Here is a 114,295-nt window from a genome sequence, read left to right on the forward strand (position 1 = left end):
CTTGGAAAGCCCGGGGGCAACCCCGGGCTCTTTTTTTGGACAGTTGCCCTGAGTTTCTGTTTTTGCCTAAAAAAAATGCGAATGATTACAAAATAATCGATCTACATGTTCCCTTTGGTGGGGCCTCCAAAGGTTTCGATTAAAAAATCGGCTGATTCCCGGGTCTTTTTTGAGCTTTTGCCCGTTTGGCATGCAGTTTGAATGCTGTGCGCTCCGAAACGCAAAAACAAACGGCAAATTGCCTATCTGGGGGTCAAAATGAATGAAACCGGGGTCGGGGCGGACGTCTTTTTCGTCCTTGTGGGAGCTATTCTCGTTTTCGCCATGCACGGCGGCTTTGCTTTTCTGGAAGTCGGCACCGTCCGGCAAAAGAACCAGGTCAACGCGCTGGTAAAAATCCTTGTCGACTTTGCCCTGTCGACAGTGGCGTATTTCTTTGTCGGATATGCGGTTGCCTACGGCACCACGTTCCTGGTGAACGCGGCGACCTTGTCAGGTGGTGGTGAAGGCTTCGAACTTCAGGGTCTGAGCCTGGTGAAGTTCTTCTTCCTCACAACATTTGCCGCCGCAATTCCGGCGATCATCTCCGGTGGCATCGCGGAACGCATGAAGTTCTGGCCGCAATGCCTGGCCACAGTTGCCCTGGTCGGTATCGTCTATCCGTTGTTCGAGGGGCTGGTCTGGAACGGCAATTTCGGATTCCAGGGCTGGTTGGAAGCGACCTTCGGCGCGCCGTTCCATGACTTTGCGGGTTCCGTGGTGGTGCATGCGGTCGGCGGCTGGATCGCGCTCGGCGCCGTTCTGCTGCTGGGTGCTCGCATGGGCCGTTACGACCGCAACGGCCGTCCCATCGGTATTCCGCCCTCATCGCTGCCCTGGCTCGCCATGGGATCCTGGATGCTTTGTGTCGGCTGGTTCGGTTTCAACGTGATGACGGCTGCCTCACTTGAGAGCATTTCCGGTCTTGTGGCGATCAACTCGTTGATGGCAATGGTTGGCGGCATTCTTGTGGCGCTGGTCGTCGGCCGGAATGATCCGGGCTTCGTGCACAACGGTGCGCTGGCCGGTCTCGTTGCCGTCTGCGCCGGTTCGGACGTCATGCACCCGATCGGCAGCCTGGTTGTTGGAGGCGTCGCCGGCGGCGTCTTTGTTATCGGTTTCGAGATCTGCCAGAACAAGTTGAAAATCGACGACGTTCTGGGTGTCTGGCCGCTGCATGGCATCTGCGGAGCGTGGGGTGGTATCGCCGCTGGCTTCTTCGGGCTCGAGGCCCTGGGCGGCCTTGGCGGTGTATCTCCCGTTTCGCAGGTTATCGGTACGGTCCTGGGGGCGGTCTACGCCCTTGGGGCGGGTCTTGCCGTCTATGGTATCCTGAAAGCGACGATGGGTCTGAGGCTGTCTCAGGAAGACGAGCACCGCGGGGCGGATCTTTCGATCCACAAGATCAGCGCAAATCCGGAACACGATCTCGGGCGCTAGAATGGCCTGCCGCGCGCCGGCTAACGGCGCGCGGATCTCTCAGGAGCATTCGGGTTCTGTCAGATTTTTAGATCGACCCAAAACAGCCTCAGGCTGCTGTGCTTTCACTGATCAGCAGAGCGGCCAGGTTGTCATGGCTGTCGACGACCCGATGTGCACCGGCGCCAAGCAGCTGTTCCGCGTGGCCATCGTGACAATGACCGCCGCCGACAAAACCCCAAACCGTCATGCCGGCGGCAAGGCCCGCCTTCACGCCGTTGACACTGTCTTCCACGACAAGCGCGGCTTTCGGGTCTACACCCAGCTTATCCGCCGCGAACAAAAACAGATCGGGCGCGGGTTTGCCGTTGGTTACCTGCTCGCCTGAATAGATATGCGGCTCGAAGTAAGGGAAGAGCCCTGTGTGTTGAAGCTTGTGGGTCAGCCGGTGCAGGCGGGAGGAGGAGGCGACGGCACGTGGGCCGTCATGGGCTGCCAGCAGCTGTTTGATGCCTTTGATTTCCGCCAGTTCGCGGTCGATCCGCGCCTGGGTGGCAGCGTCCAGATCCGGTCCGAATGTTTCAGGCAGCGGTCCCTTGCCAAGGGTCTGGTAATCCGCGTCGAGCGCCGCCCAGAAATCCGTGCTGCCCAGGCCCTGGAACCGGTCCATATACTCATGAAGCTCGTACTTCAGGCCGATCCGGGCCAGATGTTCGCGTTCGACATCGACATAGATGATTTCCGAATCCACCAGAACGCCGTCACAGTCGAACAGGATCGCTTCAAATGCCATGGATGAGGTGCCTTTCGGGTCGTTCTGGAAAAATTGGGGCAGGGACCGCCGGTTTCAATGCCGGATGTCGTCAGTGTGAGCCGTCGAACAGGCCTTTAACGACTTGTCGTTGAAACAATATGACAAGCAGGGCCGGAGGCACGAACGCGAGTACCGCCAGCATCAGTCCGCGCAGGCTGGAATTGCCGAAAAACTGCATGCCGCGCACCAAGGTGTAGGTGCTTTCCTCCGAGGTGACCATTACCGGCCACAGATACTGGTTCCAGCCGTTGACAAACATGACCAGGAACAGCGCGGCCGCTGTCGGCGCCGACAGGGGAACCAGAATGTCCTTGAAGAACTTCAGCGGACCAGCGCCGTCGATCCTGGCCGATTCCAGCAGCGCATCCGGAACCGTCATGAGGAACTGGCGGAAGAACAGCGTCCCAAGGCCGGAGGCGACCAGCGGCAGGATGAGGCCCGCACGCGTGTTGACGAGGCCAAGTTCGACGGTCACGGCATAGGTCGGCAGGAACCGGGATTCCAGAGGCAGCAACAGGGTCAGCAGAAGCACGGCGAAGATGGCGCTGGCAAAGCGAACCCGAAAATAGATCAGTGCATAGGCTGTCATGAGGGACAGAACGACCTTCAGGGTCGCAAATCCAGCGCCCAGCAGGAAGGAATTCCACATCATCGACAATGCTGTGACGTCACCGGAAAAGCCCGCGCCGGTCTGCAGAAAGTGTCCGTAGTTTTCCAGCGTGCCACTGCCCAGATCGAGCCTTGGCCGGACCCTTCCGCCCTCATGGGTGGTTGCGGCGAAGATCGAATAGACAGGCAGCGTCATCACAAGCGCGCCGCCGATCAGGATCAGATGATCAAGAAGCTGGGCCTGCCAGCGCCGCCAGTTGGGCATATGAGACTGGTTCCTCAAATCGTTCCGAAGTAACCGGGGCGTGCTGCGGGGACGGAGCGGGGAAATCTCGACGTTGCCGGGGCAGGCGCCAAGACAGTTCCGCAGTGAGCAAATGCCCGGTTCAGACCCGTCGGTGAGACGGCGGCGAGGATCGCCGGGTGCAGAGTATTATGGATTGTGACGGGCGAGGGCAAGACGCAATTCGGTCTGCCTGCAGGTGCCCTGGCGGGAGACAGGCTGGTTGGCCGGGCCGGAAAAGACCTCGTCCGATGACGTAGCGTTCCGAAAGTGCTGCTATTTTAGGAGGGGGGCGTTCTGGAAGTTGTTTTTACCCCGATCCTGTCCCTTGAGTGACAGGGAGCAGTTCTTCAGGCAATATTTCGCGGTATTACGAGACTTTCTTCATCCTGAAAGCCATGTTGCACATTTGGTGCCGGGGGGCGCGATATGACACGGATACTTCTTTATAATGGTGAGCTTGATTTTTTGACGCGGGGCTATATGGCCGCGCATTCCGGTTACAGCTATTCCTCGACCGATGAAATTCTGGGTCATCTGGTTCAAAACGCGCCATCGGGTGGCTTCGGCGTGGTCGAGTTGGTCTTTCACAGCGGCGTTCCCGGTCAGGTGACCCTTCTGGATGCAGACTGCGTAGGCGGATTCACGGCGGCCAGTCCGGTCGGGATGGTGTCGCATAGTTCCGGGATGGAGAACTTCTGGAGAACGCTGGGCCAGTATATCCGCCCTGGCGGCGTTCTTTCCCTCAATGCCTGTTCGATCGCGGAGGGGCGCGCCGGCGGGCACCTGCTTCGGCATCTCTGTCGCGCCATCGGTGGTGGCAAGCGGGTTTGCGGTGGGCTGGGCGACCAGACCTCCGGTGTCTTCGAGTATAACAACGCCTCGCTCATGCGCGGTTATCCCTACTATTTTTAAGACCAGAGGGTTCGGGCCACCGCCTAGAGCACCACAATGCCGGAATGCTTGGCCTTGTGTTCCGGTTCGACGTGAATGGTGATCCGGGCTCCGGGGACATCTTCGACAATGGCAATCTCGATCCGGTCGCAGATCTCATGTGCCTTGTCGACGGACATTTCGCCCGGCACCACCAGGTGAAAATCGATGAAGGTGGATTTGCCGGCAATGCGAGTGCGCAGGTCGTGTGCCTCCAGGGCGCCTTCGCCATGTTCGGAAATCAGAACACGGATCTTGTCCAATGTGTCGTGCGAGGCGGCTTCGTCCATCAGTCCGCCGACGGATTCCTTGACGAGGCCCCAGCCGGACCAGAGAACGGTGAGGCCGACAAGAACCGCAAGCGCGGGATCCATGACTTTCCAGCCGGTGAGCATCACCAGCACAACACCGCCCAGAACCCCGACGGAGCTGACCACATCGGTCATCAGATGCTTGCCGTCCGCAACAAGGGCAGGTGATCTTGCGTGTTTGCCATATCTCATCAGGTACCGCGCCCAGGCGCCGTTGATGACGGCGGCAAGCAGGTTCATGCCGATACCGGCTGGCGAATATTCCGGACTGTCGCCACTGATGAAGCCGAGCCAAGCCGCGCGGAAAATCGACAGGGCGGCAAGCACGATCATCACACCGACGAGAACCGCCGCGAAATACTCAACCTTGTCGTGGCCGTAGGGGTGGTTGCTGTCGGCGGGTTTGGCGGCGAACCAGACGGCTGCAAGCGTAGCGATAGCGGACGCGATATTGACCGTCGTTTCCAACGCGTCTGAATAAAGCGCTATGGAGCCGGTCAACAGGTAGGCGCCGATCTTGAGACCGAGAACGACCACGCCGAAAACGATGCTCAAAAAGGCTATCTGAAGCCTGCGCTTCAACTTCATGCGTTCCCCCAGGACCGATTTGCTTCACCAGACGCCGGCAAAGCAGAGAACCTGACCGGCCACTGCGTTTCGCAAATTGCCCGTGCTTTGGGCGTTTACGATCCCGAGGCGGGTCGAACGGGGCAAGGGGTAGCAGTTTTCTCGGGGGTTACAACCCGGCTTTGAGGCCGATGGGCTCGTTTTTCAGAGGGAATTGATATTTGGCCACACCACAGCGGCGGTTCACAGACCGCCGCTCTTGTTCATGGTTGCCGCGCCGATGATCCGGCCGGGGCCGTCGGGATTTTCAAGCTGCACGACAACTGCGCAGCGGGCGTCGCCTTTCAGCATCAGTTTGGACTTCGGCATGCGGAATGTCTCCTGGCCGCCGGACCACATCCCCATCGGCTGCAGATTGCGCACCACGTTGACGTAACGCACCTTGCGGCCCGCGTTTTCGCCACGGCCGATATCAACGAGGGCTTCATCCTGCATGCGCAGGAAATAGACGGTCGCCATGTTGAAGCCCTTGGGCAGGGAGCCTTTCACCGTTGCCTGGACGACCATGTCGGTAATCTTCAGGTCGATTGTCGCGGTAAAGGGGTCGGTACGTGCCAGCGCGGCCCTTACATCGCCTTCGCGGCTGCCGACGACGTGTTCCTCGCCGTTGATCACCATTTGCGGGGTGTAGACCGACCGGTCGCCGCGCCGCGCGGCATAGGCCCGCTGACGCTGCGAGTTGACGGGACTTGCCAGCGTGTCCTTCCAGCCGAGATAATCCCAGTAGTCGACGGGCATCACCATGGTCAGGACGTTGTTATCTTCCTGCACCAGCTTTTCCGCCAGCCGATCGGCCGGCGGGCACGAGGAGCAGCCCTGGCTGGTAAACAGTTCGATGACTTTTTCGGGTTGCGCCTGCGCGCCGTTGATTGGCGCAGCCAGGGCAACTATTCCGCCGGTTACAATAAGCGCGGTGCGGAGGGCCTTGCCGGCCTTCCGGGAAAACGATCCCACCATTTGGCTCAATTCCTTGTTCGATTGCCCCTAAAATATGCAATGGAGCACTCAACCGAAAGTCACGAGCGGGTGACTTTCGTCTTAGACGGCCTCATTCGCGCGTTTGTGACAAGGCCTCACCATTTGGCGTGCCAGGCGTCTTGTGGAAAATACAGGTCGAAACGGGCGTTAGCGTTCTGGCCTGTCTGGCTTTCGTGACCTGCGATGGTGGATTGTCTCGGGCGGAGAATCATGTGTTCTGGTGTCTCACGCCAGCCTGCCGCCTCCTTCGCTTCAAGCGCTGGCCGATCGTTGCCCGTGGTTCTGGCTGTTGAAACTGGAGACAAGTGCCCCTGTCTGGCGAACGTACCAAAGGTCAAGAGATCCATGACTTTGCGGTTCTGACGAGTGCCGCCCTGCCGTGGATGACCGGACCGTCCTTCATCTCACTGTGGCACGCCTGCGGGTTGGCAACGCTTGGCTATCGGGTTGTCTATGTTCTTCCCTGGCTGGATGAGGTTTCACAGCAACGGCTGTGGGGCGAGACCCGTTTCGTCGATTTTGACGAGCAGGTCGACTGGCTCCGGACGGAACTTGAAGCCTTCGGACCCTACAAATTTCCGGAATGCCGGCCTTATCGGGCAAGGTTTGTGGCAGGCATGGGGTCGATCGTGCCGATGGAAGACGTCTACCGCGCCGCGCCGCCGGCCCGGTGCCTGATCGCGAGCGAGCCGGAGCATCTGTGCTGGTATCCGGTAACGACCGGGCGCAGGGGCATCCGGGCGGACAAGACGATCGGCCTCAGCATGACGGATTATGAAACCTACATCCGCATGTCCGGGCTGCCGTTTCCAAACAGCCTCGCCCGGCTGGTATCTTATCTGCACGGCCGCGCCCTGCGGCTGCGCATCGATCTGCCCCTCAGCCTGTCGCCCGCCCTCACCCTGCCGGGCATCACGATGCCTGTGGAACGGGTGACCGGTGTCATGCCCGGTTACGCGCAGGTGCCTCTCGTTACGCAGGAAACCGAAGGGATCTATTTTCTCGGAGCTTTCCTCTGGGAAAAAGGCCTGGACGACCTTGCCCGCATCGCTGCCCGTGCCAAAAGGCCCATCGATGTCATTGGCGGGGGGCGCGATGAAGCAGAGTTTCGCGCCTTCGCACGAGAGGAAGGCGCTGAATTACGGTTCTTCGGACCGAATCGGCGGTTCTGGTCCGATATCGGACGATACCGGGTCATGGTGAACCCTTCGCGCAGCGAAATCCTGTGCACGGCAACCGCCGATGCGCTGGTTGCCGGCCGACATGTCATCCTGCCGGACTGTCCGGGCAACCTTCCCTACAAGGCCTATCCCAACGCCCATTTCTACACCGAACTGGAAGGGGCTCTCGAGGCGCTGGAGTATGCGTTGACGATTGTGCCGGAGCCTCCCATTGCCGCGCGCGAAGACTTCGACTGGATGAGCGCATGCCGCCGGCTGGTCCATCTTGCCGGGCTGGAAAGCGAAGATTGATCTTCCAGGCTCGTGTTATCGCCGGGACATCGGGACGCACAGGCGTATCGGCTGCTCGCAAACCGAGATCTGCGCAGGGGTATGCGCGACGATATCGCCGTCGGCCTGTATCGGGTCGCCCAGGGGACCCAGGATTTCGACTGTTCTGGCCGGCTGTTGGGCAACGAGACCATGCCGCAGGAGCAGGCCTGCCGGTATCAGCAGAAAGCGTCCGAAGACAGACAGAGCGCTGCCTGGAGGAAATATCGTTGCGCAAAAAGACGGGTTGGCGAGGTCGCAATTCGGTGCGAGGACAAATGTCCCGCCATACCGTTTGCCACGGCTGACGATCAGCGTCGCTGCCTTTTCGGGCTCACCGTCCAGTTGGACGTCCACCGGCGGGCAGGACCATCGCCGCAGTGTCCGGAAAACTTCGATCAGATAGGCGGCCTTGCCGAAGCGGGTCTTGGTGGCACGGCTGAGATCCGAAACCACCTGCGCGTCCAGCCCGATGCCGGCCATCATCATGAAGCGGTGCCCGTTGACCTGGCCTGGCCGGATCTTAAGGATGCGCGCTTCCATAAGGCAGTTCGCAATCCGGCGTGGATCCGTGCCGATGCCGAGCTCATGCGCCAGCACATTCGCCGTGCCGAGCGGTATGAGCCCCAGGGGCGGCGTCTGCGGGCCGGCTCCCTGGATTGCATCGTTGATCGTGCCATCGCCGCCGGCGATTGCCAGGATATCGGCGTCATCTGATGTCGTTTCCCGAACGAAACCGGCGGCATCGCCCGCCTTGGTCGTGATCAGGATTTCGCATGTGTGACCGCCTGCCTCAAGCAGCGCCAATACCGCCTTGAAACGCGTCTCGCGCTTGTGACCTGTGCGGGGATTGTAGACGACCCTGATCTTCAGGCTGTGCTCTTGAGGGCGGCTGCTGCCCGTCGCGGGGCCCTGGTCGTCCTCAGGCATCGCTCAGGCTCTGGACACGTGCCGGGCGTGCGGCAATTCACCGGCCGGCTGCAAGGAGCCTGCTGCCGGAACACGGGAAGCGGCGATGCGGTCCATGATCTCAAGAATGTCGGCGGGCGATGTGTTGGCGGCAAAAGGTTGCCGCGCCTGGCCGCTCTCGATGGCGCACATGGCCGCCTTGAAACTCTCGCTGAAATCGGAGGACGTCGAAAAGGCCAGTCCGGCTCCCGTCTTCGTCACGTAACGCAGGACCGCAGCTTCCTGCGGCAGCGCCAGGCTCTTGTCGAGCAGCATGGATACGCCAAGTGCCATGGCTTCGCTGGTGCTGCCCGGACCCGGCTTGCCGATGAAGAGATCGCTGGCGGAAAGATACTGGGCGACCCTGTCGGTAAACCCGAGAACCTGGACCGGAAACGGCAGGTCCATGGCGCGCAGCTGATCGGCAAGCGCTTCGTTCCGGCCGCAAAGAAACACCACCTGGGCGTTATGCGGAATGTCGCGCATCGCGGTTGCCAGTTCGATCATGCGCATGCTGCCCTGGGCACCATAGAGCACGGTCACGACAGGTCTGGAAGGATCGAGATTCAGCGCTTCCCGGCTGGAGCGTTGGGTGGGGTCGGTGAATTCCGGCCGTATCAGCAAGCCGCCCATCGCATGGATCTTGCCGGCAAGCTTCGGAAGCTTTTCGGCATTTCGCAGGGCGTCCTGCGTGCCGCAAATTGCGTGGTAGTCGGCCCGATTGGGAAACCAGACACCCTTCGCCAGTTCCGCCCAGTCCGTGATCATGACGGCGCCTTCCGGCAGCGGGCCTTCCGTTATGCCAGCGCGGTAGCGTTTCAGCGCCTCCAGCATCACCCGGTTGCCGAGCGGCATGACCGACAGCACGATGTCCGGGCGAATGTCCTCGAAATGCCGGGAAAGAATACTGATGGCCGGCGGTTCGCAGAAGACGTAGTTCAAGCGCAAGGCCGCATAAAACAGCCAGCAGGTGAGGCCGGTACGTCCCTGACGTAAGATGACCTCGTTGTAGATATTCTCCCCTGTGCGTGATCCGAAGCGGCTGAAGAGGTCGAGATGCGGGATCAGCGAGGTATAGGGATTTATCAGGCTGACCCGGTATCTGCCGGACCCTTCGAGGCATGCTTTCAGGGCGAAGGCGCTGGCCCTGTGGCCACCGCCTGCGTCCGTATAGATCACTGCCACATGGACGGGTTCCGTCATGCACCACCTTCTGAAGATGTACCGGCCGGGGAAGTGCCGGACTTCGGCAGGACCAGATGCTCCCGGGTCATCGGGACATCGTTTTTCAGGCCCCTGGTCATCAGCAGATGGTACAGCCGGTTGTCGCCCCAGCTGAAGGAGGAACTTGCGACTTCCAGATACAGCCGGAAGCTTCTGACGAAGGTGTCGTCATACATTTCGCGGATACGGTCGATATTGGCGTCGAAATTGGCGAGCCAGTATTTGACCGTCGGCGGATAGTGCAGCCGGATGTTCTCAAGGTCGATCATGTAGAGATCATTGTTGCCGGCAGCCTCGACCATGGTCGTCAGCGGCGATGCCTGAGTTCCCGGGAAGATGTATTTGTCGATCCAGGGGTCGATCGGCCGGGGGATTTCGTTGCCGATCGTGTGGACGAAGGCAAGGCCCTGTGGCTTGAGAATGTGTGCGATCCGTTCGAAGACCGGTGCGATCTGGGCATTGCCCATGTGTTCGACCATGCCGATCGAGGCAACCTTGTCGTAAAGGCCGTCCGCTTCGCGAGCGTCCTGCAGGCGGATCTCGATCTTGTCGGAGAGGCCGCGCTCGGCGATCTTCTGAATTGCATAGTCGCGCTGTTCTGCCGAAATGGTGAAGCCTACGCCCGTGATGCCGTAGTTTTCGGCGGCATACATCAGGAAGCCGCCCCAGCCGCAACCGAGATCGGCAACATGTTCGCCCGGCTTCAGGCACAGCTTGCGGCATACCAGTTCCAGCTTGTTGTTCTGTGCTTCATCCAGCGTGTTGTCGGGTGAGGTGAAATAGGCACAGGTGTAGATCATGCCCTTTCCGAGCAGGATCTCGTAAAAATCGTTGCCGATGTCGTAGCTGAAGGAAATGTTCTCGCGCGAGCGGGCAATGGTGTTGCGTGCGCGCAGGAAATGAAAGGCCAGTTTGATCCGCAGCATCAACGACATGGGCCGTTCCGCGAAATCGATGGCAAAGCCCAGGTAGAAGAGCTTCTTGATGTCGCCTTCCACCTCGATGTCGCCCAGCATGTAGCTCTCGCCAAAGCCCATGAAGGCATCCGAAAGCACCCTGGAGAGAGCCCGCTCGTTCTTGAAATGCAGAATGAACTCTGGCTCGGTCCCGATGGAGAAGCCGGTTCCGTCCCAGTAGCGGACTTCGAACTGCGCATCGGGAGAGGCCGCAGACATGGCTTCTGCGAGCTGGCGGATAACGTCTTTCATTGGCGGGCTTTCTAAATCAATGAAGAGAATTTGCAGGACGGCGTTTGGGTCCGCTGATCGCGGTCCAAAGCGAAATGATGCTGTCCCGGTACTCGGGAATGGTGCGCTTCAGCTCCTCGTGGAGCGCGGGCAGATTGTGATAGGGCACCCCGGGATACATGTGATGCGCCGTATGAAAGCGGAAGCCGACCGGCTGCACGATCAGGGCCAGCGGAGACTCGATCGTGAAGCTGTCGATCATCTGGTCTTCCCGTCCGGAGGTTTCGGCCAGGCGTTCCAGTTCATGTTCCAGCGGAATACGCGCGGTCAAAAGCGCCCAGCCCAGAACCAGGACGGCATAATAGAAAGGCAGCGCCGCGGGGAAGAAGATGATTGTCGCAATGAAGAGCGCGAGCGTAACCCGGGCGTGCCGGGTCACTTCGGCCTGCTGTTCCGGTGTCAGGGCGGAGCTGAGCGAAAAGCCGAGCTTCTCCGTCGCCCAGCGATCGAGCGCAGCTTCGACCCGGAACGCACCGAGCGCGGCGGTCACCGTCATCAGAAGGTTGGTAAAGGGCACCACAAAGGGGATCACGAGCAGAACCATCGCCATGGCAAACGCATTGCCGCGCACGAGCGGGTATTGCGGATCCTCGGGCGTTCCGAAAATGCCGAGCCGATGATGGGCCAGATGCGGCAGTTGAAACCGCAGCGGCGGAACCATCACGATGAGCGCCACGGTCCAGGTGTAGAGCGCCCGGAAACCGCGCAGCTTGTCGTCCTTGATGTGAACGATTTCGTGGCAGAAAAGTCCTGCGCGGTGCAGGCCGAATGTCGCGAGCAGCCAGGGCAGGATAACCATCGGCCAGGAGGCGTTCAGACCCCACGCAAACCCAACGACAAAAAGCGCCAGATAAAAGCAGAAATCGCGATAGTAGATGGCTGGTCGCGGTATGAAATAGTCACGGGCAATCATGTCGTTCCAACCTGCAGCGATAGGGTCGAGCAAGCAGCACTAGCTTAGGCTTGCGTCTCAGATCAAGCCTGTATTGAAGGCGGCGACACCCATCATGTAGTGAATCAGGATCACACCGGCGATGTTCTGATGCCTGATGTAGATCCAGCCGAAGATAAATCCGGTGCCGATTGTCATCAGCACGGCCGGAATGCCGAAATGGAGATGGAACATTCCGAACAGCACCGAGGCGAGAAGGACCGATCGCCATTTGCCCTGATCTCCCAGGAAACGCTGGAAGGAAGACTGCAGAAAGCCCCTGGCGATGATTTCCTGCAGAGCGCTGTGAAGAAAGTAGCTCAGCGTGCCCAGCAGGTTGAAGGGCAGTGGTTTGCCGGGCAGCGCGTCGAAATATTTGAGCACTGCCGCCAGTCCCCAGGCAAAGATGCAGAGCCCGACCGAAATGATCGCGCCCTCGATCAGGGATTTCTTCAGGCCGACGGTTGTCAGCCCGAGCGCCGAAATCGAGATGCCCATGTGCCGGATGACAAAGAGGCTTGGCACCATCAGGATGGCGAGATACTGCCAGGCGAAGACTTCGGTGTAGACGTCCACGTTGACGATCGTCCGCGCCAGCACGTTGTTTACCAGCGTGCCGATGGACATCATGATCAGCGAATAGACGAAAAACTTGCCGAACTGCTGCTGTTCGTTCCGGAGGTCCAGTTCACGCTGCAGGGCCGCGACATGCTCCTGCGTGGAGGCGCGCATGCGCCGTGTCACGAAGGACGCCAGTGCCCCCTTGAATTCTGCAAGTCTGGCTTCGCCATCGGCCAGTTCGAGGATCCGTTCCGGCTCGATTTCAAGCACGGCACCGGCTGTTTCGGCACGCACGGTTGCCGAGCGTGGTTCACCGTCGAGAAGCGCCATTTCGCCGAAAGGTTGCCCCGGCCCAATTTCCGCAACACGGTGGTCCGAGGCCGTGCCGTCGCCCTTGCGGTAAATGCCGAAGGTGCCTTCGAGAACGATGTAGAGCCCGTCGCTTGTCTCGCCCTCGACGATGACGTCCTGATGCGCTGGGACCGGCACCCTGCGCGAGGCCGCCCGCACCGCATCGGCGACCCGCTCCGGCATGAACTCCGTCATCCGATGAAAGATCGTTTCAAGATCTTCCGTTTCCTGGACCTTTTCTTCAACGGGGATGGAAGCCGTGCGCATGGGGTTACCCTACCTCGCGGTCCTGAACCAGCGGCCGCCGAAATACAGAAGCACGACGATCGGCATCAGCAGGACGTGATAGCTTCCATAGAGGCCAAGACCCCAGAACCCCGGGCTCTGCATCGGGATCATCGCTGATACACCCAGCGTGAGAAGAATGCCGGCGATCATCGGCAGCGTTCCCTTGTTCTGGCGGAACCGAACAACGCTCAGCACCAGCAGGAATATCAGGCCGACGGAATAATAGAGGATCACGGACAGAAAATCGTCGGAAGTCAGGATCATGAAGACCGGCCAGAGTGCACCCAGGACGCCGGCAGCCACAAATCCCTGGCGCAGCGGTGAGGACAGGTACTGAAAGCTGGCCGCGACAATCATGCTGAGACTGCCCAGAACGATGACGATGCGCGTTGCGATCACAAGAGGACGGTGCGCTTCGTGACCGATTGTTTCGAAGAACCCGTGGTCAATGGCACCCAGCATCGAGGCAAGCCCGATCAATGCAAGTGTCAGGCTCCAGATCCAGGCAGGTGAGAAGGTCTGAATGCCCGGACGCAGGCTCAGGCCGGCGAGAAAAAACAGCTCGCAGGCAAGGATCACATCAGTCAGGGCTGAAAGGACGAGTTCGGAAAGCAACAAGAATACTCATGGTTGGCGCCAATCTGACCGGTGGCGGCTGGCGGTGTCCGGCCTGAAATTGGCCGGTTCGCCGCAATAATCCGCCGTCAGCATTGAGATTATGTTAAGCGGCTCGCCGCAGCGAGACGCGGAATTCGACGCGTCAGGATGTTGCCTCGTTCGGTGTTTGTGCGGACCGCTTTCCCTTGACCCATGATTTCAGCGCCCGCTCCGCCGGCATCTCATAAATGCGGTAGAGGAAGATCGAAAACGCTGCCGTGATGCACAGCGATACCGGAAAGAAAACGATATCCGCCGGGATGGACGGCCTCAGGAAGATGTTCATCAGGTGAAGCGACGGCTGGTGCACAAGATAGAAGGCGAAAGAGGCATTGCCGAGAAGCACAAGCGGGCGGGTTGCAAACACCCGTGTGAGTGCGGCGCCTTCCGTCAGATGTGCATAGAAGAACAGTGTGATGACCGGCAGGTAGAACAGGGAATAGCGGAAGGGATCCGGGACATCCGGTGCCAGCCACATCGCCAGGAACAGAAGAAGATAGCTGAGTGGCTGCACTGCGCCGGGCAGCCGGACGCCGCGACGCCAGACCTCATGCAGAACCATGCCGACCAGAAACTCCAGAATGCGGAAGCCGGGAAAGACATAGAACAGCCAATGCGAGAACGGGTATTTGCCGAAGAAGATCACATCGCCCAGGAATACCTGAACCAGCAGGGCGGAAACGAACACCACCACACCGAGCCCCAGGGTCACCGCCACTAGCTTTCGCGGTGAAAACGCGACCAGGCCGAAGAAGCACACATAGAAGAACATTTCATCCGACAGCGACCAGGACAGTGCGTTGAGAGAGAAATAGATCGAGGAAACCGGAATCCAGCTCTGCAGGTAGGTCAGGTTCAGAACCGTCTTGATGACGCTGAATTCTTCCGAGTAGATCGCCTCGACCTGCATGATCGAGAAATAGAGAAACGGCAGTCCGGTGAGGAAATGCAGCGGTGTCAGACGGGCAATGCGCAGCAGGAAGTAGTCGCGAAAGGACATCGTGCCGGCAAGGATTCTCGTCTTGTAGGACTGTGTCAGCACGAAGCCGGACAGGATGAAGAAGAAAGAGACGCCGACATAGCCCTGTTCGGCGATCGTCTTGACGAAGTCGCAGCTGGTATCCCAGCGGAAATGAACGCCAAACACCAGCAAAGCTGCGAAGAAGCGCAGTCCGGTCAGTTGTTCCAGTCGAACCTTTGCCGCGCTGTCGGTCACGTTCATGCGCAAATCATCCCCTCAATTAACCCAGGGACACTAATGACCGCAGGCTTCCGGGAAATCTATGCCAGCGTCGATTTTATTATGGGTAAATGAACTGATGCGGCGGGTCCGATTCAGTCAGTCGCCGATTTTCTGCAGGTTCCAGCGCGAACGGCACATCAAGGTTCGCTGTGCTGCTTCACCCATTCCCACGTTTCTCCGATGCCGCGCCGCAGGGGAACGGCAGGTTGCCAGTCGAACGTCGCCTGTGCCCTGGCAATATCCAGCACCACCCGTGGCACATCGAAGTTGCGGCCCGGCTTGTAGACCGGCTCCAGGGTGCGCCCTGTGGTCTGGCCGATGATGTCGACGATCTGCGAGATGGACGTGCCTTCGCCACTTCCGGCGTTGAAGCTGCCGGACGCGCCGGAGGTCAGGGCGCGATGGCACAGGTCGGCAATGTCTTCGACGTGAACGAAGTCGCGCACGACGCTGCCGTCCCCCCAGATTTCGATGGGGGCGTCCTCCGCCACCTTGCGCAGATAGGTTCCGATCACGCCCAGAAGGCCGACCTGCGCCTGGCGCGGTCCATAGATGTTCGCCGGTCGCAGGGCGACGAACTCGAGCCCGTGGAGCTGTTGTTCCATGCGCAGGTACTGTTCGATCGCCAGCTTGACGATGCCGTAGGATGAGATCGGGTTCAGCGGATGATCTTCCGGCACCGGATCCTTTGTCGGGATGCCATAGACTGTGCCACCGGAGGAAAAGAAGACGAGTTTCCTCGTTCCGCTTGCCCGCATGGCTTCCAGAAGGCGAACCGTGGGAACGAGGTTGCCGGAGATGTCGGCGGCCGGATCGAGGTTCGAGGTCGAGGGAACGGTCGTGCTGGCCAGATGCGCCACCGCATCCACACCGGACAGGGTGTCGGCGAGCCGGTGATGATCGGACAGGCTGTGGAAGACGTAGTCGACACCGGGAAGCGGCGGCCGGTAAAGTTCCGGCCGGGTGTCCATGACCCGTACCGACAGGCCTTGCTGAAGGCATTTGTCCACGACATGAGACCCGATGAACCCGCAGCCACCGATCACAAGTACTTTCAAGACGGGCCTCTCCGGAATCGGCTGAAAAAGATGATCCGGACTTTAGAACGGCCCCGTGGCGATTTGTAAATGGGGCTTGGCCGGTTCGCCGTTGTCACTGCAAACAATCAGCGGGGACAATGGCCTGCGCAGGTGACAGGCAGGCACCACAAGGTTGGCAAGATCAGGATTTGTTGCCGTCCATGATCTTCTGCAGCTCCGGCAGGAAGACGTCGTAATAGCTTTCGGGGCTCAGCGGACCGATGAACTTGTACCGGATCGTGCCCTCCCCATCGACGACGAAGGTTTCCGGCACGCCGTAGACACCCCATTCGATCGCGGTGCGACCACCGGTATCTGCGCCGACGCGCTGATACGGATTGCCGAGGCTACCCAGGAAACGGCGGGCGTTTTCCGGCTTGTCCTTGTAGTTGATACCGAGAAGCTGGATGCCCTCGACCTTTGCCAGCTCTTCCAGAAGCGGGTGCTCCTGGCGGCAGGGCACGCACCAGGATGCAAACACATTGACGACGGAAACCTTGCCGATGAGATCCTGACGGGAAAACCCGGCAACGGCGGTGTCACCATCGGTGAGGCCTTCAACCGGCGGCAGGTCGAATTCCGGCGCCGGCTTGTTGATCAGCGCAGAGGGAATTTTCTGCGGATCGCCGCCGAGGGTCAGCTGAAACAGGAACAGGGCGGCGAGCGCTGCGAACACTACCAAGGGCAGCAGCACCAGAACCGGGAAACCGCGTTTGGCAGTCTGCTGCCCGTGTCGGCCGGCACCGGTATCGTGGGACGTCATGAGCTTGCTTTTCCTTCACCGGCCGGCCGGGCGCGGGAAATGCCCCGGGCTGCCAGGTCCTTGAGGGCTTTTTCCTGTTGGGCCTTGTCGATGCGCACCCAGGCGATCAGTCCGATGACCGTGAAGAGGCAAAGGCCGTAGGACGCCCAGATGAAGCCAGCGTGTGGGCCTAGATCCATGAGAATTACTCCGCAGGCTGAGCCGTGGCTGCCGCTGTGCCCGGCTGGGCAGCGCTTGCTGCGCGCAGGCGCAGGGCACGCACGCGGCGGCGCAGGATCTCGTTACGCATTGCCATCAGATGCAACACGAAGAACAGCAGCGTAAAGGCGATCGCCATGACCAGCAGCGGCCAGAGAATGTCCGGATGAATGGTCGGGCCGTCCATGCGCATGACGCTTGCCGGCTGGTGAAGCGTATTCCACCAGTCGACCGAAAACTTGATGATCGGCAGGTTCAGCGCGCCGACAAGCGTCAGCACGGCTGCCGCCTTGCCGGCCTTGATAGGATCTTCCATCGTGCGCCACAGCGTCATCAGGCCGAGATACATGATCAGGAGGACCAGGACCGACGTCAGTCGCGCGTCCCAGACCCAATACGTGCCCCACATGGGCTTGCCCCAGAGCGATCCGGTCACGAGTGCCATGAAGGTGAAGGCCGCGCCGATGGGGGCCGCGCTCTTGGCGGAAACATCCGCCAGCGGGTGTTTCCACACAAGGGTGCCAAGTGAGGACAGCGCCATCACGGAATAGCACATCATGCTGAGCCAGGCGGCCGGCACGTGGATATACATGATCCGCACGGTGTCGCCCTGCTGATAGTCTTCAGGCGCAACGAAGAAGCTCATGTAGAGCCCGGCGGCGAACGCAATGACGCACAAGCCGATAAGCCAGGGCAGAACCACCTGGACCAGCCTCAAAAATCGCGTCGGATTTGCATAATCCCAAATTGCCATGGAACCGTTCTAATCTAGAGCGTTGTCCGCTTCAATGGACGAGTATGCCGCAGGGTGCATTGCGCGGTGTCAAATTGCCGTCAATCTCCTGCAAACCGGAGCGCCGCGGCAGCGGCGAGCGGGCCGATCACCGCCGCAATCAGCGACAGCGAACACAGGATCAGGAACGGCGTCAGAAACGGCACAGGATCATGAATAGCGGCATCCGCGGCACTGACGCCGAAAATCAGCACGGGAATGGCCAGCGGTATCACCAGCACTGCCAGCAGAAGACCGCCTCGGCGCAACGAGACGGTGAGGGCCGCGCCGATGGCGCCGATCAGCGTCAGGGCCGGTGTGCCGACCAGCAGCGTGAGCGTGACGGCTCCCGTGGCGACGGGGTCGAGATTGAGAAAGATGCCGAGCAGAGGTGCGGCGATCACCAGCGGCAGGCCCGTTGCGACCCAATGGGCCAGGCACTTGATCAGCACAAGCAGTTCCAGCGACCGTCCGGCCATCAGCATCAGGTCAAGTGTTCCGTCCTCCCGATCAGCCTGAAACAGCCTGTCCAGTCCGAGGAGCGTCGCCAGCAGCGCACCGATCCACAAGATGGCAGGACCGATGCGGGAAAGCAGGTTCAGATCCGGACCGACGCCGAAGGGAATGACGGTGACAACGGCCAGGAAGAACAGCACACCGACAAGCGCGCTGCCGCCGACGCGCACAGACAGCCGAAGATCCCGCCGAAACAGCACAACAGCCCAGGAACTCATGCGGGCAGATCCTCCTCGTGCAGCGAAACGGGATCAGCGGTGCGCAGATGCAGGATCTTGGTTCTGGCAAGGGCCAGATCGGTGTGGGTAGCGGTTATGATCATGCCGCCGGCGGTCAGATGTCCGTTCATCAGGTCCAGAAGCTGGCCTTCCGATGCCTTGTCCAGCGCCGACGTCGGCTCATCCATCAGCCAGATCGGCCGGGGCGTGACCAGAAGCCGGGCAAGGGCCAGGCGTCTCGTCTGTCCGGCGGAGAGAAATCCTGCCGGCAGGTCTGTCGTGTGGCCTATGCCGAGGAGATCAAGCGCGGCCTCGGGAGACATTGCCGTTGCGCCAAAGACAGATGCTGAAACCGGTGAGGTGAAGCCTTGCCAGAACGTCAGGTTTTCCAGCACCGAAAGCGCTGCCTTGACCGCGTTCTGATGGCCGAAATAATGGGCGTGTTCAGCCGGCGACCGGTCGGGTTCTCCCTGTTCCAGCCAAAGCGTGCCGCCAGCCAGCGCGACAAGACCTGCCAGCGTCCGCAGCAGCGACGACTTGCCGATGCCGTTCGCGCCCGTCACGACCAGTGCCGTGCCGGAGGGAAGATCAAAGGACAGGTCCTGAAACACCCGGCGTCCGCCGCGATCGATGGTCAGGTTTTCGGCAATCAGTCTCAGGGGAATGCTCCGGCGGCAGGTTGGGTTGAACCTTGTTAGTTGGCCGCACTGTTATGATGCAAGGAAAATTCCCCGCCTTGTCTTTGCTCAAAGACAAAACACCCGGGGCTTGCCCCGGGTGCTCTGGTGTCCGGACCCGCTTGCCGGACAATTTCAAAAAGCAGCGCGGTTTGCCCGCGTTGCTGGGCGATCAGTCGAAGACAGATGCGATCTGGTCGACGCTGACGCCTTCCTTGATTTCACGCAGGCGCGCATAAATCAGTGCGACAAGGATACTCAGGAAACCTGCGCCGACTGTGGAAATGGCAGCGAACAGGATGATGCCGATGACCATGCCGATGCTGCCGGCCGAGGCCACGAGGCCGACGACGAACAGAGCGACGATGTTGATGATGGTCGCACAGATGATGGCCAGTACCAGCGCACCCAGGATCGGCCAGCGGTATTCCTTGGTGAGATACTTGCTGCGGCCAAGACCACCGAAGCCGGCGCGTTCGATCACCACGGCCGGTGCCATGACGGCGAATACCGCATAGACCCAAAGGCCCGGAACGACCAGCAGGACCAGGCCGATACCAACCAGGATCGAAACGACGATCGAGAGGATCGCCAGCGGCACGACAGCGCTCAGGGCCGGACCGAAGTAACGGCCAAGCTGTACCGGGCGCGACAGCTTCGCGTCATAGGCAAGCTGCACCAGAAGTGCGGTGGTGATGGAATAGACCACCATGCTGACGAGGATCGACAGCACGTTGGCAACAGCGCTGCCGGGGCCGGTGAACTCCTGCGGCTGGATGCCGAGTGCGGCGCCGAAGCCGACCAGCAGGCCGGAAATCAGGAAGCCGATCAGGTTCGGCACGAAGCCGACGATGACGACCTGAATGAAATGCTTGAGGAGGATCGAGAAGCTCTCGCCGATGATGGAGCCAACGCCAAGGGAGGCCGTTGGCTGGCTTAGGGTCGTGTCGGTCATTCAATTGCTCCGTAAAACTTCCAATAGTTTTTTCAAAAGTGGTTATCTAATTCCAGCCCACATGCCAACGAACGCTGCCCGCCAAACGGGAGGAGCGACGATCATCCGCCTGAAGCCGTGGACTGTCCGAAAACCGGTAGATCCCGATCGCATGAGCATCTTGCCCGCCCTCTGCTGAAGACAGTTACTCTTGCGATTTTTCACCATAAATCCTTCTGCAGCAGGTCACAAGCGGGGCCTTGCGCGGAAGTTCAACCCTCCTGACACTCAGTCGAAGACATCGGCGACCTGGTCAACGCTGATACCTTCCTTGATTTCGCGCAGTCGCGCGTAGACCAACGTGGCAAGGATTGCCAACGGTCCGCTTGCCAGCGCGTTGGTTGCGGCAAAGACGGGCAGGGCCCAGACGTAACTTCCCTCACGGGCGAGAAGCTCCACTGGAAAGGCGCCGGCAATCGTGACGGCCAGCGAGCAAAGCCAGACCGGCAGCAGTGCGCCGGCAATCTGCCAACGATAGGTTTTCGTCAGCGCCCAGCTGCGGCTCATGCCGCTGAAGCCAACCCGTTCAATGACGACAGCGGGGGCCAAAACCGAGAAGACCGAACATCCCCACAGGGCGACAAAAGGAAGAACCGCAAGCGCCGTGATGGAAATCAGGGTCGTATTCACGAAGATCGCAATGAAGACCAGCGGCAGCGCAATGCACACGAAGATGACGACCAACAGCCCGTTTTGCAGGCAGATCGGTGCGCTGGCCTTGAGGGCCGGCAGCAAATAGCGGGCAATCGAGACCGGGCGGTTCAACCGGGCGTCATAGGTCAGCTGGGCGAGAAAGGCCGCAGTTACGGCAAAAACGATCACATCGACAAAGGCCGTCGCAAGGTCGACGAGGCCGGCCAGGTCGCTGGTGTCGTCCGTTTCCAGATTGAGCGCGGCATCGACTCCGACAAGCGATCCAGCCAGCAGAGCGCCCAGGAGGCTGACTACAAAACCGATCGCAAGGACCGGCACAAGATTCCGGATCGTGATGGAAAAACTGGTTCCTATCAGCGCGCCGATCCCAAGTGACTGCCGGACATGGCGCCCCTGCGACCCCTCGGACTGGCCAACCCGATCAAGGAAATAGGCTCTGAGGCTATGATTGTCCTGTTTCTGCAATCTGGCTGATCCACTTGATGATTGGAGCCGGAGAGGGCGAAAGGTCTATTTTTCCTCGCCGGATTGGGCGTAGTGCTTGTTTTCCCGCTTGTCGCCGAACAGCTGGCGTTGCTCGAGATGTTCCCGCTGGGCGTTGTAGAACGCCTGCAGGAACGGCAAACGATCCACCGGAGGAACCGGAGCGGCATAGCCGATCTTCTTGCGGATCTTTTCCACGATGGCTTCCAGGGTGGCGTTCCGCTGGTGGGCAGCTTCGGCTCCGGACGGTGTATTCTGGCCACGCAGCAGCGTTTCCAGTGTCTGCAGTTCGAAGGCGCCGTAGTGGTCGAGCTGATGGGACAGGAAGACGAATTTCTTGCGTGCTGTCCCGGTCGCGACCGTCTCGCTGGCCAGATCCTTCAAAAGCACCGGCACCGGCAGGTGGATGACATGGGTGCCTGCCATCATGTCGCCAAGCCGGCGCCGGTAGCGGTTGAACAGGGGGATCATCAGCGACATGGCAACCCAGGCAAAAGCGGCGAGCGAGGCAAGCGGCGTTGCCGAATCCAGCGTCAGCAGAAGCGTCCCGGGCAGGAAGATCTCCGCCTCCTTCATCAGGTTGCGCAGGACAAGCGCGTGAGCGGTCAGTGGTCCGCCGTCATGGGAAACCACCTTGATCTTCATCAGCCGTTTGCCGAGGGTCTGGCCGTTCCAGGCCAGTTCGGCCAGCACATAGTAGGGAACCCGGATCAGGAAGAACAGCAGGGCGGCGATGGCCATCAGTGTCTGCGGTGTCGTAAGGTTGATCAGAGCGAGCAGGATCACCAGGCAGGTCGCGGCAATCGCGGTCAGGATGATATCGATGAGCTGGGCAGAAAAGCGCACCCCAACACCCGCGATGGGCAGCGTCAGTGCAACGCCCTCCGGCGGCACAAGCGTTGACGCTGGTGGCCGGTCGGTCTTGGTTCGTTTCCAGAAACGCATTCTCATCGCCGGCTCCGGCCTCCCAACAGGAACCAGGACAGCCAGAGCGCACCGATCCCCCAGCCGATGATCAGCCGTGCGTCAAGGCTTTGCACCAGTTGCCGGCCGAAGCCTTCCAGAAGTGCGGCCGCCACCAGCATGATGGCTGCGACAATCGCCAGTTTCACGGCATCGCGACCGGCTTCGCGCAAGGCAACGCTGCGCGATCTGTCACCTGGAAAAAGCACCGCGGCCCCCAGTTGCAACCCGCCGCCGCAGGCAATGCAGATGGCCGAGATTTCGGTGACGCCATGGATCGACAGCCAGCCGACGAGATCGAGACCCAGACCCCGGTCGACGTGAAGGGCGAGGAAGGCACCGAGCGACAGGCCGTTATAGAATGTCAGCAAGACGGCAGGGGCGCAGGCAAAGACACCAAGACCGAAAACGAAGATCGCGATGCGGGTGTTGTGGGAAAACAGATAGGTCGCGAAGGCACCGAGCCCGCTTGCCTGGTCGGTGCCGTAGATGACCGAGCGCAGGGATTCCGTGGTCGCGTCCGGCCCACGGTTGCCGGCAAGTTCGGCCGGCATCATCACGTAGAACCAGTCGTTGTTCTCGAAATAGAGCAGATAACCCGTGAGGGCACCGAGCGCCATGCACAGGAACCCGATCAGAATGTAGAACCAGGACCGGCGCATCGCCCGAGGCGCGCCTTCCCTCAGGAAGTGCTCCAGCAGGCCTCCAAGCCGTTCCTGCGGGGCGTAGACGCACAGATATGCACGGGCCGTGAGCGCTTCCAGATAGCCGAGCAGGGCCTTGTCGAGCGAGATTTCGCGGGCAATCGCGAGCGAGGTCGTCGCCTGCCGGTAGAGAGAGGCAAGGTCGCGGGTCTCTGCAAATTCCATATGCTGAAGGCCCTGGCCTTCGGCCTTGCGAACCAGCGTTTCCAGCCTCTGCCAGTCGGCTTCCCGCTCCTTTCGGAACCGGGCGGAGCGCATCAGATCCTGTGTGTCCATCAGATCAGCTCCCGGGCCTTGATTTCAAGATAGGCGGAAATCAGCCGCGCGGTCACGGCATTCGGTTTGGCGTCGACGATGGTAACGCCCATTCGGGACAGTTTTTCGAACACCAGGCGGCGTTCATTGAGTGCCTGGTTGGCGGCGACAAGCGTGGCCGCGCCATCGAGATCTCCCGGCGCTGTTTCCACCAGCTTCTCAAGGTCGGGATCGCGGATCGCGACGAAAATCAGCAGGTGCCGCTTGGCCAGGATGCCGATGTTCTCCACCAGCAATTCGGCCGATGTGGTGTCGACGAAATCAGTGAAGATGATCAGCAGGCTGCGTTTGGGCGTCCGGGCGTTCAATTCGGTGAGCGCGAGGGTGTGGTTGGTTTCGCGGCTGACATAGGAAAGCTCCGCCGTCCAGCTGCGCAGCCGTGCAAACGCCGTTCTGCCCGGAGCGGGTGCGGAGAAGGTGCGCGGTTTGACGTCGTAGGAATAATAACCGACCAGATCGCCGCCAATGGCAGCCGCCCAGGCGGTCGCCAACGCTGCGGTTACGGCGTGGTCGATCTTCGGCAGGCCGCCGATCTCCTCGCGCATCAGATAGCCGTTGTCGAGTGCGACAATGACATGGTGATTGCGCTCGGCGCGCAATTCCTTGGCGACCAGAGATCGCCGTCGGGCCGACCGCTTCCAGTCGATCGTCTTGATGTCCATGCCCTGGACGAAATCCCGCAGTTGCTGGAATTCCGATCCTTCACCGACAGCGCGGTTTTCCTTCACGCCGTAAAGCGTCGAAAGAACGGTGGTGGTGATCTGCCCGGACTGGACCATGCGGATGTTCGGGACCACGCGGATTTCTGCGCCGACGGCCAGTTTCGGCACGAACTCCAGCAGTTTGAGGCGCGAGTGCCAGGATAGCCAGAGATGGTCCACGCGCCAGACGCCGCGCCGGATCGCCCGGCAGGCAACCTCCGCCCGCGAGCTGCCGTCCGCTGCCGGGGCAAACGCGAACTCCGCGTCACCGCCGAGGCCTTCCGGCCAGTCCAGTTTCGCTCGCAGGGCCAAGGGCGCCCGGGCAAGTTCCAGTTGAAGCTTTGCCGTCTCGCCGACAAATACCTCCGCCGGAGCCTCGAACGTCAGGTTCTGCGGTCGCCGGAGTGACATGGCCATGTCGATGACGACCAGAAGCACGAGCACGATCCAGGGAACCGCGCCGATTTCACGCGCAGCGCCCCCGGTGACAACCGTGATCACCGAGATGGCCAGAGCCAATGCGCTAAAGGCGAGCAGTCGTTTGGATGGCCGGATCAGCGGGGAGCCTCGATCTGGTTGAGGATGTTTTCCAGGACCTGCGCCGGGCTGCGGCCTTCGATTTCCGCCGCCGGGCCGAGAACGATCCTGTGGCGGAGGGCCGGCACGAAGAGGCGTTTGACGTCGTCGGGAATGGCGTAATCGCGTCCGTTGAGCGCCGCCGTTGCCCGTGCCGCACTTGCCAGCGCGTCGGCCGCGCGGGTCGAGGCACCGAAGGCGATTTCGGAACTTTGGCGGGTCGCGCGGATCAGGCGCAGGATATAGGCAAGGATGTCATCCTTCAGGATGATGCTGTCGACCAGCGCCCTTGTTTCCTCAAGGGTGGTGGAATCGAGCACCTTGGACAGCGTGGCGGTTTCCATGCCGGCTTCCAGCGGCTTGTCCGCGTGCTGGCGCAGGATCGCCATCTCGATGTCTTCGGGCGGGAAGTCGATCACCAGCTTGAACAGGAACCGGTCGAGCTGGGCTTCCGGCAGGGGATAGGTGCCCTGCTGCTCGATGGGGTTCTGCGTTGCCACGACAATGAATTCCCGTCCGAGGGAATGATCCGTGCCGTCGATGCTGACCATGCGTTCGCTCATGGCCTGCAGCAGGGCGGCCTGGGTCTTGGGCGGGGCGCGGTTGATTTCGTCGGCCAGCAGCACCTGCGAGAACACGGGGCCCTTGGTCAGCACGAAGGCGTTGGTGCGGAAATCGAAGATCGAGGTGCCGAGCACGTCGCCAGGCATCAGGTCCGGCGTGAACTGGATACGGCCGAAATCGAGTGCCAGAGCCGCCGAGAAACTGCGGGCAAGCAGCGTCTTGGCGGTGCCGGGAGGGCCTTCCAGCAGCACGTGGCCGCGGGCAAACAAGGCGATCAGCAACAGGTCGATGATGTCGTCCTGACCGAGTACGGTCCGGCCGATCTCCGTCCGCAAGGCATCGGTCCGTTCGCGCAGCGCTTCAAGCGTCATGGGTTATTTGCTCCAATACCTGTTCCAATTGGTCGATTTGCTGGATGGCTTCCGTGGCTGGAAGCCGGGCAGGCAGTTTTCGTATGTCGGCCAGGATCGCGCGCAGGCGCGGTGCAAGGGCCGGATGCCGGCGTTCGGTGTAGGTCAGGAAGGCGTCTTCCCCGGCATAGTGGCGGGCATGGGCCGGACCGAACAGGGCAGAGGCCGTCGCCGAAATACGGGCGGTGGCATATTCGCGAATGAGAGCGCCATCCTGCCCGGAAAGCCGCATCAGCCTTGCGCGCGCCTGGACCGCCAGATCCTTGCCGGCGCCAGGTCCTGCCTCTTCGTCGCGGATGGGGCCGTAGCGGATGAAGCTGCGCCAGAGCGCCAGCCCCAGCAACAGTGCTGTGCCGAGCCACAGGGTGAGGAAGGGCGGTCCGAAGAAACGGAGCAGATCTTCCCAGGTGCGCTCGCGCTTGGGTTCGCTCACAGGATCGCGCAGCCAAGAAGAGCGGCTGTAGTCGATGACGATATTCCGGGTGCCGGCCTTTTCGGTCAGAACATCAAGGGCAATGCCGGCATTGTCGCCCAATCGCAGGCCATGGTTGTTGATCAGGTCCGGATCGGACAGCACCAAAATGCGCTCCTGTTCGCCGTCACCGGCATCGGCGAGCGGGCAATCGGCCAGCAGCATTGCGCCGGTGTCACCGACGATCGGGCGGCAGGCCTCGTTGGCAAAGGTCTGGGCGGCGTAGATCTCCGCCCGCAAGGGCTCGCCTTGCTGTGACTGGTACCGCAAGTCGGAGAAGGGCCGACTTGCGGCGGCAATTTTCGTGCCGCTGGTGCCGGTCACCTTGTTGACGATTGTCTGCAGCCGGTCCGTTTCAACCTTTAGGAAAGGGTGGGCAAGGCCGGTCAGGCGCATGCCGCTGCGCCATTTCGGCAGCACAAGCAGGGTTGGAACACGCTCGGCCTTTTCCAGGACGACGGCGGTCGCCAGATCGTATTCGTCCTGCTGCAGCAGCAGTTCTTCCTTGGTGCGCGGGCTGCTGCGTTCGCTGTCCGGCAGCGTATCGTAAAGCGGTACCACCAGCAGGCCGACCGCTGTCTGGTCCATCAGCCAGCCGCCGGCAAAATTCTGCGCACTGGCCCCATTTGTCGCCAGCCAGACCTGCAGTCCGTCCAGCCCGGCGGGCGAGCGGCGCAAGACCTGCTGGCGCTGGGACAGGATGTACCAACCGGCAATCAGAACCGCGACGCAGATCAGTGCGATGACGGCGGTTTCCAGGCTCGGGCCCTTCGGCCGCGTGTTTGCAGCGCTCTCGCTCATGCCGCCTCCGGGCCCAGCAGGTAGCGGCAGTTCGCAACGTGGTCGTTGAACTCGTCTTCGCTGACGTTTCTGCCGCCGAATTGCACTCGTTCGGCCATGGTCACGAGCTTGCGCAGCAGTTCCCTCGCCTGGCTTTCGGGCAACTGGCGCAAGGCGTCGCGTGCCGTCCAGCTGCGCTGCATCAGGATGCCGTTGGCTGCAATGGCGGTGGCCAGCACCTTTTGCGTCAGCAGCACAAGGGCTCTCTGCCGATCTTCCATGCGCAGGATCTCGTCAAGCGGGGCGAGTTTTTCCGCCCAGACCGGGGCCTGTCCGCGGATGCGGGGGCGGGTGCTGTCGGGGTTGCCGGCCTCCCGGCCTAGCGACACCGTGAACCGTCCACCGAAGCGCAGGAAGAAATAGGCAACGGCAACAAGGATGCCGCCTACGATCAGGCCCGGAATCCAGCGGTTGTCGATGGTCGGGTCTGCCTGATCCGCCGCAGGTTTCGGCGGTTCCTGGGTGGTGTCCAGTTTGGGTGGCGGTGCGGAGGGGTCGAAATAGGCCACGTCCGTATCGATCCCGCGCAGACGGATTGCACGCAGGTACTCCGTGCCCGAGTCGCCGATTTCAAGCGGTTCCTGAACGGCTTCTTGTGCATATGAGGGGAGCAAAGTCCCTGAAAGGATCAATAAAAAACAGACGATCAAAAATCGGCGCATGACGGGTTTATTAGCGGCTCGGTCTGAGCTTCGCAACCGACAGCTGCTGCTACGGTTCCGTTAGGATCTCGCTCCCCGTTTTTACCCAGGGCATTCACTGCCCGATCCGCTCCAGATGTTCGCCGAAATAGAGCATGTTCCCGTCCGGGTCCCTTGCGCCGAATTCGCGCATGTCCCAGGGCCGGTCGGTGATCGCCTCGGCGATATCGGCGCCCGCTTCTGTCACCGAGGTGTAATAGCCGTCGATCCCGGCCACGAAGCAGTAGGCCGTCGCCGGATGCCGTCCGGCCCCGGCCGACAGATGCAATTCGACATGGTCCCGGCACAAAATGGCATAGCGGACGGGCTCGGCCTCCGTATCCGCCCATTCGAACCGGCTCTCGAACAGGAGCCTGTTCCGGTAATAGGCGACTGCCGCCTTCAGGTCGGAAACCGGAAAAACCGGAGCGATATGGGAGAGATGCGGTGGTTTGGTATCTGGCATGAGGAAACCTCCGGAACTGCCTGAGGTTGAGCCTGACGGACTTTTCCACCAGTGGCAAATAACAAAAGCGCCCTGCAGCGCAGCTGCATGGCCCGATCCGGAATCCAGTGAATCAGCGTGAGCGAAAGCGAGCGCAAACTCAAACAAGCATCCGACACTTAAAAAAGACGCGCCTGCAGCGCGAAGCATGCGCTGGGTTCCGGATCAGCGCGCAACTTCGCTGCACTTGTCCGGAATGACCCACCGGGGTTGGTTATCCAAAAAAAACGGGCCCCTAAGGGCCCGCTTCGATCTCACCTGACTTGAAAAGCCAGCCCTCAGCTCGTCACGAGGTTCCTGAGCACATAGTGCAGAATGCCGCCGGCCTTGATGTATTCCAGTTCGTCCAGCGTATCGACACGGCACAGGCATTCGATGGTCTTGGTGGTGCCGTCCTCATAGGTGACTTCGACGTCCATCATCTGGCGTGGCTGGATGTCGGCGATGCCCTTGATGGTCACGCGTTCCTTGCCGGTGATGTTGTGCGACTGCCAGCTTTCGCCTTCCTTGAAGGTGAGCGGGATGACGCCCATGCCGACCAGGTTGGAGCGGTGGATACGCTCGAAGGACTGGGCGATGACCGCACGCACGCCAAGGAGGTTGGTGCCCTTCGCGGCCCAGTCACGGGACGAGCCCGTGCCGTATTCCTTGCCGGCGAAGATGACCAGCGGAACACCTGCTTCCTTGTATTCCATGCAGGCGTCGTAGATCCATTCCTTCTTGCCGTCCTTCATGGTGACGCCGCCTTCGACACCCGGAACCATCTGGTTCTTGATGCGGATGTTGGCGAAGGTGCCGCGCATCATGACTTCATGGTTGCCGCGGCGCGAGCCGTAGGAGTTGAAGTCCTTCTGGGCGACCTGATGCTCGGACAGGTATTTGCCTGCCGGGCTGTCCAGCTTGATCGAGCCGGCCGGTGAAATGTGGTCGGTGGTGATCGAATCCAGGAACAGGCCCATGACCGCCGCATTCTCGATGTCCTGAAGCGGCTTCGGCTCCATGGTCATGCCTTCGAAGTAGGGCGGGTTCTGGACGTAGGTCGAGGACACCGGCCAGGAGTAGGTCAGGCCGCCTTCCACCTTGATGCCCTGCCAGTGCTCGTCGCCCTTGAAGACGTCGGAATAGCGGGTGCGGAACATCTCCTCGTTGATCGAGGCGCGGATGAGGTCGGTGATCTCTTCCGTGGTTGGCCAGATGTCCTTCAGGTAGACCGGGTTGCCGTCCTGATCCTCGCCGAGGGGATCCTCGGTGATGTTGATGTTCAGGTTGCCTGCAAGGGCATAGGCGACCACCAACGGCGGTGAGGCCAGGTAGTTGGCGCGCACGTCCGGATTGACGCGACCTTCGAAGTTGCGGTTGCCGGACAGCACCGAGCAGGCAATCAGGTCGTTGTCGTTGACCGCCTTGGAGATCGCCGGGTCCAGCGGACCGGAGTTGCCGATACAGGTGGTGCAGCCGTAGCCGGCCAGCGTGAAGCCGAGCGCGTCGAGGTCGTCCTGAACGCCGGCCTTTTCGAGGTAGTCGGTCACCACCTGGGATCCGGGCGCCAGGGAGGTTTTCACCCATGGTTTCACCTTCAGGCCCTTCTTCAGCGCGTTGCGGGCCACGAGGCCGGCGCCGATCAGAACGGACGGGTTGGAGGTGTTGGTGCAGGACGTGATAGCGGCGATCACAACGTCGCCGTTGCCGATGTCGTAGTCCTTGCCTTCAACGGCAACGCGCTTGGACAGCTCGCCCGCCTTCTTGAACTCGTCCGTCATGGTCTTGGCGAAACCGGCTGCAGCATCGGCAAGATTGATACGGTCCTGCGGGCGCTTCGGTCCGGAAATCGACGGAACGACGGTGGAAATGTCGAGTTCCAGCGTGTCGGTGAAAACCGGCTCCTCGCCGCCGGAGCGGTACATGCCCTGCGCCTTGGAGTACTCGGCAACCAGGGCGACGCGGTCCTTGTCGCGGCCGGTGGCTTCCAGGTACTTCAGGGTTTCCTTGTCGACCGGGAAGAAGCCGCAGGTCGCGCCGTATTCCGGCGCCATGTTGGCGATGGTGGCCGCATCTTCCAGCGACAGGTTGTCGAGGCCGGGGCCATAGAATTCGACGAATTTGCCGACGACACCCTTCTGGCGCAGCATTTCCACGACGCGCAGCACGAGGTCGGTCGCGGTGATGCCTTCATTCAGCTTGCCGGTCAGCTTGAAGCCGACGACTTCCGGGATCAGCATGGAGATCGGCTGGCCGAGCATGGCGGCTTCCGCCTCGATGCCGCCGACGCCCCAGCCCAGAACTGCCAGGCCGTTGACCATGGTGGTGTGGCTGTCGGTGCCGACCAGCGTGTCGGGATAGGCGACGGTTTCACCGTCCTCGTCCCTGGTCCAGACAGTCTGGGCCAGATACTCCAGGTTCACCTGGTGGCAGATGCCGGTTCCCGGGGGGACGGCACGGAAATTGTTGAAGGCGGACTGGCCCCAGCGCAGGAACTCGTAGCGCTCGCGGTTGCGCTCGTATTCCAGTTCGACGTTCTGCCTGAAGGCGTCCTTGGTGCCGAAATAGTCGATCATCACCGAGTGGTCGATGACAAGGTCGACCGGAACCAGCGGGTTGACCTTTTCCGGGTCGCCGCCGAGCTTCACGGCAGCATCGCGCATGGCAGCAAGGTCGACCACGGCCGGAACACCGGTGAAGTCCTGCATCAGCACGCGGGCCGGGCGATAGGAGATCTCGTGATCGGACTTGCGGGTCTTCAGCCATTCGGCGCAGGCAAGGATATCTGCCTTGGTCACCGTGCGGCCGTCTTCGAAGCGCAGCAGGTTCTCAAGCACCACCTTCAGCGAGAACGGCAGCCTTGAAACACCTTCGAGGCCGTTCTTCTCCGCTTCGGGAATGGAAAAATAGGTGTAGGTCTTGCCGCCGGCGGTCAGTGTTTTCTTACACTTGAAGCTGTCGAGGGACTGGGTCACGACGTGCGATCTCCTTTATTGTCCAAAAGGCCCGGGCCGCGTGTGCGCCGGTGCCTGGCATACTCTCTCAAGGCTCCGGAAACGGAGCTGCAGCGCTCTGTCATCCGGCATCCTTCCGCGCGGATACGATGAGAGCCTCTCCCTCAGTCGCCGCCGCAAATTGATGCGCCGCACCTATAGCAATCTTTGGCTACGACCACCAGACACGACGCCGTCGCCGTTGTCGAGACTTCGGTTGAAGTTTCAGCCTCTTGAAACGGCATCGTCCGGAAATCGAAGCCAGAAAACACCTTCGGAAATTCGAAAATGCGATCTTGGGTGCATGCAGATGCGCCAACCGGTATATAGACATCATTTATTGGATGGGAAGATATTGCATACCATTGTATACTGAATTAAAACGCCGCTCAGCTAGCCTGTCCCGGCCCGCCAGACCTCACGGCGATCCGGAAGCCAGGCTTCAAACAACACCAGGACGCCGGGATCATCATGAGCTTGTATGAAGACTACCTGAAAGAGATCGAAACGCGCAAAGGCCAGGGTCTGCATCCCAAGCCCATCGAAGACGCCGCTCTCGTTGAAGAGATCGTTGCGCAGATCAAGGATACCGGTAACCAGCACCGGCAAGAGTCGCTCAAGTTCTTCATCTACAACACGCTACCGGGCACCACGAGCGCTGCCGGTGCGAAGGCGAAGTTCCTGAAGGAAATCATCCTCGGCACGTCTGTTGTTGATGAGATCACCCCGGCGTTTGCCTTCGAACTCCTGTCCCACATGAAGGGTGGCCCTTCCGTCGAGGTTCTGCTGGACCTGGCTCTTGGCGACGATGCCCAGATCGCCAGGGATGCTGCTGAAGTCCTGAAGACGCAGGTTTTCCTCTACGACGCCGATACGGACCGGCTGAAGGCCGCCCATGAGGCCGGCAACGAAATCGCCAAGGACGTTCTGGAAAGCTACGCTCAGGCCGAGTTCTTCACCAAGCTTCCGGACATCGACGAGGAAATAAAGGTCGTCACCTATGTCGCCGCCGAAGGTGACATTTCCACCGACCTTTTGTCCCCCGGCAACCAGGCGCATTCGCGTTCCGACCGCGAGCTGCACGGCAAGTGCATGATCTCCGAAGCGGCCCAGAAGGAAATCGAGGCGCTCAAGCTGCAGCATCCGGGCAAGCGCGTCATGCTGATTGCCGAAAAGGGCACCATGGGTGTGGGGTCGTCCCGCATGTCCGGCGTCAACAACGTCGCCCTGTGGACCGGCAAGCAGGCAAGCCCCTATGTTCCGTTCGTGAATATTGCCCCGGTCGTTGCCGGCACCAACGGCATTTCACCGATCTTCCTGACCACCGTCGGCGTGACCGGCGGCATCGGCATTGACCTGAAGAACTGGGTCAAGAAGCTGGACGAAAACGGCAAGCCGATCCTGAACAATGACGACAGCCCGGTTCTGGAACAGAAATATTCCGTCGAGACCGGTACGGTGCTGACCATCAACACCAAGACCAAGAAGCTCTACAACGATGCCGGTGACGAAGAACTGGCCGATGTCGCTTCCGCGCTGACCCCGCAGAAGGTCGAGTTCATGAAGGCCGGTGGTTCCTACGCCATCGTCTTCGGCAAGAAGCTGCAGAGCTTTGCCGCGGAAACCCTCGGCATCGAGATGCCGCCGGTGTTCGCACCCAACAAGGAAGTGTCGCACGAAGGCCAGGGCCTGACGGCGGTCGAGAAGATCTTCAACCGGAACGCTGTCGGCGTTGCGGAAGGCAAGGTGCTGCATGCCGGTTCCGACGTTCGTGTGAAGGTCAACATCGTCGGCTCGCAGGACACGACCGGCCTGATGACTTCCCAGGAACTGGAAGCCATGGCGGCAACGGTGATCGCACCGACCGTCGACGGTGCCTACCAGTCCGGCTGTCACACGGCTTCGGTCTGGGATCTGAAGGCACAGGCCAACATTCCGAAGCTTATGAGCTTCATGAACAAGTTCGGCCTCATCACCGCACGCGATCCCAAGGACGTCTATCACCCGCTGACGGACGTGATCCACAAGGTGCTGAACGACATTACCGTCGACGACTGGGCAATCATCATCGGCGGCGACAGCCACACCCGCATGTCCAAGGGCGTTGCCTTCGGTGCGGATTCGGGCACGGTTGCGCTGGCGCTGGCCACGGGCGAAGCAACTATGCCGATCCCGGAATCGGTGAAAGTGACCTTCAAGGGCACCATGAAGGATCACATGGACTTCCGTGACGTCGTTCATGCCACCCAGGCACAGATGCTGAAGCAGTTCGGCGACAACGTCTTCCAGGGCCGCATCATCGAAGTGCACATCGGTACGCTGCTCGCCGACCAGGCGTTCACCTTCACCGACTGGACCGCGGAAATGAAGGCCAAGGCCTCCATCTGCATCTCCAACGACGACACCCTGATCGAATCCCTGGAAATCGCCAAGAGCCGTATCCAGATCATGATCGACAAGGGCATGGACAACGCCAACAAGGTTCTGCAGGGCCTGATCGACAAGGCAGACAAGCGCATTGCCGAAATCCGCTCCGGCAAGAAGCCGGCCCTGACGCCGGACGACAGCGCGAAGTATTTCGCGGAAGTCGTGGTGGATCTGGACCTGATCGACGAGCCGATGATCGCCGACCCGGACGTGAACAACGAGGATGTCTCCAAGCGTTACACCCACGACACGATCCGCCCGGTTTCCTATTACCGCGGCGAAAAGAAGGTCGATCTGGGTTTCGTCGGTTCGTGCATGGTGCACAAGGGCGACATGAAGATCGTCGCCCAGATGCTCAAGAACCTCGAAAAGACCAACGAGAAAGTCGAGTTCAAGGCACCGCTCGTGGTGGCTGCGCCGACCTACAACATCATCGACGAGCTGAAGGAAGAAGGCGACTGGAGCATTCTGCAGAAATACTCCGGTTTCGAATTCGACGATAACTCGCCGAAGAACACCGCCCGCACCGAATACGAGAACATTCTCTACCTTGAGCGTCCGGGCTGTAACCTTTGCATGGGCAACCAGGAAAAGGCCGCCAAGGGCGACACGGTTCTGGCAACCTCCACGCGTCTCTTCAAGGGTCGCGTCGTGGAAGATTCTTCCGACAAGAAGGGCGAATCCCTGCTGGCCTCGACGCCGGTCGTGGTTCTTTCGGCCATCCTTGGCCGGACGCCGAGCCTCGACGAATACAAGGCAGCTGTGGAAGGGATCGATCTGACCAAGTTCGCTCCGCCGAACCAGAAGCCGCTCGACGCACGGTCGGTTCATTTCTAAGAGCAAGCTGCGTTCATTCAGAACACAGACGCAATCTGGGGCCGCCCGATCGATGCCGATCGGGCGGCCCTGCTGCATTTGCGGGTCAGGATGGGACGTTGAAGCCAACGAGGTGATTGTTTGGCGGCAGGAAAAAGTGTTCCATGGGAATGGCCGGTGATTTCGGCCGATTTCTTAAATTCATTTCCATGGGGGCTTTCATGAAATACCGCGTGCCCGCAGTTCTTTTTCTTCTTGCCGGCTCTATGCAGAGCGCACTGGCTGACCCGTGTCAGGATCGTTTCACGGAACTCTATCTGCAACTCGATCAGACGACGTCGACCAAGACCCAGGTGACCACCGCCTTCAAGGGCGCGCCGCCGACCACCAATGACTTTTTCTACCTGTCGCAGGATCACTATCTGACCGTGCCGACCTCACCGGAAGGCCCGTGGGTGCTTGGCTACGGCAACGTGCTCTACCAATCCGCGGACCAGGGGTCGACCTGGGAAAAGATCCGCGAGATGGACACCGGCCAGAACGCGGATCAGGCACGTGCCGACAAGGAAACGAACGCAGCCAGCATTCGCAACGCGGCCTGCAGCGAGGAAGAGCTGGAGGGTGAGGCCGTGGAGGTGGTCGCAGCGGATATCACCGTCAGCCAGGGCATGGTTACGGAAAACCGCTACACCTACTATGTCCGCCGCAGTGACGATTTCATCGTCAAGGCGATCTACGACAGCAAGGCCCCGTCGTTCGAAATGGTGACCACCCAGGTGATCGAAAAAGCCCCTGGCCTGAACCTGCCGGTGCCGCAATAAGGCAGCCAGCCAGTCGGAAGGATCGCGCGGCGGACGACGGGTGTACCGATTGCGCGGTCTCTTGCGGGGAACAACAGGTGTTTCTGGTAAGCGGATGGCAAGCGAGGCTCGCCCCACCCTCAGATGTCATCCCGGGCTTGACCCGGGATCCAATCCCCATCACGGCGAGCTCGGAAATCTCTATTGCGTTCAGGCAGTCGCTTTGAGCCTTGTGCAAGTCTTGAGGCTCTGGAAATGAGTGGGCCCCGGGTCTCGCGATGCTCGCCCGGGGTGACACTTCCGGGTGGGGTGCGGCCTGGCGTTGATCGATGGTTCCGAATTCCTGCCCGAACCTTGGGGTCGTCATATTCGGGGAGGCTGCCCGTTTGACTTAGCCGCGTCCGCGATAGGGGGCAACGCCCTGGTCGGGGATCCAGACGCCGTCCGGAGCGGGGCCGGTCTGGTAGAAGACGTCGATCGGGATGCCGCCGCGCGGATACCAATAGCCGCCGATGCGAAGCCACTCCGGATCGAGCAGGTCGACCAGGCGCTTGCCGATGGAAACCGTGCAGTCCTCGTGGAAGGCGCCGTGGTTGCGAAAGGAGCCGAGGAACAGTTTCAGCGACTTGCTCTCGACCAGGAAATCGCGCGGCACATAGTCGATCACCAGATGAGCGAAGTCCGGCGCACCGGTGATCGGGCACAGCGAGGTGAATTCCGGGGCGACGAAGCGGACCATGTAGCCCGTGCCAGCCTGCGGGTTCGGCACTTTTTCCAGAACCGCCTTGTCGGGATCGTCGGGAAGTTCGGTGGAAGACCCGAGCTGGGTCAGGTTCTCGTAGATGCTCTTGTCGGACATGACTGTCTCCTGATTTTGAGCCTGTTCCGGAGACACGCTTTTGCGCTGTCGGTGGATGGGCTCCGTGTTCTTGAATGAACTCGCAAAGGCCCAAAATTTGGGCTTTCGCTTCTCTACGCCCTCATCCTGAGGAGGACCGTCAGGTCCGTCTCGAAGGATGGGCCGCTTGTTCTGTGCGTGCCGCCCATCCTTCGAGCCGCCGCTGGAGCGGCTCCTCAGGATGAGGGAGCGGTTTTGAAAAGCTTCCTCTCCGTTGTCATCCCGGACGGAGATCCGGGATCGGGGAGGCGAAGGCCTGTCGATTCTGCTCGCGACACCGTTGGCTTCCCGGTCCCGGCTCGCGCTACGCTTGGCCGGGATGACGCCGGAAAGGCCGGTTCCTAAACCCCGCGCAAATTGCCCCAGATCATCGTGTGAAGCTGCGGCAGGACGGTGGCTGCGTACCATCTGTCGGAGGTAACCCGGTCCACAAGCCAGCGCATGCGCTCCATGATGCCGGCCATGTCGATGGTGGCATCGGTGTCGGCTGCCGCCGGCGGGGTGTGGTTGCCCGGCTGCAGGAAGCAGCTGAGGTGCGGGTAGCGGTCTGAGACGTCCCGTGCGAAGGCATAGTCCGCCTCGTCGAAGACAACGACCTTCAGGACGGTCTGGGTCTCAGGCCCTGCGGCCTCGACGCATTCCGCCAGGCGCTGCCAGTCGGTGACCATGCCCGAGGAAGGCGGTTTCGGGCTCAGCGTCAGGACGTCGAGATCGGCAAACCAGTCCCTGGCGAGGCTGCCCTGCGTTTCCAGCGCGAAACGGTAGCCCTCTTTCCGGCCGAGCTCGATCAGGCCTCCAAGCGGCTGGATCGCCGGATTGCCACCGGAAAGCGACACTGTCAGCGGATTGCCGCCGGACAGGATCTCCACCTGCATCAGGATGGCTTCCGGCGTCATCGGGCACCATTCGTCCCGATGGGCGCTGTCGACCGCATGCAGCGTGTCGCACCAGGAGCAGCGGTAATCGCAGCCGCCGGTGCGCACGAACACGGTGGGTTGGCCAATCAGGGCGCCTTCGCCCTGAATGGTGGGGCCAAATATTTCGCTGACCCGGATCTGTTCGATACTCATGCCGCACGCGCCCCCGGATAGACGAGGGGACGGAATTCGGCGCAGGTCTTCGGCGTTTCCTTCACGCGAACGGCCGAGGTTTCCGGCCAGCGCTGGCGGCACCAGTTGTAGAAATAGCGCGCCATGGTCTCGGCGGTCACGCAATCATCGCCCAGCACGTCATTCAGGTGCCTGTGGTCGAGCGTGTCGTCGATGAAGCGCTTGAATTCGGAAAGTTCGCGGTAATCGCGCACGAAGCCGATGCCGTTCAGCTCTTCCGACATCAGCTCCACCTCGACCACATAGTTGTGGCCATGCAGGCGGGCGCAGGGGTGGTCTTCTCCCAGGCCAAGGATCTGGTGGCTGGCGGAGAAGTGGAATTCCTTGGTGATCCTAAACATTGCACGCCTCCTTCCAGAACGCTTCGTCTGCGTAGACCGTCGGGTCGATGCCACCGGCCAGGTGAAAGGCTTCGCGTCGTTCCACGCAGGTGCCGCAGCGCCCGCAGTGAACCTCGCCGCCCTTGTAGCAGGACCATGTCTTGCGATAGTCGACGCCAAGCCTCAGTCCCTCGGCGGCGATGTCCGCCTTGGAGGTGTGGACGTAAGGCGTGAAGAGGCTGATCTCGCCCATGCCTTCCAGCGCGTGGCGCTGCATGGTCTCGAAGCTTTCGGTGAAGGCCGGACGGCAGTCTGGATAGATGAAGTGGTCGCCGCCGTGGACGGCGGTCGCGACCGCTTCGGCACCGCGCGCGCTGGCAATGCCGAAGGCAATGGAAAGCATGATCGCGTTGCGGTTCGGCACAACGGTGATCTTCATGGTTTCCTCGGCATAATGCCCATCCGGCACGTCCACGTTGTCGGTCAGCGCCGAGCCGGTCAGCTGGCGGCCGATATTGGAAATGTCGATCAGGATATGCTCGGTGTTCAGCTCATCGGCACAGGCCTTCGCGTAGTCCAGCTCCTTCTTGTGGCGCTGGCCATAGTCGAAAGAAACGAGGCCGATCAGCTCGTGTTCCCGCACAACCTTGTGCGCAAGGGTGACGGAATCCATTCCGCCGGAACAGATGACAAGTGTTTTCAACGATGTGGTCCCTTGTTTTCGCTGGCACCGGGTAGGCTGCGACCGGTGGTTCCCTTTTGGGGAACGGCGCGCGTTTTAGCAGGTTTTGGCGAAAAGGGAAGGGTGGGGCATGCCTTGAAGGATTTTCAGGAAAAGCAGGGAAATGGACAACGCGGGCGCATTACGCCCAGATCGCCATCCTCAGGCCGCGCTCATCGCGGCGGAAGTCCTTCGGAAACGGTTCCGCTTCTCCCCGAAAGATTCGCTCGGCAATCAGGCTGTTGGCGGCGGCATCCAGAAGGTCGTCGCGGCCGCAGCCGCGCGGGGGCTTCTGGTCGAGAAACTCTCCGGGCAACCCCTTGGAGACGAGAAGGTCCCGCCGCTGGTCGAGGCCTGCCGGGTTGGCGCGGCTCTTGACCTTCTTGGGCAGGCTCATTTCCGCTCCGCCGTTGAGGCGCCAGAAGGCAAGTTCCGGGTGCACCTCGTGGACGCATGTCTCCAGCTCCGGTGTCATCAGGGCGTCGATTTCCCGCATTTTCGGGAAAAGGAAGAAACACTGCTTGGAGACTTTTTTCGGCGGGTCGGACGTGGCGAGCGCCGTGTTGCAGGCCTTCAGGTAATCGTCTTCATAAACGGCGGGGCGAGCGGGCACAGAAAACACCGAGGATTGGCGCATGCCAAGGTGCTTGCGAGCAGCCTTTTCCGGGCCGCGACCGCCAGGGCCGATGCGGTCCGGCAAGCCGATGGGCATGTCGACGGCGACGATGGCAAGATGCGGGGTGTGTCCGACAATATCCGCGAAGGTCGGAAAGACGATCAGATCCAGATCGGCGGGGTCTTCCAGACTGCGGATGACCGCAACCCAGCCGGCCTTGCAGCCGTCGATACCGGCAACCCTTGTGCCTGCCTCGTCAGGCACGGGCCTTTGCTTCCAGAACCCGGCGCGAGGTGACGAGGGCCATTGCCTTCACCACGGAGTTCTGCTCCTCGGCGAACAGCAATTCGTCCGCGCCCTTGCGCACGCTGCGGGCAACCAGTTCAAAAACGGAGGCCGACGCACGTTTCAGCGCTTCCTCGTCGTTTTGTCCGGCCAGAAGGTTGGACAGGAACAGGCCTGCGATCAGGTCTCCGGTGCCGTGCGGTGGATTGGCGATGGAAGCATGCTCGGCGGCAACGGCGCCACGCGGGCCTGCCAGAAGGTTGGCAATGGCATTGCGGCGCAGGGCTGGCGAGGAGGTCACCATCACGCGCTCGTTGCCGAGAACCCGGGCGGCGGCGAGAGCCTGCATTTCGCTGTCGATCTCGCGGCCCGTCAGCCAGCCGAGTTCAAAGGCGTTGGGCGTGACGACATCGGCCAGGGGCACCAGCTGGTCTCGGATTGCCTCGGCCGTTGCCGTGGGCACATAAAGGTTGCCGCTGCCGTCGTGCTGGTCGCCCATAACCGGATCGCACAGGTATGGTGCATCCGGATTGCGGGTCTTGACCGCCTTCACAAGTGACGCGATCGCGGCCGCCTGTTCCGGATTGCCGAGATAGCCGGAAATCACCGCGCCGACTTCTGCCAGTTTCGGGGATGCGGCAAGATCCTCAACAATGGCGGTGAAGTCTGCTGCAGGGGCAACAATGCGGGTGCCCTTGCCTTGTCCGGGATGCCAGGGCAGCAGGATGGTCGGCAGAAACCAGACATCGTGGCCGATCCGTTCCAGTGCGAAGGTCAGACCGCGACCGCTGATACCGCCACGGACCACCTGGGAGGTGATCACCAGAACCGGCTTTTTCTGTGGCTCGGGGGCGCCCGGCTGCATCATGGGGTCGTGTTCCTTCCGGGGTCAGGCAGCGTCGGAAGACGACTTGCTGCCGGTGCCGTAGCGCTTTTCGATATAGTCCAGAACCATCTGCTTGAACTCGTCGGCAATGCCGGGACCACGCAGGGTCATGACCTTCTCGCCATCGATGAAGACAGGCGCCGAGGGGGTTTCGCCGGTGCCGGGCAGGGAAATGCCGATGTCGGCATGCTTGGATTCGCCCGGGCCGTTGACGATGCAGCCCATCACGGCCACGTTGAGGCTTTCGACACCCGGATATTGTTCACGCCACTTGGGCATGGAAACACGGATGTGGTCCTGAATGTCCTGGGCCAGTTCCTGGAAAACGGTGGACGTTGTGCGGCCACAGCCCGGGCAGGCGGCCACCACCGGCACAAAGGCGCGGAAGCCCATCACCTGCAAAAGCTCCTGAGCCACCTGCACCTCGCGTGTGCGGTCGCCGCCCGGTTCCGGCGTCAGCGACACGCGGATGGTGTCGCCGATGCCCTGCTGCAAAAGGATACCCATGGAAGCGGCGGAGGAAACGATACCCTTGGTGCCCATGCCGGCCTCGGTCAGCCCCAGATGCAGGGCGTAGTCGCAGCGACGGGCGAGATCGGCATAAACGGCGATCAGGTCCTGCACCTGGCTGACCTTGGCCGAGAGGATGATCTTGTCGCGGCCCATGCCGAGGCCTTCGGCGCGCTCGGCGGACAGAAGTCCGGACTGGATAATCGCTTCGCGCATGACAGCCGCTGCTGAAACCGGATTTGCACTTTCGGCATTCTCGTCCATCAGCTTCGTCAGAAGCTCCTGGTCGAGTGAGCCCCAGTTGACGCCGATCCGGACCGCCTTGTCGTGCTTCTGTGCGATGTCGATGATCTGCGAGAACTGTGTGTCGCGCTTGGCCTTGAAGCCGACGTTGCCCGGGTTGATGCGGTACTTGTCGAGCGCTGCGGCGCAGTCGGGATAGTCGGTCAGCAGCTTGTGGCCGATGTAGTGGAAGTCGCCGACGAGCGGCACATCAATGCCGATCCGCTCCAGCCGCTCCTTGATCCGTGGCACCTGGGCCGCAGCTTCTGCACGGTCCACCGTGATGCGCACGATTTCAGACCCGGCACGAGCGAGCGCGGCCACCTGCGCGACGGTTGCATCGGCATCCGCCGTGTCTGTATTGGTCATGGATTGGACCACGATGGGTGCATCGCCGCCAACCATCACATTGCCGACCTTCACACCGACGGAGGAGCGGCGGGGCAGGGCTTTCGCGAAATCATCGATCATCACAGGAACCAACGGGTTTTGAGCGTTTGCCCCTCATATGAGGGAACTGGGGCCGACTTTCCAGCGCATGATTAGGGCGTGCGGCAAAAAAGGGCAATGGCAGAGCCGCGGCAAAGGCAGGTCGATCTTCAGGCTCGCGGACGTTGCCACATGGTTTTCAGCCCGCTATGAGCTTGCATGGGCCGGCCCTAACCGTCGGCCGTCTTGTTGTGGAGGGTGCTGCATGTTGAAACGGTTGCTGTCGGACTCTGTTTCCATTGTCTTTGGCAATCTGGAAACCGTGTTCAAGGTTTGTGGTGGCTGGTTTCTCCTGCAGTTTGTGCTGTCTCTCTTCATTCTGGCAAATGGCGCGCAGATCGATGAGGCGACCGCGCCTGAAGATATTTCCGGAACGACGGTCCTGCTGCTGGTAACGACCATGGTGATTGCCCTGCTGTCGTCCGCTTCCATTTCGGTCGCCTGGCACCGGTTCGGTCTGTTGAACGAGCGGCCCGGACCGCTGCACTTTCGCGTCGGCGCTGTCGAGTTCCGTTTCATCGGGCAAATGCTTTTGTTGTCGCTGGCCGCGGTCGTTGTCGTGCTGCCTGCAGGGCTGGTGATTGGTGTGCTGTCGAGCCTGTTCAACAGCACCGCCATGACGGTGGTTTTGTGGATCGTCGCGTTATTCATTCTCGCCCCGTTCCTGTTCCGCCTGAACCTCAGCCTGCCGGCCGTTGCCGTTGAGCGACCGCTCGGCTTCAGTCAGATGCTTCAGTTCGGAAAAGGCCTCGGCATGCCGATGTTCCTGGCTGCGCTCATCCTGATCCTGCCTTTTGTCGCCGTTGGCGAGGGGCTGCAGTATCTTCTTGGTCTTTTGTCCGGAGGCCTTCCGGCGGCCCTCATCCAGATGAAGATCCTGGTGCTGAACGTGCTGGTGCAGATCATCGTTACCGTGCTGGGAATCTCGATCCTGACGGCAGGGTACCGGATCGCGATGGAACGGCCGGAGGGGGCTGGTGCGCCGGCCTGAATCGCGTATCCTGCGGCCGTTGCAAGCAACCGGAGCAGACCATGTTTTTCACCGTTCTGGAACGTTCGCTGTCGTTGGCGCAGCACAATTTCGGGACGCTTCTGAAAACCGGCTGGGCCTATATCCTGCTTCTGGTTGCCCTGAATTTCGCCATCGGCGGGTCGCTGATGCCGGAAAGCGGCTTCAAGACCGTTTCCTACATGACCGAGCCGGTGGCCGCTGCCGATGAAGGCGCGCTCAGGGCGCTGGCCGCCATTGCCAACCTGCTGGTCGGCTTTTCCATTGCCATTGCCTATGTCCGGCGCATCCTGATCGACGCGCGGGATTTTCCGGTTACCTTCGGGGCGCGCAACATACGCGTCATTCTCAACCAGATCGTCCTCAGCCTGATCGGCGCCCTGTCACTGATACCGCTGGTGATTGTTTCCCTGCTGCTGGCCGCCGTCACGGCGGGCATCGGGCTGCTGCTCCTGTTTCTGGCACCGTTCATTGCGCTGATGGTGGTGCAACGCTTTTCCGTCGTGCTGCCGGCATCGGCGGTGGATGATCCGCTGACGCTCAAGGAAAGCTGGCGGGCAACGTCCGGGCTTGGCTGGGCCATGGCCTTTGCGGCGCTGGTGATGAGCCTGCTTGCAGGTTTCCTGGTCGGCATCTGGGCGGTCGTTCTTGGCGTCTCCGATGGATTGATGCCTGCCAGCGTCTTGTGGCAGCAGATCCGTTCGGCGGTCTTTCCGATGGGCACCATGCTGATCCTGGTCTGGGCGTTTGCCAGCCTGCACGCGACCTTCTACGGCCTGATCCGCGAACGCTTTGCCGCGCAACTCGGGCTTCGACGGGAAGATCTTTCCAAAGTGGAGGAAACGCGGGATGCCGCCAGGGCCCGTGCACGCAAGGCGCTTGAAGGGGCGCAGCGCATGAACCGGCGTTGATGAAGGCAACATGGATCAAATTTCATCATTCCGATGTTGCAGTGCGGCGATAACTGGTCGAATGTGTGCCTGAAATTTTCTGTTCTGACGCCTTGTTGCCTTCCGTGGAAGGCAGAACGAGGCCAAGCCTTTCAACGATCCGTTTCCGGATGGCCGGACACTCCCGGCCGATGATCCGCCGATCAAGGGAGATCCCAAATGCTTGCCAACAAAACCGCCGTCATCACCGGATCCACTTCGGGCATCGGGCTCGGCTGCGCCCGCGCCTTCGCGGAAAAAGGCGCCAATGTCGTGATCAACGGGTTGGGTGATGCCGATGAGATCGAAAAGACCCGGGCCGCCATCGAGGCGGATTTCGGGGTGCGCTGCACCTATTCGCCGGCAAACATGCTGAAAGGCGACGAGATCGCCGGCATGATCGCCGATGCGGAAAAGGAATTCGGCGGTGTCGATATCCTGGTCAACAATGCCGGCATCCAGTTCGTGTCGCCGGTCGACGAATTCCCGGTCGACAAGTGGGATGCCATCATCGCCATCAACCTGACGTCCGCCTTCCATGCGATCCGTGCCGCGCTGCCCGGCATGAAGTCCAAGGGCTGGGGACGGATCATCAACACGGCTTCCGCCCATGCGCTGGTCGCCTCGCCCTACAAGTCCGCCTATGTGGCCGCCAAGCACGGCATTGCCGGTCTCACCAAGACCGTGGCGCTGGAAGTCGCCCAGCAGGGCATCACCGTCAACGCCATCTGCCCGGGCTATGTCTGGACACCGCTGGTGGAAGCGCAGATCCCCGACACAATGAAGGCGCGCAACATGACCGAAGAGCAGGTCAAGAACGACGTCATGCTGGCCGCGCAGCCGACGAAGCAGTTCGTGACCATCGAACAGGTGGCGGGCTATGCGGTGTTCCTGTGCTCCGATACGGCATCATCGATCACCGGCTCGATCCTGCCCATCGATGGCGGCTGGACCGCACACTGATCCATGCTGCTCGCGGTGCGGGCTGATGCCCGCCCGCGACCATCGCCGAACCACCGGAACAAGGGAGCCGTCATGGCCGCGCCTAAGAAGATCAACCTTGCCCTTCAAGGTGGCGGCGCACACGGCGCCTTCACCTGGGGCGTTCTGGACTGGTTCCTGGAAGACAAGCGGCTGAAGATCGACGCCATCAGCGGCACGTCGGCCGGTGCCATGAATGCGGTGGTGCTTGCCGGTGGCATGCAGGACGGCGGCGAAGACGGTGCGAGAGAGCGCCTTGAAGCTTTCTGGTACGAGGTCAGCCGACAGGCCAAATACAGCCCGATCCAGCGTTCGCCGCTGGACGTGTTCCTGGGGGAATGGAGCCTCGATCATTCCCCCAGCTATCTGTTTTTCGATGTGCTGACGCGGTTTGCGTCGCCTTACGAATTCAATCCGCTCAACGCCAATCCGCTGCGCGATGTCCTGGAAAAAACCGTCGATTTCGACCGTGTTCACCAATGCGAACACATGAAGATCTTCGTTTCGGCAACCAACGTCTTCACCGGCAAGATCCGGGTGTTCAGCGAAAAGGAAGTCACGCTGGATGCGGTGATGGCATCTGCGTGTCTGCCGCAGGTGTTCCAGGCGGTGGAAATCGAGGGCGAGCCCTATTGGGATGGCGGCTACATGGGCAATCCGCCGCTCTATCCGCTGTTCTACGACACCGACACGCCGGATGTGATGCTCATCCAGATCAACCCGATCGAACGGCGCAAGGTGCCGAAGACCGCGCGGGAGATCGTCAACCGGCTCAACGAGATCACCTTCAATTCCACACTCCTTCGCGAGCTCCGGGCCATCGACTTCGTCACGCGCCTGATCGAGGAAGGCAAGCTGTCGAGCGAGGAATACATGAAGGTCAACATGCACAGGATCTCCGCCGGGGAGCTGAAGCCGCTGCAGGCCTCGTCGAAACTCAACGCCGAATGGGCGTTTCTCACCGATCTCAAGGACCTTGGGCGCAAGACCGCGCAGGAATGGCTCGAGCGGCACTATGACGACATCGGCAAGCGCTCGACCATCGACGTCAAGGAAGAGATTTCCTGACGGGCGTCCGGCTCAATTTCTTAACCTTTTGTTAGCCGTGTTTGCAGGTGGCGTTGCAATTTGCAATGCAGCAGATGTGAAGAAAGTCTAAACGGAATCAACATCTTGTGTCAGGCGATTTTAGCTGAACCAGATCTGGTTTGAATGGCTTTGAAAACAAATTGGCAAGGCTTTTGCGTTTTGATTGGCACGCTGATTGTCAGGTAGTGCGTCGTCAGCGCTTAGATGGACGGAAGGAGTGGGCACTCGCGACCCCGCCTGCTTCTTCCCTCCCTCCCTTGCTTCCCGGCGATGATGCCCGCCCTGCGGCAAAGGATCGCCACGATGTGAAGCGGATCTGCCTCATTTTCTCACTTTTTCAATCTTCTGATCGGATACAGTCCTTCAACCGCCACAAGTGCGACCTATCTTTAGGTGGAGATTGGCAAAGGGATTCGCGATGAAAAACAGGGTGACCCGGGTTCTTGCAGGCTGCGTTGGCGCCATGGCCCTGCTGGTGGCAGCCGGTGGAGCACAGGCTGGCAGTGACCAAGAGCGCATGGCCGAGATCAAGGAAAAGGGCGGTTGCCCTGGTTGCGATCTTCGGCTGGCGGAACTTCGTGGTCTGGTTCTTGAAAACGGTGATTTCGGCCGTGCCAATCTGCGGGAAGTCGACCTCAAGGAAGCCCTGTTGAAAGACGCGAACTTCAAGGGCTCCGATTTCCGACGGACGGAAGCCGAGCGGGCGGATTTCTCCGGCAGCGATTTTTCCGGTGCGAACATGCGCTCCGTCGATCTTGAAAAAGCCAATCTGAACAAATCGAATTTCCAGGATGCGGACCTTCGGGACGCGGACCTGAACACGGTTGAGGCAAATGGAGCCGTTTTTGACGGCGCGGACATGCGCAATGTCCTGTTGACCCGGTCGATTGCGGATGCAGCTTCCTTCAAGGGAGCCAAGATGGATGATGCCAACCTTGAGCGCGTGGACCTGAATGGCGCCAACTTCCAGGATGCCCGCATGCGCCAGGCCAAGCTCGACAGGGTCAAGGCTCATAACGCCAATTTTTCCGGGGCGGATTTCACCGGAGTGCGGCTGGTCAGTTCGGACCTGACGGGCGCAAATCTGAAGGGTGTTGATTTCGATGGTGCTCTTCTGCGCCGTACCCGTCTTGCCGGGGCGGATCTGTCGGGTGCCTATAATCTCGACCCCAGCCGCATCCTCGGTGCCTGCGGCGACGAGAACACCAAGCTGCCGAACGGCATCAAGCTTGTCCCTTGCGCCTACTAGGTGCCTCCGAGCGGTTCTCCGTCCATCCGACTTGCCACGTCGCGAAGTGAGCGTTTCGGCTTTGCCGAAACGCAGGCACGGGTTGCGCAATGATCACGCCTGCAGGACAGGTCAAGCCGGCTTGAACTGAACAACTTTCATGCGTTCCCGGGATGTATGTCCCGAACAGGCGGATCAACCGGCGTGTCGGTCGACCAGAAACAAAAAATGCTGCCACACGTGGTGCGGCAGCATCTTGAACATTGCGGAAACGGGTTTCCTAGAACAGGTCGAAGGCGAAACGGTAGGTGACGCCGGCACCGATGCTGAACTGGTTTTCGCTGCCGTTCTTGGCGATCGGGCTGTCCGCCGCGTCGCCAACCAGCCGGTCATAGCCACCTTGCAGGTGCAGGCGGACGTCGTCGTTGAAATCGTAGCTGGCGCGGGCTGCCAGGCCGACGCTCTTGAAGCCGGCGCTCGGGTTGAACTTCGTCAGGCGGCCACCACTGTTGGCTGCTTCGGTCGAGCTCACGCCGAAATAGGTGTCCATGTATTCGTCAGAGGCAAAGCCCGCACGCGGACCGAAGCTGACTTCCCACTTTTCAGCGGGATAGACGATGCCGTCGAGGCCGAGCTGACCAACCTGGCCCGTGTGCCCGTTGATGCCCTGACGCAGTTCGGCGAAAGCGCGGAAATGCTCGGTGCGGAAACCACCGCCGAGACCGAGTTCAAGCGCCCAGTCGATGGTGTTGGTGCCGGTCAGATCGGTGCTGTCGCTGGCCTTGCGCTCGCCGATGAAGTTGAACGACGGGTAGAAGAACACACCAGACTTGCGGCGGCCATCGACAACCTGGCCCAGGCCGGGGAAGTAGAAGCGGCCGACCGAAACGATCGGGAAGGGGTAGACCAGATAGGAGTCTGCAGCCTCGTAACGCGGCTGGACAATGGCGCCGACACCGAGGTCAACCACGAACTGGCGGTTCGCATCCTGCTCAGACAGGTCTCCACTCTGCGCCAGAGCGGCTCCAGACACAGCGCTTAGAGCAAGCGCCAGCGCGGCGCGCGTCATCAACTTGAACATTCAACCCCATCCGACAAGGAATTCCGTTGGCAGGAAGATAGCACGAGAAGGGCTTACACAAACCCTAAGCTGAGAGGGTTTTGCCGGACTGTTGCATTTCCGCACCGCCCTGTTGCTGGTGCGAAGCTTAAGCACAATCAAATGTCGGTGACGCTGCCGTCTTGCAGCAGGGCTGTCAGGAAGCTACATGAGGGCAAGACCAGATTTCGAACGGCAACGGACCGGACCATGACCGCACTCTTCAACGTGATACTGCTCGCCCTGGAACTCTACACGTATGTGATCATCGCCAGCGCGATCTTCTCCTGGCTCTATGCCTTCAACATCGTCAATTCGAGCAATCAGATCATCAATTCCATTGGCCGGGTTCTCTACAATCTGACGGAGCCCGCGCTCCGGCCGATCCGGCGGTTCCTGCCCGATCTCGGCGGTGTCGACATTTCTCCGGTGATCCTGCTGCTGGCGATCATCTTTGTCCGCCAGCTGATCATCCTGAACATCCTGCCGATGTTCCGCGGCTACTGACGCCCTCGCCATGAAGGGCCCGGCCGATTTGCCGGGCTTCAATCGGTTGCTCCAGCCTTTTCGTCCCAAATGCTTCAAGCGCATTTGGATCGGAAGGGCGGATCGCAACAGGATTTTAAGAAAGCCCGGGTCAAACGCCCGGCCTCTAAGCCTAAGTTTGGTTGCAAGCAAAACGGCTCCAGCGTTTAGTGAAGCAGACATTCGAGCCAGCTAGGCTCGCAGGCGCTTCCCGGCCCAACGGGACGTTCGATCAGTTTACGGCGAAGGTCTGCCTGGAGCCCGTTCAAGACCTTCGGTGCTTTGCACTCAACGACTTTTAAGGGCGGAGAGCTGTCCTTCGCTGCGAGGTGAACGAATGACCGGGATGGGTACTTTACAGTCGCTCACCAGGGTGTTGTGCCATCCGGCTCCACGAAACGACCACTGACCTCAGCGCTCAGCGCATATTCGGCTGGCAGCCGCGCGCCTTCTTCCGGCGTCATTTCCCCGTAACCCGTAAGGTCGGTCTTCACGAAGCCCGGGCTGACTGAGTTCACCCTGATACCTTCGCTTTTCAACTCCTCATGCAGCTGGATCGTCAACATGTTGAGCGCCGCTTTGGAGGCGTTGTAGCCAATGAAGCGCTGCGAGTAGTAAGGCGCATCGGGGTCCGCGTTCTCCGTCAGCGAGCCCATGGAACTCGACAGGTTCACGATGCTTGCGTTCGGCGCGGCGCGCAGCAGGGGCAGCATAGCCTGCGTCACCGCCAGCGCCCCGATGAAGTTTACGTCCATGACCCGGCGCACCGCCTCGACCGAGGCCTTGCCGGGCGCCGCATCGCCGAAATCGAAAATGCCGGCGTTGTTGACGAGGATGTCCAACCGGCCGAACCTTGCCTTGATCGTAGCCGCAGCAGCGGCGATGGTCTCAGCGGAGTCGAGGTCGAGATGAAGGCTTTCGGTGGTAAGCCCTGCTTCAGCTAGCCCGGCGGTGGCAGCGACGCCACGCTCCGGGTTGCGGCTGCCCAGCAGGACATGCGCCCCGGCCTCGGCCAACTTGCGGACTGTTTCGAGTCCGATCCCCTTGTTGCCTCCGGTTACGAGCGCGATACGAGTATGTGTCATAAGTCTTTCCTTCTGTTGGGTTTCGCCTGACTATATGAAGAATCATTCACATTTAGGATTCGCATATGCCGCCGCACACACCGAACACCTTGAAGCCCCGGAAAACCCCGGCTCAATCGCGATCTCGGGTCACCGTGGATGCGATCTTCGAGGCGACGATTCAGGTTTTGCTGTCACAAGGCATGGCCGGTCTGACGACCACCAGAGTGGCCGAACGCGCCGGCGTCTCGGTCGGCACCATGTATCAGTATTTTCCCAACAAGCAGGCTCTCGTCTACGCGCTGAACGAACGCTACCTCTCGGCGCTGGCAGAGCGGGTGGAGCGCACCTGCTCCCGGATGCAGGGGAGCCCGATCGCGCAGGCCGCCGAGGAGCTGATCGACACTTACTGGGCGGTCAAGACCGAGCGTCCCGAGCTCACGCAGGCGCTCTATCGGTCCGTGGCGGAACTGGAGAATGACGCGCTTATGCATGCCTTCGCGGCACGAGTGGACAAGGCGACCACGGTGATGTTCCGAGAAGCGCCCGACCTCCCCTCGCATGACGCTTGCCAGATGAACCTGCTGCTGACGACCGTGATCTACGGTACTGTACGCAATGCCTTTGAACGTGGGCTTGGGCCAGAAGAAATCTCGGGTCTGAGGTCTGAACTCAAAGCCATTTGCCGGGCCTATCTTGCAACCGTCGAAAGATGAGCACGCCTCCGCACGCACGGGCCGCTTTTGGCTCGAAGCAGACCTCGACAGAAAACTGAACTAATGGCAGCTCAGGGCCGTTTGCGTCGACCAGGCACCAGCCAAGGTTAGGATCGGGATGCCGTGGCGCCGCAAGTCCGCTTAGAGCCCATACCTACAGCCACTTGGCCGTCCAATCCTGGATATATTCATGGTGTGCAGCCCAATCATTCCAAGTCGACAACGCCCATGCTCGGACTTTCTCTGAATGCAGGGGCGTTCCTGCATGTTCAGCAACATCAGTGACCGTCATTGAAAAGCGTTTCGGTGGTTCGAGCAATTCAAGCGTGTGCTTATGCTTGCTAAGGCCAAGCATGACGTCGTTCGTCTCTTTTGGAGAAGTGGGCCTGTCAAGTTGAAGCCCCAACCGGGAGAGGTGCAAGCCAACAGATTGAATTTGTTGCCTCGACCCTTTGCTACCGGGGTGCTGCACCGCATAGGTATCCACCGTAAGGCGATGTGTGGGCAGAAGACACGGGTCGCTATATTCAAATGCCAGGATTTTGTTGAAGAGTTCAAAGCAAGCTGGCGACCCATCCATGTAGCGGTGAACTGGGCCGTCGATCTTTGGCAGCACAGCACCACATCCAGGGCACTCCGTTTTCTCAATTTTCTCAAAGGGAGCCATACTGGCTGGATAACGCCTCAGTGAAGAATTGCCAATGCCTGCTTCGTCCGCGCTGCCGACCTTGCCGAATTATCTTATTGAGCAGTTGCAGCGAATGTCTCCTTCGACTGGCCGCATCGCAGCGAAGTGGAACCGGTCGAACGGCAGCAGTGGGCCGTAAGCGGCGCCAGTGAAGTCGATTGTTCCGCCCCGCGGCATGGCCGGTTTGAGCCCAACGCGGTCTTTGTGATTTTGCGCTGCGCGCGCACGCAGCGAAGAAATCGCTGCAAACGCTCTCTAAATGCTTCGGCTTTGCGGTAGTAAAAACTGCCATTCATAGACGGTGCAAAAACCGACGTTTGTGAGACTGCCTTTAGTTTCCGTCTCCCCCAAGAGATCACATAGACTACCCTCTGGCTCCCATGCTACTAAACCTCATGCACAAATCGGTCCGACATCAAACCATACTGCCCGGAATAGATGCAGTCTCGATCAAGTCAGACCGTACCTTTCCGCGCCATTCACATGACGAGTTTGGGTTTGGATACGTTGTTGCGGGTGGCCAGGAGAGTTGGAGCGGGCGGGGGCTCGTTGAGGCAAGAGCGGGCGATACGATCACAGTCAATCCTGCCGAACTGCACGACGGTATCGGGCAAAAAGGGCAACCTCGGCACTGGCGCATGCTGTACCTTTCTCCCGCAGCGCTTTCGGAATTCAGCGAAGCTGCAGCGCAGAACGCTGAGTTCTCGCGCCCAGTCAACAAATCCAGACGGGCTGTAAGGCTGACCATTAATGCCATCAACGAAGTGACGCTCGACCAGCCCGACCGAGACCACGCCGAGCAGTTGGTGATGCTAGCTTTGGCGGCGCAGCTTGATCGGAGGATTAATGGCGACGTCCGAAAGGCACCATCTTACTCGAAGGATGTTGCAATTGCGCTCGACATGATCCGACAGAATTGGGATGCGCCCTTGTCGCTCGCTGACTTTGCTGCGGCCACGGGCACCAGTAAGTTTGGCCTACTTCGAAGGTTTTCGCGCGAACTCGGGGCAACCCCCCATGCATATCTCACGCAACATCGCATAAAGCGGGCGAAAGACATGATCGTTACGGGGTCTTCGCTCGCCGATACGGCGGTCGCTTGCGGATTTGCGGATCAGAGCCATCTGACACGCACTTTTTCCCGCCAGTTTGGCCTGACACCAGGATGCTTTGTCCAGCCAGCCACCCACTGATCCGCAATATTGTTCAATACCCAAGAACTCCGGATGCCTACTGTCCTCCCAAAAAAGGGGACACTATGCGATTTTTGTATTCTCGACACATGCAGCACACGTTTCCCGAGCGGGTGACGGGCATCATCGAAGTGGACGGTATCCAACCGAGTGTCGCAGTTGCGCCCTATGTTGCAGAGCTGACCGCGCGGGCGCTTGCACGTCTGGAAAGAGAGACCGAAGGCAACTTGCCCGAAATACAAGCATGGCGGCGGGCCTATTCCACCATGGGATTGAAACCGACGCAGTACCGATGTGCGGCAGAGGCTCTGTTGAGGCGGTTGCGCAAGGAAGGGTCGCTCCCGCAGCTGCATCCGCTGATTGACCTTTGCAATGCTGCATCTGTTGCCTACGCTGTACCCGTCGCAGTGTTCGATCTCAATCACGTTGCTGGTGATCTTGAGGTCAGACAGGCCCAAGGAGACGAAACGTACATCGCGTTCTCCGGCGACACAGAAACGCCCGACCCTGATGAAGTCATCTTCGCTGACGAAGACAGCTACGCCCACGCACGCAGATGGGCGAACCGACAAAGCCGGAAGTCCGCCGTGTCTGCGGAAACGACCCGTGCCCTGATCATCACTGAGGCGCTGCATGAGGGCGGCGCAGAGGATGTTGCGAAGCTTATGGATAAGCTTTCAGGAATGATCGTGGGCACCTTCGGGATCGCAGGCCGAACCGAACTGCTTCTGACGCCGGATGCAATCTACCATTCGGAGAACGCGGGGACCTATAGCCGTGTGGGTTGAATTCCTGATCACGTCGCTGATCGTCGTCATCGCGCCGGGCACCGGGGTGATCTATACTGTCGGTGTGGGTTTGGCTCGAGGTGCGGGTGCGAGTTTCGCGGCCGCGGCAGGCTGCACTTGCGGGATCATACCGCATATGACCGGGGCCATTGCCGGACTTGCTGCACTTTTGCATACCAGCGCAGTTTTATTCCAAACCTTCAAATGGGCGGGCATTCTTTATCTGCTCTATCTGGCCTGGTCGATACTGAAGGACGACGGCCCGATTCAATTCAAAGCAGAAGGGAACACCGGCCCGCTGCGCAGCGTCGCCGCAGCGGGCTTCCTAATCAACATTCTGAACCCAAAGCTATCGATCTTCTTTTTGGCGTTCTTGCCGCAATTCGTTCCTACTGACACCACTTCGCCATTGGCACAGATGTTTGTCTTGAGCGGGATATTCATGGCGATGACCTTTGCCGTCTTCATCTGCTACGGAGCGTTCGCCTCCCGCGTCCGGCTATATGTCCAGCGGACACCATCCGTCATTGCATGGCTGAAGCGGGGTTTTTCAGCTGCATTCCTGTTGCTGGCCATGCGGCTGGCCATTCAAAGCAACTAACTTGAGGTTTGAAGATGAGAAAGACACCAGAACAATGCGACACGATGGCAGAGCTTCGCATCGAAATCGATACCATCGATAGTAAGCTGATCTTACTTCTCGCAGAACGGTGCCAGTACGTCGACCGAGCTACAGTACTCAAAGTCTTGGAGCGCTTACCGCCAAGGACAGAAGACAGAATTTCTGAGGTCTTGGAGGCAGTTCGTCGGCGAGCATCTCAAGCTGGATTGGATGAAACGCTCGCGTCACAGATTTGGTCAATGCTGATTGACTGGGGCGTCGCATATGAAGCCAAACGCATGAGTATCGATGAGCACACGGTCCCTACCAACCGCTAAGAACGTGGGGGGAAGCTCTTCCGTCATGCAGCGCCATCGCGTGTGACGATTGTTGCACAAAGCAGGGTTTTTTCATAAGCAGCAACGACCGGTTTGACGCTGAGGCCGGATAAAAGGTGAAATGCGTGCTGCGCTTGCGATAGCATTCTGCGTCAGCGAAGGCTGAAAAAACAAGGTCGGGTTTGTCCGCTCACTCGCCATTCAAGGCCTTCGGCGTGGTTTTTTAGTCCACGGCTCCCTGCGTGCTGAAACCACTCCGTACGGCAATTGGAGGGGCAAGATCGGCGGCGCAGTCTGCGCGGTACTGCAGACCGATACAAATCGACCGCAGCGATGACGGTTATGGCATTCACCGCAGTTCCCTTGACCGCAGGATGCTCTAGCTTTTTGGCTTGGGGTATCGCTTGACTCCCTTCGGGAACCCCGCGTTCACGCCGGGAATTTTCAGCGTGCTGGTGTCCCACCCGTTGGCTTTCAGCGCGCCCGGCAGCCAGAACCCAACCGAGTTTGACAGCAGCTGGTCACCGTTGATCAGCGAATACTTGAGCCGCATCATGAAGGCATCGATGTCATCCGCCGAGGTCAACGGGTAATCTCCGGGGATTTGCTTCGATAACACCGTTTCAATGTCGTCGACGTTGTAGAACGCATTCCGCGCGATCTGGGTACGATTGTAGACACCCAGCCAAGCGGTCTGCGAATAAAAACCGTAAGTCGCGGCATTGAGATCACTGGTAAACACTTCAAGCGGGCATTGTGTGATCACCGAAACATTCGTGCAGGGGGCCACCGCATAGGGCATGATCAGGATGTTCTCTGCCCCGATCTTGCCGTCGCTCAAGACAGGCAGGGCCGCCGCAAGCTGGTTGGTCGACAAGGTCAGCCCCGCCCCATAATTGGTGCCGATGGGCATGTGCACCACAACACGGGCGTCAGCCCAGTTGATTGTGTCGGTGTTGTTGGCGATCATCATTTGCAACTCTTGGACACTGTTGAGTGCCGCCAGCATGAAGGTGCCGATCATCACGTTGTTGAACGGCACTTCATAGCGCTTGTCACCGCCATTGTAGAAATCTTCCGCGACCGACTTGGCGTCAAAATTCTTCACCTTCCCGGCACGGACACGTTGGACATAATCCAGCGCCATCCACATCCCATAGGTCATCATGGCGTTGATCTCGTCCGGGCGTTCCTTCCAGGAGGGCGCCTCCAGCTTGCTGATCCAGTCAGGGTCAAGCTTCAGCTGCGATGCAGCATGGGCGATGCGGGCCTCGAGGTCCGACAACAGCTTGTCAAAGAGCGGAGAGTTGTCCGCCTTCAGCGCCGCAAGATAGGCCAGGGCGGGGCCAATGTGCGACAGCGCCGTCGCCTGCACGAAACCTGTGGCCGGGTCGTTGCGGGTGAGCACATGGTCCAGCAGCTTGCCAGCGGAGGCCTGTTTGCCGTCATAAACAAATACACCGTAGCCATTCACGATGACCAAGGGACCATCGGAGGCAATAGGGCCCGCCCCGCCGTTCTTGGCCACCACCTGCGCCAACGCCCAGCCGATGCTGGGGTTGTCTGCACTGCCTTGGCTGCGAGGGAAGATGTTGAAAAGGCAGGTGAACGTGGAATCCACGCTTGGCGGGGCGGCACAAGGATCGGTGCTTTGCGCCCTGAGCGGCAGGGCCAGGCCAAGGATCAAAACGAGGGCGAGCACGGGAACCGAATACAGACGCATATCAAAACCCCTTTGGCTGACTATGCGCGCAATCATACACACTCAAGATTGAGTTGGCATGGGAAGACCACATGAAGTTGTCTTCAGAGTATGGTAAACCCAGTCGTTCCCTTATGTTGACTTCACATCAGGCTTGCTTGCGTTCTGACCCCAGGTCCGCTTTGTCCAGTTCTGCTGCCGTTCTTACACGTCGCGACGAAAGTCCGGTTCCCGTGCAACGAACGGCGGTTTTCAGGGCCGGGGACGTCGCGGTTTGTTACTTGTTTCAGATTTTCAAAGCATGTCCGAACCCTGAAAGCCCTGCTGGTCCAAGGGGTTCGGCTTAAGCTTTTCGTCTAAGCCCACTTTTGGGTTAGGGGCTGGGGTCAATCACCCAGGCTTTTTGCTGGCCGGTGGCTTCAGCCTTCCAGCTTGCGCGCCTCATCGGGCAGCATGATCGGGATGCCGTTGCGGATCGGGTAGGCAAGCTTGGCGGTGCGCGAAATCAGTTCCTTGGCGTCCGCGTCATATTCCAGCGTGGTCTTGGTCACGGGGCAGACCAGCAGTTCCAGCAGCTTGCGGTCAACCGGGCGTTCGGTCGGTTCTGTCATCTGGGAGTGTCTTTCAGGTTGGAGCGCCATGTTTGGAGCACTCACTGCAAGGTGGTGCCGCCGTCATTCTGCGAGCGGGCAATGTCCATTTCGGTGATGGCAATCAGGGTTTCGGCACGGGTCTTCAGGTCGCGGGCTTCCAGAAGGGCCTGCTTTTCCTGCGGGCCGTAGGGGCACATCATGCACAGGGCGTTGACCAGCACCTCGGTTTCGGCTTCCGACACGCTTTGCCAGTCGGCTTCCAGGTTGTTGGCGTCCAGATAGTCGCGCAAGGTTCTCAGAAGGCTCGTCCGGTCGACTTCCTCCTCGCCCTGGCCGCACTTGAGGTCATGTGCAAAGGCGGAGAAATCGCACTCGATCTGGCGGAACCTGCTGTAGTCCTCAAGCTCGCGCCCAACGGCAAACCTGGTGATGCCCTGCAGCGTGATCAGGTATCGCCCGTCGCCGGTTTCCTGAAAGCTGGTGAGCCTTCCGACGCAGCCGACGCTGGCAAGAGCCGGATTGTCCGGATCGTCCGAATGACGGTCGGGAGAAGGCTGCACCATGCCGATCAGGCGGTTGCCGGCCAATGCGGCATCCACCATGTCGATATAGCGCTGCTCGAAGATGTTCAGCGGCAGCTGTGTGCGGGGCAACAGCAACGCACCGGCAAGCGGAAACACGGGCAGGACCGGCGGCAGATCCGCGATGGTCTCGTAAATGGCATTTCCCGCCTGCATTCCAATGCCTTCTTTGTTTTCGTTATCGCAGCATGACTGCCAGCTTCGTGCTGTTTCCTAAATGTGTGTCAGTTGCGGCGGTCGTCAAGAAAACAGCACGGAGGAAAGCTTGCGACGGCCGTAGGCGCTGGCCGGATCCTTGAAACCCCAGGCTTCGAAGAACTGCAGCAACTGCTTGCGCGCGCCGTCTTCGTTCCACTCGCGGTCGCGGCGAACGATCTCGATCAGTTCGTCGACTGCGCCTTCCTTGTTGCCCTTGCCGTTGAGGCCAAGAGCCAGGTCGAAGCGGGCCTGCAGATCAAGCGGATCCTTGGCAATGCGATCCTGAAGCTCGGCAAGGTCGCCGAGGGAAGCTGCCTGTTCGGCCAGCTCCACCGCGGCCTTGGCGGCTACATAGGCTTCGTCGGAGTGTTTTTCTTCCGGAACCAGTTCCAAAGCCTGCTTGGCCCGCTCCAGGTCGTCAGCACCGATATAGCACTGTGCCAGGCCGGCAATCGCGGTCACGTTGTCCGGTTCCATCTGCATCACGGCGCCGAAAAGCTGGGCAGCCTGACCATAATCCTTGGCCAGCAGAAGCTCTGCGCCCTGCTCCAGGAAGGTGTCGGTCTGGCTGACCGGGGCAGGGCCGGCAACGCGCTCGATAAATGCCTGGATCTGGCTTTCCGGCTGTGCGCCCATGAAACCGTCAACCGGCTGGCCATCCTTGAAGGCCACCACGGCCGGGATCGACTGGATACCCATCTGGCCGGCAATTTCCGGATGGTCGTCAATGTTCATCTTGGCCAGCTTTACGCGGCCGCCAGCGGCTTTCACCGCAGCTTCGATGATCGGTGTCAGCTGCTTGCACGGACCGCACCAGGGCGCCCAGAAATCAACCAGAACCGGTTGCTGGCGGGAAGCTTCCATGACATCGGCCATGAAGGTCTGCGTCGTCACGTCGAAGATGAGGTCGCCAGAAGGGGTGTCGCCACCACCGTTGCCGCCGCCCATGCTGCCACCGCCCATTTGGCCGCCATAACCGCCACCCATGCTGGCGCCAAAGCCGCCGCCGACCTGGCCGCCGATGCTGTAATTGCCGTTGCTCATGTGCCGCCTCGAATTTTCCTGCCGGTGCCCTGGGGCCTGCCGGCTCAAAGTGAATGCCGTTGAAGGGTTGATTTGGCCCATAACATGGAGCCACTGCGCGCGAAATACAAACGCCTTCGCCTGCCGAAAGTGGGTGACCGTTACAGGCCGGCTGCCTTGGCCTCTTCGCTGACCGCCAGAACCTGCGCCGTGTGGCCGCAAGCCGAGGCGAATTTCAGAAGGTCGGCTGCGGAGATCGCCGTCGTCGCGTTGTTCTTCAACGGGTGATAATTCAGCACTTCATGTTGCATCATGGCTGCGTCGAACACGGGCGTGACCCTTTGGGCTTCGCGGTCGTTGATCAGCGAGAAGGGGGTCACCGAACCCGGTTCCACGCCCAGCACCTCCATCAGAAGATCGGCATTGCCGAAAGATACGCGCCCTTGAGCGCCGATGATCTGGTGCACTTTCTTCAGGTCGATTTCCGCGTCGTGCAGGGCAACGATCAGAAACAGCCGTCCCTTCTTGTCCTTCACGAACAGGTTCTTGGTGTGGCCACCGGGAATGCGGTCATGCAGGTCGCCGGACTCGGCAACTGTAAAGACGGGCTCGTGATCCACCGTCGTGACAGGGATCCCGAGTTCCTCGAAATAGGCCAGTAGGTCGTCGCGTGTCGCCGGCATGGGTTTTCCTGAGAATTTTGAGAGCTTTTGCGCTGTCTAACGCGATTTGGCTGCCGGCCACAAGAGGTGAAGGGTAGAAAAAGCGGCAGAAATCTGCGATTTTCCGGCTTTGATTTCACAGGAAATCCACAAATCGACGGCTAAAAAAATTTCTTCAATTTCGGTGTTGCAATCCGTCTCAGCATAGTTCATATACTGCGCCACCGACGCCGAGGCGGTCACCGCCACGGACCAGGGACGCTATGCGGGCGTAGCTCAGGGGTAGAGCACAACCTTGCCAAGGTTGGGGTCGTGGGTTCGAATCCCATCGCCCGCTCCAATTCGACCGAAAGGTCCAGAAAACCAGCATTCGAAAGAATGCTGGTTTTTTTGTTTTTGCTCCGGGATTGGCGGCTTGCCGCGCGCTATCGGCAGTATTTCAAGGTTCGTCTAAACATTGATACAAACCCGGCTCCCAACCTGAACGAAGTTGCAGGGGCCAGGGAGTAATGTCAGCGAGCATTATGCGGAGAAGCCGGATACCGGTTGTCTCCGTCTTTTGCTTTGCCTCAAGTACCCAACTTGGCTGCAGTGGAACCACTCGGTTCCGCTGCAGTTCCAGTGCCTGCCAGCGCTTGGCGTCTCGTGCCGATCCATCCAGATCCTGCCTGGCACACCCGAAGCTTTTCAGGCCCAACGAGACACGTCCGGAACTGGCTGTCCGGCACGTCTGGTCGCGTTTCAAAAAATGATCGCACCGCGGTCAATAGTTCCGCGCCTTCTGCCGGGCCGTGTTACCGTGCCCGCGTGCCGCTTGCAGTCGGGGGGAAGGCATTGAACGCATTGAAGGAACATCCGGTTTTCGGTTTTGCCGACTGGTGCCTGCGTGGCATCGGGCAGGTCGTGTTTCAGAACAATCCGGTCTCGGGCTTGATCATCCTGGGCGCGCTTTTCTTCAATTCGCCGATCTATGGCGCCATTGCCGTTTTCGGAGTGGTCATCTCCACCGCGACGGCGGTTCTGCTGCAGGCGGACAAGGGGCTGATCCGCGACGGGCTGTTCGGCTTTAACGGAGCGCTTGTCGCGCTGGCGCTGATTGCGTTTACAAGCGAGGATTTTCACTACGGCGCTGTTCCGTCCGTTTATCTGACGGTCTATATCGCGTTCGGTTCCGCCATGACGGCCATGGTCTTCACCAGTCTTGCAAACCTGCTTGGCCCGCATAGGGTCGCGCCGCTGACAATGCCGTTCGTGCTGGTCGGCTGGCTGTTCCTGTTTGCCGTCCTGAAGTTCCACAGCATCGATGCCGGCCCGCTCGCCAAGCCTGTCTCGCCCACCCAGTATGACGGCACGGTCCAGTACACTCTCGCGACCTGGTACAAGGGCATCGGCAACGCCATCGGCCAGATCTTCTTTCAGAACAACTGGATCAGCGGTTACCTGATCGTGCTCGGCATTGCCGTGAATTCACGTGTCAGTGCGCTCATGGCGCTGCTCGGGGCCAATGTGGCAGCCTTTGTCGCCGTTGTTTACGGTGCGCCGGAAGGGGCGATCAGTGACGGTCTCTTTGGGTATAATGCCGCCCTGACGGCGATCGCGCTCGGGGGCTTCTTCCTGGTGCTGACGCCTGCGTCTGCCCTCTATACGCTGTTTGGCGTTGTTGTGTCGACCTGGCTCTGGGCGTCCGTTGCGATCTTTCTGGAGCCCATCGGCATGCCGGTGCTCACCTCGACCTTCGTGATCGTGACCTGGCTGATGCTGATCGGCGTCAACGGATTTGCAGCCCTTGTTCCGGTTGCACCGGCTGATGCCGTTACGCCGGAGGCCAACCGCGGGCGTTACCTTAAGGCGTCGCGGGAAGGCTGAACCGGCAGACAGGTCAGGCTCCATGCAGGCCGAGAAGGCCTGGGCCTTGGATCGGTTGATACCTCCGACCAGCCTGTCGTCCTTCTCTAGCCTCTCCTGTTTCTTGATGCTGCCTATTTGGGGCTCTCCGGTCCCGGATCTTCGCTTTGCTGCGTCCGGGATGACGATCGAGAGGGAGGCGTGTGAGCGAGGCTTTAACGAGCGGCTCCGCTCACATTTCTCATGACGTCAGCCTCAGACTTTCAGAAAACAGCCGTTCTCCGTGTGTGAGCGTTCGGCAAGGTCGAGGGCGACCTGAAGCCGCGCGCCGTGTTCGAAATCCGGGTCGGCCGGAGCCCCGGTCAGGATAGCGGCGGCAAACCGCTGGTAGACTGTCGGAACAGCGCCAACTTCGATGTCGGTCCAGGTCGCAGAAGAAAGATCTTCGCCCTGGCAGATGCGCAGGCCTTCGATGCCCTTCTCGAAACGCACTTCCAGGCCGCCCTTGTCGCCATAAAGGCGCAGGCGCAGGTCGTTCAGGTGGCCGGAGGCAAACCTGGTGGCGCTGATCGTGCCGAGCGCGCCGTTTTCAAGCTCGGCCTGCAGGGTGGCGCTGTCGTTGGCGTCGAGCGTGTATTCGCCGATCCTGCCGCCCTCTGCCTTGTCGAAGGTCTTCAGCCGGCAGGAAAGTTCGCTCACCGGGCTGCCGGCGGCGAAGATGACGAAGTCGAGGATATGGATGCCGACATCGCCGAGAACGCCCTTGGAACCGTGCGCGGTCGACAGGCGCCAGAGCCACTGGCTCTCGGTCTTCCAGTTGCCCCACGCCGGCTGCGTCAGCCAGCTTTGCAGGTAGGAAGCCTCGAAGTGACGAAGCGCACCGATGGCGCCACCCGCAACCAGCTCGGCGGCCTTCTGCAGCACGGCAACATTGCGATAGCTCAGGTTGACCATGCCGATCAGCTTCTTCGCGCGGGCGAGATCCGCCATCTCCCGGGCGTCGGCAGCGTTGGTCGCCAGCGGCTTTTCACACAAAACGTGCTTGCCCGCGGTCATCAGGGCCATCGTGGTCGGATGGTGTGCCGCGTCCGGCGTCACGTTGGCCGCAGCGTCAAAATCGCCCCAGGCAATTGCCTCTTCCAGCGTTGCGAAGCGGTTCGGAATGGAAAAGGTGTCGCAGAACTGGGTGAGCACGTCCGGGCGCTGGTCGACGCCGCCGACGATTTCAACGCCGTCGATCCTTGAAAAGGCATCCGCGTGGGTACGCGCCATGTTGCCGGTGCCGACTATCAGGATCCGGAGAGGGTGTGCAGCAGAGGTCACGGGGATCTTCCTCAGCGTTTGAGGGCAGGACGGACCGGCGAAAGTCTGCCGGTCCGGAAGGGAAAGTGGATCAGCGGAAACCTTCTTCGCCGTCGGCGTGCAGCTTCGGGCCGCGTTCCTCGATCTTTTCGGGAGCCGCTTCCACCGGCACATTGGGTGCAATGTTCGGATCGGCGATCCGGGCCATCGGGTTGAACGCCCATTTGACGCCGTTCTTCAGCACCGTCTGCACATGGGTATTGTGATAGGTCGGATAGGTTTCGTGTCCCGGGCGGAAGTAGAAGACGTTGCCCGCGCCGCGCTTGTAGGTGAGGCCCGAGCGGAAAACCTCGCCGCCCTGGAACCAGCTGATGAAGACCGTCTCCAGCGGTTCCGGCACACCGAAGGGCTCACCGTACATTTCTTCCATCTCCAGCTCGAAGCTGTCGGGAAGACCGTTGGTGATCGGATGGTTGCGGCTGGTCACCCACAGGCGCTCGCGCTCCCCGGCCTCGCGCCAGGTGAGATTGCACGGGCTGCCCATCAGGCGTTTGAACGGCTTGGCGAAATGGGCCGAATGCAGAAACACCATGCCCATGCCGGACCAGACGGCGTCGCAGACGCGTTCTACCACTTCGTCGGAAACGTCGCCATGGGCGGCGTGACCCCACCACAACAGCACATCCGTTTCGGCAAGGCGTTCCTTCGTCAAGCCGTGTTCGGGTTCCTGCAAGGTGGCGGTGGTGGCGGTGATTTCGGGATCGGTGTTCAGCGTATCGGCAATGCACTGATGCATGCCGTCCGGATAGACACCCGCGACGATCTTGTTGTGCTGTTCATGGACGTTTTCGCCCCAGACCACGGCTCTGATCGGCATTTCAGCCTCTCCCGTTCTTCAGATGTTGGCAGAATTGTTGGCGAGCTAAGGATAGAAAGCGCTTTCTTTTGAAAAGTTCCTCCAAAGCGCTTTGGATAGCGCTAGCACCGAGGTTTTGTGCTGTCAATCGGACGGGCTGTAATATTCGATCACAGTTCTCGCCGGTTGCTCCGCCGCCGGTATGCTCAATGTCGTCGACAGATGCTCACCGGTCAGGGCGGGCCTCAGAGGCGGACACTACCAAGGCGAAGAAGGGGCCGATCGGAACGAGAAGGCTGGGGCTCTGACCCACCGCCGCATTTCCAGTCAGGTCAGTTCATGAAAACATACCATATGTTATGGTTTGTTTTGGAGGAGTGGTAAAATGAATGGTCTATTGCTTGCAGCCGCGGGTCTTTCGGCTGCAGTCTGCCTGCTGCATACATTCGCAGGAGGGCGGACGATCGCCGTACCATTGCTGAAAGCGTCGGATCTGCACCCGGTGCCGAAATATGTCGCCTATTACTGCTGGCATATCGTGACAATCGTTCTGGCAATGATTGCCGTCATGTTTGCCGTCGCAGGTATGCGGGCTGAAAGCCTCGATCTTGGCTTGGTGGCGACCGTGTTGACAGCTTCTTTCTGTCTGCTGGGCCTTGCGGTGCCACCGCTGAAGAAGCAGAAATACAGCCAGATGCCGCAGGGCTGGCTGTTTCTGCCGATTGTCCTGTTGGGTGGTCTTGGTATCCTGGGCGGAGTGAGTTGACCTGAGGAAGCGTTTCGGAAAATCGGACTGGCTTGATCTCGGTCTGACACAGCTTGCAAAGGATGGGCCGGCGGGACTGACCATCGAGGCTCTCTGCACCGCAGCAGACCGCACGCGCGGCTCGTTCTATCACCATTTTCAGGATCACGGGGCTTTCGTCGAAGCCTTGATGCTTGCCTGGAAACAGCGGCACACGCTCGACATTGCTGAACAGACACTGGCCGAAAAGGGGGATCTGCGGGCGCAGAAGCTGTCGGATCTCGCCAATCGTCTGGACCACCGACTGGAGCAGGCCGTGCGCCAATTCGCGCAATCAGACCTTCGGGCGCAGGAGATCGTCCGGGACGTCGATGATTTGCGAACCGGGTTTGTCGCGCGGCTCTACGAAGCTGGAGGGATGGAGCCTGCGCTTGCAGCAGATGTTGCTAAAATCGAATACGCGGCTTTTGTCGGCAGCCAGATTGTCTGGCCGGATATGCCGGCAGATGAGCGTGTTGCCCTCGATCGGCGCTTTGCGCAGCTGGTTGCAATGGCGACAGAAACAGGGTCGAGAAAGTAATCCTCGACCGGAGAGCCATAAAAAAATCCGGGCGCTCCTAGCGCGCCCGGGGTAATGCGGAGGCTGTTGGTGCCTCAGTAGCCGGCGGAAAGCGCGCCGGGGCGCCGCGGGTCGGAAGCTCCCGCCAGAACACCGTCAACGAGCATGATCGACTGGGTCGACCCCATGGCGTTCTTGACTTCCACCTTGTGCCCACGGGCTTCCAGCAAGCGGATCGTGTCCGGAGAAAGACCTTCCTCGATGCGGATTTCATCCGGCAGCCACTGATTGTGGATGCGCGGAGCAGCTGTCGCCTCGGCGATGTTCATGCCGTGATCGACGACGTTGAGGATGATCTGCAGCGTGGTGGTGATGATACGGCTGCCGCCGGGCGAACCGGTGGCAAGGAACAGCTTGCCGTCCTTGAACACCAACGTCGGGCTCATGGACGAAAGTGGCCGCTTGCCGCCTTCAACCGCGTTGGCCGTTCCGCCGATGAGGCCATAGGCGTTGGGCACGCCGGGCTTTGCGGAAAAGTCGTCCAGTTCATTGTTGAGCAAGACCCCCGTACCGTCGGCGGTCAGGCCGACGCCGTAGGAGAAGTTCAGCGTGTAGGTGTTGGAGACCGCATTGCCGTCCTTGTCGACAACGGAATAATGCGTGGTCTGGTTGCTTTCATAGGGGAAAGGATCGCCGGGCTTCACCTCTTCGGAAGGCGTTGCCATGTCCATCTTGATGGATTTCACCAGTTCAGCGGCATAAGCCGGATCGGTCAAACCCTTTACCGGAACATCGACAAAATCCGGGTCGCCCAGATACTTGGAGCGGTCCGCGTAGGCACGCCGCATGGTTTCGGCCATCACGTGGATGCTGTCGGCGGAATTCGGACCATATTCGGCAAGCGGATAGCCCTGCAGCATGTTGAGGATCTGCACGATGTGCACGCCGCCGGAAGACGGTGGGGGCATCGATGCGATTTCGTAGCCGTGGTAGCTGCCCACGACGGGGTCGCGCCAGACCGGTTTGTATCCGGCCAGGTCTTCCGTGGTCATGCCGCCTCCGGAAGCAGTTACTTTCTGTGCGATCTTTTCGGCAACTTCACCGGTGTAGAACCCGGCTGCCCCCTTGTCGGCAATCAGTTTCAGCGTTGCGGCAAGATCCGTCTGCTTGAGTGTCTCGCCCGGTACGAACGGCAGGCCGCCGGTCTTGTAGAAGATCGCGGCGGTGGCCGGGTCCTGAAGAAGGCGCTTTGCGGATGCGGTCAGCGATGCCGCGAGATCCGGTGTCACTTCGATGCCGTTTTCCGCAAGGTCAATGGCAGGTGCGACCAACTCTGCCCAGGTCAGCTTGCCGCTGCCGTGTTTTTCAAAGGCTTCGGCAAAGCCGGCGACCGTGCCCGGCACACCGACAGCAAGACCGGAAAAGCGGGATTTCTGGTTATCGGGTTCGCCGTCTTCTCCCAGGAACATATCCTTGAAGGCTGCGGCAGGTGCCATTTCCCGATAGTCGAGCGCCTTTGTGTCGCCGCTGTCCGCCAGGTGGATCATCATGAAACCACCGCCCCCCAGGTTGCCGGCGCGCGGCAGCGTGACGGCAAGCGCGAAGCCGGTGGCTATGGCGGCATCGACTGCGTTGCCACCTTTCTTCAGGATGTCGACACCGACGCGGCTTGCGACGGCTTCCTGGCTGGCAACCATGCCGTTCTGCGCCGTTTCAGGCTGGAAGCGGTCTTTCAGCGAATAGATCGGCGAATCCTGCGCGGCGAGAGGTGCCGCGATGCCGACAACAAGGGCGGTCGCCAGGGAAACCGCGGCAAAGCTGGATTTGAGAAGATGTTTCATGTGTCTCTCCGGTCGCCTGGATGGCGGGAGTTGGCAAGTGGAGGGCAGGACGCGCAACGGGCGTGGCGCTCTGTCCGACAACTTTAAGTCGTTCTTGATTCAGCGCAAGGCTAGATGATGAGATAGGCTGCAGTCTTGAAGGGACAAGCTGCACGTGGGCCAGAACGCGACTGGTTGAAGGAGGATTCATGAGCAAGGCAATTGCCGTTTCGAAACCGCGTCTCCATTCGGGTGTGCGATCATTCCTGGGTGGGGTCACCCTGATGGCCGTCGCCGCCCTCTCCGGTGCGAGTGCTGCCGAGGCGGGCGATGCTGCTGCCGGCAAAGCGCTGGCGCTGCAATGGTGCTCTGCCTGCCACCTCGTGTCTGAAGACCAGGATCGCGCCTCCAGCGCGTCGCTGCCAAGCTTTTATGACATTGCGAAGGATCCCGGCTGGACGGAAGAAAAACTTGCGACCTTCCTTGCCGACCCCCATCCGCAAATGCCGAACATGACCCTCGGCAACATCGAAATCGCCAATCTCGCCAGCTACATCGAATCCCTGGCGCCCTGAGGTTCTTCGCTACACCAGTCCTCGTTGCGAGGGGGGCACGAAGCCCGTCCTTCGAGACTGCACACTCGTGCCTCGTCAGGACGTGGTCTAAGGGCGCCGCAAGATTTGCCACTGGTCCCTTAAAACTCGAACTCGGCCAGCATCGCGGCGTGGAAGGATCCGGCATAGGCGTCTTCATCCGCGTCGAAGACTTCATCCGGAAGACCGACATTGAACACCTTGAAGTCAACCGTTCGGTGGGCGACGGATGCGCTGGCCAGAATGTGGTCCAGAGCCTGTCCCTTGCCCTTGTGAATGACGGTCTGGCGCTTTTCCGGCGGCAATGAAGCGTCAAGCTGGTAGAGGCGGCGCGCGGCAAGTTGCGGCGAACAGGTGTCGTCCGGGTCGGCGCGCAGCAGCCTCAAGGTTCCGGTTTCCCCGGTCGCGTTGAAATCACCCGCCAGGACGATCTGGCTATCCTCGCTTGCATCGAAAAGGTCTTCCACGGCAAGGCGCAGTTCGAGTGCCTGGGCGGTCTGTTTCAACACTGATAGCTGATACCCTTCCGCCCATGCGGAAACGGATGTCCACGTCCGGTCCTCTGCCTTGCCGCCGCGTATCATCGCGGCGATTGGCGCCCGCAAATGAACGCAGAAGACGTGCAAGGGGCGGCTGGTGCCGATGTCGATTTCCACCTGCAGAACGGGCCTGTCGAACAGGATCGTCTGCGGGCTGCGATAGGCCGGTACAGCGGTTTTGGGCTGCCAGTGAGGCGGGTGGGCATGTGCCTGGTAAAGACTTAAGTACCTGGTTATCGGAAAGCGCGAGAGAACCACCAGGTTATGGCGGTCGCCGGGACCTTTCCCCGAAGGTCGTTCGCTGGTTGCCCGGTGAAATTTCTCGTACGGCGTTCCCTCCAGAAGAAGTTCCAGCGCCTGGAACTGCCGCGCTGAGACACCTTTCCGTTTCTGCGCGTTGACTTCCTGCAGACAAAGGATGTCGGCCTCAAGCTCCAGAATCTTTGGCCGAAGCGCGTCCAGCCGGGGTGTCAGTGCGTCCGGATCATGCCGGTCCGCACCAAAGGATTCCATGTTGAAAGTGGCAAGTCTCATTCAGCAGGCCCGAAGCTGGAAAGCGTACCTGAAACCATAGCCGTGCATCGGGCCAAGTGGTAGAGAGCGCAGATGCAGGAATAAGCCGACCAAAGACGGGGAGAGGCAAATGAGCGGAGAGGGATGCCCCTGTGGCAGCGGCAAGGGATTCGATCTGTGCTGTGAACCTTATCTTGCCGGAAAGGCCCTGCCCGAAACCGCAGAGGCCTTGATGCGCTCGCGTTACAGCGCTTACGTCCGGCAACTCATTCCGTATCTGAAGGAAACGCTCTGGCCGAAGTATCAGCCGAGTTTCGATGCGCAAGGCACGGCGCGCTGGGCAGCGGAAAGCCACTGGACGGGCCTCAGTGTGTTGGCCACCGACAAGGGCGGGCCTGCCGACAGGGACGGCACCGTTCTTTTCGAGGCAAAATACCTGTCCGCCGGCAAGCTTCACGTGCACCGCGAACTGAGCCGTTTTCGCAAGAAAAGCGGTCGCTGGTATTACGTGGAAGCCGTGCCGGAATAGGTCGGCTGGCTGTCTTCATTCTTGACTTTGAAAAAAATCGTCCGGTCCCTGCGATTGGCGGCGGGAGCAGGGACCGGACCAATTTGCAGATAGAAGGGGAGGCAGCCCTCAACATCCGCAATAAGGAGATCGGGAAAGCCCGCGGCAGGGTCAGCCGGGGGTGGTCGACAGGGTCGAATCGAATCTCGTTCTCTATTTGTTCTCATTAGCATGATTCCCGGTGCCGGTGTCAAGCAGGGAAGCTGTCTTCATGGATGTCCGAACGCTGAGAACGGAATTGGCAGGATAGAAGGTAAAATCAACGTCTTGACCAACTTTCCATCGTCCTCACACATCTGTGAAACGTTGCTGGCTGCGTTTGACTGATCGCCATAGAATATTAAGTCACTCATGTCACAAATACGGAAGAGTACTCATAAGGGACCCCTACGTGCGTTTTTCCGCCAACTCCTGGACCAAGCGTTTGCAAGGCATCGCCTCGCCTCTGGGATTGGGGAAAGGTGCTGATCAGATCCTGGAGTTCCTGAAGGGAAGTGGAAGCGAACGGCACGCGGCGGGCCGGATGGCGGTATCGACCTTTGCGGTACGGATCGCCGGTGCAGCGCTCGCCTATCTGTCGCAAATCGTGCTCGCGCGCCTGTTGGGGGCGCATGACTATGGCCTCTATTCGGTTGCCTGGACTTTCGTGATCGTTCTGGGTGTCATGGCCTGCGGCGGCTTTTCCACCTCTGCCAGCAGGTTCATCCCGCAGTATCTGCAGAACCGGGATATGGCGCGCCTGCGCGGGTTCTTGCGCACAAGCCGGCAAATGGCGTTTTTTCTCGGGGGTGCTGCGGCGGTCATAGGCATCGGCTGTCTCGCCCTGTTTCGCCCGCTTATTGATACGTCCTATTTCCAGCCCTTGTCGGTCGTCCTGCTGGCGCTGCCCTTCTTTGCCTTCGGATTGGTGCAGGACGGTATCGCTCGCAGCTACGACTGGTCGTCGCTGGCAATGCTGCCAACCTATATCTGGCGGCCGCTGGCGATCCTGTTCCTGCTGGTCGGTGCCGTTCTGGCCGGGTTTCGGCCCGATGCACTGACAGCTGCCGTCGTGGCCGTGGTGGCAACGGCGCTGGTCGCGCTTTACCAGTTTGTGCATCTTCGCAGGCGGCTGGGCCCACGCGTTCCGAAGGGGCCATACAAGGTCGAGTTCAGATCCTGGCTGGCGGTGTCCATGCCGATGCTGATGGTCGACGGTTTCCTGCAGCTGATCACCAGTGCTGACGTGATCATGGTGAGTTTCTTTCAGGATCCGGACGAAGTTGCAGTCTATTTCGCTGCATCCAGAACCCTGGCGCTGGTGCATTTTGTCTATTTCGCCGTAAGGGCCGCCTCGGCGCATCGCTTCTCCAGCTACACTCACAATCAGGATCTTTCAGGGCTTGCTGGTTACATGCGGCAGGCAACTCTCTGGACCTTCTGGCCGTCTGTGGCCGCGGGCGTTGGGTTGCTTCTGATCGCGCCGCTTCTGCTTGCTCTTTTCGGCAGCGATTTTGAAAGCGGCTACGAGCTGATCGCCCTCCTGATGATCGGCGTGCTTGCACGCGCATCCGTCGGTCCGGCCGACGCGCTCCTGACGATGACGGGGCACCAGAACACCTGCGCCGGCATTTATGCCGGGACGTTTGTTCTCAATGTCGTCCTCAATCTTGTTCTGATCCCGCTGCTCGGCCTTGCCGGAGCGGCCATTGCCACAAGTCTTGCGATCCTTTTTGAGGCCACTGCCCTTGCGGTTGTGGCAAAACGGAAGCTCAATATCACGACGTTCGTTTTGCCCTTGCTTTTCGCCAGGAACCGTCCGGTTGACCAATGATACGCTCTCTTCCGTGCAGCTCGAGGTCTTGTCCCTCGATCCGTTGAGCGCCGCCATACCGCTTGAGGACTGGCAGACGCTTTGTGCGGCTGCCCTCAGTCCGAACCCTTTCTTTGGTCCGGATTTCCTTCGTCCGTTTCTGGAAAAGATGAGCAAACAGGCGGTACGACTTGTCGTGGTCCGGGAGCGGCCGGGTGGCCGCTGGCTGGTGGCGGCCCCCGTCGGCCGACGTCGTTTTGGATTGGTCGTTGCGGTCAACACCACCTGGGCAAGCGAATACGCGCCGCTCGGAACACCGCTGATCCACCCGGACGCAAGTGCCGAGGCAATCGCCGCTTTCATCAATGCCGCCAGAGAGCCCGGGAATGTGCTCGCCATCCCCTATCTGCCGCTTCATTCCCAGTCGGCAACGCGCTTGAGGGCGGTGGGCGCGGGAAAGAAGTCGGTTCTGGCGAAGTCCTTCCGGGCGAGCCACGGCGCAGGAGCCACAGGCAAGTCACAACTTGCCGAGGCTGACAGCGGCAAGAGGCGCAAGGAAATGCGCCGGCTGATGCGCCGGCTGGGTGACCACGGCAAGACCACCTTCCGCAGTCTGTCCGGATCTGATGCCATTGCCGGGTTCGAAGCCTTTCTGGAGCTCGAGGCCTCCGGCTGGAAGGGCCGGTCCGGAACCGCGCTGGGCAGTCAGTCCGGGACGGCGGACTTTGCCCGCACGGCCGTCGCCAATCTGGCAAGTCGCAACGGGGTCCGGATCGACCAGCTCTGGTCGGGACAGACACTGGTTGCCGCCCTGGTGCTGTTTCAGCAGTCCGGCAAGGTGTATTCCTGGAAGATCGCCTTTGACGAGGAGTTTGCCCGCTATTCTCCCGGAGCCCAGATCGCGCTGCAGGCCTTGAAGATCAATCTCGCCATTCCTGGCTTCAGGGGGGCGGATTCCCTGGCCATTCCCGGGCATTCGATGATCGAGCCCTTGTGGCGAGGCCGGCTGGAAACCGGCACGATGCTTTTTGCCGATGGCCTGAAGCGGTCGTTGTGCAAGACGGACCTGAAGCTTGAACAAGCCCTGCGCCGAGCCGCACGGACGCTGAGAAAGCGCCTGCGCGCCTGAAACGGGCGATCCTAGCCTTCAACGCTCTCCAGGTCCCGCAATTTCCTGCGAATGATCTTGCCGGTGGTGGTCATGGGCAACGAGGTGACGAATTCGATTTCCCGCGGATATTCATGCGCCGAAAGACGTTCGCGGACGAAAGTGCGGATATCGTTTTCCAGAGCCGCGCTTTTTTCCGTGCCCGGCTTCAGGACGATGAAGGCCTTGACGATTTCCGTGCGCAGCGGATCCGGTTTGCCGACAGCCGCGGCAAGCGCGATCGACGGATGCTTCAGCAGGCAATCCTCGATCTCGCCGGGGCCGATCCGGTAGCTTGCCGAGGTGATGATGTCGTCGTCGCGGCCAACGAAATGGACATAGCCGTCCTCGTCCATCAGGCCCTGGTCGCCGGTGATCATCCAGTCTCCGATGAACTTCTCCTGCGTCGCCTCCGGCTTGTTCCAGTATTCCAGGAACATTACCGGGTCCGGCCGGCGGATGGCGATCTGGCCGAGGGTTTCAGCCGGCAGCTCATTGCCTTCATCATCGACGATCGCAACCTGATGGCCAGGCGTTGCCTTGCCGATGGCGCCAGAGCGGCTGACGCCAAGTGCGGCCGCAGAACCGAGCACCGCGTTACATTCCGTCTGGCCATAGAATTCATTGACGTTGAAGCCGAATTCCGCAGCGAACCAGTCATAGGTTTCCCTGCCGAGGGATTCTCCGGCAGAGCCGACGCTGCGCCAGGTGAGGTCGAAGCGCTCGGCCGGACGCTCCACAGCGCGCAGCATCTTCAAAGCCGTCGGTGGAATGAAGGCATTGCGGATCTTCTGTCTTTCAAGCAGATGGAAGGCGAATTCCGGGTCGAACTTGCGAGACGCGTGGCAGACCACCGGCACGCCGAGAGACAGAGCCGGAAACAGCGCATTCAGCAAGCCGCCTGCCCAGGCCCAGTCTGCGGGCGTCCAGAGCAAGTCGCCTTCACAGCCGAGGAAATTCTGCGAAAGCTCGATGCCGGGCATATGGCCGAGCAGCACCCGGTGGCCATGCAATACGCCCTTGGGCTGCCCCGTGGTGCCGGATGTGTAGATCATCAAAGCCGGATCGTCGGGTGTGGTCGCAAGGGTCCGGTAGGTGTCGGACGCCTTGTCCAGCAGATCTTCAAACCCGAACACGCCGGTTTCCGGTCCGTCGACCGAGATCACCAGATCGAGGCCGGGCAGGTCGGACCGGATCTCCGCAAGCTTTGCCAGGCCGGCCGTGTCAGTCACCAGAACGCGGGCGCCGGAATCTGAGAGCCGGTAGCGCAGCGCCTCCAGCCCGAACAGGGCTGCCAGAGGCACCGCAATTGCGCCGGTCTTGTAGGCTGCCAGATGTGCTATGGCGGTTTGTGGGATCTGCGGCAGAAGCAGGGCAACCCGGTCGCCGCGATTTAGCCCGAGGCCTTCAAGGGCGTTGGCAAGGCGATTGGCCGCCCGGTTCAGCGCAAGATGGCTCCAGTCCCGGCAGGAACCGTTCTCGAGAACCTGACGGATCGCGAGGCGCTCCGGGTCTCTTGCAGCCCATTCATCGCTGACGGCTGCGGCCATGTTGTAGCTTGCGGGCCGAGGCCAGCGGAATGTCTCTCTCAGCGCGTCGTAGTTGCCAGTAGGCTGCAGCATTTCAGAGCGTCCGGTGCTTCAATTTTGAGCAGCGGAGTGTAGGGCGGTCATTGCTGCAGCGCAATAGAGCCGAAATCCATCCTTTGAAAGCAGCGATGAAATCCTTAACCGGAATTCTGAAACACGCCGGCAAGTGTGGCTGGAATAAAATTTTATACTGTCATTATTCGTTATAAATTATCGGTTGTCCGAGTGGGTCAGCCATGGGCGATGGTCCTGAAATCGTTAACGCCTGCCTGCGTGAAACAGGGGCATAACGCCACCATTCCGGTTGGCCTTTGACTGCGATTTTGTGGTGAGAAAATCAGCATCCGGTAGCAACGTATTCACTAATAAATGCGAGATTTCCTTAACTTATGAGGATCAAAATCCCGCCAGGATAAAAAATAGTCCGGCTGGGGACCTGTAGATCCATGAAGATGTTTGGGCAGTCCGCGCTCGCTCGTGTCGGCGCGCTTTCCGTGAAACTGAAAATCCTTTCTCTGAGCCTTCTGACCGCAATCGGCATGTTGTCGATCGGCGGGGTGTTCTGGTGGAGCCAGAACGAGGTGGCCGGAGCCTTCAACAAGCTTGATCAAAGCGCGGGACTGGCGCGCAGCGTCGCCGATCTTTCAGATATTGCGAACGGCATGCGCAACATCGGCAAGGGCTACCTGGCGCGGCCGGAGGAAAAGGATCACGAGCTTTTCGAGGCCAAGCTCAGTGAGGCGCATGGGGTTCTGGATGACATCTCCGCCAAGCCTGTTGCCGCAGCCTTCAATGCGGAGATCGCAGACGTTCGTGACACGCTTGACGGGGCGTCGGGTGCTTTTTCGTCGCTCAATACCGTTCAGCGGGAAATCGGCTTCAATTCCGAAACAGGCCTTCGAGCAACTCTCAGCGAAAACGCCGACGAGGTGCTGAAGCGCCTGAAGAAGGAAATGCGCTTCGGTGGCGGTCCGGACTTCGAGAAGATGGTTACCACCATGCTCGATGTTCAGTTGTCGGAAAAGAAATTCATTCTCGACCGCAACGACGTTGCCCTCGGCAACTTCGAGGTGGCATTCGGTCGGTATGAGCGCCTGTTGAAGAAGGCTTATCTGCCGAACGAGATCAAGGAAGACGTCGGCACCAAGATGGCGATCTACCGGGAAGCGTTCGACGCCTACACGGCGGCTGTCGCCCAAAAGGACAAGTCGATCGAACTTCTGGAAACGCTGTTCGATCTGGTGCCGCCACGCTTGGAAGCGCTCAACAACGCCGCGCGCGACGCCGAACTGGCAGCCGAGCAGGATCTTGAAACCGTCCGGGCCTACTCGACCCTCGCCGTCGTCAGCGTGATTGCCGCTTTCCTGGTATCCGGCGTCCTGGCCGGAATGCTCATCGGCCGGTCGATCGCCAACCCGCTTTCGCGTCTCCAGAACGCCATGGAAGAACTGGCGTCCGGGCATGTAGACGTCAATCTGCCTGCCGCCAAAGGCAGTGTCGAAATCGCCGCCATGGCGCGCACCGTTTCCGTTTTCCAGGATAACGCTGTCGAACGGCAGCGCCTCGCGGCCGCATCGGAAGAAGAAAACGCGCAGCGCGACGCCCGTGTGGCTCGTCTTGAATCACTGATCGCCAATTTCGAGGCAACGGTCGGGCAGGCTCTCGAAAGTCTCGACCGGTCTACCTCTGACCTGACGCAGACCTCTGCCGCGGTTGAAGCCGCGGCGGACGATGTTGCCCAGCAGGCGGACCGGGCCGGCAACGCCGTGCGCGTGGCGGCTGAAAACGTCAACTCGGCCGCATCTGCCAGCGAGGAACTGGCAGCGTCTATCAACGAGATCTCCAACCAGGCGTCAAACTCCACGACGGTGGCCAAGAAGGCGGTTGCCAGCGCGGAAGGCACGTCCCAGACCATGGGGCAACTGTCCCGCGCGGCCGACCGGATCGGCGAAGTCATGGGGCTGATCCGCGATATCGCCAATCAGACCAACCTCCTGGCGCTCAACGCTACCATCGAGGCTGCCCGGGCAGGCGAGGCCGGCAAGGGTTTTGCGGTCGTGGCCGCCGAAGTGAAGCAGCTTGCGGACCAGACCTCGCGTGCGACGGAAGATATCGCCAGCCAGGTGGAAGCAATCCAGATGTCGTCCAGCCATGCGCTTGAAGCGATCGATGAGGTGACCGGTATCATCTCCGAAATGGAAGGCCTGGCCTCGGCCGTGGCATCGGCCGTCATTCAGCAGGATGCGGCGGTTCAGTCCATCGCCAAGAACGTGGTCGATGCCTCGACCCGCTCGCATGAAGGGGCCGAATGCATGACCGCGGTCGGTTCCGCCACTGAACACGCCCGAGCAACCGGCGGCGAGGTCGAGCAGCTGGCAACGTCGCTGTCCGAACAGGCAGCCCTTATCCGCAGCGAGATCTCCAACTTCCTTTCCGGTGTTCGCGCGGCCTGACCGCGCGATAACACGACGAACAAGGCCAGCCTTCCCTCAGGAAGGCTGGTTTTTTGTCTTTCGCAAGGTTGTGGCTGCGGAAAGAATTACTTCTTCGCAAGGGGATGTGCACTTTCCACCAGTTCGCGCAGGCGCTCGTCCAGGACGTGGGTGTAGATCTGCGTCGTGGAAATGTCGGCATGGCCCAGCAACTGCTGCACCACTCTGAGGTCGGCACCGTTCTGCAACAGGTGGGAAGCGAATGCGTGGCGCAGCACGTGCGGGGAAATCTTGCCGGCATCGAGACCGGCGGCGACGGCAAGCTCCTTCAGGTCTCGTGCAAAATGCTGGCGCGTCAGGTGTCCGCTGTCGCCATGGGAGGGAAACAGCCATGGGCTTTTTTCGTATGCCCCTTCGGCAGCACGCAGACCGACGTAGTCCTTCATGGCAGCCTGGGCAGCGCGGGACAGCGGCACAAGCCGCTCCTTGCCGCCCTTGCCCCTGATTTCGATCAGGCGGGCGTCCCGGAGCGCAGCGGTAACTGGCAGGGCAACCAGTTCCGAAACGCGCAGGCCGGTTGCATAAAGCACTTCGATAAGTGTGTACATACGCTGCGTACGCAAGCGCGCCGCCGCGCTTTTCTGAGGCTTTTCGGTTTCCGCCCTGGCGGTTTCGATCAACCTGTCGACGTCTTCCATCGACAACACCTTGGGCAGGCTCGCGCGCTTTTTCGGGGCGGACAGTGTGCGGGTCGGGTCGTCTTCCCGGGAGCCTTCCGCGTAAAGGAACTTGTAGAACTGCTTCAGCGCGGACAGGCGTCTTGCCTGCGAGGTCTCGGCAAATCCGCGCCGGTTGAGATCGCCCAGGTAAGCCGAAATGTCTTCGGATTGCGCTGATGCAAGCATCTTTCGGCCGAGGAAGCCTGAAAAATCCTCCAGGTCGCGGCGGTATCCGGCCAGCGTGTTTTCTGCCGCGCCGCGTTCGGCGGCCAGCATTTCGAGGAAGTTTTCAAGATCGAAACCGGTTGCCATTGCGTATGCCTTCGCAAAGGACCTGAAACTTGTCCCGTTGATAACCCGCCATTTGAAAGCGTGTGCTAGCGGCCGAAGCCGTCTTTCCTCACCCTAACCTCGATTTCCCGTTCACGCGGATCGACAAGGTTGGCCAGGGAGTAGATCGCGCCATAACCGAGCGCGCCGAGCAGCAGCAGCACGAGCAACAGGCGGGTCAGGGTCGGCACGTCGGCTGTCTCCAGGTCAGGGCGTCGGTCCGCTCACGGGCAAGCGAATCGGATAGGCGATTGTTTCAACAAGGCGGGGGCGCATGCAAGGCAAAGCAGCAGTCCGGCAGGCGGAGTTCCCCCGTGTCTTTTTTGACGAATATGCTAAAACGCCGCCATGACAGAACACGACAAGGCGCGGTCTTCCGAAGGAGGATCCGCGGAGACAGACGTAAAACCCGTTGATCTGGCCCGCCTGGTAGCTGCCCTGGGGCATCGGTCCATCGTTCTGGTGGGAATCATGGGCTGTGGCAAGTCGACCGTCGGCAAGCGGCTGGCGCACCGGCTGGGCCTTGAATTTGTCGACGCCGATACCGAGATCGAGCGCGCGGCCAACATGAGCGTGGCGGAAATTTTCGCCGAACACGGCGAGCCTTATTTTCGCAGCGGTGAAGAACGGGTGATCGCCCGTCTTCTGCGTGAAGGACCGCAGGTGCTGGCAACGGGTGGCGGCGCTTTCATGAGCGAGGCAACTCGGGCAGAAATCGCCGAGCTTGGACTGTCCATCTGGCTGAAAGTCGATTTCGACACGGTGATGGCACGGGTCCGGCGCAGGTCCACGCGTCCACTGCTGCAGAACCCCGATCCCGAGGGAACGATGCGCAAGCTGATGGCTGACCGCGAGCCCGTCTATGCTAAGGCGGCCCTGACGGTCACCTCCAAGGACGTTCCGCATGAGGCGGTGGTCGATCAGATCGTCGCCACCCTGGCGGATCACCTGTTCGAACGCGAGGCCACCAGCGCCGCGCAAACATCAATGACCTGAATTTAAAAGCGTGACGGCATGGTAGACACGGTAGTGGCAAAAGCATTGTTGGGCCGGGACGAGAAGATCGTCCGGGTCGATCTTGGCGCGCGCAGTTACGACATCAAGATCGGTCGGGGGCTGCTTGAAGGAGCGGGAGCGGAAATCGCGGCCGTTATGCCCGGCGCGCGTCTTGCGGTCGTTGCCGATGAAACCGTTGCGGGCCTTCATCTGAAGGCTTTTTCTCAGAGCCTCAAGGCAGCCGGTCTGGAGCACACCGCCATCACGGTGCCGGCAGGCGAAAGCACCAAATGCTTCCGTGAATTCGAGCGCCTGTGCGACGAGGTTCTCGCCGCCCGGCTGGAGCGCGGCGACGCGGTCGTCGCCCTTGGTGGTGGTGTCGTCGGTGACCTGACGGGCTTTGTCGCCTCGGCCGTGCGTCGTGGCATGGCCTTCATCCAGGTGCCGACCACGCTTCTTGCCCAGGTCGACAGTTCCGTCGGCGGCAAGACCGGCATCAATTCACGTCATGGCAAGAACCTGATCGGCGCTTTCCACCAGCCCGCCCTGGTGCTGGCCGATACCGCCATTCTGGATACGCTGCCGCTGCGCGACTTCCGCGCCGGTTATGCGGAAGTCGCCAAATACGGGCTCCTGGGTGATGCGGATTTCTTCGCCTGGCTGGAGACCAACTGGCAGGCGGTCTTTGCAGGTGGCGCGGAGCGGGACGAGGCCGTCGCAAGGTCCTGTCAGGCAAAGGCGGATGTGGTTGCTGCCGACGAGCTGGAATCCGGCCGCAGGGCGCTCCTCAATCTGGGTCACACGTTCGGCCACGCGCTTGAATCGGCTGTCGCCTACGAGACCGAGCGCCTGGTCCATGGCGAAGGCGTTTCCATCGGCATGATGCTGGCACATGAATTCTCTCAGCGCCTCGGCCTGATCGGCGAGGACACCGTCGAACGTGTCCACAAGCATCTGAGCGATGTCGGCCTGCCAGTGCGGGTGCAGGACATCCCTGGTCAGCTGCCGCCGGCTGAAACGCTCATGGATATCATCGCGCAGGACAAGAAGGTCAGCCGGGGGGCGCTGACCTTCATTCTGACGCGCGGTATCGGCGAAGCCTTTGTCGAAAAAGGCGTCGATCCCGCACTGGTCTCTGACTTCCTGAAGGAGAAACTCGAGGCATGACGGAAACGGCTCTCTGGCTGGCGATTGTCGCCATCTTCGTTCTCCTGTTCCTGTCCGGCTTCTTTTCCGGTTCGGAAACGGCGCTCACCGCCGCATCGCGCGCGCGCATGCACCAGATGGAAAAAACCGGCGACTGGCGCGCCCGGGTGGTCAGCCTGCTGATCGCCAACCGGGAACGTCTGATCGGCGCGCTGCTCCTGGGGAACAACCTGGTCAACATTCTGGCGTCTGCGCTGGCAACCAGTGTGTTCCTGTCCCTGTTCGGCGACGCTGGCGTTGCGCTTGCCACCCTGGTGATGACCGCCCTCGTTCTGGTTTTTGCCGAAGTGCTGCCCAAGACCTGGGCCATTTCGAACCCGGAGCGGTTTGCGCTGGCGGTGGCGCCGATCGTGCGGTTCGTGGTGGCCGTGTTCGGCCCGATCGTGGTCGGGGTGGAGTGGATTGTCCGCAACATCCTGAAGCTGGTTGGCGTCAATATCGGCGACGACACCTCGATCCTGTCGCCGCATGAGGAACTGCGCGGCGCCGTCGATCTGCAGCATATCGAAGGTGGCCTGGAAAAGGGTGAGCGCGACCGCCTCGGCGGTTTGCTCGACCTGGCGGAACTGGAAGTCTCGGACGTGATGGTCCACCGCACCAACATGGTGGCGCTGAATGCGGACGATGCGCCGGACAAGCTGGTGAACGCGGCCCTGGCATCGCCCTATACCCGCCTGCCGCTCTGGCGCGGGGAGAGCGACAATTTCGTCGGCGTGCTGCATGCCAAGGATCTGCTGCGTGCGTTGCAGGCTGCCGGTGGCGATGCTGCGAAGATCAACGTTCTGGATATCGCTGCCCCGGCCTGGTTCGTTCCCGACACGACCTCGCTTCAGGATCAGCTCAATGCATTCCTGCGGCACAAGTCCCATTTCGCGCTCGTGGTTGACGAGTATGGCGAGGTGATGGGCCTGGTCACGCTGGAAGACATTCTGGAAGAAATCGTCGGCGAGATCGCCGATGAGCACGACGTGGAGCTGGAAGGCTTGCGGCCGCAAGCCGATGGCTCGGTGATTGTCGACGGCTCGGTGCCGATTCGCGACCTCAACCGCGCTGCCGACTGGAGCCTGCCGGACGACGAGGCGACCACGATTGCCGGTCTGGTCATTCACGAAGCGCGGATGATCCCGGACGAACGCCAGATCTTCACCTTCCACGGTTTCCGCTTCACGGTGCTGCGGCGGGAGAAGAACCGCATCACGCGGCTGCGCATCATGCCGCTTGGCCAGATTCCCGGCGTCAAGATGCCGGCCGGAGCTGCCCAGGCCGTTGCGGGCGCGGCTGCGAAAGCAGGAACCTGAGCAAGGCGCTTGATCGTTGAGCGAAATAAGGGGCGCGTGTTGTCTTCAGCTGTGCTTGTGGATGCTTGCACCTGTTGACTTATAGGGTGCGTAAGAAAACAAATTTCAGGATTGCTCTGCTAAGTACGGCGTATACAATTAGAATTGAAGAAAAAAATATGCTGGCTAGAGCGATATTGGTGACCTCGAAAAGAGTAAGAAGCTCTGTTATTGCTGCCAATACGATCAGGGTAGATAGAAACAACACGCAGCAGCGCAAGAGATATTTCATTGAAATCGCGCTAAGGGTTGTTTTGACAATGAAATATCTTTTCACGTTTCCGAAAATCAGAAACAGGCTGAAAGTTGCGGCGAGTGATAAGCATCCGTAGTGTAAAAGTATTTCGTTAAATGAAAACGGTAGATCGTAGATCAGCATTGATGCCGAATATACTAAAAATAAACATATAACTACCGTGAGGCAGCTTATGTAATTTGCTGTTTGTCTTAGTTCATCCATCGGGAAAATTAAGCGAATCTCATTCTGGGCGTTGAACTTCGATCGCTAAAGCGTGCACGGTGGTCGCCAGTTCATGGGAGAGCGTCTCGTTGATCGCTCGATGTTGTGCAACCCGGTTCATGCCTTCGAAAGCGGCTGCGGCGATCTGTACCCGGAAGTGGGTTTCGCCGCCCTCGCGCCAGCCACCGTGGCCCCTGTGCTTTTCCGACTCGTCGATGACGTTCAGAAAAGACGGTGAGAAGGCTGCGGAGAGTTTGTCGGTGATCGTCTGCTTTGTGCTCATGTGTCTCACTTGGCGTAGCTGTTTTCGAAGTTCAAGTCTTTCGTGGTCCGGCCCTGCCTGATACAGTGCCGGGCTCTTCGACTTTCGAATTCCGGTGCGGGGAAATTAACTTTGGATACCGGGACAATGCAACGGCCTGCGGCTTGCCCGTCGGCCCTCACACTTCAATATTTCGGCGCATGAAACTGGACTCAAAACTCTTCGACAGCATCCGTGTGAAACCGGACAAGGAACGGGTGGAACAGGACCGCCATCCTTCGTGCGACCATCCGGGTTGCAAGCGGCCAGGTACGCACCGGGCGCCGAAAGGGCGTGACCGGGAGGGGCAGTATTTCAATTTCTGCGTCGACCATGTGCGCGAATACAACAAGTCCTACAACTATTTTACAGGTATGGGCGACGACGACGTGCGCACCTATCAGAAGGACAGTCTGACGGGGCACCGGCCGACCTGGAAAATGGGCGTAAACCGGCAGGCAGCCGAGGGGCCGGACGGGTTCGACGCCCGCTCCAGCATGCGCTCCAATGCGCAGCGGCGCACCGAGCAAGTTCGGCGCCCGCGCGAAAGAAAGCTACTAACGCTTGAAAAACGTTCCCTGGATGTGCTCAATCTGCCTTACACAGCCCGTGGCGCCGAAATCAAAGCGCGCTATAAGGAGCTTGTTAAATTGAACCATCCGGATGCCAATGGCGGTGACAGGTCTTCCGAAGACCGCCTGCGGGAAATCATTCAGGCGTATAACGTTCTGAAAAAAGCCGGTTTCCTTTAGAGCCTGCAGGGTCCTGCCGGCTTTTCCCAAACGACCCTTCCCGAACTTCCGGGACTGCGGAGGACTGATGACTGAGACGACGACTGCGGCCATGGCCATGCCGGACACTGAAATTTCCGTAGAAGAGGTTTTCGGTTTCAAGTCCGACCTCAAGGTACCTGCATTTTCCGCGCCGTCAGAACATGTGCCCGAGCGTGACGAAGACTACCTGTTCGACCGCGCGACCACGTTGGCGATCCTGGCGGGTTTTGCTCATAACCGGCGCGTGATGGTGACCGGGTATCACGGTACCGGTAAATCGACCCACATCGAGCAGGTGGCGTCGCGTCTCAACTGGCCGTGTATCCGCGTCAACCTGGACAGCCATATTTCCCGTATCGATCTGGTCGGCAAGGACGCGATCGTGATCAAGGACGGCAAACAGGTTACCGAGTTTCGCGACGGGATCCTGCCCTGGGCCTATCAGCACAATGTCGCGCTGGTCTTCGACGAATACGACGCCGGCCGTCCGGACGTGATGTTCGTGATCCAGCGTATCCTGGAATCTTCGGGCCGCCTGACGCTGCTCGACCAGAGCCGGGTCATCCGTCCGCATGCCGCCTTCCGGCTGTTCGCCACTGCCAACACGGTCGGTCTCGGCGATACCTCCGGTCTTTATCACGGCACGCAGCAGATCAACCAGGCGCAGATGGACCGTTGGTCGATCGTCACCACGCTGAACTACCTGCCGCATGACAATGAGGTGGATATCGTTCTGTCGAAGGCCAAGCACTTCCAGTCGGACGAAGGCCGCAACACCGTTTCCAAGATGGTGCGCCTGGCGGACATGACCCGGAACGCCTTCATCAACGGCGACCTGTCCACGGTCATGAGCCCGCGTACGGTCATTACCTGGGCGGAAAACGCCCAGATTTTCGGCGATGTCGGCTTTTCCTTCCGCCTGACCTTCCTCAACAAGTGCGACGACATGGAACAGTCCCTGGTGGCAGAGTTCTATCAGCGCTGCTTCGGTGAAGATCTGCCGGAATCCTCCGTCAACGTAGTCATGAGCTGAGGTCCCGATGGCACCGCGGCCGGGTCACAATTCCCTTCCGGGCAATAAGCCCGCACCGAGCACCGAGCCATTCAAGCAATCGGTGTCCGGTACCATGCGGGCGATTTCCGGAGAACCGGAACTGGAAGTCATCTTTTCCGGTGACCGGCCCGGTCTCAGCGGCATGTCCGCGCGCTTGCCCGAGCCTTCGCGCAAGATCAACGCGCGCGAGATCGCGATCACCCGTGGCCTGTCGGACAGCATCGCCCTGCGAATTGCCTGCCACGACAAGGCTGTTCATTCCAAGAACATGCCGCAGGGCCCGGACGCGCGGGCGATCTTCGAAGCGGTCGAACAGGCCCGCTGCGAAGCCGTTGGCGCACGCCGGATGCAAGGGGTTGCCGATAACCTGTCGGTGATGCTTGACGACCGGTTCCGCAAATCCGGTGCGCCGGATATCTCCAGCCGGGAAGAAGCGCCGCTGCAGGATGCCCTGTCCCTGCTGGTGCGTGAACGCCTGACCGGTGCGAAGCCGCCGGAAAGCGCGACCAAGCTCGTCGACATGTGGCGTGGCTGGATCGAGGACAAGGCCGGTGCCGACCTTGACAGGCTGGAAGCCGAAGTCGAGGACCAGAATTCTTTCGCGGCCCGTCTGCGGGACGTCCTGAAATCGCTCGACATGGGCGATGAGCTTGGCGATCACGACCAGGACATGGACCCGGAAGAAAACGAGGACCAGGGCAACAACGACGAAGCTGAATCGGGCGACGACAGCGAAGAAGATTCCGGCGAACAGGAAGCCTCTCCGCAGGAGATGGAACTTTCCGGCGAAGAGCAGGAAAGCGGCGATACGGAAGCTGCCGAAGCCGATATGGAAGACTTCGCCGATCAGGACATGTCTGAGGATACCGAGGAACCAGGCGAAAGCGACCGACCCGATACGCCGTTTTCCAACCGGCCGGAATCCGACTACCGCGTGTTCACCACCCAGTTTGACGAGACGATTACCGCTGAAGAACTTTGCGACATGGCGGAGCTCGATCGTCTGCGCGGGTTCCTGGACAAGCAGTTGACCCACCTGCAAGGGGCCGTGGCGCGCCTTGCCAACCGGTTGCAGCGCAAGCTGATGGCGCAGCAGAACCGGGCCTGGGACTTCGACCTTGAAGAAGGGCTTCTGGACACCGCCAGACTGACCCGTGCCGTAACCGATCCGATGGCCCCGCTTGCGTTCAAGCAGGAGCGGGACACCAATTTCCGCGACACGGTCGTGACGCTGCTTCTGGACAACTCGGGATCCATGCGCGGGCGTCCGATCACCGTTGCCGCCACTTGTGCCGACATTCTGGCGCGCACGCTGGAGCGCTGCGGCGTGAAGGTCGAGATCCTCGGCTTCACCACCAAGGCCTGGAAAGGCGGCCAGTCGCGGGAGAGCTGGATCGGTGCGGGCAAGCCGCCGACACCTGGCCGGCTCAACGACCTGCGCCACATCATCTACAAGTCCGCGGATGCGCCCTGGCGCCGGGCCAGGCGCAATCTCGGCCTGATGATGCGCGAGGGCCTTTTGAAGGAAAACATCGACGGCGAAGCCCTGCTGTGGGCTCATGACCGGCTGATGGCGCGGCCCGAACAACGTCGCATCCTGATGATGATTTCCGACGGCGCGCCGGTGGACGACACCACGCTTTCGGTCAACCCGGGCAACTATCTGGAGCGACACCTGCGCTACGTCATCGAGGAAATCGAGACCCGGTCACCGGTCGAGTTGATCGCCATTGGTATCGGACATGACGTCACGCGCTACTACCGACGGGCGGTCACCATTGTCGATGCCGAAGAACTGGCGGGTGCCATGACCGACCAGCTTGCCAACCTTTTCGACGACGAGGTGGACACCTCCTTCAACACGCGTGGCCGCCGTCGCCGCGCGGGTCATCGTTAGTCGGCAGGATCTGGAAAACATGGGAGCAGAAAGGCGTCTTTCGGCAGGCAGCTTCGCGCTGGCTGCCGTCTTTCTCTCCACTTTCTGGTTTGCTGCGCCCGCAGCCGCCGGGGCGCCGGAGCTGCTTTCGGGCGGACAGCCGGTCAAGGCCCGTACCCGATCCATCGACACATTCCGCATAGGGCTTGCCGATACGACCTTCGGCAAGCTGACTTTTCTTGGCGGTCTGGAGCTGATAGCCGCGGACCGCAAGGTCGGCGGGCTTTCCGGTCTGATCAGTCTGGACGGGGGAAGCGAATTTCTGGCGGTCACCGACAACGGACATTGGGTTAGCGGCCGAATCGTGCAGACAGCGGATGGCAAGCCGACGGAGATCGAAGACCTGCGTTTCGCGCCGCTATTGGGTGCCGATGGCAAAACGCTCGATGCACGCTGGGGTCATGATACCGAGGCACTGACGCTGTCGGGCTCCGGTCTTTATGTCACTGCTGAAACCCGCAACGCAATCTACCGGTATCCGTGGCCGATTTCGACCGGCAAGGAAAGGATGATCGGTGAAGTCGCGTTGCCGCAGGATATTCGTGATCTGCCGCGCAACACCGGACTGGAAGCTCTGGCGGCCGGGCCGGAGGACGGCCCGTTGGCCGGCAAGCTCGTGGCTGTCGCGGAATCAGCGCCAAGCGACCTGCATGATCTGTCTGGCTTCATCATCGGTCCGGACGGCACGGAACGCTTCACCATCCGCCGGTACGAGCGCTTCGATGCGACGGATGCGGCGTTTCTGCCCGGTGGCGACATGGTTCTGGTGGAGCGCCGCTTCAGCCTGCGTGATCTGATCGGCCTGCGGCTGCGGCGGTTCAAAGGAGCCGACATTGCTGCCGGAGCCGTTCTGGAAGGCGAGTTGCTGCTGGAGGCCGACTTCAACTCCCAGATCGACAACATGGAAGCTCTGGGTATTCACACCAATGAAAGCGGTGAAACAATCCTGACGCTTGTCTCCGACAACAACCGTTCGATCCTGCAAAGGACCTTGTTCCTGAGGTTTCGACTGGAAGATTGAGGCGCGGGAGCACTTCTGCCCGGCAAGTCGATCCCTGGACGACCAACCCCGCCTTTTTCGCGCCTGGTGCCTAGGCGGCAGTTCCCTTCGGCATGGCCTGAAACAGGCCGAGCACGATGCGGTAAGGGGCGAGCAGGGCGACGGCAACCAGCATCTTGACCAGGAAGTCTCCCACGGCCAGGGACACCCACAGCAGCGCCTGGGTGTCGTCGCTGATGCCCAGGAAGGGCACCGGGAAGGCGAGCGAGCTGTCGTCCATCCCGAACAGGCCGTCGATGAAGGCAAAGCTGGCGGAAAAGGCGATGCCGAAGAACAGGAGCGTGTCGATTACCGAGCCGATGAAGGAAGAGGTGATCGGCGCTTTCCACCAGGCCAGCTTTCGCATGCGGTCGAATATCGTCACGTCCAGCAATTGCGCGACCAGGAACGCCGTGCCGGAGGCGATGGCAATGCGGGGCGTCGCCAGCCAGATCGACAGGACCACGGCAATCAGGAAGCCGGCAATCACAACCTTGCGTGCGGCGGTCGGGCCGAAGCGGCGGTTGGTGAGATCGGTCACCAGGAAGGCGACGGGGTAGGTGAACGCACCCCACGTGAGCGTATCGGCAAGATTGACGCCGCCGATGAAATGCTCGACCGGGAACTGGACCAGAAAGTTGGATGCAACGACAACGGCCGCCATCGCCAGAATGGCGACTACGTGATGGCTCGCGGAGAAGGTCCGGGTTTCGGTCATGTGTTCACCTCATAACGACAGACGCCCAACCGATATCGATTGGGCGTCCTGAAAAGGTTCTTTGCAAGTATGCGAGCTGCCTGCTGCCGGAACGAGCCGTGCAGGCGCTTCAGGCCTTAAGCGGCAGCGGCTTCAGCCTGCTTGCGCTTGATGTCGACCTTGATCTTGCGAGCAGCATCGGACAGGTCCGCGTCACTTGCCTTCATCAGGTATGCGTCCAGACCACCGCGGTGTTCGACGGAGCGCAGTGCGTGTGCGCAGACCTTCAGCTTGAAGGTTTCGCCGAGCGTGTCGCTGATGAGGGACACGTTGCACAGGTTCGGCAGGAACCGGCGGCGGGACTTGTTGTTAGCGTGGGAGACGTTGTTGCCCGTCATCACATCTTTGCCGGAGAGTTCGCAACGGCGTGCCATGATATCACCTTTTGTTTTCGTGGCTGGGCCGTTACTTTGAACCCAGCAAGTCCAACCGGAACCGGCGCGGACCTGAGGCCCGGCGACATCGTCTCCGGCATTTCTCGGAAAAAGTTGCCCCGCTATAATGGGAGTGAAGGCCAACGTCAAGACATCTCCGCCGCTTTGCGGAGATTCACTGCTTTTATTTGCAGGACGCCCGGCTGTTAACCAGTGAGTTACCATAATTTAGAATGATTGGGGTCGTTCATCGAGCGGGATTTATGGTATCTTTCCGTCGCGGAACACTCATGGCGCGGGGGCGCAATTCGCTGCCAGACGGCAGTCCGGAGGTTTTGAAGTGTTTGGTTTGATGTCTCTCGGGCGGCTGGTCGCCCTGCCAATGCTTGCTGCGGCGCTGCTGACGACACCGGCGGAAGCCAAGAAAAACAGCGTCGGCGGCCTTTACAATATTTCGATTGCCGGCTTCAAGGTCGGGCGCGGAACGCTGTCGCTCGTCATGCAGGGCAATGCCTATTCGGCCAAGGTCAGCCTGGAGCCGGCAGGGATCGGCACGCTGTTCACCACCGGCAAGGGTGGGGCGGAAGCATCCGGCTGGATGGTCGGATCGCGCGTCGTGCCGTCGAAATACAGGATGGCGTCGCACGCCTCCAATCTCGATTTCTACGTCAACCTGAGCCAGGGCTCCGGGTCCATCCGTTCAATGGAAGTCGCGCCGCAGTTCAAGCCCAATCCGGAGCGGATCAAGGTGACGGATCGGCATACGCGCAATGCGATCGATCCGCTGAGCGCCGCCCTGATGCCGGTGGGCCGTGCCAAGGACAGTCTCGGGCCGAAGGCCTGTTCGCGTCGTCTGCCGGTGTTCGACGGCTGGACACGGTTCGATATCAAGCTGAGCTATTCCGGCACGAAGGAAGTCTCGGGCCACGGCTATGACGGCCAGGTCGTTGTTTGCAAGGCCCGCTGGGTACCTGTCGCCGGGCACCGTCCGTCCAAGGATTCGGTCAAATACATGGCTCAGGCCAACATGGAAGTGTGGGTTGCGCCGATGGGCCGTGACAACGTGCTCGTCCCCTACCGGATTTCCATAGACACCAAGAACGGCCGCCTGATCGTGGAAGCAGACAAGCTCAAGATCGACGGTGCCGGAAGCGATCAGGCATCCGTCGACTGATCACCGACCCTTCTTCGGCCCTTTCCGGCAAAAATCCGGGAAGGGTTTCCCAGGCGCGAGAGGCTTTCAATCCCTGTTTGCCGGCACACCGAGACTTGCGCCCTCTTGCGTCTCTTGATACAGCCCTCCAACTATGCGTTCAGGCACGCTTGCGTTGCCTGGAGCATCTTGCGTTGTTCAGACGCGGCAAAGATGCTTGAACGTCTTTGAAATGATCGACATTCGGGTGGCTGGTCTCTTTCGGCTGGTAATCCTTCGATCTTGTGACAGAATTTCCGGAGCGGCCGCCGGACGTAAGGCGGTGCCGGCTTGTTTCAGGTAACCGAGTAAATGCACAGCTATTTGGAATTCGAAAAGCCCGTTGCAGACATTGAAGGCAAGATCCAGGAGCTGCGCGCTCTGGCCGGGGAAGATGGCGAAGCCGTCAATGTCGACAGTGAAATCGACCGGCTGAAAACGAAATCCTCGCAAACGCTGCAGGACCTCTACGCCAAACTGACGCCCTGGCAGAAAACGCTCGTTGCCCGCCATCCCGATCGCCCGCATGCCGTTGCCTATATCGCCGGTCTGATCGAAGATTTCACGCCGCTTGCCGGTGACAGGAAGTTTGCCGAAGATGCAGCGCTGATCGCCGGTATCGGTCGTTTTCGCGGTCAGTCGGTGGCTGTTCTGGCTCAGGAAAAAGGCCACGACACCGAAACGCGTCTGAAGCACAACTTCGGCATGGTCCGTCCGGAAGGTTACCGCAAGGCGGTCAGGGTCATGGAAATGGCCGAACGTTTTGGCCTGCCGTTGATCACCTTCGTCGACACCTCCGGCGCCTATCCTGGACGCGGGGCTGAAGAGCGCGGCCAGTCCGAAGCCATCGCCCGCTCGACGGATGTCGGCCTCGGCCTTGGAACGCCGTCCGTTTCCGTCGTCATTGGCGAAGGTGGCTCCGGTGGCGCGATCGCGATCGCGACCGCCAACAAGGTTCTCATGATGGAACACGCGATCTATTCGGTGATTTCACCGGAAGGCGCCGCCTCCATCCTGTGGCGCGACAGCGCCAAGGCGCAAGACGCTGCGACAGCACTGAAGATCACCGCACAGGATCTCAAGCAGCTCGGTGTCATCGATGACATCATCAAGGAGCCTGTCGGCGGTGCGCACCGTGCACGCGAAATCGTTATCGACAACGCGGGCAAGGCGATCGAATCTGCGCTGAAAGAGCTGGCAGGCCTGTCGCCGGATGAAATACGCAAGCAGCGGCGCGAAAAATTCATCGCTATCGGCAGAACCCTGAGCTAGGTCTTCCTGCTCGACTTGGTGTCTTCCGGTTGCCGGGTTCGGCGATATCGCCACGCTGGTAACCGCGCTGTTCACCAAACTGCTGTATTTCGGAAAAAAACGATGCAAGGCCGCCGTAAAAGCGGCCTTTTTGCCATCCTGTGGCCAGAATTTGCCGTCATTCAGGCGAAGTTGGGACGCGCAAGATGACGCTTGGGCAAGTTTTTGTTCCTATCACCATAATTTTGGTCGCAGGCACAATCCGGTTTCAGTAACTTATCGTCAACCATCATTCCCTAGCCTTTGCGCGGGGGCGAGGACGCAGGAAGTGCGGCAAGGCAGTTCGTTCGCCTTTGTCGGTTTCCGCTTAGTTTGGGACAGTATCATGGTCTTTCGGCGCCTTATGAACACGCCAGCCGGCCTTCTTCTTGGCAACAGCGGCCTGAGTGGCCGCAAGGCAGCCCGTCTTGGTGCGGCGCTGATGCTTGCCGGTGTGCTGGCGGCTTGCCAGGCAGACGAATTCACTGCAGGCCCCAACAAGGCGCAGCAGCCTGTCAGCGCGTCAATCAAGCGCAAGATGAACGATCTCAACATGAGCTCGACCTCGCCTATCATGATCCGGATCTTCAAGGAAGAAAGTGCTCTGGAAGTCTGGAAACAGACCCGCACGGGCAAATACCAGCTTCTGGACGAGTTCGAGATCTGCAAATGGTCCGGCAAGCTCGGCCCGAAGTTCAAGGAAGGCGACCGTCAGGCCCCGGAAGGCTTCTACGAGATCACGCCTGCCTTGATGAACCCGAATTCCAGTTATCACCTGGCTTTCAACCTCGGTTACCCGAATTCCTATGACCGCTCCCACGGCCGCACCGGCTCGCATCTGATGGTGCATGGCGCCTGTTCGTCCCGTGGCTGCTACGCGATGACGGACGAGCAGGTCCAGGACATCTACGCGCTTGCCCGCGACAGCTTCAAGGGTGGTCAGCGCTCCTTCCAGGTTCAGGCCCTGCCCTTCCGCATGACGCCGGAAAACATGGCTCGCCACCGCGACAGCGAGCACATGGAATTCTGGAAAATGCTGAAGACTGGCTACGACCATTTCGAGATCACGCAGACCCCGCCGCAAATTTCCGTCTGCGAGAAGAAATACGTGTTCGATGCCACCACGCTGGTGGAAGGCGTACCCTTCCGGGCCAGCGCCAAATGCCCCGACTATCAGGTGAGCCCGAGCATCGCGACGGCAGTTGCCTCCAAGCAGCGCCGCGACAACGAGAAATACCAGCAGCTTGCTGCCCGCTTCGATGCTCGTGACGAGCGCCAGAAGCGCTGGGAAGAGCGCTCCAACCGGCTTGCCGAAGCGCTCGGCGGTGGTGAGGACGACACCAACCCGGCTGTTGCCACGGCCGAGACGGCTGCGCCTGACGTACAGCCCGCAGCCGAAACGGCGACGGCTGCAGTTCCTGCAGAAGCGGCTCCGGCGGCACAGCGGCGGCCGGGCTCAGCGGTCGAGACCGCCTTTGCCCCGCAGGACCAGTCTGGCGGCAGCTCTGTCGGAAGCTTCTTCAAGCGCTGGGTACCCTTCGGTCCGAAAGCTTCGGAAGAAGGCGCTGGTGTTGGCCCGATCGAAACCGAAGTGGTTCCGGATACCAAGCCGAACTGATCGGTCCCTGTCCCGGGGCCAACCTCAAACCCGGTCTCGGCACCATGGAGATCCCGCACCCCGAATGATGTCCACATCCAGAGGATTGCAAAGTCCTCAGGATGTGGAGGGAAGGCGATCCGAACTGCGTGACGGGGGATTGAGCAGATCTTGCGTGATTTGGGGAGCTCGGGGCGCAAGCCCGCAGGCACAGCCTGCCTCAACGGACGTTATTTGATCGCGGTGATGGCGGCCCATTGGGTTGGTTTGCGGTCATAGCCACTTCCCAACCAGGTTTCTGTTTCCAGGATGCGCCAGGTTGCCGCTTCTCGCCAGATCGCAGTCAGTTCGTCCTGAGGCAGAAGATTGTAGTAGCGACCAAACGCGTCTGTGCCTTCGTTGGTGCCAACCTTGAAACTGGCCCAAACGACCCCGTTGTCGTGTAGCGCCCGATGAATTCTCTCAACCACATCGCCGAGGTCGGCTCTTGGAGCGTGTGTCAGTGCGGCGCAGGCATAGACGCCGTCATAAACCTCAACCGCATCAAGCTCGTTAAACAACATGGTCCGAACCGGCTGGCCTAACCGTTGCGCAGCTATCGCAGCGAGTTCGGACGAGCCATCCGTCGCATCCAGAACGAAGCCGGACTTGAGTATGGCCTCGGCGTCCACTCCGCCTCCGGTTCCCAGTTCCAGAATTCTGCCCTTTGCTTTGCATCGCTCCAGGAAGGCAGGCAATCTGGGATTAGGCGTCTCCTTGTCGGCAACATATTCCTTGGCAGTGGTGTTGTAAAAATTCACTGTTTCGCTGGTCATTAATGACGTTCACCCCTCCCCATCAGGTTCAATTTCAAATTCGCATAACTTGAAGTTGTGGCGGCTGTTTGCGGCGCAAAGTTGGCCTGAAAGGGCTGTCGTTGAAGAAGGAACCTATCGTGCCGGGATTTGAGCGGAGCATTCCTGGCGGGTGCGCTTGCTCTGGTGGAGAAGGTGGACAGATCTCGGGATCCTCGACACCTGTCAGGACGGCAGCAGGCCCTTTGCCTTTAGCGTCATTCTTGTGGCTTCGTTGAGATCATATTTGCCGAGATCTTCGGGAAGAACCCATGCGAAGTCCTCGAACTCTTCGTTGATGGAAACGTTGCGGTTCGCGGCCTTGCAGTCAAATATGAGATAAATCATGTAAATCTGCTCGGAGGTGCCGTCCGGGTAGGTCTTTGTCCGGACATCGTCGCGAAACGTCCAGGGTTGGACGGCTTCAATCGTCAGGTCGGATCCCAGTTCTTCCGAGATTTCTCGAAGCAGTCCCTCTGTCATCTGCTCACCCTGTTCCAGACCGCCCCCCGAAAGTGCCCATTGTCCAGGAAAGACACCCCGGTCGCTTGGCATCTTGCACAGAAGGTACGCGCCTTGGTTTTCGATCAAAGGGCAAACAATAATTCTCTGACGCATGTCTTTCTCGATCTAACTGATTTTACGAGGAAAAGTCCGGCTACGATCCGCGGCAACGGCGGCATTCGTCGCAACAGGGGGCAGTCTCCCGAACTCTTGAAAGGTTGAGAGAGCAATAGACGGCTTGTTTGCGATGGAGTGTCGATCGGTGTTTTGAAAGACAAAAGCTACCGCGTCGATCACGTGCTTGTCTTTTACTGCAGCGGCGGCAATCCCCTTGAAACGCCTTCCTGCAGCACGGCCGGGTCGTAGGCCTTTCGTGAGAAAACCTCGCGCACCAGAGGTTCAAAGCTTTCCAGCGTGTCCATTTCATAATCGGGATCGAAGGAGGACTGGTCCCAGCGTTCGCAGAAGTCGGCGCAGGCCTGGAAGTGCATGTGATCCTTGAACTGGTCGCGGGCGTTTTCGTCCCAGCCATAGTGACGGCCGTAATAGAGCATCTGGAAGATGCCGTGATGTTCCACGACCCAGGCAACCTCGTCCCGCACGAAGGGGCGGATGACCTCGGCAGAGAATCGGTCGTGGTTCTGCGGGGCCAGCCCGTCGCCGATATCATGCAGAAGCGCGCCGACGATCCAGTCGATGTCCGCCCCTTCCCGACGCGCCCTTGTGGCCGCCTGCAGGCCATGCTGCATGCGGGTGATCTTGTAGCCGGACAGCGTGTCCTCGTTCTGGCGCTTCAGCTCGGACAGGATCCGTTCCGGTGTCAGGGCGTGATAGGGCCGCTCCGCTTCCGCCAGCAGATCGTAGTCTTCCTTGGTGCCGTCTTTCATCTGGGTGAAGGACACTGTTTTCATGGCGCACACTCCTGTTTTGCGGGAGTGTGCGCCATGACTTCCGATAAAGTCCAGACAGGAAACACCCTGCTTCTGTGGAGGCCCTCTGCCTAGTTTGACACTGGCGCCGGAAGGTGCGGCAGAACCGCTTCGACAGCCAGGCCGAGCGACAGCAGATGCCGGTCGGAATAGGCGGGGCCATCAAGCTCCAGGCCGACGGGCAGGCCGTCCGATGTCAGCCCCGCAGGCAAGGACAGGCCCGGAATTCCGGCGACGGAACCCGGATCGGTGTTGCGGATGAACGTGGGGAAGGTCGGTACGTCTTCTCCGTTCAGCGACACGGTTTCGTCGGATCCGGTGATGGGCTGTGCCGGCAGCGGGGTTGTCGGGAAAACCAGCGCATCCAGCTTGTTGGCTGCAAAGACTTCAGCATATCCGGCCTGGATCAATGGCCGCATGTCGTCCATTGCCTCCCGGTAAACTGCATCCGGGATCGCCTGGTTGCCCAGCACCAGATTGTCGAAGACGAATTTGACGTCGGGGCTGGCGACTTCATCGGCTATGTCCTGCAGCCCGAGCCCGGTTTCATGCGTCTCCAGAAAGGCGGCAAGATCCCGTTTCACTTCCCACAGGGCGATCGGGAAACCGGCTTTTCCGGCAAGTTCAAGCTCTGAACTGATATCGACGGGAACAAGGGTCACGCCAGCGGCCTGCAGCTTGTCCAGGGCTTCCTTGAAGAGACGATCCGTTTCCGGTGAGAGGTTGTCCGTCAGCACGCCTGGAACACCCAGACGGACGGTGCCGAGGTCTGCAGGGTCGAGTGTCGCAGTGCTACCCGTGATCACCGCATCGAGGAGGACCAGGTCGGAAACCGTTCTTGCAATCGGACCGGGCGTGTCGCGTGTCGCGGAAATCGGCACGATACCTTCCGCCGGGTAGCGGCCTGTGGTCGGGCGCAGACCGGAAACACCGTTGAGTGCCGAAGGAATTCGCACCGAGCCGCCCGTGTCGGTTCCAAGGCCGGCGGGCGCCAGCCTGGCACCGATCGCAGCGCCGGTGCCGCCACTCGAGCCGCCGGCAAAGCGGTCCGGATCATAGGCGTTGGCAACCGCGCCGAAGGCGGCGTTGTTCGAGGTGATGCCGAAAGCAAGTTCATGAAGATTGGTCTTGCCGAGCAGGATTGCACCCGCATCGCGCAGTTTCTTCAAGACAGGCGCGTCTTCTGCAGGGACCCATCCTTTCAGGGCAGGTGTCCCACCGGTGGTCGGCAGGTCAGCGGAGGCAATGTTGTCCTTCACGACAATCGGCACGCCGTGCAGCGGTCCGAGGGGTTCACCTGCCTTCACGCTTTCATCGGCGGCAGCAGCGGCTGCAAGCGCGCCTTCGCTGTCGAACGTTATGTAGACATTGCCCGGGTCATCGCCGGTTCTGGCGATGAGGGCGTTGACGAGATCCTTGGCTGTCAGCGTCTGTCCGGCTATGGCGCTCGCCGTTTCCGCCGCACTCAAGGTGGTGATGTCGTCGGCGGCAAACGCCGGACCGGCAAAGACGGCTGCGATCGCAGTCAGTCCTGCTGTGAGATGCACTTTCATGTTTGTTCCCCTTCTTGTGCATGAGGGAAACAGCAAACGCCTGTGCCTTTTCCGGCGCATCCTCGAAAATGAGGAGGCGCTTCGTTTATTGGAGAGAAAGTCGCGTGTTGACGCTGGCGAGCAGTTCCGCCCGGCTGGTCACCCCCGATTTTTGAAACACCGCCTTGAGGTGGGAGCGAACGGTCGTGACGGAGATTTCAAGTTCCGCCGCAATCTCGCGGTCGCGCTTGCCTGCACTCACCAGGCAAAGCACGTCCTGTTCCCGGCTGGTGAGCCCGTGGTGGCCCGCCCAGGCCGTCAAGCGCAATCGGGGGTCGGCATCGCGCTGTTTGCGTTCGTGTGCCTGCATGTTCGCAAGGGCATGTCCGAAGGACGTGCCGATCGCATTCAGTATTTCCAGATCGCGCTGCTGGAAGGTTTCCTTGCCGGCGCCACGCCAGATGCGCAGGTCGCCCAGATGGCCGGTCGCCGCGTAGGCATGGAAGTTCATGCCCTGATGCAGGCCGTCTCGTGCCAGAAAGTCGTTGTAGAATTCGGTGCGCAGGAAGTCTTCCCGGGAAATGACCTGGTCGAGGTGGGTGGCGCGCCGGCACATGCGGAACCTGGGTGTAATCGGATCGCAGTGCTGGAAATGCTGCTGGTAGGCGGCGAGATTGTTCTCGTCCATGTTCAGGAACACGCCGTCCGTGTCGCCGTCGGTCCTTGTCCAGACGTAGGAGGCAAAGTAGTCCGCCTCCAGAAGGTCCAGCAAGCGGGTGCCAAGCTGCAGCCTGAGTTGCCGTGCGTCCTGGATGGCGATCATGTCCTGCATGATCGCGAAGATCAGATTTGTTTCCCGGCCCGAAAGCGTTGTCAGCATGCCAGACCTCCTCTTGCGTCATGGTAGCGAGGAAGAGGAGATCCGTCATCCAAAAGGATCGGGCCGGATGTCATGCCTATTTCGGCATCAGGGCCCAGTAGTCGAAATCGAGAACCACTTCGGGCAGGTAGTTGTCCTCATGGTCCTGTCCGGGGAAGTCATGGCAGGTCCGGTTCTTGGTGGCGACAAGCCGCAGACGCAGCGCGCCGACGTCCGAGCGGCCGTCGATGTCCGCCTTGTCCAGAACTTCCGACCAGGCATAAACCGTGTCGCCTGCCGCCAGCGGGCCGACGTGGCGGCCGCCGTTGATGCCGGCAATATGAAACGCGTTGGCCAGCCCGTTGAACGACAGCGCACGGGCAATGGAGATCACGTGGCCGCCATAGACCAGGCGGTGGCCGAAACGGTTGTGAGCTTCCGTGTGCTGGTTGAAATGCACCTTGGCGGTGTTCTGGTAAAGACGGGTCGCCAGCTGATGCTCGGCTTCCTCAACTGTCATGCCGTCGACATGGTCGATCTTCTCGCCAATCTCGTAATCGTCGAAACGGTACTCGGATCCGGCCAGGTCATTGTCCCAATTGGCGGTGTCGAGCAATGGCACGGCGGTGCCGAGTGACTGCGGGTCGAGCGCTGAAGGAAGTTCCGGCACCACCGGTTCCGGCGCCGGATTGGCGGCAACACGCTTGTTGACCATCACCCAGCGGACATAATCCAGCACCTCGGTGCCGTTTTCGGTGTAGCCGGTCGAGCGCACATAGACGACGCCGGTCTTGCCGTTGGAGTTCTCTTTCTTGCCGATCACCTCGGAGACGGTGGAAATGGTATCTCCCGGGAAAACCGGTGCCAGGAAGCGGCCGCCCGCATAACCCAGATTGGCGACGGCATTCAGCGAGATGTCCGGCACTGTCTTGCCGAAGACGATATGAAAGGTCAGCAGGTCGTCGATCGGGGCGTGGGAATAACCCAGGGATTTTGCGAAAGCGTCTGACGACTGAACCGCAAAGCGAGAGCCGTATAGCGCGGTGTAGAGCGCCTGGTCACCGCTGGTGACGGTGCGCGGCGTTGCGTGGCGGATGACCTGTCCCACCTTGAAGTCTTCGAAGAAATTGCCGCGATTGGTCTTGCTCACCTGTGCCTCCCGGTTCTGATTTGTCGGAGAGGATTAAGCCCGCTGCGGTGCACACAAGCAAGTCAGACGTTTTGCCGATGACCTTGTGAAAGCAAGTCGAGGCTTTGGCATCCCGTGCCAACCCGGGAGCGGTTGCCGGTTGGCAGGGGTCGCTCGGCTATTTGCCGGCCGGGGCGGGCAGCGCACCGCAAAAGCCGCCGCTCGGGGCGGTGCCGGAGCCCAGAGCCAGAAGTTTCGGAGCCTTGTAGGGATTGGGCGGTGTCGCAGATGCATCGAGAGCAATCATTGCGGCAAGTCCGGCAAGGGCGACGGAAGCTGTTACCAGCCGGGTCATGATCTTGCCTCCAGCTTCAGGAGCGGGCGCAGTTTCACGCCGTAGATCGATCCGGCAAAGGCGGCCGCGAACCAGACCCAGCCGTGCAGGCTGCCGGTCGAGATGCCGGAAAAGAACGCACCGACGTTGCAGCCGAAGGCAAGGCGTGAGGAATAGCCCAGCAGAAAGCCCGCGACCATTGCGGCGAGCCAGGCCTGTGCCGGCAGCGACTGGATTTTCTGCGACAGGCCGCCGGTGCGCCAGCTGGCGACCAGAAAGGCACCCAGGATGATGCCGATATTGGTGAGGGATGTGTAATCCGTCAGCAGGCTATGGGTCAGGCGCTCGACGGAGGCAGGTGCACTCCAGAAAACGGATCCGGAAAGATCCGCCCCGGCTGCAGATGCCGCCTTTGCAGCCCAAAGGCCAAGGCCATAGACAACGCCCCAGGGTTGGCCGGCCACGATCAGGTTCAGGATGGCAAGGGCGGCCAGCAGCACGGCTGCAACTATCAGCCGGCGAGGCAGGCGCCGGTTTTCGGGAGCTGCCAGTTTCCAGAGCACTGCGGCGATTGCCGAAAGTCCGAGGAGGGTAATCGCCGCGCCTTGCCAGCCGGACAGGGTCAGAACGGGCAATGCCCCAAGATCTGTCCACCAGATCAGGTGATAGGCCCCGGCAAAGCTGCCGATGGCAAAGAAAGGCAGGGCGACAAGGGAAACCGCGTTGCCGGACCCGGCATTGACCAGGGTGCCGGACCCGCATCCAAGCACGACCTGCATGGCAGCGCCGAAGACGAAGGCTCCCGCGATCATGGCAAAGCCGATTGGGCCCTGTGCGCCGCTCAGCTCGCCCTGGTTTGCGGCAAGCAGGGGAAAGGCCACCAGTGAGACAAGGGCGATCGACAGAAGCTGCGCCCAAAGGCCGCCCGGGTCCCGGCGCAGGATCATCGCACGCCAGGGGCCGGCAAAACCGAAGCGCAGGCCTTCCAGCACGATGCCGAAGCCAAGGCCGACGGCAAGCAACAGGCCATACCGGCCACCAACCAGAAGGGCGGTGGCCAGAACGGCTGCAAGGGCGGCCAAAACAAGACCGCCGCGGCGCCAGATTGGCGTCGCAGCGGCGGTATGAATGTCTGCGGCTGTGGTCACGTCAGTTCAGTATCTGGTTTATCAGGTTCTGTACGAGACCCGGTGTGTTGGCCATCTCGTTTCCGGACTGGGAATATTCGACCATGGAGCCCGCGTAAAGCTTTGCGTTTTCCACTCCGGCGACTTCGGACACCGCAAACCAGTGAGCCGCGGCCCAGTGGCCGGTGTTGCAGAAGGAAACCGTATCCTTGCCGTCTTCGACACCAAGCGATGCTTTCAGCGCGGCAGGATCGATGGCGGTGGACATTGCCGGCGAGCCTTCCTTGAAGAAAGCGGTGTAGGTGTGGTTGATGGCGGTCGGCAGGGTTCCCGGACGCGAGGCAGCTTCATGCGCCTTCTTGCCGTTGAAGAAATCCGCCGGGCGAGCATCTACCAGAAGCGCATTCGACTCGCCTGCAGCGACGGCGGAAACGTCTGCCGTGGTGGCCAGCCAGGTGTCGTCAAAGGTCAGTTCCAGCTCGCTCGGAAAGGCGGATTCGGCCGTGGCGTTGACCGGAAGGCCGGCGGCTTTCCAGGACTCCAGGCCGCCGTTCAGGATCGACAGGTCGGTGAAGCCGGTGGATTTCAAGGTCCAGTAGACACGCGCGGCAGAGCCGAAGTCCGTATCGGTCTTGCCTTCGGACAGGATCACGATCGGCGTATCCTGTTCCAGGCCGAGTTCTTCCAGTTCGGCTTCCAGCTTTTCAACATCCACAAGGCCGCCGGGGTTGTCCGCCGGTCCGCGGAACATGCGATAGGGCGCAAACAGCGCGCCGTCTGCATGGCCTTTCTCATATCCCTCGTTGCGGATGTCCAGAAGCACCGGCTCCACGGTGTCCAGCGACGCGGACAGCTCGGCAGCCTCCACCAGTGGGCCGAAGCTTGCGGCGGTGGCGGATGTGGCGAGGCTTGCGGTCATCGCCAGTGCGAGAGCGAAATGTTTCATTGGTTCAGCCTTCCTTGTGCGCGGTTGCCCTGAGGCCAGGCGCTGCAATTCTTAGGAGGAATTGTAAGGAGTTCCCGGTCGGGAGGCGTGGGATGGCGTTTCAATTTCCGTCACCGGACTGACAATTTAAACCAAGGCGGACATGCGCCGTGGCAATTGGTTGCGGCAAAGGTTTGAAGACAGCCTCAAGCCTTCTGGTCAGCCGGCGAAACAAGTGGGCCCTGAAAACCGGAGAAGAGAAACCAAAACCTCATTCTGAGGAAGCGCGAAGCGCTGTCTCGAAGAATGGGCGGCAGTTTTCGGAGCAAGCAGCCCATCCTTCGAGACGCCGCTAACGCGGCTCCTCAGGATGAGGTGCAATGGATACCGGCCCTCAGTAAAAAGCCCGGGACATTGCCCGGGCTTTTCTGGTTGGTTCAATCGGGCTTATGCCGATTCCTTGTTCGCCGCACGTTCGGCGCGCTTGCGCTCATGCGGGTCGAGGACGGCCTTGCGCAGGCGGATGGAGTCCGGTGTGACTTCCACCAGTTCGTCGTCTGCGATGTAGGAAAGCGCTGCTTCCAGGGTCAGCTTCTTCGGCGTGGTCAGCTTGACAGCGTCGTCCTTGCCGGCGGAGCGGATGTTGGTGAGCTGCTTGCCCTTCAGCACGTTCACTTCCAGGTCGTTGCCGCGGGTGTGTTCGCCGATGATCATGCCCGGATAAACCTTGGTGCCCGGATCGATCATCATCGGGCCGCGGTCTTCCAGGTTGAACAGGGCATAGGCAACTGCCTCGCCGGTACCGTTGGACAGGAGCACGCCGGTGTGACGGCCCTGGATCGGACCCCGGTGCGGCTCATAGCCATGGAACAGACGGTTGAAGATCGCCGTGCCGCGGGTGTCGGACAGCAGTTCGGACTGGTAACCGATGAGGCCGCGGGTCGGAGCGTGGAACACCAGACGGGTGCGGCCACCGCCGGACGGCTTCATTTCCAGAAGGTCGGCCTTGCGTTCCTGCAGCTTCTGAACCACGACGCCGGAATGTTCTTCATCAACGTCGATGATGACTTCCTCGATCGGCTCCAGGCGGTTGCCGGCATCGTCATACTGATAGACGACGCGCGGACGGCCCACTCCAAGCTCGAAGCCTTCACGGCGCATGTTCTCGATCAGGATCGCCAGAAGAAGTTCGCCGCGACCGGAGACGACAAATGCGTCCGGCTCGTCGGTGTCTTCCACCTTCAGGGCGACGTTGCCTTCTGCTTCCTTCTTCAGGCGGTCGCGAATGACGCGGGACTGAACCTTGGAGCCTTCGGTGCCGGCCAGCGGGCTGTCGTTGACGCGGAAGGTCATGGACAGCGTCGGCGGATCGATCGGCTGAGCCTGCAGGGATTCATTGACCGACGGGGCGCACAGCGTGTCGGCAACGGTTGCCTTGGTCAGGCCCGCGATGGCGACGATGTCGCCCGCTTCACCCTTTTCGATCGGCTGACGTTCCAGGCCACGGAAAGCAAGGATCTTGGAGATACGGCCGTTTTCAACCACGCTGCCGTCACGGGAGAGCGCCTTGATCGGCATGTTCGGCAGAGCGGTGCCCGACACGATACGGCCGGTCAGGATGCGGCCCAGGAACGGGTCGGATTCGATGGTGGTTGCCAGGATGCGGAAATCGCCCGGCTGGGCTTCCGGCGGCGACACCTTGTCGAGGACCATGTCGAAGAGCGGGTCCATGCTGTCCTGCGGGCCGTTCGGCTCCAGAGCCATCCATTCCTGCTTGGCCGAACCGTAGAGCACCGGGAAGTCGAGCTGGTCTTCATTGGCGTCGAGGGCTGCGAACAGGTCGAAGACCTCGTCCAGCACTTCATCGGCACGCTGTTCCGGCTTGTCGATCTTGTTGATGGCGACGATCGGCTTCAGGCCGAGCTTGAGGGCCTTGCCGAGCACGAACTTGGTCTGCGGCATCGGGCCTTCAGCAGCGTCCACCAGAAGGATCACGCCGTCGACCATGTGCAGGATACGTTCGACTTCGCCGCCGAAGTCGGCGTGGCCCGGTGTGTCCACGATGTTGATGCGGGTGTCTTTCCAGACCAGCGAGGTGACCTTGGCCAGAATGGTGATGCCGCGCTCACGCTCGATATCGTTGGAGTCCATCATCCGTTCTTCGGTGCGCTGGTTGTCGCGGAAGGCACCGGATTGCTTCAGAAGAACGTCGATGAGTGTGGTTTTGCCATGGTCAACGTGCGCGATGATGGCAATATTACGAAGGTTCATGAGTGGCTCCAAAAGACAGAACGGGCCCTTTGGGACCCGCAGCTTGTCTGGAAGTTGATTATGCTATGGATCGGCATCCGCGCCGAATTTGGCGCCTTTATACGTGGCGCGAGGGAATTGTGCAACGCAATGTCACATCTACGCATTGACAGTGCTTCCTGAAGCGCCGTATTCGTAAGGTAACCTTACTAAAATGGGGTGGCGATGGGAGTTCCAACTCCGAATGTCGGTGTCACCATGCTGGTCGTTGATCTGGCACGGTTGCTGCGGCGAAACTTCGAGGCGGAGTTATCCAAGGTCGACACTGGTCTGACTGCCGGAGAAGCGCGTACGCTGTTTTATGTCTGGCGACTTCCGGGTCAACGGCAGGCCGTTCTGGCAGATGCGATGTATGTCGAGCCGATGACCCTGGTCGGGTACCTCGACACGCTCGAAAAGGCCGGATTGATCCGCCGCTGCCAGGACCCGAACGACCGCCGGGCCAAGATAATCGAGCTGACGCCGTCGGCCGATCCATTGCTTGAGAAAATTGGGACTGCCCTGCAAGAGGTGCGCTCCAGGGCGCTTGAGGACATTCCCGCCGACCAACGGCAGATACTGGAATCGCTTCTGCAGACCATGAAGGACAGCCTGCTGCAGGAGGTTTCCAAAGGGAAACAGAAATGACCGCCGACAGCTCAATCATGAGCGCAAGACGTACATCGCTTCTCGGGGCCGGGCTTGTCGCTATCGGCCCCATTTCGATGGCGCTTTATACCCCGGCCATGCCGGCCCTGGTCGAAGCCTTCGGGACCACCGATTCAGCGGTCAAGCTTACGCTGACGGCGTATTTCGCCGGTTTTGCCGTCACGCAGCTGGTTTGCGGCCCTCTGACGGACGCCTTTGGGCGCAAGCCGGTCACGATCGCCTTCCTGGTCCTCTATCTCGTCTCAAGCGTGCTGGCGACCTTCGCGCCGACTGTCGAGTTCATGGTCTTTGCCCGAGCCCTCCAAGGTGTGGGGGCCGCGGTCGGCATCGCGGTGTCGCGCGCCATCGTCCGCGACCAGTTTACCGGCCAGGCCTCTGCCAGGATCATGAATACGATCGCGATGATGCTGGCCCTTGGCCCGGCGATTTCGCCCACCATCGGCGGGATCGTGCTGGAACTGTTCGGCTGGCAGGAAGTGTTCTGGTGCATGGTGATCTACGGTGCATTGCTGATGGTTGCGGTGCTCGTGTTTCAGGTTGAAACCAACCCGCAGCCGGGCAAGCATCACCTCAATCCGCGGCAACTTGCGATCAACTACGGCACCTTGCTGAAGGACCCGAGGTTTCTGGCACCAAGCCTTCTCATCGGTTTCGGGCTTGGCAACCTTTATGCCCTGGCGACCGTCCTGCCTTTCATCCTGATCTATGAAGTCGGTCTGACGCCGTCCGCCTTCGGGTTGACCATGATCATCCAGTCGGGTTCCTTCATTTCTGGAACCATTCTCACGGGTCGTCTGCTTCGCTTCTTCGAAGCCCGCAAGCTGGTACCCTACGGGCTCAGCCTCTGGGTCGTTGCGTCAACGCTGATGTGCTATGTCACGCTCACCCATGAACCGACGATCCTGACGGTGATGGGGCCGGTGGCGCTGTTCACATTCGCGCTGGCGCTGGTTCTGCCGGCAAGCTTCACCGAATCCATGGCACCGTTCCCGCACATCGCCGGTTCGGCAAGTTCCATGCTCGGCTTTCTGCAGTTCGGTGGCGGCATTGTCGCCAGCCTCGCGATCGCTGCACTCGGAGAGCCGATCCTCGGTCTCGCTTTCATTCTGCCGGGTATGCCCATCGCCGGCATCATTCTGTTCCTGATCCTGCGCAGCCAGATCCGTCAGCCGGCTGCGGCGGAGTAGGCGCACATTATCCGCCTCTCCGTCGTCATCCCGGCCAAGCGCAGCGCGAGCCGGGACCGGGGAGGCGCAGCGCCGACTGATAAGTCTCCATCGGAGACACCTCGGCTCTCCGGTCCCGGATCTCCGCTTCGCTGCGTCCGGGATGACGAAGGTAGGTTTTTTTAAAACAAACGGGCCGGTTTCCCGGCCCGCTCTTTTTTCTGGAAACTCTGATCAGGCCTTGCGAATCGGATCCAGCGTGACGGTGTGCAGTTCGACGTCGTCACGGTCCATCAGGCGGACGGTGAGCTGTTCGCTCTGACCGTCGATGTCGACCAGGCCGAAGAACTGCAGACCCATGGAGGGGGGCAGGTTGGCGCCCTGTTCGGCGGTCGGGGCCTTGATGTACTTAAGCTCCGGGCCGAAGGTCATGTCGAGATCGTTCGGGCCGAAGGTGCCGGCATGGATCGGGCCGGAGACGAATTCCCAGAACGGTTTGAAGTCCTGGAACTGGGCCTTGTCCGGATTGTAGTAATGCGCGGCGGTGTAGTGCACATCGGCGGTCAGCCAGACGATGTTGTCGATGTCTGCCGTCTTGATGAAGCGCAGCAGATCGGCGAATTCCAGTTCTCGGCCCTTCGGAGCGCCGTGATCGCCGTTGGCAACCGCTTCGGCGCCAGCCTGGTCTTTCCAGTTGTCCCAGACGATCAGGCCGATCGGCATGTCGCAGGCGACGACCTTCCAGGTGGCGTTGGAATTCAGAAGTTCACGCTTCAGCCAGGCAAGCTGCTCGGCGCCGAGGATGCGCGAAGCCGGTGTCATGGTGTCTTCCATCGATGCGCCGTTCGGCCCGCGATAGGAGCGCAGGTCCAGGAAGAATACGTCCAGCAGCGGACCATAGGCGATCTTGCGGTAGACGCGGCCCGGCTCGGCCGGGGTGTAGCGGATGGGAGCCAGCTCGTGGAAAGCCCGGCCGGCGCGAGCGGCCAGAAGGTGAATGTTCTTCTCGCTGTAGCGGTCGTCGGACAGAAGGTCCTTGGAGGACGACCAGTTGTTGACGACTTCATGATCGTCCCACTGGAAGAAGGTCGGGACTTCCGCGTTGAACGCCTTGAGGTTCTCGTCCATGAGATTGTATTTCCACTGGCCGCGATATTCGTCCAGCGTTTCGGCAACCTTGGATTTTTCTTCCGTGACGATGTTCTTCCAGACGGTGCCGTCCTTCAGCTCGACGGTTTCCTTCATCGGGCCATCGGCATAAATCGTGTCGCCGGAGTGGATGAAGAAGTCCGGCTGATGTTTTGCCATGGTGGCGTAGGTCTTCATGCCGCCGCGGTCGGTATCGATCCCCCAGCCCTGACCGGCGGTATCGCCCGACCAGGCGAAACGAATGTTGCGGCGGGACGCCGGGGCGGTGCGGAACCGGCCGGTCATCGGCTCGGATACGGCATTGACGTCGTTCAGGTCGGCAAAGGCGACGCGGTAGAAGACTTCCTGATCGGACGGCAGGTTCTCAAGCAGTCGCTTGACGGCAAAATCCGAGTCGGGAAGCGCATTGATCGGGGCAAGGCGCCGCGGCGTTTCGAACGTGCCGGTGGTGTCGACTTCCACCAGCATTTGCGCCGGGCGGTCCGAGCGGGCCCAGATCATGCCGGAATTGGCATCGACGTCGCCGGATTGAAGGCCGTGCGTGATCTGCGGGCGCGAGGCCGCACGCGACAGGCCCGGCATGGCCAGCGGTGAGGCCAGTACCAAACCGGTAGCAACCGATGATTTCAGAAAATTGCGTCGAGAAACGTTTGAAGACATTTTCAAGCTCCGTGGCTGGGGACCGCAGGGGCGAGTCCCTTGGCAAAAACATCAGGTGCTGAAGCTCCGTGACAGACGGATGTCTGTTCCAAGACCGTTTCCCGAATTTTTGATGACGGCGTGTGCGGATTGCCGGAAAACCGCCGCGGAACGATTGAACCTCCAAATTGCTTCCAAATCGTGATCGTCCACAGCCTTGGAGCGGGGTCAAGCAGGGTGAAGTCGCATTGGTGCCGCTTGACCGTCGGTGTCAGACGGGCCAAACACGTGCCTGACCGTCAAAAGGACGCAATGATGCCGACCCCGACAGCCTACGAGCCGCCGCGTTTCGACGCCGGACACCAACGCCCCCACGTGATGGGGATCCTGAACGTGACCCCGGATTCCTTTTCCGATGGCGGGCGCCACGCCAATGCGGATGCCGCCTTGCGGCGTGCACAGGAAATGATTCTGGAAGGGGCCGATATTCTTGATGTCGGCGGCGAAAGCACGCGGCCGGGGTCCGAACCGGTGCCGCTGGACCTGGAATGGTCGCGGCTCGATCCGATCCTTGATCAGGTGATCGACATGGGGACGCCCGTATCGATCGATACCTACAAGGCGGAGATCGCGCGCCGCGCCTGCGCGGCAGGGGCGGTCATCGTCAATGATGTGTGGGGTCTGCAAAAGGATCCGGCCATGGCTGAGGTTGTTGCCGAGGCCGGCGTGCATGTAGTTATGATGCATAACCGTCTTGCCGCCGATGCCGGACTGGACATTCTTTCGGACATCGACCGGTTCTTCGAAATCTCGATGGAACTGGCGGAAAAGGCAGGGATCGCCAGGGAAAAGCAGATCCTTGATCCGGGCTTTGGCTTCGGCAAGACCATCAACCAGAATTTCATCGTCCTGAACCGTTTCGAAACGCTGAAGAAACACGGCCTGCCGCTGTTGGCGGGTGCGTCGCGCAAGCGCATGATCGGTGCCGTGCTGGAAGCGGAAACGGAAGACCGGCTGTTCGGATCCGTTGCCGTTCACATGACGGCCATGCTGAAAGGGGCCGCGATTGTGCGGGCGCATGACGTAAGTCCACATGCCGATTGCGTGCGTATGATCGAGGCAACCCGCCTGGAACGGAACCCTGTCGAATGAATGCCGAAAATGCGATGGCTGACGCCCCGACCCGCTGTGCGCTCGGGCTCGGATCCAACCTTGGTGACCCGAAGGCCAATCTGGATGAGGCGATCCGCCGGCTGGAGGAAACGCCCGGCGTCACGCTGGTGTCCCGGTCCTCCGATTACCGGACGCCGCCCTGGGGGCCGGTGCCGCAGGACGATTTCCGCAATTGCTGCGTGGTGATCGATACCACCATGAGCCCGCAGGCGCTGCTGAAGCGCTGTCTTGAAATCGAGACCGAACTCGGACGTGTGCGCGACGTGCGCTGGGGCCCAAGGACGCTGGACATCGACGTTCTGATCTACGGTCTGCAAAAGGTCGCCGAAAACGACCTTGAAATCCCGCACCCGCGCATGGGCGACCGGGCCTTCGTTCTGATCCCGCTCGCCGAAATCTGGCCCGACGCCCCACTGGGCGACGGCCGTACCGCGATGGAAGCATTGGAAACCTGCCCGGACCAGGAGGGCGTGGTGAAGCTGGATGGGTGAAGTTTTGAACCGGGTGGCGATAGCGCCGGGGCGGCGAACCCGACGGATGGAACGTTAATTTAAACATTCTTGGACAGGATCCGGCTGGAGATTATCCAGGTCCCGTATCCATGCCAGTCGTTCAAAGTCTGAAAAATGCTCTTGAGAAGCGGCATCTCCTGTCGGCGGATACGCTCACGTTTGCCTTTGGGGCTATCCTGATCCCGAATGCCGTCTTCATTTTTCTCAGCTTGTTCTACTGCCCTTTCCGGACGTTCTTCGTACTCCTGTTGTCCTTGATCTGTCTGCTGGGTCTCTACCTGCATCGGTCTATCTTCTTTGTTCTGCTTCTTGCGGTGATGACCGTTGACGTTCTTGTCCTGATTTCCAACTTTTTCCAGATGCCGTTGCCAATGCTGGTCGACTCCCTGCGTTACGCTGGCAATCTCAGCCTTATGAATTCGGCAGTCTACCTTGCGGCCGCCATTGTTCTGCTGGTGTCCTTTGCCCTGACGTACAAAGTCGTGGTGCGCACCCGTCAGAACCGCCAGACAGTGAACCTGGCGCCTTTTTTCGTGGTGCTGGCGATCTACGCCGGGTTCGACTGGTGGGCGAATTCCCTGCCTCAGGAATATGCGCTGGCAGCCACGAGCGTTGAGGAAAGCTATGTGCCAACCGACGATGCGGCCAGTCTCTACAGCGGCCTGGAAGATCATCTGGACGATGCACAAAAGCGCAATGTGCTTGTGGTGATGGTGGAAGGCCTGGGCGCGTTTGCCTCGCAGGAACTGCGAGACCTGATCTGGCAGCCTCTGTTGGAACGCGATGTTGCCGATCACTATGTCGTTGAACAAGGCGACGCGGTGTATTTCGGGTCGACGACTTCCGGCGAGGTTCGCGAGCTTTGCAATCTCAAGGCGGATTATCGGGATTTTCGCGATCGGGAGAGTGGTGAGTGTCTGCCGCTGAAAGCCGTCCAGGCGGGATACCGCACAGCCGCGTTTCATGCCTTTACGGGCAACTTCTTCGAACGGTTCGATTGGTATCCGAAGATCGGCTTCCAGGACCTCTTCTTCATGGAAAACAAACTTGGGTTTGGCGCCGACCGAACCCTGCCCCTGTGCGGGATCGCTTTCCAGGGATATTGCGATGAAGACGCTGCCGAAGCCGTTGGGAAATTTCTGTTGGAAGCTGACGGTGACCGCAAGTTTGCCTATTGGCTTACGCTGAATTCCCACAAGCCGGTCAACCCCGGCGAAGTACCGCCTAGATTTTCCTGTGACGATGGCGGCGGTGTTTTTGGAGATGTCGAACTTTGCCGGATGGCGGAGCAGTGGGTGAATGTCTCACATCTGGTCAAGGCCATCGCGCTTGATGAGAGTCTCGCGGAAACCGAAATTGTGCTTGTCGGCGATCACCATCCGCCTCTTTTTTCGCGGAGTGCGCGCAACAAGTTTGCTCCAGGAAGAGTTGCCTGGCTTCACCTTAAGCCTAAAAGAGACGAGCAACAGACACTTGCGGCAAAGTTGTCAGCAGGACCTGCTGACGTTCAGAACTAATGGCTGGTATCGTCCTCCAAAAGCGCCGAACAATCTGAATGTATGGTTGTGTAGCTTTTCGTTCCACGACACGCGCGTGAGTTCGACAAGGCGCATGGAGAGTGTCACCTTGATCGGTCACTGAGCTTCCGAGCCGTAGTCGTATTCCAGACAGCATCATCATTTCAACCTGTTAACGCATGTCCCATGCGCAGGCTGGCTTTGTGCGCCTGCCTTGCAGGTTCGTGCACAACCCGTATACACTTTTTGCGATATTTTAATTTGATATAAACTTATAAGTTGCAATTTCCGCTTGTCAATGCGCCTATTAATTTTAAGGACGGAATCATGCAACCATTTTCTACACTAACAGCGCGATTACGCGAAAACAACTGGCTCTCAAAAGAAACAATAATATTTGCTACTCTTCCAATCCTGATACCGAATGCCTTTTACATATTATGCTCCATTTACTTTAGTCCTGTTCGGTCGATATTTATATCTTTCCTGGGATTGATCTGTGTCTTAGGGTTGGTTATAAATCGACATGTGTTTTTTGGGCTTTTATTTCTAATATTCTTGATTGATTCTCTTGTTTTTACCTCTTTTTACTTTCAGATGCCACTCACGATGATAGTGGACTCACTCCGCTACGCGGCAAACCTTAGTGTCTTTCAGTCTCTACTCTATTTTCTGGTTGTATCAGCTCTGTTGTGCTCCTTTTGGTTAACTTATGTGACCGTGACACGGCTAAGCCTCCATCGGCACAAAATCCGACTTGTGCCATTCGCGATGGTTTTGACCACCTTCTGTGCGGTTGACTGGTGGGTGAATTTGACGCCGCAGAAATCGGTCGAGGTCGCGAGCGGTTTTTCAGAAAGTTATGTGCCGATTGACCATGCGGCCAGCCAACAGGTGGATCTGGTGGAACATATGGAAACGCGATTTCAGCCAAATGTAGTCGTGGTCATGGTTGAGGGGCTAGGTGCTTTTACCTCAAGCAAGAAACAGGAAGCCGTCTGGGGTCCACTCCTTGCTGACGAGGTGAAGCAGGGCTATTTGATCGAACGTGGCACGACCGAATTTTTCGGGTCGACTACGTCGGGTGAAGCGCGCGAACTCTGTAATCTCAAGGCCGATTACAGGGACTTTCGTGATAAGGACAGCGCGGACTGTTTGCCTCAGCAAGCGTTGAACGCGGGCTATCGGACTGCAGCGTTTCATGCGTTCACGAACGAGTTTTTTGAACGAAAAGATTGGTTTCCGAAGATCGGATTTCAGGATCTATTTTTTCTGGAACAGAACGCAGGTCTGGATTCCATCGACACGGCCCGCCGGTGTGGCAGCACCTTCAGGGGACTTTGTGATCCGGATGTTGCCAGATCGGTCAAATCCTATCTGATAGATCGGCCGAACGAACCGAAGTTCGTGTACTGGCTGACGCTCAATTCCCACAAACCAGTTCAGCCGGGAGAAGCCCCTGCGAGGTTGTCATGCGAAACAGGCGGGATATTCGAGGATCGAGAATTGTGCTTGATGGGCGAACAATGGCTGAATGTTGCACATCTGGTGCGTGACATTGCTTTGACGAAACATTTGACAAATACTGAGTTTTTACTTGTCGGCGACCACCATCCGCCCTTGTTCTCGCGCAGTGGCCGCAACCAGTTCCAGCCTGGAAAGGTTGCCTGGTTGCACCTGAAGCCAAAGATCGATCCTCGCACCTTGACGGCTGCAGGACCGGTTCAACTCAAAGCATCGTTGAGCAACTAGAGCCCCAGGAAACTCTCCATGTGAAACCCGGCCGTTTGCTGGCTTTGCCGGTGTTCCTGGCCAAAGGGGCAGGCCCGTCTTGCCAGGCAGCCGGACCAGCAATCGAGGTTGCGGCTGGTCGCCAGATGGTTTCGGCAGTCAGTGACCTTGTAGCCTTCGTGCACCGTAACGGCACCGACCGGGCAAACCGTTAGGCAAGGTGTGTCGGTGCAGGTCGGGCAGGGGCCGTCCATCGTGACCGGCGTCGGTCCGTCAATGGGGGCCGCACTCAGAAACGCTGCGCGGAAGCCGGCCCAGGGGCCGAAGGTGCGGTGGGCGAGAACGCCGAGCGGGCTTTGGGAGAAGCCGCCGCATTTCATCGCCCATTGCTGGAACGGGTGATAGGGCGGGCCTTCGAAGGGAAACACCGGTTCGTAGCCGGATGTCTCGGCAAGGTCCAAAAGGCTGCGCCGCGTATATCGGTCGAGAGGATCCGGGTGGCCGTTTTTGTATTCCGGACTTGCCGTCAGGTGCGGCCAGATCGACGGACCGGTGCTGCCGATCAGGAGAAGGCTTCGGGCCTGCTTGCCGCTGGCAAGAGGTGGAACGGCAACGGTGCCATCAGGAGCAAAGCCGCCGAGCAACAAAAAACCGGCGGCAGCAAGGTTCTGTTCGAGCTTTGCTGCCGCCGGGGTTGTCATGTCAGAGATCTCAGCCGATCCGGTCGCGCTTGGCGAGGGTGCGCAGGCGCAGGGCATTCAGCTTGATGAAGCCGGCGGCGTCCTTCTGGTCGTAAGCACCCTGGTCGTCCTCGAAGGTGACCAGCTCTTCGGAATAGAGCGAATAGGGCGAGGACCGGCCAACGAGGATGACGTTGCCCTTGTAGAGCTTCAGCTTGACGGAGCCGGTGACATGCTCCTGGCTCTTGTCGATGAGCGCCTGCAGCATTTCGCGCTCCGGCGAGAACCAGAACCCGTTGTAGATCAGCTCGGCGTAACGCGGCATCAGTTCGTCCTTCAGGTGCGAGGCACCGCGGTCGAGCGTGATGGATTCCATGGCGCGGTGCGCCGTCAGGAGGATGGTGCCGCCCGGCGTTTCGTAGATACCGCGGCTCTTCATGCCGACGAAGCGGTTCTCGACCATGTCGAGACGGCCGATGCCGTTGTCGCGGCCATAGTCGTTGAGTTTGGCAAAGAGCGTTGCCGGCGACATCTTCTCGCCGTTGAGGGAGACGGCGTCGCCCTTTTCGAAGCCGATTTCGATATAGGTGACTTCGTCCGGTGCTTCGGTCGGGTCAACCGTGCGCTGGAACACGTAGTTCGGTGCTTCCTCGGCCGGGTCTTCCAGCACTTTGCCTTCCGATGAGGAGTGCAGCATGTTGGCGTCGACGGAGAACGGGGCTTCGCCGCGCTTGTCCTTCGGAACCGGGATCTGGTGCTGTTCGGCGAACTCCAGAAGGTCGGTCCGGGACTTGAACGTCCAGTCGCGCCACGGCGCGATCACCTTGATGTCCGGGTTGAGGGCATAGGCGGACAGTTCGAAACGCACCTGGTCGTTGCCTTTGCCGGTTGCGCCATGGGCAATCGCGTCAGCGCCGGTTTCTTCGGCAATCTCGATCAGGCGCTTGGAAATCAGCGGCCGGGCGATGGAGGTGCCCAGCAGGTAGACGCCTTCATAGACAGCGTTGGCGCGGAACATCGGGAAGACGAAATCGCGGATGAACTCCTCGCGCAGGTCGTCGATGTAGATTTCCTTGATGCCGAGCATTTCGGCTTTCTTGCGCGCCGGCTCCAGTTCCTCGCCCTGGCCGAGATCGGCGGTGAAGGTCACCACTTCGCAGCCCAGTTCGGTCTGCAGCCATTTCAGGATGATGGAGGTGTCGAGGCCGCCGGAATAGGCCAGCACGACTTTTTTGATGTCACCATGCGCCATTTTGGGAAAAATCCAGTTCGATGTTCCTGGCGGTTTCCCGCCGATGAAAATTTGCGGCAATTTAGCCGGTTCTATGCATGGCGCAAGCCCCGCGATGCACTCATTTCGTCGCGTTTCGCTCTACACGGGTCGATCTGCCATGTCGGGAAATTTTGGCGGTCGCCTGTTACTGCGCCGCCAACGTTTGCGCGGTTGCCCTGGCGCCGTATCGAGCCAGGAACATGTCGACGCTCTCCTCGATGATCCGTTCCATCTCGGGGCGGGTTGTCACGCGGCCGCTGTGGATGTTCGGGTAGAAGGATCGGGCCTTGATCAGGCCGAGAAATTGCGTGGCCGCGAGGGACGGGTCGTCGGCCGTGAGCTTGCCTTCACGCGTGGCGCGATCCATGAACTCGGTAAAGACGGAGATCTTGGTCATGCGGCTGTCCATATCGGCTGCAAGGGCCGGGTCGCGGATCGTTTCGCTCATCACCATGCGGGCCAGGCTCATGAAGCACGGGTTGATCATGAGCTCGCCTTCGGCCCAGCCGAGACGCACCAGGGCATCGCGAATGGGCGTCGCCGGGTCGTAGGCGACTTCAAGCGCCGAGTTGATCTGATCGGCAAGGCACTGGTTTATCTCCTTGAAAAGCACGTCCTTGCTTTCAAAGTGATTGTAGACCGTGCGCTTGGAAACCTGGGCTCGCTCGGAAATCCGGTCCATGCTGGCTCCGGCATAACCCTTTTCCTGAAACTCGGCGATTGCAGCCTCGACGATCTGCTTCTTTTTCTGATCCGATACGGACATTACCTACTCATATATACCCCGTTGCATTATCTGTCAGACGACAGGACCCCCGCCTCTTTAATCCCAAAAATCGCGCCCTATGTAAACTCTGGCGTTTACAGATGTGCAGTTACGAACTAAACTGCACGGTGTAGTTTACATCCTTTAGCCAGAATTGGCCAGCCAAAGGAGACGCCTCCTCATGTCAGTGACATTAAAAATCAACGGGGAAACGCGTACGCTCGACGCGGATCCCGAGAGCCCCCTGCTGTGGGCTCTGCGCGACGAGCTGGGAATGACGGGGACAAAGTTCGGTTGCGGCATCGCTTCCTGCGGTGCCTGCACGGTTCACATGGACGGTATTCCGGTCCGGTCCTGCCAGACGTTCGTCGGCGACCTCGAAGGCGCTGAAATCACAACGATCGAAGGTATCGACGGCAAGGCGGCTGCTGCTGTCCAGGCCGCCTGGAACGAGCTGGACGTGCCACAATGCGGGTATTGCCAGTCAGGCCAGATCATGGCCGCGACTGCCTTGCTTGCCGAAACGCCCAAGCCGACCGACGAGGACATCGACGCAGCCATGGACGGCAATGTCTGCCGCTGCGCCACCTATGCCCGGATCCGCAAGGCCATCCACCTTGCTTCAGACAAGATGGAGGCCTGAGTCATGCTGCATCTCCTGAAACAACCGCTGGCAGCCGCAATGCCGACACGGCGCACCTTCCTGAAGATGTCCGCCGGTACCGTTGGTGGCCTGGTGCTTGCCATGAACCTGCCGCGCTCGACTGCCTCGGCCGCCGAAGGCGAGTTCATCCAGCCCTTCGTTCACATCCGTCCGGACAACACGGTCGTGGTCCTGTCCAAGCACTTCGACATGGGACAGGGCACGGCCAGTGGTCTGTGCAGTTTGGTCGCCGACGAGCTCGACGCTTCCTGGGAGCAGGTCACAGTCGAATTCGCACCGTCCAATCCGCAAGTCTATGCCAACTCGCTGTTCGGCGTGCAGGGCACCGGCGGGTCCACGGCCATGGCGAACTCCTTCATGCAGTACCGTCAGGCCGGTGCCGCGGCAAAGGCAATGATTGTTGCCGCCGCGGCAAAGGAATGGGGTGTGCCGGCGGGTGAAATCACCGTGTCGGGCGGCGTCGTTTCTCATGGTGCGGACAAGTCCGCGACCCTGGGTGAGCTTGCCGGTCTTGCCGCCAACGAGGACGTTCCGGCAGAGCCGACACTGAAGACACCGGACCAGTGGGTCTACATCGGCAAGTCCTTCCCGCGTCTTGACGTCAAGAACAAGACCGTCGGTGCGCCCAGAACCTACACGATGGATTTCCAGCGTGACGACCTGCTGGTTGCCGTCGTTGCCCGCTCGCCCCGTTTTGGCGGCAAGGTGAAGTCGTTTGACGCCACCGAAGCCAAGAAGGTGCCGGGCGTCGTCAATGTGCTGCAGATCCCGAACGGGGTTGCGGTGATCGCCAAGTCCACCTGGCCGGCAATCAACGGCCGGTCCCTGCTTAAGATCGAGTGGGATGATGCCGAGGCCGAAACCCGGTCAAGCGATGCGATGATCGCCGAACTGAAGGACATGACCACCAAGCCGGGTGTGAAGGTTCGCGAAGACGGTGATGTCGACGCGGCGCTGGAAGCTTCGGCGAAGGTCATCGAAGCCGACTATGACTTCCCGTTCCTGGCCCATGGCGCCATGGAACCGCTCGACATCGCCATGATGTTCGACGGTGAAACAGCGGAATTCTGGTTCGCTTCCCAGATCCCGACCATCGATCACAACGTGGCGGCCACCGTACTCGGCATTCCGTTCGAGAACGTCAAGATCAACACCCTGTGGGCTGGCGGGTCCTTCGGGCGCCGCGCTCAGGCCGATGCGCATCCGGTCGTGGAAATCACCACGCTGGCCAAGGCGATGCAGGCCGCCGGCATGCCACCGGCTCCGGTGAAGATCGTCTGGACCCGTGAGGATGACATGGCCGGAGGGTACTACCGTCCGATGTCGGCTCACCGGCTGCGGGTCGGGCTTGATGACCAGGGCAACGTGACGGCGTTCAAGTACAACATCGCCGCCAAGTCCATCGTCAAGGGCACGCCTTTCGAAGCCATGCTGATGAAGGACGGTGTCGACCACAACATGACCGAAGGCGCGCATGACACCACTTATGCGTTTCCGCTGATGAACATGGACCAGTCCTTCCAGGAAACGAAGGTGCCGGTTCTTTGGTGGCGCTCGGTCGGTCACACCCACACGGCCTACGTCATGGAAACCATGATCGATCGTCTGGCCAAGGAAGCCGGCAAGGATCCGGTTGCCTATCGCCTCGAGATGATCAAGGACGATCCGCGCAAGGTGGGCGTGTTGAAACTGGCGGCTGAAAAGGCGGGCTGGGACACGCCCTTGCCTGAAGGGCGCCACCGCGGTGTCGCCGTGCACAAGTCCTTCGGCTCCTTTGTGGCGGAAGTGGCGGAAATCTCCTTCCGCGACGACGGCACTGTGAAGGTGGAAAAGGTGACGGCAGCGGTCGACTGCGGCACGCCGATCAACCCGGACAATATCCGGGCACAGGTCGAAGGCGGCATCGGCTACGGCCTTGGTGCGATCCTGCGGAACCAGGTGACGCTCGCCGACGGTGTTGTCGAGGAAACCAACTTCGACACCTACGAGCCGATCCGGATGTCCGACATGCCGGAAATCGAGGTGCATATCGTTCCCTCGAACGAAGCACCGACCGGCA

At 60.2% G+C, this 114,295-nt stretch carries 108 protein-coding genes, 1 tRNA gene and 1 pseudogene (1 of these 110 running past the window's edge); 44 read left to right on the forward strand and 66 right to left on the reverse strand.

The features are described 5' to 3' along the window. Positions 1-258 precede the first annotated feature (258 nt). Complete coding sequence (locus Q666_RS40390) at positions 259-1,479, forward strand: ammonium transporter (RefSeq protein WP_031270117.1); 1,221 nt, start codon at positions 259-261, stop codon at positions 1,477-1,479. Between the two features lie 88 nt (positions 1,480-1,567). Here the strand turns inward: Q666_RS40390 and Q666_RS40395 are convergent, their stop codons facing one another. Both Q666_RS40395 and Q666_RS40400 read right to left on the reverse strand, forming a co-directional pair. Next, entirely contained in the window at positions 1,568-2,251 is a 684-nt protein-coding gene (locus tag Q666_RS40395; protein ID WP_023002727.1) for an HAD family hydrolase, read from the reverse strand. 70 nt (positions 2,252-2,321) lie between these two features. After that, on the reverse strand, positions 2,322-3,146 hold the full coding sequence (locus tag Q666_RS40400; protein ID WP_023002728.1) for an ABC transporter permease subunit: 825 nt from the start codon (positions 3,144-3,146) through the stop codon (positions 2,322-2,324). 447 nt (positions 3,147-3,593) lie between these two features. On the opposite strand from Q666_RS40400, the gene Q666_RS40405 reads away from it, so the two are divergent. Beyond that, positions 3,594-4,079 carry a hypothetical protein gene (locus Q666_RS40405; RefSeq protein ID WP_023002729.1) on the forward strand — a complete coding sequence of 162 codons (486 nt, stop codon included), beginning with the start codon at positions 3,594-3,596 and terminating at the stop codon, positions 4,077-4,079. A 23-nt stretch (positions 4,080-4,102) separates the two neighbouring features. On the opposite strand, the gene Q666_RS40410 is transcribed toward Q666_RS40405, so the two are convergent. Continuing rightward, entirely contained in the window at positions 4,103-4,996 is an 894-nt protein-coding gene (locus tag Q666_RS40410) for a cation diffusion facilitator family transporter (protein ID WP_023002730.1), read from the reverse strand. Between the two features lie 222 nt (positions 4,997-5,218). Beyond that, on the reverse strand, positions 5,219-5,992 hold the full coding sequence (locus Q666_RS40415; protein ID WP_023002731.1) for a DUF1223 domain-containing protein: 774 nt from the start codon (positions 5,990-5,992) through the stop codon (positions 5,219-5,221). Between the two features lie 326 nt (positions 5,993-6,318). On the opposite strand from Q666_RS40415, the gene Q666_RS40420 reads away from it, so the two are divergent. Next, on the forward strand, positions 6,319-7,485 hold the full coding sequence (locus Q666_RS40420; protein WP_023002732.1) for a hypothetical protein: 1,167 nt from the start codon (positions 6,319-6,321) through the stop codon (positions 7,483-7,485). A gap of 15 nt (positions 7,486-7,500) precedes the next feature. Here the strand turns inward: Q666_RS40420 and Q666_RS40425 are convergent, their stop codons facing one another. The 23 genes from Q666_RS40425 to acnA form a co-directional block, all read right to left on the reverse strand. Beyond that, positions 7,501-8,433, reverse strand: a complete 933-nt coding sequence (locus Q666_RS40425; RefSeq protein WP_023002733.1) for a diacylglycerol kinase family protein — start codon at positions 8,431-8,433, stop codon at positions 7,501-7,503. 3 nt (positions 8,434-8,436) lie between these two features. Then, positions 8,437-9,654, reverse strand: coding sequence for a glycosyltransferase (locus tag Q666_RS40430; RefSeq protein WP_023002734.1), 1,218 nt, complete (start codon positions 9,652-9,654; stop codon positions 8,437-8,439). Next, positions 9,651-10,883: a cyclopropane-fatty-acyl-phospholipid synthase family protein gene (locus tag Q666_RS40435; RefSeq protein ID WP_023002735.1), complete on the reverse strand. Its 1,233-nt coding sequence runs from the start codon at positions 10,881-10,883 to the stop codon at positions 9,651-9,653. Before Q666_RS40435 ends, Q666_RS40430 begins: the two co-directional genes overlap by 4 nt. 16 nt (positions 10,884-10,899) lie before the next feature. After that, entirely contained in the window at positions 10,900-11,868 is a 969-nt protein-coding gene (locus Q666_RS40440) for a fatty acid desaturase (protein ID WP_152533285.1), read from the reverse strand. Positions 11,869-11,892: 24 nt separating this feature from the next. Next, on the reverse strand, positions 11,893-13,032 hold the full coding sequence (locus Q666_RS64720; protein WP_023002737.1) for a cyclic nucleotide-binding domain-containing protein: 1,140 nt from the start codon (positions 13,030-13,032) through the stop codon (positions 11,893-11,895). 9 nt (positions 13,033-13,041) lie between these two features. Further along, positions 13,042-13,671: a hypothetical protein gene (locus Q666_RS40450; RefSeq protein WP_152533286.1), complete on the reverse strand. Its 630-nt coding sequence runs from the start codon at positions 13,669-13,671 to the stop codon at positions 13,042-13,044. Positions 13,672-13,813: 142 nt separating this feature from the next. Continuing rightward, entirely contained in the window at positions 13,814-14,932 is a 1,119-nt protein-coding gene (locus Q666_RS40455; RefSeq protein ID WP_023002739.1) for an acyltransferase, read from the reverse strand. 158 nt (positions 14,933-15,090) lie between these two features. Then, positions 15,091-16,011 (reverse strand): NAD-dependent epimerase/dehydratase family protein, encoded by a 921-nt coding sequence (locus Q666_RS40460; protein ID WP_023002740.1) that lies wholly within the window; start codon positions 16,009-16,011, stop codon positions 15,091-15,093. A gap of 163 nt (positions 16,012-16,174) precedes the next feature. Beyond that, the gene (locus Q666_RS40465; protein ID WP_023002741.1) at positions 16,175-16,795 is read right to left on the reverse strand and encodes a DsbE family thiol:disulfide interchange protein; all 621 of its coding nucleotides are present in this window, start codon (positions 16,793-16,795) and stop codon (positions 16,175-16,177) included. Further along, complete coding sequence (ccmD, locus tag Q666_RS40470; protein WP_023002742.1) at positions 16,792-16,974, reverse strand: heme exporter protein CcmD; 183 nt, start codon at positions 16,972-16,974, stop codon at positions 16,792-16,794. Before ccmD ends, Q666_RS40465 begins: the two co-directional genes overlap by 4 nt. 5 nt (positions 16,975-16,979) lie before the next feature. Further along, positions 16,980-17,747: a heme ABC transporter permease gene (locus Q666_RS40475; protein WP_023002743.1), complete on the reverse strand. Its 768-nt coding sequence runs from the start codon at positions 17,745-17,747 to the stop codon at positions 16,980-16,982. An 80-nt stretch (positions 17,748-17,827) separates the two neighbouring features. Then, entirely contained in the window at positions 17,828-18,499 is a 672-nt protein-coding gene (ccmB, locus tag Q666_RS40480; RefSeq protein WP_023002744.1) for a heme exporter protein CcmB, read from the reverse strand. After that, on the reverse strand, positions 18,496-19,164 hold the full coding sequence (ccmA, locus tag Q666_RS40485) for a heme ABC exporter ATP-binding protein CcmA (RefSeq protein ID WP_353607905.1): 669 nt from the start codon (positions 19,162-19,164) through the stop codon (positions 18,496-18,498). Before ccmA ends, ccmB begins: the two co-directional genes overlap by 4 nt. Before the next feature lie 184 nt (positions 19,165-19,348). Continuing rightward, a complete protein-coding gene (locus Q666_RS40490) occupies positions 19,349-20,131 on the reverse strand; it encodes a hypothetical protein (protein WP_023002746.1) in 783 nt (260 codons plus the stop codon). Between the two features lie 267 nt (positions 20,132-20,398). Continuing rightward, a complete protein-coding gene (locus Q666_RS40495) occupies positions 20,399-21,289 on the reverse strand; it encodes a hypothetical protein (protein ID WP_023002747.1) in 891 nt (296 codons plus the stop codon). A gap of 45 nt (positions 21,290-21,334) precedes the next feature. Beyond that, positions 21,335-22,252 (reverse strand): RDD family protein, encoded by a 918-nt coding sequence (locus Q666_RS40500; protein WP_208993983.1) that lies wholly within the window; start codon positions 22,250-22,252, stop codon positions 21,335-21,337. 2 nt (positions 22,253-22,254) lie between these two features. Then, complete coding sequence (locus tag Q666_RS40505) at positions 22,255-23,250, reverse strand: stage II sporulation protein M (protein WP_023002749.1); 996 nt, start codon at positions 23,248-23,250, stop codon at positions 22,255-22,257. Then, positions 23,250-24,491, reverse strand: a complete 1,242-nt coding sequence (locus Q666_RS40510) for a DUF58 domain-containing protein (protein WP_051990082.1) — start codon at positions 24,489-24,491, stop codon at positions 23,250-23,252. Before Q666_RS40510 ends, Q666_RS40505 begins: the two co-directional genes overlap by 1 nt. Before the next feature lie 53 nt (positions 24,492-24,544). Then, a complete protein-coding gene (locus Q666_RS40515) occupies positions 24,545-25,501 on the reverse strand; it encodes a MoxR family ATPase (protein ID WP_023002751.1) in 957 nt (318 codons plus the stop codon). Continuing rightward, entirely contained in the window at positions 25,491-26,813 is a 1,323-nt protein-coding gene (locus Q666_RS40520; protein WP_023002752.1) for a hypothetical protein, read from the reverse strand. Before Q666_RS40520 ends, Q666_RS40515 begins: the two co-directional genes overlap by 11 nt. Then, the gene (locus Q666_RS40525) at positions 26,810-27,466 is read right to left on the reverse strand and encodes a DUF4129 domain-containing protein (RefSeq protein WP_023002753.1); all 657 of its coding nucleotides are present in this window, start codon (positions 27,464-27,466) and stop codon (positions 26,810-26,812) included. The genes Q666_RS40520 and Q666_RS40525 overlap by 4 nt, the downstream gene beginning before the upstream one ends. 142 nt (positions 27,467-27,608) lie before the next feature. Next, positions 27,609-27,998 carry a VOC family protein gene (locus Q666_RS40530; protein ID WP_023002754.1) on the reverse strand — a complete coding sequence of 130 codons (390 nt, stop codon included), beginning with the start codon at positions 27,996-27,998 and terminating at the stop codon, positions 27,609-27,611. 317 nt (positions 27,999-28,315) lie between these two features. Next, a complete protein-coding gene (gene acnA / locus Q666_RS40535; protein WP_023002755.1) occupies positions 28,316-30,991 on the reverse strand; it encodes an aconitate hydratase AcnA in 2,676 nt (891 codons plus the stop codon). A gap of 489 nt (positions 30,992-31,480) precedes the next feature. Here acnA and Q666_RS40540 point away from each other — a divergent pair, with 489 nt between their 5' ends. Then, a complete protein-coding gene (locus tag Q666_RS40540) occupies positions 31,481-34,273 on the forward strand; it encodes a bifunctional aconitate hydratase 2/2-methylisocitrate dehydratase (protein WP_023002756.1) in 2,793 nt (930 codons plus the stop codon). Between the two features lie 200 nt (positions 34,274-34,473). Next, complete coding sequence (locus Q666_RS40545) at positions 34,474-35,073, forward strand: hypothetical protein (protein ID WP_152533288.1); 600 nt, start codon at positions 34,474-34,476, stop codon at positions 35,071-35,073. A 370-nt stretch (positions 35,074-35,443) separates the two neighbouring features. On the opposite strand, the gene queF is transcribed toward Q666_RS40545, so the two are convergent. The 7 genes from queF to ispG form a co-directional block, all read right to left on the reverse strand. Then, a complete protein-coding gene (gene queF / locus Q666_RS40550; RefSeq protein WP_006937960.1) occupies positions 35,444-35,911 on the reverse strand; it encodes a preQ(1) synthase in 468 nt (155 codons plus the stop codon). Between the two features lie 380 nt (positions 35,912-36,291). Further along, positions 36,292-37,020, reverse strand: coding sequence for a 7-carboxy-7-deazaguanine synthase QueE (queE, locus tag Q666_RS40555; RefSeq protein ID WP_023002758.1), 729 nt, complete (start codon positions 37,018-37,020; stop codon positions 36,292-36,294). Then, positions 37,017-37,400 (reverse strand): 6-carboxytetrahydropterin synthase QueD, encoded by a 384-nt coding sequence (gene queD, locus Q666_RS40560; protein WP_023002759.1) that lies wholly within the window; start codon positions 37,398-37,400, stop codon positions 37,017-37,019. The genes queE and queD overlap by 4 nt, the downstream gene beginning before the upstream one ends. Further along, the gene (queC, locus tag Q666_RS40565; protein WP_031270127.1) at positions 37,393-38,082 is read right to left on the reverse strand and encodes a 7-cyano-7-deazaguanine synthase QueC; all 690 of its coding nucleotides are present in this window, start codon (positions 38,080-38,082) and stop codon (positions 37,393-37,395) included. The genes queD and queC overlap by 8 nt, the downstream gene beginning before the upstream one ends. A 160-nt stretch (positions 38,083-38,242) precedes the next feature. Next, positions 38,243-38,980 (reverse strand): DUF429 domain-containing protein, encoded by a 738-nt coding sequence (locus Q666_RS40570; RefSeq protein WP_023002761.1) that lies wholly within the window; start codon positions 38,978-38,980, stop codon positions 38,243-38,245. Continuing rightward, positions 38,973-39,869, reverse strand: a complete 897-nt coding sequence (pdxY, locus tag Q666_RS40575) for a pyridoxal kinase (protein WP_023002762.1) — start codon at positions 39,867-39,869, stop codon at positions 38,973-38,975. The genes Q666_RS40570 and pdxY overlap by 8 nt, the downstream gene beginning before the upstream one ends. Before the next feature lie 21 nt (positions 39,870-39,890). Then, positions 39,891-41,150 carry a flavodoxin-dependent (E)-4-hydroxy-3-methylbut-2-enyl-diphosphate synthase gene (ispG, locus tag Q666_RS40580; protein ID WP_023002763.1) on the reverse strand — a complete coding sequence of 420 codons (1,260 nt, stop codon included), beginning with the start codon at positions 41,148-41,150 and terminating at the stop codon, positions 39,891-39,893. A gap of 223 nt (positions 41,151-41,373) precedes the next feature. Here ispG and Q666_RS40585 point away from each other — a divergent pair, with 223 nt between their 5' ends. The 5 genes from Q666_RS40585 (at position 41,374) to Q666_RS40605 (ending at position 46,425) form a co-directional block, all read left to right on the forward strand. After that, positions 41,374-42,159, forward strand: coding sequence for a hypothetical protein (locus Q666_RS40585; RefSeq protein ID WP_023002764.1), 786 nt, complete (start codon positions 41,374-41,376; stop codon positions 42,157-42,159). 41 nt (positions 42,160-42,200) lie between these two features. Beyond that, a complete protein-coding gene (locus Q666_RS40590; protein ID WP_023002765.1) occupies positions 42,201-43,088 on the forward strand; it encodes a hypothetical protein in 888 nt (295 codons plus the stop codon). Positions 43,089-43,286: 198 nt separating this feature from the next. Further along, positions 43,287-44,069 carry a 3-hydroxybutyrate dehydrogenase gene (locus Q666_RS40595; RefSeq protein WP_023002766.1) on the forward strand — a complete coding sequence of 261 codons (783 nt, stop codon included), beginning with the start codon at positions 43,287-43,289 and terminating at the stop codon, positions 44,067-44,069. A 72-nt stretch (positions 44,070-44,141) separates the two neighbouring features. Further along, entirely contained in the window at positions 44,142-45,155 is a 1,014-nt protein-coding gene (locus Q666_RS40600) for a patatin-like phospholipase family protein (RefSeq protein ID WP_031270129.1), read from the forward strand. A 439-nt stretch (positions 45,156-45,594) separates the two neighbouring features. Further along, positions 45,595-46,425 carry a pentapeptide repeat-containing protein gene (locus Q666_RS40605; protein ID WP_023002768.1) on the forward strand — a complete coding sequence of 277 codons (831 nt, stop codon included), beginning with the start codon at positions 45,595-45,597 and terminating at the stop codon, positions 46,423-46,425. A gap of 259 nt (positions 46,426-46,684) precedes the next feature. On the opposite strand, the gene Q666_RS40610 is transcribed toward Q666_RS40605, so the two are convergent. Further along, on the reverse strand, positions 46,685-47,485 hold the full coding sequence (locus Q666_RS40610; protein ID WP_023002769.1) for a MipA/OmpV family protein: 801 nt from the start codon (positions 47,483-47,485) through the stop codon (positions 46,685-46,687). 228 nt (positions 47,486-47,713) lie between these two features. Between Q666_RS40610 and Q666_RS40615 the strand changes: the two genes are divergently transcribed. Then, entirely contained in the window at positions 47,714-48,010 is a 297-nt protein-coding gene (locus Q666_RS40615) for a YggT family protein (protein ID WP_023002770.1), read from the forward strand. A 383-nt stretch (positions 48,011-48,393) separates the two neighbouring features. On the opposite strand, the gene Q666_RS40620 is transcribed toward Q666_RS40615, so the two are convergent. After that, on the reverse strand, positions 48,394-49,113 hold the full coding sequence (locus Q666_RS40620; RefSeq protein ID WP_023002771.1) for an SDR family NAD(P)-dependent oxidoreductase: 720 nt from the start codon (positions 49,111-49,113) through the stop codon (positions 48,394-48,396). Between the two features lie 65 nt (positions 49,114-49,178). On the opposite strand from Q666_RS40620, the gene Q666_RS40625 reads away from it, so the two are divergent. Continuing rightward, positions 49,179-49,808, forward strand: a complete 630-nt coding sequence (locus Q666_RS40625; protein WP_023002772.1) for a TetR/AcrR family transcriptional regulator — start codon at positions 49,179-49,181, stop codon at positions 49,806-49,808. A gap of 154 nt (positions 49,809-49,962) precedes the next feature. Here the strand turns inward: Q666_RS40625 and Q666_RS40630 are convergent, their stop codons facing one another. Next, on the reverse strand, positions 49,963-50,475 hold the full coding sequence (locus Q666_RS40630) for a DUF5946 family protein (RefSeq protein WP_023014470.1): 513 nt from the start codon (positions 50,473-50,475) through the stop codon (positions 49,963-49,965). A gap of 416 nt (positions 50,476-50,891) precedes the next feature. Here Q666_RS40630 and Q666_RS40635 point away from each other — a divergent pair, with 416 nt between their 5' ends. The 4 genes from Q666_RS40635 to Q666_RS66915 all read left to right on the forward strand — a co-directional run bounded on the left by Q666_RS40635 (position 50,892) and on the right by Q666_RS66915 (position 53,416). Beyond that, positions 50,892-51,689, forward strand: a complete 798-nt coding sequence (locus Q666_RS40635; RefSeq protein WP_031270132.1) for an AraC family transcriptional regulator — start codon at positions 50,892-50,894, stop codon at positions 51,687-51,689. Between the two features lie 65 nt (positions 51,690-51,754). Beyond that, positions 51,755-52,477: a phenylalanine--tRNA ligase beta subunit-related protein gene (locus Q666_RS40640; protein ID WP_051990067.1), complete on the forward strand. Its 723-nt coding sequence runs from the start codon at positions 51,755-51,757 to the stop codon at positions 52,475-52,477. Continuing rightward, positions 52,467-53,078: a LysE family translocator gene (locus Q666_RS40645; protein WP_023002776.1), complete on the forward strand. Its 612-nt coding sequence runs from the start codon at positions 52,467-52,469 to the stop codon at positions 53,076-53,078. The genes Q666_RS40640 and Q666_RS40645 overlap by 11 nt, the downstream gene beginning before the upstream one ends. 44 nt (positions 53,079-53,122) lie before the next feature. Further along, complete coding sequence (locus Q666_RS66915) at positions 53,123-53,416, forward strand: chorismate mutase (protein WP_023002777.1); 294 nt, start codon at positions 53,123-53,125, stop codon at positions 53,414-53,416. A 379-nt stretch (positions 53,417-53,795) separates the two neighbouring features. On the opposite strand, the gene Q666_RS40655 is transcribed toward Q666_RS66915, so the two are convergent. The 5 genes from Q666_RS40655 to Q666_RS40675 all read right to left on the reverse strand — a co-directional run bounded on the left by Q666_RS40655 (position 53,796) and on the right by Q666_RS40675 (position 58,196). Then, complete coding sequence (locus Q666_RS40655; RefSeq protein WP_023002778.1) at positions 53,796-55,139, reverse strand: DUF5624 domain-containing protein; 1,344 nt, start codon at positions 55,137-55,139, stop codon at positions 53,796-53,798. A 398-nt stretch (positions 55,140-55,537) separates the two neighbouring features. Continuing rightward, a complete protein-coding gene (locus tag Q666_RS40660) occupies positions 55,538-55,729 on the reverse strand; it encodes a Trm112 family protein (RefSeq protein ID WP_031270137.1) in 192 nt (63 codons plus the stop codon). 41 nt (positions 55,730-55,770) lie between these two features. Then, entirely contained in the window at positions 55,771-56,448 is a 678-nt protein-coding gene (locus Q666_RS40665; protein ID WP_023002780.1) for an LON peptidase substrate-binding domain-containing protein, read from the reverse strand. 84 nt (positions 56,449-56,532) lie between these two features. Continuing rightward, entirely contained in the window at positions 56,533-57,534 is a 1,002-nt protein-coding gene (gene trxA / locus Q666_RS40670; protein WP_023002781.1) for a thioredoxin, read from the reverse strand. Between the two features lie 140 nt (positions 57,535-57,674). Then, on the reverse strand, positions 57,675-58,196 hold the full coding sequence (locus Q666_RS40675) for a prolyl-tRNA synthetase associated domain-containing protein (RefSeq protein WP_023002782.1): 522 nt from the start codon (positions 58,194-58,196) through the stop codon (positions 57,675-57,677). A gap of 244 nt (positions 58,197-58,440) precedes the next feature. Between Q666_RS40675 and Q666_RS40685 the strand changes: the two genes are divergently transcribed. Together Q666_RS40685 and Q666_RS40690 are read left to right on the forward strand one after the other, a co-directional pair. Beyond that, positions 58,441-58,515: transfer RNA gene (locus Q666_RS40685), tRNA-Gly, on the forward strand. Positions 58,516-59,009: 494 nt separating this feature from the next. Next, positions 59,010-60,041: an urea transporter gene (locus Q666_RS40690; RefSeq protein ID WP_031270142.1), complete on the forward strand. Its 1,032-nt coding sequence runs from the start codon at positions 59,010-59,012 to the stop codon at positions 60,039-60,041. A gap of 234 nt (positions 60,042-60,275) precedes the next feature. On the opposite strand, the gene Q666_RS40695 is transcribed toward Q666_RS40690, so the two are convergent. Both Q666_RS40695 and Q666_RS40700 read right to left on the reverse strand, forming a co-directional pair. Further along, positions 60,276-61,343 carry a Gfo/Idh/MocA family oxidoreductase gene (locus Q666_RS40695; protein WP_286133931.1) on the reverse strand — a complete coding sequence of 356 codons (1,068 nt, stop codon included), beginning with the start codon at positions 61,341-61,343 and terminating at the stop codon, positions 60,276-60,278. Positions 61,344-61,413: 70 nt separating this feature from the next. Then, positions 61,414-62,199, reverse strand: coding sequence for a ThuA domain-containing protein (locus tag Q666_RS40700; protein WP_023002786.1), 786 nt, complete (start codon positions 62,197-62,199; stop codon positions 61,414-61,416). Between the two features lie 364 nt (positions 62,200-62,563). On the opposite strand from Q666_RS40700, the gene Q666_RS40705 reads away from it, so the two are divergent. The 3 genes and pseudogenes from Q666_RS40705 (at position 62,564) to Q666_RS0132915 (ending at position 63,503) form a co-directional block, all read left to right on the forward strand. Further along, positions 62,564-62,944: a hypothetical protein gene (locus Q666_RS40705; protein WP_023002787.1), complete on the forward strand. Its 381-nt coding sequence runs from the start codon at positions 62,564-62,566 to the stop codon at positions 62,942-62,944. 43 nt (positions 62,945-62,987) lie between these two features. Continuing rightward, positions 62,988-63,101 (forward strand): annotated as a pseudogene (locus Q666_RS66680) (TetR family transcriptional regulator); the annotation flags it as partial. A gap of 12 nt (positions 63,102-63,113) precedes the next feature. Further along, on the forward strand, positions 63,114-63,503 hold the full coding sequence (locus tag Q666_RS0132915) for a hypothetical protein (protein WP_023002788.1): 390 nt from the start codon (positions 63,114-63,116) through the stop codon (positions 63,501-63,503). A 74-nt stretch (positions 63,504-63,577) separates the two neighbouring features. Here the strand turns inward: Q666_RS0132915 and ggt are convergent, their stop codons facing one another. Beyond that, positions 63,578-65,323: a gamma-glutamyltransferase gene (gene ggt / locus Q666_RS40710; protein ID WP_023002789.1), complete on the reverse strand. Its 1,746-nt coding sequence runs from the start codon at positions 65,321-65,323 to the stop codon at positions 63,578-63,580. A gap of 188 nt (positions 65,324-65,511) precedes the next feature. Between ggt and Q666_RS0132920 the strand changes: the two genes are divergently transcribed. Further along, a complete protein-coding gene (locus tag Q666_RS0132920; protein ID WP_023002790.1) occupies positions 65,512-65,877 on the forward strand; it encodes a c-type cytochrome in 366 nt (121 codons plus the stop codon). A gap of 119 nt (positions 65,878-65,996) precedes the next feature. Here Q666_RS0132920 and Q666_RS40715 read toward each other — a convergent pair whose 3' ends face one another. Beyond that, complete coding sequence (locus Q666_RS40715; protein WP_023002791.1) at positions 65,997-66,968, reverse strand: endonuclease/exonuclease/phosphatase family protein; 972 nt, start codon at positions 66,966-66,968, stop codon at positions 65,997-65,999. A 109-nt stretch (positions 66,969-67,077) separates the two neighbouring features. On the opposite strand from Q666_RS40715, the gene Q666_RS40720 reads away from it, so the two are divergent. The 3 genes from Q666_RS40720 to Q666_RS40730 all read left to right on the forward strand — a co-directional run bounded on the left by Q666_RS40720 (position 67,078) and on the right by Q666_RS40730 (position 70,436). Next, positions 67,078-67,476 (forward strand): YchJ family metal-binding protein, encoded by a 399-nt coding sequence (locus tag Q666_RS40720; protein ID WP_023002792.1) that lies wholly within the window; start codon positions 67,078-67,080, stop codon positions 67,474-67,476. A 430-nt stretch (positions 67,477-67,906) separates the two neighbouring features. Continuing rightward, positions 67,907-69,328: a lipopolysaccharide biosynthesis protein gene (locus Q666_RS40725; RefSeq protein ID WP_208993984.1), complete on the forward strand. Its 1,422-nt coding sequence runs from the start codon at positions 67,907-67,909 to the stop codon at positions 69,326-69,328. Beyond that, positions 69,318-70,436, forward strand: coding sequence for a GNAT family N-acetyltransferase (locus Q666_RS40730; RefSeq protein ID WP_023002794.1), 1,119 nt, complete (start codon positions 69,318-69,320; stop codon positions 70,434-70,436). Before Q666_RS40725 ends, Q666_RS40730 begins: the two co-directional genes overlap by 11 nt. Before the next feature lie 11 nt (positions 70,437-70,447). Here Q666_RS40730 and Q666_RS40735 read toward each other — a convergent pair whose 3' ends face one another. Beyond that, entirely contained in the window at positions 70,448-72,076 is a 1,629-nt protein-coding gene (locus Q666_RS40735; RefSeq protein WP_031270149.1) for an AMP-binding protein, read from the reverse strand. 413 nt (positions 72,077-72,489) lie between these two features. On the opposite strand from Q666_RS40735, the gene Q666_RS40740 reads away from it, so the two are divergent. Continuing rightward, the gene (locus tag Q666_RS40740) at positions 72,490-74,496 is read left to right on the forward strand and encodes a methyl-accepting chemotaxis protein (RefSeq protein WP_023002796.1); all 2,007 of its coding nucleotides are present in this window, start codon (positions 72,490-72,492) and stop codon (positions 74,494-74,496) included. Between the two features lie 86 nt (positions 74,497-74,582). Here Q666_RS40740 and xerD read toward each other — a convergent pair whose 3' ends face one another. Together xerD and Q666_RS66355 are read right to left on the reverse strand one after the other, a co-directional pair. Continuing rightward, entirely contained in the window at positions 74,583-75,506 is a 924-nt protein-coding gene (xerD, locus tag Q666_RS40745) for a site-specific tyrosine recombinase XerD (RefSeq protein ID WP_023002797.1), read from the reverse strand. A gap of 65 nt (positions 75,507-75,571) precedes the next feature. Next, positions 75,572-75,715 (reverse strand): hypothetical protein, encoded by a 144-nt coding sequence (locus Q666_RS66355; protein ID WP_023002798.1) that lies wholly within the window; start codon positions 75,713-75,715, stop codon positions 75,572-75,574. Between the two features lie 157 nt (positions 75,716-75,872). Between Q666_RS66355 and Q666_RS40750 the strand changes: the two genes are divergently transcribed. Genes Q666_RS40750 through Q666_RS40760 form a run of 3 tightly spaced genes read left to right on the forward strand, consistent with a single transcriptional unit; the run spans position 75,873 to position 79,024 of the window. Next, positions 75,873-76,520, forward strand: coding sequence for a shikimate kinase (locus Q666_RS40750; RefSeq protein WP_023002799.1), 648 nt, complete (start codon positions 75,873-75,875; stop codon positions 76,518-76,520). Between the two features lie 33 nt (positions 76,521-76,553). Then, positions 76,554-77,687, forward strand: coding sequence for a 3-dehydroquinate synthase (aroB, locus tag Q666_RS40755; protein ID WP_286133933.1), 1,134 nt, complete (start codon positions 76,554-76,556; stop codon positions 77,685-77,687). Beyond that, positions 77,684-79,024: an HlyC/CorC family transporter gene (locus Q666_RS40760; RefSeq protein WP_023002801.1), complete on the forward strand. Its 1,341-nt coding sequence runs from the start codon at positions 77,684-77,686 to the stop codon at positions 79,022-79,024. Before aroB ends, Q666_RS40760 begins: the two co-directional genes overlap by 4 nt. Before the next feature lie 518 nt (positions 79,025-79,542). On the opposite strand, the gene Q666_RS40770 is transcribed toward Q666_RS40760, so the two are convergent. Beyond that, entirely contained in the window at positions 79,543-79,806 is a 264-nt protein-coding gene (locus tag Q666_RS40770; protein ID WP_023002803.1) for a BolA family protein, read from the reverse strand. A 179-nt stretch (positions 79,807-79,985) separates the two neighbouring features. Here Q666_RS40770 and Q666_RS40775 point away from each other — a divergent pair, with 179 nt between their 5' ends. The 4 genes from Q666_RS40775 to Q666_RS40790 all read left to right on the forward strand — a co-directional run bounded on the left by Q666_RS40775 (position 79,986) and on the right by Q666_RS40790 (position 84,608). After that, positions 79,986-80,576 (forward strand): DnaJ domain-containing protein, encoded by a 591-nt coding sequence (locus Q666_RS40775; protein WP_023002804.1) that lies wholly within the window; start codon positions 79,986-79,988, stop codon positions 80,574-80,576. Positions 80,577-80,643: 67 nt separating this feature from the next. Continuing rightward, a complete protein-coding gene (cobS, locus tag Q666_RS40780) occupies positions 80,644-81,630 on the forward strand; it encodes a cobaltochelatase subunit CobS (RefSeq protein ID WP_023002805.1) in 987 nt (328 codons plus the stop codon). 7 nt (positions 81,631-81,637) lie between these two features. After that, complete coding sequence (cobT, locus tag Q666_RS40785) at positions 81,638-83,548, forward strand: cobaltochelatase subunit CobT (RefSeq protein ID WP_023002806.1); 1,911 nt, start codon at positions 81,638-81,640, stop codon at positions 83,546-83,548. Positions 83,549-83,567: 19 nt separating this feature from the next. After that, positions 83,568-84,608, forward strand: coding sequence for an esterase-like activity of phytase family protein (locus tag Q666_RS40790; RefSeq protein ID WP_031270153.1), 1,041 nt, complete (start codon positions 83,568-83,570; stop codon positions 84,606-84,608). Between the two features lie 70 nt (positions 84,609-84,678). On the opposite strand, the gene Q666_RS40795 is transcribed toward Q666_RS40790, so the two are convergent. Both Q666_RS40795 and rpmB read right to left on the reverse strand, forming a co-directional pair. Next, positions 84,679-85,344: a VUT family protein gene (locus Q666_RS40795; protein WP_023002808.1), complete on the reverse strand. Its 666-nt coding sequence runs from the start codon at positions 85,342-85,344 to the stop codon at positions 84,679-84,681. Positions 85,345-85,460: 116 nt separating this feature from the next. After that, positions 85,461-85,757, reverse strand: a complete 297-nt coding sequence (gene rpmB / locus Q666_RS40800) for a 50S ribosomal protein L28 (protein ID WP_023002809.1) — start codon at positions 85,755-85,757, stop codon at positions 85,461-85,463. A 340-nt stretch (positions 85,758-86,097) separates the two neighbouring features. Between rpmB and Q666_RS40805 the strand changes: the two genes are divergently transcribed. The 3 genes from Q666_RS40805 to Q666_RS64725 all read left to right on the forward strand — a co-directional run bounded on the left by Q666_RS40805 (position 86,098) and on the right by Q666_RS64725 (position 89,857). Continuing rightward, positions 86,098-86,931, forward strand: a complete 834-nt coding sequence (locus tag Q666_RS40805; protein WP_208984624.1) for a DUF3108 domain-containing protein — start codon at positions 86,098-86,100, stop codon at positions 86,929-86,931. Positions 86,932-87,261: 330 nt separating this feature from the next. Then, the gene (locus tag Q666_RS40810) at positions 87,262-88,221 is read left to right on the forward strand and encodes an acetyl-CoA carboxylase carboxyltransferase subunit alpha (protein ID WP_023002811.1); all 960 of its coding nucleotides are present in this window, start codon (positions 87,262-87,264) and stop codon (positions 88,219-88,221) included. 364 nt (positions 88,222-88,585) lie between these two features. Then, positions 88,586-89,857, forward strand: a complete 1,272-nt coding sequence (locus Q666_RS64725) for a murein L,D-transpeptidase family protein (protein WP_023014473.1) — start codon at positions 88,586-88,588, stop codon at positions 89,855-89,857. 209 nt (positions 89,858-90,066) lie between these two features. Here the strand turns inward: Q666_RS64725 and Q666_RS40820 are convergent, their stop codons facing one another. The 10 genes from Q666_RS40820 to typA form a co-directional block, all read right to left on the reverse strand. Then, positions 90,067-90,651, reverse strand: coding sequence for a class I SAM-dependent methyltransferase (locus Q666_RS40820; RefSeq protein WP_023002813.1), 585 nt, complete (start codon positions 90,649-90,651; stop codon positions 90,067-90,069). A 204-nt stretch (positions 90,652-90,855) separates the two neighbouring features. Continuing rightward, complete coding sequence (gene nudI, locus Q666_RS40825; protein WP_031270156.1) at positions 90,856-91,287, reverse strand: nucleoside triphosphatase NudI; 432 nt, start codon at positions 91,285-91,287, stop codon at positions 90,856-90,858. A 194-nt stretch (positions 91,288-91,481) separates the two neighbouring features. Then, complete coding sequence (locus Q666_RS40830) at positions 91,482-92,084, reverse strand: HD domain-containing protein (RefSeq protein WP_023002815.1); 603 nt, start codon at positions 92,082-92,084, stop codon at positions 91,482-91,484. 89 nt (positions 92,085-92,173) lie between these two features. Continuing rightward, positions 92,174-93,655 carry an indoleacetamide hydrolase gene (gene iaaH, locus Q666_RS40835; RefSeq protein WP_023002816.1) on the reverse strand — a complete coding sequence of 494 codons (1,482 nt, stop codon included), beginning with the start codon at positions 93,653-93,655 and terminating at the stop codon, positions 92,174-92,176. Between the two features lie 85 nt (positions 93,656-93,740). Then, the gene (locus Q666_RS40840; protein WP_023002817.1) at positions 93,741-94,514 is read right to left on the reverse strand and encodes a LuxR family transcriptional regulator; all 774 of its coding nucleotides are present in this window, start codon (positions 94,512-94,514) and stop codon (positions 93,741-93,743) included. A 76-nt stretch (positions 94,515-94,590) separates the two neighbouring features. After that, positions 94,591-95,643 carry a MaoC family dehydratase gene (locus tag Q666_RS40845; protein ID WP_023002818.1) on the reverse strand — a complete coding sequence of 351 codons (1,053 nt, stop codon included), beginning with the start codon at positions 95,641-95,643 and terminating at the stop codon, positions 94,591-94,593. 157 nt (positions 95,644-95,800) lie between these two features. Then, the gene (locus Q666_RS66360; protein WP_023002819.1) at positions 95,801-95,977 is read right to left on the reverse strand and encodes a hypothetical protein; all 177 of its coding nucleotides are present in this window, start codon (positions 95,975-95,977) and stop codon (positions 95,801-95,803) included. Continuing rightward, positions 95,974-97,104: a YeeE/YedE family protein gene (locus Q666_RS40850; RefSeq protein WP_023002820.1), complete on the reverse strand. Its 1,131-nt coding sequence runs from the start codon at positions 97,102-97,104 to the stop codon at positions 95,974-95,976. The genes Q666_RS66360 and Q666_RS40850 overlap by 4 nt, the downstream gene beginning before the upstream one ends. Before the next feature lies 1 nt (position 97,105). Beyond that, a complete protein-coding gene (locus tag Q666_RS40855; RefSeq protein WP_031270163.1) occupies positions 97,106-98,029 on the reverse strand; it encodes a rhodanese-like domain-containing protein in 924 nt (307 codons plus the stop codon). A 426-nt stretch (positions 98,030-98,455) separates the two neighbouring features. After that, on the reverse strand, positions 98,456-100,279 hold the full coding sequence (typA, locus tag Q666_RS40860) for a translational GTPase TypA (RefSeq protein WP_023002822.1): 1,824 nt from the start codon (positions 100,277-100,279) through the stop codon (positions 98,456-98,458). 204 nt (positions 100,280-100,483) lie between these two features. On the opposite strand from typA, the gene Q666_RS40865 reads away from it, so the two are divergent. Together Q666_RS40865 and Q666_RS40870 are read left to right on the forward strand one after the other, a co-directional pair. Beyond that, positions 100,484-100,945 carry a MarR family transcriptional regulator gene (locus Q666_RS40865; RefSeq protein ID WP_023002823.1) on the forward strand — a complete coding sequence of 154 codons (462 nt, stop codon included), beginning with the start codon at positions 100,484-100,486 and terminating at the stop codon, positions 100,943-100,945. Beyond that, positions 100,942-102,153 carry a multidrug effflux MFS transporter gene (locus Q666_RS40870; protein WP_023002824.1) on the forward strand — a complete coding sequence of 404 codons (1,212 nt, stop codon included), beginning with the start codon at positions 100,942-100,944 and terminating at the stop codon, positions 102,151-102,153. The genes Q666_RS40865 and Q666_RS40870 overlap by 4 nt, the downstream gene beginning before the upstream one ends. A 213-nt stretch (positions 102,154-102,366) precedes the next feature. Here the strand turns inward: Q666_RS40870 and Q666_RS40875 are convergent, their stop codons facing one another. Continuing rightward, positions 102,367-103,941 (reverse strand): alkaline phosphatase, encoded by a 1,575-nt coding sequence (locus Q666_RS40875; protein ID WP_031270166.1) that lies wholly within the window; start codon positions 103,939-103,941, stop codon positions 102,367-102,369. Between the two features lie 294 nt (positions 103,942-104,235). Here Q666_RS40875 and folP point away from each other — a divergent pair, with 294 nt between their 5' ends. From folP to Q666_RS40895, 4 genes are all read left to right on the forward strand, one after another. After that, complete coding sequence (gene folP, locus Q666_RS40880) at positions 104,236-105,072, forward strand: dihydropteroate synthase (protein ID WP_168691940.1); 837 nt, start codon at positions 104,236-104,238, stop codon at positions 105,070-105,072. Next, on the forward strand, positions 105,069-105,584 hold the full coding sequence (folK, locus tag Q666_RS40885; RefSeq protein WP_023002827.1) for a 2-amino-4-hydroxy-6-hydroxymethyldihydropteridine diphosphokinase: 516 nt from the start codon (positions 105,069-105,071) through the stop codon (positions 105,582-105,584). The genes folP and folK overlap by 4 nt, the downstream gene beginning before the upstream one ends. Before the next feature lie 110 nt (positions 105,585-105,694). Then, positions 105,695-107,122 carry a sulfatase-like hydrolase/transferase gene (locus tag Q666_RS40890; protein WP_023002828.1) on the forward strand — a complete coding sequence of 476 codons (1,428 nt, stop codon included), beginning with the start codon at positions 105,695-105,697 and terminating at the stop codon, positions 107,120-107,122. 771 nt (positions 107,123-107,893) lie between these two features. Beyond that, positions 107,894-108,874 carry a sulfatase-like hydrolase/transferase gene (locus tag Q666_RS40895; protein WP_023002829.1) on the forward strand — a complete coding sequence of 327 codons (981 nt, stop codon included), beginning with the start codon at positions 107,894-107,896 and terminating at the stop codon, positions 108,872-108,874. Here the strand turns inward: Q666_RS40895 and Q666_RS40900 are convergent. The 3 genes from Q666_RS40900 to Q666_RS40910 all read right to left on the reverse strand — a co-directional run bounded on the left by Q666_RS40900 (position 108,871) and on the right by Q666_RS40910 (position 111,572). After that, entirely contained in the window at positions 108,871-109,554 is a 684-nt protein-coding gene (locus Q666_RS40900; protein WP_023002830.1) for a hypothetical protein, read from the reverse strand. The two genes, Q666_RS40895 and Q666_RS40900, sit on opposite strands and share 4 nt — an antisense overlap. A gap of 10 nt (positions 109,555-109,564) precedes the next feature. Beyond that, entirely contained in the window at positions 109,565-110,785 is a 1,221-nt protein-coding gene (locus Q666_RS40905) for an argininosuccinate synthase (RefSeq protein WP_023002831.1), read from the reverse strand. Positions 110,786-110,951: 166 nt separating this feature from the next. Continuing rightward, positions 110,952-111,572, reverse strand: a complete 621-nt coding sequence (locus Q666_RS40910) for a TetR/AcrR family transcriptional regulator (protein ID WP_023002832.1) — start codon at positions 111,570-111,572, stop codon at positions 110,952-110,954. Between the two features lie 181 nt (positions 111,573-111,753). On the opposite strand from Q666_RS40910, the gene Q666_RS40915 reads away from it, so the two are divergent. Together Q666_RS40915 and Q666_RS40920 are read left to right on the forward strand one after the other, a co-directional pair. Further along, a complete protein-coding gene (locus tag Q666_RS40915) occupies positions 111,754-112,215 on the forward strand; it encodes a (2Fe-2S)-binding protein (protein WP_023002833.1) in 462 nt (153 codons plus the stop codon). 3 nt (positions 112,216-112,218) lie between these two features. Next, on the forward strand, positions 112,219-114,295 hold the 5' portion of the coding sequence (locus Q666_RS40920; RefSeq protein ID WP_023002834.1) for a xanthine dehydrogenase family protein molybdopterin-binding subunit. Its footprint extends 110 nt past the window's final position; only the first 2,077 of its 2,187 coding nucleotides appear in the window; the start codon lies at positions 112,219-112,221; its stop codon lies off the right edge, out of view.

Source organism: Labrenzia sp. C1B70, from assembly GCF_000475395.1.
In the GTDB taxonomy this organism is placed as follows: Bacteria; Pseudomonadota; Alphaproteobacteria; order Rhizobiales; family Stappiaceae; genus Roseibium; species Roseibium algicola.

Coding starts and splice junctions, on each gene's coding strand:
- cobT (WP_023002806.1), top strand. CDS start 81,638: ATGGCACCGCGGCCGGGTCACAATTCCCTTCCGGGCAATAAGCCCGCA.
- ggt (WP_023002789.1), bottom strand. CDS start 65,323: ATGAAACATCTTCTCAAATCCAGCTTTGCCGCGGTTTCCCTGGCGACC.
- Q666_RS40760 (WP_023002801.1), top strand. CDS start 77,684: ATGACGGAAACGGCTCTCTGGCTGGCGATTGTCGCCATCTTCGTTCTC.
- Q666_RS40590 (WP_023002765.1), top strand. CDS start 42,201: ATGTTTTTCACCGTTCTGGAACGTTCGCTGTCGTTGGCGCAGCACAAT.
- Q666_RS40620 (WP_023002771.1), bottom strand. CDS start 49,113: ATGACACATACTCGTATCGCGCTCGTAACCGGAGGCAACAAGGGGATC.
- Q666_RS40540 (WP_023002756.1), top strand. CDS start 31,481: ATGAGCTTGTATGAAGACTACCTGAAAGAGATCGAAACGCGCAAAGGC.
- Q666_RS40410 (WP_023002730.1), bottom strand. CDS start 4,996: ATGAAGTTGAAGCGCAGGCTTCAGATAGCCTTTTTGAGCATCGTTTTC.
- trxA (WP_023002781.1), bottom strand. CDS start 57,534: ATGAGCAACGGCAATTACAGCATCGGCGGCCAGGTCGGCGGCGGCTTT.
- Q666_RS40775 (WP_023002804.1), top strand. CDS start 79,986: ATGAAACTGGACTCAAAACTCTTCGACAGCATCCGTGTGAAACCGGAC.
- Q666_RS40490 (WP_023002746.1), bottom strand. CDS start 20,131: ATGACCGACACGACCCTAAGCCAGCCAACGGCCTCCCTTGGCGTTGGC.
- Q666_RS40515 (WP_023002751.1), bottom strand. CDS start 25,501: ATGACGCTTGAAGCGCTGCGCGAACGGACCGATGCCTTGCGGACGGAG.
- Q666_RS40405 (WP_023002729.1), top strand. CDS start 3,594: ATGACACGGATACTTCTTTATAATGGTGAGCTTGATTTTTTGACGCGG.
- Q666_RS40475 (WP_023002743.1), bottom strand. CDS start 17,747: ATGGCAATTTGGGATTATGCAAATCCGACGCGATTTTTGAGGCTGGTC.
- Q666_RS40720 (WP_023002792.1), top strand. CDS start 67,078: ATGAGCGGAGAGGGATGCCCCTGTGGCAGCGGCAAGGGATTCGATCTG.
- Q666_RS40465 (WP_023002741.1), bottom strand. CDS start 16,795: ATGACGTCCCACGATACCGGTGCCGGCCGACACGGGCAGCAGACTGCC.
- cobS (WP_023002805.1), top strand. CDS start 80,644: ATGACTGAGACGACGACTGCGGCCATGGCCATGCCGGACACTGAAATT.
- Q666_RS40790 (WP_031270153.1), top strand. CDS start 83,568: ATGGGAGCAGAAAGGCGTCTTTCGGCAGGCAGCTTCGCGCTGGCTGCC.
- Q666_RS64725 (WP_023014473.1), top strand. CDS start 88,586: ATGGTCTTTCGGCGCCTTATGAACACGCCAGCCGGCCTTCTTCTTGGC.
- queD (WP_023002759.1), bottom strand. CDS start 37,400: ATGTTTAGGATCACCAAGGAATTCCACTTCTCCGCCAGCCACCAGATC.
- Q666_RS40520 (WP_023002752.1), bottom strand. CDS start 26,813: ATGAGCGAGAGCGCTGCAAACACGCGGCCGAAGGGCCCGAGCCTGGAA.
- Q666_RS40635 (WP_031270132.1), top strand. CDS start 50,892: ATGCACAAATCGGTCCGACATCAAACCATACTGCCCGGAATAGATGCA.
- Q666_RS40830 (WP_023002815.1), bottom strand. CDS start 92,084: ATGAAAACAGTGTCCTTCACCCAGATGAAAGACGGCACCAAGGAAGAC.
- Q666_RS40595 (WP_023002766.1), top strand. CDS start 43,287: ATGCTTGCCAACAAAACCGCCGTCATCACCGGATCCACTTCGGGCATC.
- Q666_RS40435 (WP_023002735.1), bottom strand. CDS start 10,883: ATGAAAGACGTTATCCGCCAGCTCGCAGAAGCCATGTCTGCGGCCTCT.
- Q666_RS40870 (WP_023002824.1), top strand. CDS start 100,942: ATGACCGCCGACAGCTCAATCATGAGCGCAAGACGTACATCGCTTCTC.
- Q666_RS40530 (WP_023002754.1), bottom strand. CDS start 27,998: ATGCCAGATACCAAACCACCGCATCTCTCCCATATCGCTCCGGTTTTT.
- Q666_RS40715 (WP_023002791.1), bottom strand. CDS start 66,968: ATGAGACTTGCCACTTTCAACATGGAATCCTTTGGTGCGGACCGGCAT.
- Q666_RS40700 (WP_023002786.1), bottom strand. CDS start 62,199: ATGCCGATCAGAGCCGTGGTCTGGGGCGAAAACGTCCATGAACAGCAC.
- ispG (WP_023002763.1), bottom strand. CDS start 41,150: ATGATCGATGATTTCGCGAAAGCCCTGCCCCGCCGCTCCTCCGTCGGT.
- folP (WP_168691940.1), top strand. CDS start 104,236: ATGCCGACCCCGACAGCCTACGAGCCGCCGCGTTTCGACGCCGGACAC.
- Q666_RS40395 (WP_023002727.1), bottom strand. CDS start 2,251: ATGGCATTTGAAGCGATCCTGTTCGACTGTGACGGCGTTCTGGTGGAT.
- Q666_RS40750 (WP_023002799.1), top strand. CDS start 75,873: ATGACAGAACACGACAAGGCGCGGTCTTCCGAAGGAGGATCCGCGGAG.
- queE (WP_023002758.1), bottom strand. CDS start 37,020: ATGAGTATCGAACAGATCCGGGTCAGCGAAATATTTGGCCCCACCATT.
- Q666_RS40675 (WP_023002782.1), bottom strand. CDS start 58,196: ATGCCGGCGACACGCGACGACCTACTGGCCTATTTCGAGGAACTCGGG.
- nudI (WP_031270156.1), bottom strand. CDS start 91,287: ATGCGTCAGAGAATTATTGTTTGCCCTTTGATCGAAAACCAAGGCGCG.
- Q666_RS40625 (WP_023002772.1), top strand. CDS start 49,179: ATGCCGCCGCACACACCGAACACCTTGAAGCCCCGGAAAACCCCGGCT.
- typA (WP_023002822.1), bottom strand. CDS start 100,279: ATGAACCTTCGTAATATTGCCATCATCGCGCACGTTGACCATGGCAAA.
- Q666_RS40585 (WP_023002764.1), top strand. CDS start 41,374: ATGTTGAAACGGTTGCTGTCGGACTCTGTTTCCATTGTCTTTGGCAAT.
- Q666_RS40615 (WP_023002770.1), top strand. CDS start 47,714: ATGACCGCACTCTTCAACGTGATACTGCTCGCCCTGGAACTCTACACG.
- Q666_RS40390 (WP_031270117.1), top strand. CDS start 259: ATGAATGAAACCGGGGTCGGGGCGGACGTCTTTTTCGTCCTTGTGGGA.
- Q666_RS40895 (WP_023002829.1), top strand. CDS start 107,894: ATGGTTTTGACCACCTTCTGTGCGGTTGACTGGTGGGTGAATTTGACG.
- Q666_RS40820 (WP_023002813.1), bottom strand. CDS start 90,651: ATGACCAGCGAAACAGTGAATTTTTACAACACCACTGCCAAGGAATAT.
- Q666_RS40630 (WP_023014470.1), bottom strand. CDS start 50,475: ATGGCTCCCTTTGAGAAAATTGAGAAAACGGAGTGCCCTGGATGTGGT.
- Q666_RS40890 (WP_023002828.1), top strand. CDS start 105,695: ATGCCAGTCGTTCAAAGTCTGAAAAATGCTCTTGAGAAGCGGCATCTC.
- ccmD (WP_023002742.1), bottom strand. CDS start 16,974: ATGGATCTAGGCCCACACGCTGGCTTCATCTGGGCGTCCTACGGCCTT.
- Q666_RS40705 (WP_023002787.1), top strand. CDS start 62,564: ATGAATGGTCTATTGCTTGCAGCCGCGGGTCTTTCGGCTGCAGTCTGC.
- Q666_RS40500 (WP_208993983.1), bottom strand. CDS start 22,252: ATGCGTTTCTGGAAACGAACCAAGACCGACCGGCCACCAGCGTCAACG.
- pdxY (WP_023002762.1), bottom strand. CDS start 39,869: ATGATGCAGCCGGGCGCCCCCGAGCCACAGAAAAAGCCGGTTCTGGTG.
- Q666_RS40900 (WP_023002830.1), bottom strand. CDS start 109,554: ATGACAACCCCGGCGGCAGCAAAGCTCGAACAGAACCTTGCTGCCGCC.
- folK (WP_023002827.1), top strand. CDS start 105,069: ATGAATGCCGAAAATGCGATGGCTGACGCCCCGACCCGCTGTGCGCTC.
- xerD (WP_023002797.1), bottom strand. CDS start 75,506: ATGGCAACCGGTTTCGATCTTGAAAACTTCCTCGAAATGCTGGCCGCC.
- Q666_RS40415 (WP_023002731.1), bottom strand. CDS start 5,992: ATGGTGGGATCGTTTTCCCGGAAGGCCGGCAAGGCCCTCCGCACCGCG.
- Q666_RS40425 (WP_023002733.1), bottom strand. CDS start 8,433: ATGCCTGAGGACGACCAGGGCCCCGCGACGGGCAGCAGCCGCCCTCAA.
- Q666_RS40770 (WP_023002803.1), bottom strand. CDS start 79,806: ATGAGCACAAAGCAGACGATCACCGACAAACTCTCCGCAGCCTTCTCA.
- Q666_RS0132920 (WP_023002790.1), top strand. CDS start 65,512: ATGAGCAAGGCAATTGCCGTTTCGAAACCGCGTCTCCATTCGGGTGTG.
- ccmB (WP_023002744.1), bottom strand. CDS start 18,499: ATGAGTTCCTGGGCTGTTGTGCTGTTTCGGCGGGATCTTCGGCTGTCT.
- Q666_RS40840 (WP_023002817.1), bottom strand. CDS start 94,514: ATGCTGACAACGCTTTCGGGCCGGGAAACAAATCTGATCTTCGCGATC.
- Q666_RS40665 (WP_023002780.1), bottom strand. CDS start 56,448: ATGCAGGCGGGAAATGCCATTTACGAGACCATCGCGGATCTGCCGCCG.
- Q666_RS40605 (WP_023002768.1), top strand. CDS start 45,595: ATGAAAAACAGGGTGACCCGGGTTCTTGCAGGCTGCGTTGGCGCCATG.
- Q666_RS0132915 (WP_023002788.1), top strand. CDS start 63,114: ATGCTTGCCTGGAAACAGCGGCACACGCTCGACATTGCTGAACAGACA.
- Q666_RS40810 (WP_023002811.1), top strand. CDS start 87,262: ATGCACAGCTATTTGGAATTCGAAAAGCCCGTTGCAGACATTGAAGGC.
- Q666_RS40505 (WP_023002749.1), bottom strand. CDS start 23,250: ATGGACACACAGGATCTGATGCGCTCCGCCCGGTTCCGAAAGGAGCGG.
- Q666_RS40640 (WP_051990067.1), top strand. CDS start 51,755: ATGCGATTTTTGTATTCTCGACACATGCAGCACACGTTTCCCGAGCGG.
- rpmB (WP_023002809.1), bottom strand. CDS start 85,757: ATGGCACGCCGTTGCGAACTCTCCGGCAAAGATGTGATGACGGGCAAC.
- Q666_RS40740 (WP_023002796.1), top strand. CDS start 72,490: ATGAAGATGTTTGGGCAGTCCGCGCTCGCTCGTGTCGGCGCGCTTTCC.
- iaaH (WP_023002816.1), bottom strand. CDS start 93,655: ATGAAAGTGCATCTCACAGCAGGACTGACTGCGATCGCAGCCGTCTTT.
- Q666_RS40910 (WP_023002832.1), bottom strand. CDS start 111,572: ATGTCCGTATCGGATCAGAAAAAGAAGCAGATCGTCGAGGCTGCAATC.
- Q666_RS40795 (WP_023002808.1), bottom strand. CDS start 85,344: ATGACCGAAACCCGGACCTTCTCCGCGAGCCATCACGTAGTCGCCATT.
- Q666_RS40915 (WP_023002833.1), top strand. CDS start 111,754: ATGTCAGTGACATTAAAAATCAACGGGGAAACGCGTACGCTCGACGCG.
- Q666_RS40905 (WP_023002831.1), bottom strand. CDS start 110,785: ATGGCGCATGGTGACATCAAAAAAGTCGTGCTGGCCTATTCCGGCGGC.
- Q666_RS40865 (WP_023002823.1), top strand. CDS start 100,484: ATGGGAGTTCCAACTCCGAATGTCGGTGTCACCATGCTGGTCGTTGAT.
- queF (WP_006937960.1), bottom strand. CDS start 35,911: ATGTCCGACAAGAGCATCTACGAGAACCTGACCCAGCTCGGGTCTTCC.
- Q666_RS40455 (WP_023002739.1), bottom strand. CDS start 14,932: ATGAACGTGACCGACAGCGCGGCAAAGGTTCGACTGGAACAACTGACC.
- Q666_RS66360 (WP_023002819.1), bottom strand. CDS start 95,977: ATGACCCGGCTGGTAACAGCTTCCGTCGCCCTTGCCGGACTTGCCGCA.
- Q666_RS40430 (WP_023002734.1), bottom strand. CDS start 9,654: ATGACGGAACCCGTCCATGTGGCAGTGATCTATACGGACGCAGGCGGT.
- Q666_RS40610 (WP_023002769.1), bottom strand. CDS start 47,485: ATGTTCAAGTTGATGACGCGCGCCGCGCTGGCGCTTGCTCTAAGCGCT.
- Q666_RS40400 (WP_023002728.1), bottom strand. CDS start 3,146: ATGCCCAACTGGCGGCGCTGGCAGGCCCAGCTTCTTGATCATCTGATC.
- Q666_RS40545 (WP_152533288.1), top strand. CDS start 34,474: ATGAAATACCGCGTGCCCGCAGTTCTTTTTCTTCTTGCCGGCTCTATG.
- Q666_RS40655 (WP_023002778.1), bottom strand. CDS start 55,139: ATGCGTCTGTATTCGGTTCCCGTGCTCGCCCTCGTTTTGATCCTTGGC.
- Q666_RS40735 (WP_031270149.1), bottom strand. CDS start 72,076: ATGCTGCAGCCTACTGGCAACTACGACGCGCTGAGAGAGACATTCCGC.
- Q666_RS40600 (WP_031270129.1), top strand. CDS start 44,142: ATGGCCGCGCCTAAGAAGATCAACCTTGCCCTTCAAGGTGGCGGCGCA.
- Q666_RS40855 (WP_031270163.1), bottom strand. CDS start 98,029: ATGAAACATTTCGCTCTCGCACTGGCGATGACCGCAAGCCTCGCCACA.
- Q666_RS66915 (WP_023002777.1), top strand. CDS start 53,123: ATGGCAGAGCTTCGCATCGAAATCGATACCATCGATAGTAAGCTGATC.
- Q666_RS40875 (WP_031270166.1), bottom strand. CDS start 103,941: ATGTCTTCAAACGTTTCTCGACGCAATTTTCTGAAATCATCGGTTGCT.
- Q666_RS64720 (WP_023002737.1), bottom strand. CDS start 13,032: ATGCGCACGGCTTCCATCCCCGTTGAAGAAAAGGTCCAGGAAACGGAA.
- Q666_RS40660 (WP_031270137.1), bottom strand. CDS start 55,729: ATGACAGAACCGACCGAACGCCCGGTTGACCGCAAGCTGCTGGAACTG.